Annotated in this window: 95 protein-coding genes (1 of these 95 cut by a window edge); 64 read left to right on the top strand and 31 right to left on the bottom strand. The window is 70.3% G+C overall.

The genetic code is table 11. The features are described 5' to 3' along the window. Positions 1–98 precede the first annotated feature (98 nt). Entirely contained in the window at positions 99–833 is a 735-nt protein-coding gene (locus tag IO33_RS0112550) for a DUF1707 SHOCT-like domain-containing protein (protein WP_031163785.1), read from the top strand. Positions 834–1,007: 174 nt separating this feature from the next. Further along, entirely contained in the window at positions 1,008–1,385 is a 378-nt protein-coding gene (locus IO33_RS0112545) for a WhiB family transcriptional regulator (protein WP_031163782.1), read from the top strand. 66 nt (positions 1,386–1,451) lie between these two features. On the opposite strand, the gene glpX is transcribed toward IO33_RS0112545, so the two are convergent. Next, positions 1,452–2,486, bottom strand: coding sequence for a class II fructose-bisphosphatase (gene glpX, locus IO33_RS0112540; RefSeq protein ID WP_031163780.1), 1,035 nt, complete (start codon positions 2,484–2,486; stop codon positions 1,452–1,454). A 128-nt stretch (positions 2,487–2,614) separates the two neighbouring features. Here glpX and IO33_RS0112535 point away from each other — a divergent pair, with 128 nt between their 5' ends. After that, positions 2,615–3,142 (top strand): DUF4245 domain-containing protein, encoded by a 528-nt coding sequence (locus tag IO33_RS0112535; protein ID WP_031163777.1) that lies wholly within the window; start codon positions 2,615–2,617, stop codon positions 3,140–3,142. A gap of 63 nt (positions 3,143–3,205) precedes the next feature. Here the strand turns inward: IO33_RS0112535 and IO33_RS0112530 are convergent, their stop codons facing one another. From IO33_RS0112530 to xseA, 3 genes are all read right to left on the bottom strand, one after another. Beyond that, the gene (locus tag IO33_RS0112530) at positions 3,206–3,796 is read right to left on the bottom strand and encodes a malonic semialdehyde reductase (RefSeq protein ID WP_031163774.1); all 591 of its coding nucleotides are present in this window, start codon (positions 3,794–3,796) and stop codon (positions 3,206–3,208) included. A gap of 169 nt (positions 3,797–3,965) precedes the next feature. Continuing rightward, a complete protein-coding gene (locus tag IO33_RS0112525; RefSeq protein ID WP_031163772.1) occupies positions 3,966–4,196 on the bottom strand; it encodes an exodeoxyribonuclease VII small subunit in 231 nt (76 codons plus the stop codon). Further along, entirely contained in the window at positions 4,193–5,401 is a 1,209-nt protein-coding gene (gene xseA / locus IO33_RS0112520; RefSeq protein ID WP_031163769.1) for an exodeoxyribonuclease VII large subunit, read from the bottom strand. Before xseA ends, IO33_RS0112525 begins: the two co-directional genes overlap by 4 nt. Positions 5,402–5,484: 83 nt before the next feature. Here xseA and IO33_RS0112515 point away from each other — a divergent pair, with 83 nt between their 5' ends. Together IO33_RS0112515 and ppgK are read left to right on the top strand one after the other, a co-directional pair. Then, complete coding sequence (locus tag IO33_RS0112515; RefSeq protein ID WP_107069292.1) at positions 5,485–6,501, top strand: 4-hydroxy-3-methylbut-2-enyl diphosphate reductase; 1,017 nt, start codon at positions 5,485–5,487, stop codon at positions 6,499–6,501. A gap of 29 nt (positions 6,502–6,530) precedes the next feature. After that, entirely contained in the window at positions 6,531–7,277 is a 747-nt protein-coding gene (gene ppgK, locus IO33_RS0112510; RefSeq protein ID WP_031163764.1) for a polyphosphate--glucose phosphotransferase, read from the top strand. Positions 7,278–7,316: 39 nt separating this feature from the next. On the opposite strand, the gene IO33_RS44110 is transcribed toward ppgK, so the two are convergent. Continuing rightward, on the bottom strand, positions 7,317–7,874 hold the full coding sequence (locus IO33_RS44110) for a DUF6542 domain-containing protein (protein WP_031163761.1): 558 nt from the start codon (positions 7,872–7,874) through the stop codon (positions 7,317–7,319). 185 nt (positions 7,875–8,059) lie between these two features. Here IO33_RS44110 and ychF point away from each other — a divergent pair, with 185 nt between their 5' ends. Continuing rightward, positions 8,060–9,148 (top strand): redox-regulated ATPase YchF, encoded by a 1,089-nt coding sequence (gene ychF / locus IO33_RS0112500; protein ID WP_031163758.1) that lies wholly within the window; start codon positions 8,060–8,062, stop codon positions 9,146–9,148. Here ychF and IO33_RS47205 read toward each other — a convergent pair. From IO33_RS47205 to IO33_RS0112470, 6 genes are all read right to left on the bottom strand, one after another. Beyond that, the gene (locus tag IO33_RS47205; RefSeq protein WP_245235768.1) at positions 9,138–9,578 is read right to left on the bottom strand and encodes a tyrosine-type recombinase/integrase; all 441 of its coding nucleotides are present in this window, start codon (positions 9,576–9,578) and stop codon (positions 9,138–9,140) included. The two genes, ychF and IO33_RS47205, sit on opposite strands and share 11 nt — an antisense overlap. Continuing rightward, positions 9,479–10,573: a HEAT repeat domain-containing protein gene (locus IO33_RS52365; RefSeq protein WP_245235767.1), complete on the bottom strand. Its 1,095-nt coding sequence runs from the start codon at positions 10,571–10,573 to the stop codon at positions 9,479–9,481. The genes IO33_RS47205 and IO33_RS52365 overlap by 100 nt, the downstream gene beginning before the upstream one ends. A gap of 272 nt (positions 10,574–10,845) precedes the next feature. Then, the gene (locus IO33_RS0112485; RefSeq protein ID WP_031163752.1) at positions 10,846–11,391 is read right to left on the bottom strand and encodes an HAD domain-containing protein; all 546 of its coding nucleotides are present in this window, start codon (positions 11,389–11,391) and stop codon (positions 10,846–10,848) included. Positions 11,392–11,425: 34 nt separating this feature from the next. Then, positions 11,426–12,118, bottom strand: a complete 693-nt coding sequence (locus tag IO33_RS0112480) for a class I SAM-dependent methyltransferase (protein WP_031163751.1) — start codon at positions 12,116–12,118, stop codon at positions 11,426–11,428. A 1-nt stretch (position 12,119) separates the two neighbouring features. After that, positions 12,120–13,031: a phosphotransferase family protein gene (locus IO33_RS0112475; RefSeq protein WP_031163748.1), complete on the bottom strand. Its 912-nt coding sequence runs from the start codon at positions 13,029–13,031 to the stop codon at positions 12,120–12,122. Between the two features lie 78 nt (positions 13,032–13,109). Next, a complete protein-coding gene (locus IO33_RS0112470) occupies positions 13,110–13,859 on the bottom strand; it encodes a hypothetical protein (protein WP_031163745.1) in 750 nt (249 codons plus the stop codon). Positions 13,860–14,082: 223 nt separating this feature from the next. Here IO33_RS0112470 and IO33_RS0112465 point away from each other — a divergent pair, with 223 nt between their 5' ends. From IO33_RS0112465 to IO33_RS0112395, 15 genes are all read left to right on the top strand, one after another. Then, complete coding sequence (locus IO33_RS0112465) at positions 14,083–15,438, top strand: NsdA family TPR-like regulatory protein (protein WP_031163743.1); 1,356 nt, start codon at positions 14,083–14,085, stop codon at positions 15,436–15,438. 1 nt (position 15,439) lies between these two features. Further along, positions 15,440–15,970, top strand: a complete 531-nt coding sequence (locus IO33_RS0112460; RefSeq protein WP_031163741.1) for an NUDIX domain-containing protein — start codon at positions 15,440–15,442, stop codon at positions 15,968–15,970. A gap of 80 nt (positions 15,971–16,050) precedes the next feature. Then, on the top strand, positions 16,051–18,114 hold the full coding sequence (locus IO33_RS0112455) for a hypothetical protein (RefSeq protein WP_157857846.1): 2,064 nt from the start codon (positions 16,051–16,053) through the stop codon (positions 18,112–18,114). Positions 18,115–18,566: 452 nt separating this feature from the next. Further along, entirely contained in the window at positions 18,567–18,770 is a 204-nt protein-coding gene (locus tag IO33_RS50380) for a hypothetical protein (RefSeq protein ID WP_157857845.1), read from the top strand. A 350-nt stretch (positions 18,771–19,120) separates the two neighbouring features. Beyond that, on the top strand, positions 19,121–22,423 hold the full coding sequence (locus tag IO33_RS0112445; protein ID WP_031163735.1) for an NACHT domain-containing protein: 3,303 nt from the start codon (positions 19,121–19,123) through the stop codon (positions 22,421–22,423). A 301-nt stretch (positions 22,424–22,724) separates the two neighbouring features. Then, positions 22,725–25,784: a glycine--tRNA ligase gene (locus tag IO33_RS0112440; protein ID WP_245235766.1), complete on the top strand. Its 3,060-nt coding sequence runs from the start codon at positions 22,725–22,727 to the stop codon at positions 25,782–25,784. 325 nt (positions 25,785–26,109) lie between these two features. After that, positions 26,110–26,460, top strand: a complete 351-nt coding sequence (locus IO33_RS0112435) for a hypothetical protein (protein WP_031163730.1) — start codon at positions 26,110–26,112, stop codon at positions 26,458–26,460. A gap of 229 nt (positions 26,461–26,689) precedes the next feature. After that, on the top strand, positions 26,690–27,871 hold the full coding sequence (locus IO33_RS0112430; protein WP_051926631.1) for a radical SAM protein: 1,182 nt from the start codon (positions 26,690–26,692) through the stop codon (positions 27,869–27,871). 26 nt (positions 27,872–27,897) lie between these two features. Next, positions 27,898–28,728, top strand: a complete 831-nt coding sequence (locus tag IO33_RS0112425) for a radical SAM protein (RefSeq protein ID WP_051926628.1) — start codon at positions 27,898–27,900, stop codon at positions 28,726–28,728. A gap of 13 nt (positions 28,729–28,741) precedes the next feature. Then, the gene (locus IO33_RS0112420; RefSeq protein ID WP_157857844.1) at positions 28,742–29,545 is read left to right on the top strand and encodes an aldo/keto reductase; all 804 of its coding nucleotides are present in this window, start codon (positions 28,742–28,744) and stop codon (positions 29,543–29,545) included. Between the two features lie 7 nt (positions 29,546–29,552). Further along, positions 29,553–30,215: a phytanoyl-CoA dioxygenase family protein gene (locus tag IO33_RS45900; protein WP_157857843.1), complete on the top strand. Its 663-nt coding sequence runs from the start codon at positions 29,553–29,555 to the stop codon at positions 30,213–30,215. Positions 30,216–30,232: 17 nt separating this feature from the next. Continuing rightward, positions 30,233–30,898 carry a phytanoyl-CoA dioxygenase family protein gene (locus IO33_RS45895; RefSeq protein WP_051926626.1) on the top strand — a complete coding sequence of 222 codons (666 nt, stop codon included), beginning with the start codon at positions 30,233–30,235 and terminating at the stop codon, positions 30,896–30,898. A gap of 56 nt (positions 30,899–30,954) precedes the next feature. Continuing rightward, entirely contained in the window at positions 30,955–32,091 is a 1,137-nt protein-coding gene (locus IO33_RS0112405) for an amino acid--tRNA ligase-related protein (RefSeq protein ID WP_031163718.1), read from the top strand. After that, positions 32,088–33,254: a cytochrome P450 gene (locus IO33_RS0112400; RefSeq protein WP_051926625.1), complete on the top strand. Its 1,167-nt coding sequence runs from the start codon at positions 32,088–32,090 to the stop codon at positions 33,252–33,254. The genes IO33_RS0112405 and IO33_RS0112400 overlap by 4 nt, the downstream gene beginning before the upstream one ends. Then, positions 33,247–35,223 (top strand): S9 family peptidase, encoded by a 1,977-nt coding sequence (locus IO33_RS0112395; RefSeq protein ID WP_157857841.1) that lies wholly within the window; start codon positions 33,247–33,249, stop codon positions 35,221–35,223. The genes IO33_RS0112400 and IO33_RS0112395 overlap by 8 nt, the downstream gene beginning before the upstream one ends. A gap of 27 nt (positions 35,224–35,250) precedes the next feature. Here the strand turns inward: IO33_RS0112395 and IO33_RS0112390 are convergent, their stop codons facing one another. Together IO33_RS0112390 and IO33_RS0112385 are read right to left on the bottom strand one after the other, a co-directional pair. Continuing rightward, on the bottom strand, positions 35,251–36,015 hold the full coding sequence (locus IO33_RS0112390; protein ID WP_031163711.1) for an AfsR/SARP family transcriptional regulator: 765 nt from the start codon (positions 36,013–36,015) through the stop codon (positions 35,251–35,253). Positions 36,016–36,645: 630 nt separating this feature from the next. Further along, entirely contained in the window at positions 36,646–38,973 is a 2,328-nt protein-coding gene (locus tag IO33_RS0112385) for a lantibiotic dehydratase (protein WP_031163709.1), read from the bottom strand. Between IO33_RS0112385 and IO33_RS0112375 the strand changes: the two genes are divergently transcribed. Continuing rightward, the gene (locus IO33_RS0112375) at positions 38,972–40,162 is read left to right on the top strand and encodes a serine hydrolase (protein WP_078963536.1); all 1,191 of its coding nucleotides are present in this window, start codon (positions 38,972–38,974) and stop codon (positions 40,160–40,162) included. The genes IO33_RS0112385 and IO33_RS0112375 overlap by 2 nt on opposite strands. A 50-nt stretch (positions 40,163–40,212) precedes the next feature. Here the strand turns inward: IO33_RS0112375 and IO33_RS50375 are convergent, their stop codons facing one another. Further along, complete coding sequence (locus IO33_RS50375) at positions 40,213–40,548, bottom strand: hypothetical protein (RefSeq protein WP_157857839.1); 336 nt, start codon at positions 40,546–40,548, stop codon at positions 40,213–40,215. 146 nt (positions 40,549–40,694) lie between these two features. Between IO33_RS50375 and IO33_RS0112365 the strand changes: the two genes are divergently transcribed. The 15 genes from IO33_RS0112365 (at position 40,695) to IO33_RS0112295 (ending at position 63,131) form a co-directional block, all read left to right on the top strand. Beyond that, positions 40,695–41,684 (top strand): helix-turn-helix domain-containing protein, encoded by a 990-nt coding sequence (locus IO33_RS0112365; protein WP_031163702.1) that lies wholly within the window; start codon positions 40,695–40,697, stop codon positions 41,682–41,684. Between the two features lie 169 nt (positions 41,685–41,853). Beyond that, a complete protein-coding gene (locus IO33_RS0112360; protein WP_051926624.1) occupies positions 41,854–42,660 on the top strand; it encodes an SDR family NAD(P)-dependent oxidoreductase in 807 nt (268 codons plus the stop codon). A gap of 2 nt (positions 42,661–42,662) precedes the next feature. Beyond that, the gene (locus IO33_RS0112355; protein WP_209438847.1) at positions 42,663–43,622 is read left to right on the top strand and encodes an ABC transporter ATP-binding protein; all 960 of its coding nucleotides are present in this window, start codon (positions 42,663–42,665) and stop codon (positions 43,620–43,622) included. Beyond that, positions 43,619–44,443, top strand: coding sequence for an ABC transporter permease (locus tag IO33_RS0112350; RefSeq protein WP_031163696.1), 825 nt, complete (start codon positions 43,619–43,621; stop codon positions 44,441–44,443). Before IO33_RS0112355 ends, IO33_RS0112350 begins: the two co-directional genes overlap by 4 nt. Then, positions 44,440–45,285, top strand: a complete 846-nt coding sequence (locus tag IO33_RS44095; RefSeq protein WP_078963534.1) for a thioesterase II family protein — start codon at positions 44,440–44,442, stop codon at positions 45,283–45,285. Before IO33_RS0112350 ends, IO33_RS44095 begins: the two co-directional genes overlap by 4 nt. After that, complete coding sequence (locus IO33_RS0112340) at positions 45,285–50,657, top strand: SDR family NAD(P)-dependent oxidoreductase (RefSeq protein ID WP_078963532.1); 5,373 nt, start codon at positions 45,285–45,287, stop codon at positions 50,655–50,657. The genes IO33_RS44095 and IO33_RS0112340 overlap by 1 nt, the downstream gene beginning before the upstream one ends. A 5-nt stretch (positions 50,658–50,662) precedes the next feature. Next, a complete protein-coding gene (locus IO33_RS53515) occupies positions 50,663–53,530 on the top strand; it encodes a non-ribosomal peptide synthetase (RefSeq protein WP_157857838.1) in 2,868 nt (955 codons plus the stop codon). Continuing rightward, positions 53,434–56,556 (top strand): condensation domain-containing protein, encoded by a 3,123-nt coding sequence (locus IO33_RS52355; protein ID WP_280921793.1) that lies wholly within the window; start codon positions 53,434–53,436, stop codon positions 56,554–56,556. Before IO33_RS53515 ends, IO33_RS52355 begins: the two co-directional genes overlap by 97 nt. 54 nt (positions 56,557–56,610) lie before the next feature. Next, positions 56,611–56,880 carry an acyl carrier protein gene (locus IO33_RS0112325; RefSeq protein WP_031163686.1) on the top strand — a complete coding sequence of 90 codons (270 nt, stop codon included), beginning with the start codon at positions 56,611–56,613 and terminating at the stop codon, positions 56,878–56,880. Next, positions 56,880–57,701: a thioesterase II family protein gene (locus tag IO33_RS0112320; RefSeq protein WP_051926621.1), complete on the top strand. Its 822-nt coding sequence runs from the start codon at positions 56,880–56,882 to the stop codon at positions 57,699–57,701. Before IO33_RS0112325 ends, IO33_RS0112320 begins: the two co-directional genes overlap by 1 nt. A 17-nt stretch (positions 57,702–57,718) precedes the next feature. Then, positions 57,719–58,555, top strand: coding sequence for an ABC transporter permease (locus IO33_RS0112315; RefSeq protein ID WP_051926620.1), 837 nt, complete (start codon positions 57,719–57,721; stop codon positions 58,553–58,555). A gap of 35 nt (positions 58,556–58,590) precedes the next feature. Further along, positions 58,591–59,154, top strand: coding sequence for a serine O-acetyltransferase EpsC (gene epsC / locus IO33_RS0112310; protein WP_245235765.1), 564 nt, complete (start codon positions 58,591–58,593; stop codon positions 59,152–59,154). A 50-nt stretch (positions 59,155–59,204) separates the two neighbouring features. Next, positions 59,205–60,416: an ATP-grasp domain-containing protein gene (locus IO33_RS0112305; protein ID WP_157857837.1), complete on the top strand. Its 1,212-nt coding sequence runs from the start codon at positions 59,205–59,207 to the stop codon at positions 60,414–60,416. 29 nt (positions 60,417–60,445) lie between these two features. Then, positions 60,446–61,690, top strand: a complete 1,245-nt coding sequence (locus IO33_RS0112300) for an ATP-grasp domain-containing protein (protein WP_031163673.1) — start codon at positions 60,446–60,448, stop codon at positions 61,688–61,690. A gap of 25 nt (positions 61,691–61,715) precedes the next feature. Further along, positions 61,716–63,131: a DUF1266 domain-containing protein gene (locus tag IO33_RS0112295; RefSeq protein ID WP_078963581.1), complete on the top strand. Its 1,416-nt coding sequence runs from the start codon at positions 61,716–61,718 to the stop codon at positions 63,129–63,131. A 29-nt stretch (positions 63,132–63,160) separates the two neighbouring features. Here the strand turns inward: IO33_RS0112295 and IO33_RS0112290 are convergent, their stop codons facing one another. Together IO33_RS0112290 and IO33_RS0112285 are read right to left on the bottom strand one after the other, a co-directional pair. Continuing rightward, positions 63,161–63,742, bottom strand: coding sequence for a Uma2 family endonuclease (locus IO33_RS0112290; RefSeq protein ID WP_031163667.1), 582 nt, complete (start codon positions 63,740–63,742; stop codon positions 63,161–63,163). 40 nt (positions 63,743–63,782) lie between these two features. After that, a complete protein-coding gene (locus tag IO33_RS0112285; RefSeq protein ID WP_031163665.1) occupies positions 63,783–64,766 on the bottom strand; it encodes an SMP-30/gluconolactonase/LRE family protein in 984 nt (327 codons plus the stop codon). A gap of 117 nt (positions 64,767–64,883) precedes the next feature. On the opposite strand from IO33_RS0112285, the gene IO33_RS0112280 reads away from it, so the two are divergent. Then, on the top strand, positions 64,884–65,324 hold the full coding sequence (locus IO33_RS0112280; RefSeq protein WP_031163662.1) for a MarR family winged helix-turn-helix transcriptional regulator: 441 nt from the start codon (positions 64,884–64,886) through the stop codon (positions 65,322–65,324). Here the strand turns inward: IO33_RS0112280 and IO33_RS0112275 are convergent. Then, a complete protein-coding gene (locus IO33_RS0112275; RefSeq protein ID WP_031163660.1) occupies positions 65,287–66,507 on the bottom strand; it encodes a serpin family protein in 1,221 nt (406 codons plus the stop codon). The two genes, IO33_RS0112280 and IO33_RS0112275, sit on opposite strands and share 38 nt — an antisense overlap. A 456-nt stretch (positions 66,508–66,963) precedes the next feature. On the opposite strand from IO33_RS0112275, the gene IO33_RS0112270 reads away from it, so the two are divergent. The 5 genes from IO33_RS0112270 (at position 66,964) to IO33_RS0112250 (ending at position 72,263) form a co-directional block, all read left to right on the top strand. Then, positions 66,964–67,716: a GntR family transcriptional regulator gene (locus tag IO33_RS0112270; protein ID WP_031163657.1), complete on the top strand. Its 753-nt coding sequence runs from the start codon at positions 66,964–66,966 to the stop codon at positions 67,714–67,716. 378 nt (positions 67,717–68,094) lie between these two features. Beyond that, positions 68,095–68,286: an SPOR domain-containing protein gene (locus IO33_RS0112265; protein WP_031163655.1), complete on the top strand. Its 192-nt coding sequence runs from the start codon at positions 68,095–68,097 to the stop codon at positions 68,284–68,286. A 30-nt stretch (positions 68,287–68,316) separates the two neighbouring features. Then, positions 68,317–68,751 (top strand): (deoxy)nucleoside triphosphate pyrophosphohydrolase, encoded by a 435-nt coding sequence (locus IO33_RS0112260; RefSeq protein WP_037685268.1) that lies wholly within the window; start codon positions 68,317–68,319, stop codon positions 68,749–68,751. Positions 68,752–68,974: 223 nt separating this feature from the next. Then, complete coding sequence (locus IO33_RS0112255; RefSeq protein ID WP_031163650.1) at positions 68,975–69,403, top strand: ATP-binding protein; 429 nt, start codon at positions 68,975–68,977, stop codon at positions 69,401–69,403. Positions 69,404–69,674: 271 nt separating this feature from the next. After that, on the top strand, positions 69,675–72,263 hold the full coding sequence (locus IO33_RS0112250; RefSeq protein WP_031163648.1) for a SpoIIE family protein phosphatase: 2,589 nt from the start codon (positions 69,675–69,677) through the stop codon (positions 72,261–72,263). Between the two features lie 180 nt (positions 72,264–72,443). On the opposite strand, the gene IO33_RS0112245 is transcribed toward IO33_RS0112250, so the two are convergent. Beyond that, positions 72,444–74,018: a coiled-coil domain-containing protein gene (locus IO33_RS0112245; protein WP_031163646.1), complete on the bottom strand. Its 1,575-nt coding sequence runs from the start codon at positions 74,016–74,018 to the stop codon at positions 72,444–72,446. Positions 74,019–74,113: 95 nt separating this feature from the next. On the opposite strand from IO33_RS0112245, the gene IO33_RS0112240 reads away from it, so the two are divergent. Next, positions 74,114–75,283, top strand: coding sequence for a glycoside hydrolase family 18 protein (locus IO33_RS0112240; protein WP_051926670.1), 1,170 nt, complete (start codon positions 74,114–74,116; stop codon positions 75,281–75,283). A gap of 55 nt (positions 75,284–75,338) precedes the next feature. Here the strand turns inward: IO33_RS0112240 and IO33_RS0112235 are convergent, their stop codons facing one another. The 4 genes from IO33_RS0112235 to IO33_RS0112220 are packed head-to-tail and all read right to left on the bottom strand — an operon-like array spanning position 75,339 to position 79,222. Continuing rightward, positions 75,339–76,109, bottom strand: coding sequence for a succinate dehydrogenase/fumarate reductase iron-sulfur subunit (locus tag IO33_RS0112235; RefSeq protein WP_031163642.1), 771 nt, complete (start codon positions 76,107–76,109; stop codon positions 75,339–75,341). Next, entirely contained in the window at positions 76,106–78,067 is a 1,962-nt protein-coding gene (locus tag IO33_RS0112230; protein WP_031163640.1) for a fumarate reductase/succinate dehydrogenase flavoprotein subunit, read from the bottom strand. Before IO33_RS0112230 ends, IO33_RS0112235 begins: the two co-directional genes overlap by 4 nt. An 18-nt stretch (positions 78,068–78,085) precedes the next feature. Continuing rightward, positions 78,086–78,907: a hypothetical protein gene (locus IO33_RS0112225; protein ID WP_031163638.1), complete on the bottom strand. Its 822-nt coding sequence runs from the start codon at positions 78,905–78,907 to the stop codon at positions 78,086–78,088. 24 nt (positions 78,908–78,931) lie between these two features. Then, complete coding sequence (locus IO33_RS0112220; RefSeq protein WP_031163635.1) at positions 78,932–79,222, bottom strand: hypothetical protein; 291 nt, start codon at positions 79,220–79,222, stop codon at positions 78,932–78,934. A gap of 315 nt (positions 79,223–79,537) precedes the next feature. On the opposite strand from IO33_RS0112220, the gene IO33_RS0112215 reads away from it, so the two are divergent. The 7 genes from IO33_RS0112215 to IO33_RS0112185 all read left to right on the top strand — a co-directional run bounded on the left by IO33_RS0112215 (position 79,538) and on the right by IO33_RS0112185 (position 90,171). Further along, positions 79,538–81,736 carry an ABC transporter family substrate-binding protein gene (locus tag IO33_RS0112215; RefSeq protein WP_031163633.1) on the top strand — a complete coding sequence of 733 codons (2,199 nt, stop codon included), beginning with the start codon at positions 79,538–79,540 and terminating at the stop codon, positions 81,734–81,736. A gap of 154 nt (positions 81,737–81,890) precedes the next feature. Then, positions 81,891–83,798, top strand: a complete 1,908-nt coding sequence (gene typA, locus IO33_RS0112210) for a translational GTPase TypA (protein ID WP_031163631.1) — start codon at positions 81,891–81,893, stop codon at positions 83,796–83,798. 404 nt (positions 83,799–84,202) lie between these two features. After that, the gene (locus tag IO33_RS0112205; protein WP_031163629.1) at positions 84,203–85,237 is read left to right on the top strand and encodes an ABC transporter permease; all 1,035 of its coding nucleotides are present in this window, start codon (positions 84,203–84,205) and stop codon (positions 85,235–85,237) included. A gap of 59 nt (positions 85,238–85,296) precedes the next feature. Beyond that, positions 85,297–87,105: an ABC transporter substrate-binding protein gene (locus IO33_RS0112200; protein WP_031163627.1), complete on the top strand. Its 1,809-nt coding sequence runs from the start codon at positions 85,297–85,299 to the stop codon at positions 87,103–87,105. 87 nt (positions 87,106–87,192) lie between these two features. Next, positions 87,193–88,173: an ABC transporter permease gene (locus IO33_RS0112195; RefSeq protein WP_031163624.1), complete on the top strand. Its 981-nt coding sequence runs from the start codon at positions 87,193–87,195 to the stop codon at positions 88,171–88,173. A gap of 10 nt (positions 88,174–88,183) precedes the next feature. Beyond that, positions 88,184–89,248: an ABC transporter ATP-binding protein gene (locus tag IO33_RS0112190; RefSeq protein ID WP_031163622.1), complete on the top strand. Its 1,065-nt coding sequence runs from the start codon at positions 88,184–88,186 to the stop codon at positions 89,246–89,248. Between the two features lie 29 nt (positions 89,249–89,277). Then, positions 89,278–90,171 (top strand): oligopeptide/dipeptide ABC transporter ATP-binding protein, encoded by an 894-nt coding sequence (locus IO33_RS0112185; protein WP_031163619.1) that lies wholly within the window; start codon positions 89,278–89,280, stop codon positions 90,169–90,171. A 100-nt stretch (positions 90,172–90,271) separates the two neighbouring features. Here the strand turns inward: IO33_RS0112185 and IO33_RS0112180 are convergent, their stop codons facing one another. The 7 genes from IO33_RS0112180 to IO33_RS0112150 form a co-directional block, all read right to left on the bottom strand. Then, positions 90,272–91,717 (bottom strand): glycosyltransferase family 39 protein, encoded by a 1,446-nt coding sequence (locus tag IO33_RS0112180; RefSeq protein WP_031163616.1) that lies wholly within the window; start codon positions 91,715–91,717, stop codon positions 90,272–90,274. A 458-nt stretch (positions 91,718–92,175) separates the two neighbouring features. After that, complete coding sequence (locus IO33_RS0112175) at positions 92,176–92,913, bottom strand: class I SAM-dependent methyltransferase (protein WP_031163614.1); 738 nt, start codon at positions 92,911–92,913, stop codon at positions 92,176–92,178. A 216-nt stretch (positions 92,914–93,129) separates the two neighbouring features. After that, positions 93,130–93,933: an oligopeptide/dipeptide ABC transporter ATP-binding protein gene (locus IO33_RS0112170; protein WP_031163611.1), complete on the bottom strand. Its 804-nt coding sequence runs from the start codon at positions 93,931–93,933 to the stop codon at positions 93,130–93,132. Positions 93,934–93,959: 26 nt separating this feature from the next. Then, positions 93,960–94,985, bottom strand: a complete 1,026-nt coding sequence (locus IO33_RS0112165) for an ABC transporter ATP-binding protein (RefSeq protein WP_031163609.1) — start codon at positions 94,983–94,985, stop codon at positions 93,960–93,962. A 12-nt stretch (positions 94,986–94,997) separates the two neighbouring features. Further along, the gene (locus tag IO33_RS0112160) at positions 94,998–95,978 is read right to left on the bottom strand and encodes an ABC transporter permease (protein WP_031163606.1); all 981 of its coding nucleotides are present in this window, start codon (positions 95,976–95,978) and stop codon (positions 94,998–95,000) included. An 82-nt stretch (positions 95,979–96,060) separates the two neighbouring features. Then, positions 96,061–97,842, bottom strand: coding sequence for an ABC transporter substrate-binding protein (locus IO33_RS45890; protein ID WP_031163604.1), 1,782 nt, complete (start codon positions 97,840–97,842; stop codon positions 96,061–96,063). A 74-nt stretch (positions 97,843–97,916) separates the two neighbouring features. Next, on the bottom strand, positions 97,917–98,945 hold the full coding sequence (locus IO33_RS0112150; protein WP_031163602.1) for an ABC transporter permease: 1,029 nt from the start codon (positions 98,943–98,945) through the stop codon (positions 97,917–97,919). Between the two features lie 467 nt (positions 98,946–99,412). On the opposite strand from IO33_RS0112150, the gene IO33_RS0112145 reads away from it, so the two are divergent. Genes IO33_RS0112145 through IO33_RS0112125 form a run of 5 tightly spaced genes read left to right on the top strand, consistent with a single transcriptional unit; the run spans position 99,413 to position 104,967 of the window. Next, the gene (locus IO33_RS0112145; RefSeq protein WP_031163600.1) at positions 99,413–101,032 is read left to right on the top strand and encodes a peptide ABC transporter substrate-binding protein; all 1,620 of its coding nucleotides are present in this window, start codon (positions 99,413–99,415) and stop codon (positions 101,030–101,032) included. 5 nt (positions 101,033–101,037) lie between these two features. Continuing rightward, complete coding sequence (locus tag IO33_RS0112140; RefSeq protein WP_031163598.1) at positions 101,038–101,958, top strand: ABC transporter permease; 921 nt, start codon at positions 101,038–101,040, stop codon at positions 101,956–101,958. Beyond that, on the top strand, positions 101,951–102,931 hold the full coding sequence (locus IO33_RS0112135; RefSeq protein WP_031163596.1) for an ABC transporter permease: 981 nt from the start codon (positions 101,951–101,953) through the stop codon (positions 102,929–102,931). The genes IO33_RS0112140 and IO33_RS0112135 overlap by 8 nt, the downstream gene beginning before the upstream one ends. 7 nt (positions 102,932–102,938) lie before the next feature. Next, positions 102,939–103,922 carry an ABC transporter ATP-binding protein gene (locus IO33_RS0112130; protein ID WP_031163593.1) on the top strand — a complete coding sequence of 328 codons (984 nt, stop codon included), beginning with the start codon at positions 102,939–102,941 and terminating at the stop codon, positions 103,920–103,922. Continuing rightward, positions 103,906–104,967, top strand: a complete 1,062-nt coding sequence (locus IO33_RS0112125; RefSeq protein WP_031163591.1) for an ABC transporter ATP-binding protein — start codon at positions 103,906–103,908, stop codon at positions 104,965–104,967. Before IO33_RS0112130 ends, IO33_RS0112125 begins: the two co-directional genes overlap by 17 nt. Before the next feature lie 117 nt (positions 104,968–105,084). Here the strand turns inward: IO33_RS0112125 and IO33_RS0112120 are convergent, their stop codons facing one another. Then, positions 105,085–107,223 carry a S9 family peptidase gene (locus IO33_RS0112120; protein WP_031163589.1) on the bottom strand — a complete coding sequence of 713 codons (2,139 nt, stop codon included), beginning with the start codon at positions 107,221–107,223 and terminating at the stop codon, positions 105,085–105,087. A gap of 201 nt (positions 107,224–107,424) precedes the next feature. On the opposite strand from IO33_RS0112120, the gene IO33_RS0112115 reads away from it, so the two are divergent. The 8 genes from IO33_RS0112115 (at position 107,425) to IO33_RS0112080 (ending at position 115,131) form a co-directional block, all read left to right on the top strand. Continuing rightward, positions 107,425–107,619 carry a hypothetical protein gene (locus IO33_RS0112115; RefSeq protein WP_031163587.1) on the top strand — a complete coding sequence of 65 codons (195 nt, stop codon included), beginning with the start codon at positions 107,425–107,427 and terminating at the stop codon, positions 107,617–107,619. A gap of 49 nt (positions 107,620–107,668) precedes the next feature. Beyond that, a complete protein-coding gene (gene mshB / locus IO33_RS0112110) occupies positions 107,669–108,526 on the top strand; it encodes an N-acetyl-1-D-myo-inositol-2-amino-2-deoxy-alpha-D-glucopyranoside deacetylase (protein WP_031163585.1) in 858 nt (285 codons plus the stop codon). Then, positions 108,523–108,939 (top strand): DUF6113 family protein, encoded by a 417-nt coding sequence (locus IO33_RS0112105; RefSeq protein ID WP_031163584.1) that lies wholly within the window; start codon positions 108,523–108,525, stop codon positions 108,937–108,939. Before mshB ends, IO33_RS0112105 begins: the two co-directional genes overlap by 4 nt. Positions 108,940–109,130: 191 nt before the next feature. Continuing rightward, positions 109,131–111,524: a membrane protein gene (locus IO33_RS0112100; protein WP_031163583.1), complete on the top strand. Its 2,394-nt coding sequence runs from the start codon at positions 109,131–109,133 to the stop codon at positions 111,522–111,524. Positions 111,525–111,660: 136 nt separating this feature from the next. Next, positions 111,661–112,587 (top strand): ABC transporter ATP-binding protein, encoded by a 927-nt coding sequence (locus IO33_RS0112095; RefSeq protein WP_031163581.1) that lies wholly within the window; start codon positions 111,661–111,663, stop codon positions 112,585–112,587. Next, positions 112,584–113,324, top strand: coding sequence for an ABC transporter permease (locus IO33_RS0112090; protein ID WP_031163579.1), 741 nt, complete (start codon positions 112,584–112,586; stop codon positions 113,322–113,324). Before IO33_RS0112095 ends, IO33_RS0112090 begins: the two co-directional genes overlap by 4 nt. Before the next feature lie 5 nt (positions 113,325–113,329). Further along, positions 113,330–114,520 (top strand): sensor histidine kinase, encoded by a 1,191-nt coding sequence (locus tag IO33_RS0112085; RefSeq protein ID WP_037685328.1) that lies wholly within the window; start codon positions 113,330–113,332, stop codon positions 114,518–114,520. Next, a complete protein-coding gene (locus tag IO33_RS0112080) occupies positions 114,517–115,131 on the top strand; it encodes a response regulator transcription factor (protein ID WP_031163574.1) in 615 nt (204 codons plus the stop codon). Before IO33_RS0112085 ends, IO33_RS0112080 begins: the two co-directional genes overlap by 4 nt. 4 nt (positions 115,132–115,135) lie before the next feature. Here IO33_RS0112080 and IO33_RS0112075 read toward each other — a convergent pair whose 3' ends face one another. Further along, positions 115,136–115,343: the end of a transglutaminase family protein gene (locus tag IO33_RS0112075; protein ID WP_245235764.1), read on the bottom strand. It continues 680 nt past the right edge of the window; 208 of the gene's 888 nt are visible here — the last part of the coding sequence; the start codon falls outside the window, past its right edge — the gene reads right to left on this strand; it ends in the stop codon at positions 115,136–115,138.

Raw genomic sequence — 115,343 nt, 5'->3', positions numbered from 1 at the left:
GTGTTTGTGACGTAGGGCTCAGTGGGGCCCGGTGGCGACACGCCCGAGGTTCTCCACACCCCTAGTCGCGATCTATCGCGTTTCGGTACGCTGCTGTCGTGGACCTTCAGAAGCCCGCCCGTGCCCAGGACGCCGCACCGGGCGTCACCGAACTGCGCGCCTCGGACGCCGACCGCGACCGGGTCGCCGACATCCTCCGCGAGGCCCTCGCCGAGGGCCGGCTGACCGCCGACGAGCACGCCGAGCGCGTGGACGGCGTGCTGAACGCCAAGACCGTGGGCGAGCTGGACGCCTTCATCCGGGACCTGCCCGCCGCCCACCAGCAGCCGTCCGCCCCCGCCTACATACCGGTGCCGCCCCGCCCCGCGCCCGGCGCGATCCCGCCGGAGGCCGACGCCAACGTGGTCGCCGTCTTCAGCAGCGCGGTGCGCCGGGGCCGCTGGCGTGCCGGGCGCCGGCTGCACGCGTACTCGGTCTTCGGCAGTGTCGAGATCGACCTCAGCGAGGCGATCTTCGAGTACCAGCAGGTCGTGATCAAGGCCGTCTCGGTCTTCGGCGACGTCCAGATCCGCGTCCCGGAGAACGTGTCGCTGCGCGGCACCGGAGGTGGCGTCCTCGGCAACTTCGAGGTGGACACGCTGGACTCGGTCGAGTCCGACGCCCCGGTCGTCTATGTCGAGGGCTTGTCCGTCCTCGGCAACATCGAGGCGCGCGCCAAGCGCGGCAAGCGGGTGGCGGACATCCTGGACCGTGTGCAGAGCAAGGTCGACCGCAAGCTGGATCGTGTCCAGGACAAGGTCGACCGGAAGCTGCGCAAACACCTGGGGCGTTGACGGTCGCGAATCCGCCGGTGACCGGAAGGGCCCCGTCCTCCCGTGCTCCCGCGGTGGGGGCGTGAACGAGCCGACGCGAGCCTACCGTTGGGAACGCTGTGCATAGGCGCGCGCACAGCGGGTAGGCCTTGCTGCATCGTCTCTCGCTCGCGAAGCCGTCGTCAGGAGTAGACCGTGCTGCAACCGCCGCATTCGTCCCTGCAGGTCGCTGCCGTTCCGGCCCAGCGGATGCCAGCGCGCGACAGGGACCAAGACGCTCCCTGGCACACCGAGGCGGTCTGCCAACGCGACGAGGCTGGTCTCTTCTTCGCCCCGTCGAAGGAGCCGACCGCCGCCCGGCTCTCCCGCGAGGAGGCCGCAAAGCGTGTCTGCGCGCGTTGCCCCGTGATGGTCGAGTGCCGCGAACACGCCCTCCTCCAGCCGGAGCCGTACGGCGTCTGGGGCGGCCTCACGGCAGCCGAACGCCGCGTGGTCCTGGCGAGGCGCCGCAGGCGGGAGATGGAACTGAAGAAGGCCGCGAGGGCGACGACGGCCAACCGCATAGCGGGTTAGGACCACGGAGGTGGGGCGCCCTCTCCGCACAGAGGGCGCCCGCCTGCCTCGAAGGGCGCGGGGCCGCTACTTGGCCCGGTCGAAGTCGATCGCGCTGTAGGCCCGCAGCTTCCTCAGCCGGTGCTCGGAGTCGATCCTGCGCACCGTCCCGGACTTCGACCGCATCACGATGGACTCGGTCAGCGCGGTCTCCGAGCGGTAGCGCACGCCCCGCAGCAGCTCACCGTCGGTGATACCGGTCGCGACGAAGAACACGTTCTCCCCGGACACCAGGTCGTCGGTCGTCAGCACCCGGTCCAGGTCGTGGCCGGCGTCGATGGCGCGCTGCCGCTCCTCGTCGTCCTTGGGCCACAGCTTGCCCTGGATGGTGCCGCCCAGGCACTTCACCGCGCAGGCCGAGATGATGCCCTCGGGCGTACCGCCGATGCCGAGCAGCAGGTCGACGCCCGTGCCCTCGCGCAGCGCGTACACCGAGCCGGCGACATCGCCGTCGGAGATCAGCTTGATGCGTGCGCCGGCCTCCCGGACCTCCCTGATCAGGCCTTCGTGCCGCGGCCGGTCGAGGATGACGACGGTGACGTCCTCGGGCGAGGACTTCTTGGCCTTGGCGATGCGCCGGATGTTGACCGCCACGGGCGCGTCGATGTCGACGAAGTCGGCGGCCTCCGGGCCGGTGACCAGCTTGTCCATGTAGAACACGGCGGACGGGTCGAACATGGCGCCCCGCTCGGCGGCGGCCAGGACGGCGATCGCGTTGGGCATGCCCTTGGCGGTCAGCGTGGTGCCGTCGATCGGGTCGACCGCGATGTCGACCTCGGGGCCGGTGCCGTCGCCCACGTGCTCCCCGTTGAAGAGCATCGGGGCCTCGTCCTTCTCGCCCTCGCCGATGACGACGACGCCGTTCATCGACACGGTGGAGACGAGGGTCCGCATGGCGCGCACCGCGGCACCGTCGGCGCCGTTCTTGTCACCGCGCCCCACCCAGCGGCCCGCGGCCATCGCGGCGGCTTCGGTCACCCGGACGAGTTCCAGGGCGAGGTTACGGTCGGGAGCCTCGGAGGGAACATCGAGCTCGGACGGAAGGTGATGATTTTCGGTCATCGGAGCGCACCTTTCTGATACGACGACGGCCGGATGAGGGTATTGGACCCTGACTCTATCGCCGGACAGACAAAATGAGCAGGGGACCCCACGGATGAGCGGATGGGGCACCTGCGACGATAGAGGGCGTGGCAGGTTCGAACGGCAAGCAGAAGACGGCCCGGGACATGATCCTCTCCCTGGCCCTGATCGGTATCGCGGCGGCGGTCGTCTACCTCCTCGCCATCCCGCACGACGATCACACTCCCGACCTCAAGCGGGTCGACTACCGGGTCGAGCTGAGCACGGCCCGTCGGGCGGCGAGCTACCCGGTGGCCGCGCCCGAGGGCCTGCCGAGCGCGTGGAAGGCGACCTCCGTCCGCTACCAGGGCGAGAACTCCGACCGCTGGCACCTGGGCCTCCAGACGCCGGACAGCCAGTACGTGCAGGTCGAGCAGTCCACGCAGAAGCCCGCCGACTTCATCGACGAGGCCAGCCAGGGCGCGTCGGCCACGAAGCAGACCGAGACCATCGGCGGCCGCACCTGGACCCGCTACACCGGCGGCCGCTACGACGCCCTCGTCCTGAACGGCACCCACGGCTCCACGACGGTGGTGGCCGGCACGGCGTCCTTCACGGAGCTGACGAAGGTGGCGGCGGCGCTGAGGACGCGGTGAGCCACGGGCGCCATGCGCGAAGGCCCCCGGCGGTGCCGGGGGCCTTCGTCGTGTTCCGGTGGCTCAGACGGTCGTGACCACGTCGTCGTACGCCAGGCGCGGCGAGCGCGGGAACCAGGCGTCCGGGCCCGGCCTGCCGATGTTGACCACCATCAGCGGGGTGTGGTCGTCGTCGAGGAACTCCTTGCGGACACCCTCGAAGTCGAGGCCGGTCATCGGGCCGGCGGCGAGGCCCGCGGCGCGGACGCCGATGATGAAGTAGGCGGCCTGCAGGGCGGCGTTCAGCGCGGCGGCGCCCTCACGGGCCGGACGCTCGCTGAAGAACAGGTCCTTGGCCTGCGGGAAGTGCGGGAAGAGGGTCGGCAGCTCCTCGTGGAACTCGTTGTCCGCGGAGAGGATCGCGACCAGCGGGGCGGCGGCCGTCTTCGGCTGGTTGCCCTCGGCCATGTGCCGCACCAGGCGCTCGCGGGCCTCGGGGGAGCGGACCAGGGTGATGCGCAGCGGGCTCTGGTTGAAGGCGGTGGGGCCGTACTTGACCAGGTCGTAGATCGCCTGGACCTGCTCGTCGGTCACCGGCTCGTCGGTGAAGGCGTTCGCGGTGCGGGCCTCGCGGAACAGCAGGTCCTGGGCGGCGGGGTCAAGAACGAGAGACATGCGTGGACTTCCTAGGGGGCGTCGTGCTCCGGCGTACCGGACCACGGTCCGGTTCTGCTGACGACACCGACCCTACGACAGTGAAGTTCAACCTTCAACAAAAGGCGGGGTGGGGTGACCCGCTTCACAGCCCGCCCGCGCCTCCCCGACGCCCCCGCCCCCTCCGCGCCTACCCGACGCCCTCTCCCGCTCCCTCTTCCTCCTCGGCGAGGGCCGCGTCCAGCCGGGCCCGCGCCCCCTCCAGCCAGCGCCTGCACACCTTGGCCAGCTCCTCCCCGCGCTCCCACAGCGCCAGGGACTCCTCCAGCGTCGTACCGCCCGCCTCCAGACGCCGTACGACCTCGATCAACTCGTCCCGCGCCTGCTCGTACGAGAGCGCCTCGTCCACCTTGCTGGTCATTCGCTCACCTTCACCGTGAATTCACCGTCGGCGACGCGCGCACGCAGCGCCTCGCCCTCCGTCACCTCGTCAGGGCCCCGCACCACATGCCCGTCGGGCTTCTGCAGGACCGCGTAACCGCGCTTGAGCGTGGCGGCGGGGGAGAGGGCCACCACGCGCGCGTGCGTATGGGTCAGCTCCGAGTCCGCGCGGTCCAGGAGATGGCCCAGGGTGCGGCGGCTCCGCCCGACCAGGGAGGCCACGTGGTCGGCCCGCTCGTCGAGCATCCGGTGCGGATCCTCTATCGAAGGGCGGGCCAGCGCGTGCGCGAGGCCCCGCTCCTCCCGCTCCAGATACGCGTTCACACAGCGCCGGGCCCGGTCCCGCAGCATCCGCACCCGCTCGAACTCCTCGCCCACGTCCGGGACGACCTTCTTGGCCGCGTCGGTCGGGGTGGAGGCACGCAGGTCGGCGACATGGTCCAGCAGCGGATTGTCCGGCTCGTGCCCGATGGCGGAGACGACCGGCGTACGGCACTCGGCCACGGCCCGCACGAGCTGCTCGTCGGAGAAGGGCAGCAGGTCCTCGACGCTGCCACCGCCCCGCGCGACGACGATGACGTCCACGTCCTCGATCGCGTCCAGCTCCTTCACCGCCTGCACGACCTGCGGAACGGCGTGCACGCCCTGCACGGGGACGTTGCGCACCTCGAAGCGGACGGCGGGCCAGCGGTGCCGGGCGTTCTCCAGCACGTCCCGCTCCGCGGCCGAGGCACGCCCGCAGACCAGCCCGATCAGCTGCGGCAGGAAGGGCAGCGGCTTCTTCCGCTCCGGCGCGAACAGCCCTTCCGCCGCGAGCGTCTTCTTCAGCCGCTCCAGCCGGGCCAGCAGCTCGCCGACGCCGACGGGCCGGATCTCGGCGGCGCGCAGCGACAGCTGGCCCCTGGGCGCGTACCACTCCGGCTTCGCCAGGACGACGACGCGGGCGCCCTCGCCGACGACGTCCGCGACGGCGTCGAACACCTGCCGGTAGCAGGTCACGCTCACGGAGATGTCGTGCGACGGGTCGCGCAGCGTCAGGAACACGACGCCGGCGCCGGGCCGCCGCGACAACTGCGTGATCTGCCCCTCGACCCACACCGCGCCGAGCCGCTCGATCCAGCCCCCGATCAGCCGGGAGACCTCGCCGACGGGGAGGGGGGCTTCGGGAGTGGTTTTCGCAGCCATGCGCTTGAGGGTAACGGGGGGTACCGACAGGAGGAGCTGCGCCGGACGCGGCCGTGGGAAACGCCGCCGGACGCACCCTTACGATGGGACGTATGACCGCTTCGCCTGGCCGCCGTGTCCTGCTCGCCGCCCCCCGGGGCTACTGCGCCGGTGTGGACCGCGCCGTGATCGCCGTCGAGAAGGCCCTCGAACAGTACGGGGCCCCGATCTACGTCCGGCACGAGATCGTCCACAACAAGTACGTCGTGCAGACCCTGGAGAAGAAGGGCGCCGTCTTCGTCGAGCGGACGGAGGAGGTGCCACCGGGCAACATCGTCATGTTCTCCGCGCACGGCGTCGCCCCGGTCGTCCACGAGGAGGCCAGGCAGGGCCGCCTCGCCAGCATCGACGCCACCTGCCCGCTGGTCACCAAGGTCCACAAGGAAGCCGTCCGCTACGCGGGCGAGGACTACGACATCCTCCTGATCGGCCACGAGGGCCACGAGGAGGTCATCGGCACCTCCGGCGAGGCCCCCGACCACATCCAGCTGGTCGACGGCCCCGCAGACGTCGCCAAGGTCGAGGTCCGTGACGAGTCGAAGGTCGTCTGGCTGTCCCAGACCACCCTCTCCGTCGACGAGACCATGGAGACCGTCGACGCCCTGAAGGCCAAGTTCCCGGGCCTCGTCTCGCCGCCCAGCGACGACATCTGCTACGCCACGCAGAACCGCCAGCTGGCCGTGAAGCAGATGGGCGCCGAGGCCGAGCTGGTCATCGTCGTCGGCTCGCGCAACTCCTCCAACTCCAAGCGGCTGGTCGAGGTCGCCAAGCTCGCCGGCGCCCGCGAGGCCTACCTCGTGGACTTCGCCAGCGAGATCGAGGAGGCCTGGCTGGAGGGCGTGACGACGGTCGGCGTCACCTCCGGCGCCTCCGTCCCCGAAGTCCTGGTCGAGCAGGTCCTCCAGTGGCTCGCCGAGCGCGGCTACGCCGACGTGGAGATCGTCAAGGCCGCCGAGGAGTCCATCACCTTCTCGCTGCCCAAGGAACTCCGCCGTGACCTGCGCGAGGAGGCGGCCGCCCTGGTCGCCGAGCGCGGCGGGTCCGGCACCGCCGAGGCGTGACTGTCAGTCGCCCGTCGTAACGTGGTGCCATGCAGATCTTCGGTGTGGACATCGGTGGATCCGGGATCAAAGGCGCCCCTGTGGACCTGGACAGGGGTGCCCTGGCCCAGGAACGCCGCAAGGTGCTCACCCCGCATCCGGCGACACCCGACGGCGTGGCCGAGGGGGTCAAGCAGGTCGTCGACCACTTCGGCTGGACCGGCCCGGTCGGCCTGACCTTCCCCGGAGTGGTCACCGGCGGTGCCACGGTCCGTACGGCCGCGAACGTCGACAGAAGCTGGATCGACACCGACGCGCGCGCCCTGTTCAGCGGCAAGCTGGGCGGCCTCCCGGTGACCGTGGTGAATGACGCGGACGCGGCGGGAGTCGCGGAGATGCAGTTCGGCGCCGGCCGAGGCCGCAGGGGCACGGTCATCCTGCTCACCTTCGGCACCGGCATCGGCAGCGCCGTCTTCACCGACGGCGTCCTCGTCCCGAACACGGAGCTGGGCCACCTGGAACTGGGCGGCCACGACGCGGAGAGGCGCGCCTCCAGCAAGGCCAAGGACGACCACGACCTGAGCTGGCAGCAGTGGGCGCGCCGTGTCCAGAAGTACCTGGCGCACGTGGAGATGCTGTTCTCGCCGGAGCTGTTCGTCATCGGCGGCGGCGTCAGCCGCAAGTCCGACAAGTTCCTGCACTTCATCGAGGGCGTCGAGGCCGAGATCGTCCCCGCCCAGCTGCAGAACGACGCGGGGATCGTGGGGGCGGCGATGAGAGCGGCCCAGCAGGCTTAGGGCTCCCCTTCCGGATCCTGCCGGGCCGCGTGCGCGGGGTCAGGCGCGGCGCCGGCGCCCCCGTACCCAGCACACCCGGCGCACGAGCACGATCAGCCCGGTGGCGAGCGTCCCGCCGTACAGCCAGCCGGCCTGGGTGGCGAGCCCGGTGAACAGCCCCATCAGCCGGCCGAGCAGCCCCTCACTGCCGTCGGCGACGGGCAGCAGCCCCACCGCGAACGCGATCGGCATGACCACCGGAGCGGTCAGCACGTCCCCGGCCCGCACCCACAGCGCGGTCAGGACGCACACCGGCAGGAACAGCACGCCGTACACCGTGAGGGACGCGCCGAACAGCAGCGAGTCCAGGCAGCCCAGCAGGAACATCACCACGGCACAGAACAGACCACTGCCGAGCCCGGTGAGCCGGGCACCGGCAGGCGGCGGACCGGGCGGCACCGGCCGTGCGGCGCGCTCCCGGCGCCCCGGCCGCCGCGCCCCCGGGCCGGGCCTGCGCTCGCCGCCGGGCCTGCGCCGCGCCTGCGGAGGCAGGTGCGAGGGCTTCGGCGAGCCGCGTCGCGCTCCGTCGTTCGGGGGTCGCGTTCTGCGTTGCTCCACTGGACCAACTTAGGTCTGTTTATGTGCCGAATAGGCCATCAGACACGCCGAGGGAAAGAGCTCGGTCATGTGTTCGACGCCTTCGGGAGCCCCCTGGCGCGGACGCCGTAGACTGGTGGATCGGCCAGTGTCGGTCTCTGGCCCCTGGCAGCCTTCTGGCCCACTCATCTACGGGAAGTCGCAACGTGTCGCTCACGATCGGAATCGTCGGCCTGCCCAACGTCGGCAAGTCGACCCTGTTCAACGCCCTGACCAAGAACGACGTGCTGGCGGCCAACTACCCGTTCGCCACGATCGAGCCGAACGTCGGCGTCGTCGGCGTGCCCGACGGCCGCCTCGCGAAGCTGGCGTCGATCTTCTCGTCCGAGCGCATCCTTCCGGCCACGGTCGACTTCGTCGACATCGCCGGTATCGTCCGCGGCGCCTCCGAGGGCGAGGGCCTCGGCAACAAGTTCCTCGCGAACATCCGTGAGTCCGACGCGATCTGCCAGGTCATCCGCGCCTTCAAGGACGAGAACGTCGTCCACGTCGACGGCAAGGTCTCGCCGAAGGACGACATCGAGACGATCAACACCGAGCTGATCCTCGCCGACCTCCAGACGATCGAGAGGGTCCTCCCGCGCCTGCAGAAGGAGTCGCGGATCAAGAAGGACGTGGCCCCCAAGGTCAAGGCCGTCGAGGAGGCCAAGGAGATCCTGGAGAAGGGCGACACGCTCTTCGCGCACGGCATCGTCCAGGGCACCGAGCGCAACGAGCTCCTGCACGACCTGCACCTGCTGACCACCAAGCCGTTCCTCTACGTCTTCAACGTCGACGAGGACGAACTGGTCGACGAGGAGTTCAAGAACGAGCAGCGTGCCCTGGTCGCCCCCGCCGAGGCGATCTTCCTCAACGCCAAGCTGGAGGCGGACCTCGCCGAGCTGGACGAGGAAGAGGCCCTGGAGCTGCTGGAGTCCGTCGGCCAGCACGAGCCGGGCCTCGCCACCCTGGCCCGCGTCGGCTTCGACACCCTCGGCCTGCAGACCTACCTCACGGCCGGCCCCAAGGAGTCCCGCGCCTGGACGATCAAGAAGGGCGCCACGGCCCCCGAGGCGGCCGGCGTGATCCACACCGACTTCCAGAAGGGCTTCATCAAGGCCGAGGTGATCTCCTTCGCCGACCTGGTCGAGACCGGCTCGGTCGCCGAGGCCCGCGCCAAGGGCAAGGCCCGCATGGAGGGCAAGGAGTACGTCATGCAGGACGGGGATGTGGTGGAGTTCCGCTTCAACGTCTAATACGTTCGGCAAAAGGCCGTCTGACCTGCGACGGAGTGGGTTGGGGCGGCCTTTGTGGTCCGCACAGAGTCCGCAACGTGCTGGCTTCGGTCAGCGCGCGGGGGAGCGGCAACGCCGCTTTGTCGACCTGTAGCTGGGCATCGGCGGACTGGTCCGCGTACGCCTGGTCGACCGCGGCCCGGGTCCGCTCCTCGGAGTCGGGCCACAGGTGGGTGTAGATGGTCAGCTCCTCGGAGTCGGGCCACAGGTGGGTGTAGATGTTCAGCGTCATGGCCGCGTTGGTGTGGCCGAGGCGCTCTGAGACCGTCTTCACGGACTCGCCGTGCTTGATCAGCAGGCTGGCGTAGTGATGCCGGAGGGCGTGGGGTCCGGTGCCCTTCGGTATGCCGGCCTTCGAGCAGGCGGGCCGCCAGGACCCGTCCAGGACCACGGGTCGTCGCAGTCTTCGACATCAGCCATGCCGGGGTGCAGCATGGTGCGCAGGCAACGGTGAAGGCCGCTGACCCTGGCGGTCTCGACCGCGCGCATCCACGGCAACGGTGCCATCAACCGAGCTGTCTCGTCGGTAGCAAGGGTGTCCAGCATGGCGCGCAGTTCGTCCGGGACCGGCAGGTCGGTGAGGCACATCCACCCCAGCGCGGCGCTCACGCGTACCTCGGGCGGTCGCGCCGGGTCGGACCAGCGGGCCCGCATCCACACCACCGTCCCCTGGTCCTGGTGCGCCCGGGCCAGCTGCGTGATCGCCAGGACCAAGCCCGCGCGTGCGGCCGGATTGTGCTCGGTGAGCAGGCGGGAGTGGAAAGCGGTGAGGATGTCCTGCGCGCGGTCGGAGGCGGCCGCCAACGCGTAAGCGGTGGCGATGCGCACTGCGGGGTCGGGGTCTTCGAGCAGGGGCAGGAGAAGATCGGTGTCCGCAGCGATCGCTTCGCGGGCGGCCTGCACCGACCAATTCTGCAGGTAGCCGGTGACCTCGAAGAACCATTCGTCATCGCCGCGGAACCGCAGCATGTCGGCACGCGTGCACACGCCCTGGTGCTGCATGCGCGCCGCCTCGCCCACCACGGTCAGGGCCTCGGTATGGTGGCGGTCCTCCGGATCGGTGCCGATTCGAATCAGGAAAGGCACCGTCGGCGCGGCCGCGGCCCTCATATCGTTGGCGCACAGGCCGATCAGCGTGCCGAGCGCACTAACAACGGCGGCGGCGTCGCCCGAGCGCAACCGCTCCATGGCCTCGCGGACCCTGGCCCCCTCTGGGAAGCGGTCCCATGGCACCTCCTCGAGCAGAAACCCGTCCTTGGCGCCCGGACGGATACCCGCCACCACCGCGCGAACGTCGAGGGGCCCACCCACTTGGTCGAGCGGATCCCTGTCCACGAACGCCCGCACCACCGCCCGGTACGCCGGGTCGCTTTCCCACGAATTCACCCAGCAACCTTTGCGACGGCTCCTACGGCCCGACGGAACGATGCTGGAGGAAGGAGTCGAATCACGCAGCTGATCATGCCAGTCGCCACAGACAGCACGCCGCGGCCGGCCAGCCTGGATGTCCCATTGATGACGCTTCCGCGGGGTACGCTCGGAGTGGGAAACGATCACGCGCAACGTAGGAACAGACCTCGCTCAGCGCTTAGATGAGCGTTGATCCCCACAGCGGATCCTGATGCCCCCGCTGCTCCTGGCAGCGGGGGCATCAGGCGTCAGGCGGCGCGGGCTCTGGGTAGCTGCGAGGCCCACGTCGCGACCTCGGTCAGGTGCTTGGGCTGCAGCCCGAGGTGTGGGTCGGGCTGAACGAGGAGGGTCGGCGTTCCCTTGGCGGTGCGCTCCGTGGCCCAGGCGTGGTCGAGGCTGATGAAGTCGTCGTCGATCCAGACGGCGGGAGCGTCTGCCAGCCAGGCGTCGACGTGGTCGCGCTTCCAGAGGTAGCCGTTGGGGTGGCTGGTGGTGATCTGCGGGCGCGGCAGGTCGACGTGCGGCAGGTCCGGGAGGCCGAGGAGCGGTCCGATGAGGGTGGTGGCGTCCTGCCGCCAGCTGGTGCACCAGACGGGGGTGACCAGGTCGGTACGGATCACGTCCATGAGCAGACGGCCGTGGTCGGGGTGGAGCCAGACGGTGACCGGGTTGTCGGCGCTCCGGCCGGTGGGGACGACGTTGTGGCAGGCGTGGGTGGCCGGGGTCGAGCCGTCCGCGTTGGGGAAGGGTATGAAGACGCCGTCGATGTCGAGGAGCAGGTAGGGCGGGCGCATCAGTTCCTCCGGGGAAGCCGGGGCGAATGGCTGGTCAGAGCTTGCGAGCGCGGATCAGCAAGGTGGTGGGCCAGAGGCCCATGCGGGGATCGTGGAACTCCTGGGCCGAGGTGAGCCAGAAGCCGGCCTGGCTGAGACGCCTCTCCCAGCGGTCGGGGTCGAGCTCCCAGCGGGCAATGGGTAGCCGGGTACGGTCGGGGAGGGTGACGAAGTCGCGGCGGGGTCGGTCGTCGCCCGAGGGGCTTCGGCCGACACGCTGCGGGTGGGGGGCGGAGAAGGCGAGCACTCGTCCGGGCATGAGGCGTTGGGCGATGGCCGGCAGCAGGAGCTCAGGGGCGACGAGCCCTACTGCGCCGAAGACGGAGTAGATCGCGTCGAACTGCTCGTCGGAGGTGTGCAGGTAGTGCAGGGCGTGGCCTGCGACGAAGGTGAGGTTGTTCAGCCGTCCGTAGTGGGAGCGGGCGCGGCGGACCTGGAGGCCGACCAGGTCGACGCCGGTGACGTGGGAGCCGTGGCGGGTTGCGAGGTGGGCGGCGTTATGGCCGGGGCCGCAGCCGAGTTCAAGCAGTCGCTTGCCGCGCAGGTCGGGGCCGAGGATCTCGGCGCTGGGACCTTGGCCGGGTCTCGTGGTCCATTCCATCCGGGCCGGTACGGAGAGAGGTTCGGCGAGTCCGGCGGCGGTGCGTTGGCGGGCGTGGGCGTGCCATGGGGATGCCTGAGCGAGCACGTCAGATCTCCAGGAGGTGGAGGACGTCGGTGAGGTGGCGGCGGACGGCCTTGATGTAGGCGGGGTCGGTGGCCGGGTCGTTGATCCACCGGATGGACTGCTCCATGAACCACTCGACGGCCCACATGCGGTGCCAGCCCAGGGCCCAGTTCTCGGCGGTGAGCCCGCCGCGCGGGGCGAGGGCGTCGGGGGTGCCGCCGGCGGTGACGTACTGCTCCAGGAAGACGCGCAGGCGTACGGGGTGCGGGGGTTCGGTGGTGCCGTGCCAGCTGGCGAGGTCGAGCAGGCCGGGACCGGTGAAGGCGCGGGCGAAGTCGAGCAGCCGCCAGCCGCGCTCCCCGATGTGGAGGCTGGTGGGGTGGAACTCGGAGTGCACCCAGCCGAAGGGCGCCAGCGTCGCTCTGGCCGAACGGGCCTCGGCGGCCTGGGCGATCCGGTCGAGCGCGTCCTCGACGTCGTCGGCGTCCTGCCACCGGTCGGCCTTGCGCAGCCGTTCGAGATGTTCCAGCGCCCGGGCCGGCAGCGTACGCAAGCGCTCCTGGTCGAGGACGGGCAAGGGAGGAGCCGTACGGGCGCCGTGCAGGACCACAGCCGCGGCGACGCCGTCCAGGTCATCGGCCTCGCGGACTGACGGCCCGAGGTCGTCCATGAGCATGCCGAGCCAGCCGTCCAGAACGGCGGAAGCGTGGACCCGGGGGACGGGAACGCCGAGGGTGTCGGCCAGGCGGAGGGCCTGGTCCTCGCTGGCGAACGGCTTCTTGGCGTACTTGAAGATGGCCGTGGTGCCGTCGGCGAAGGTCACACGTTCGACTCCGGACATGGACCACACGCGCACCTCCTCCTGTACGGCGGTGGTCTGACCAGCCACGGTGAGCAGGTTGTCGAGGAGTTCAGCGCTGGGGTTCATGGTCACGGGAGTGCTCCGGGGGGGATGGTGGCGTCCGGGGTGGGTGAGAGATGCCGGCCCGCCCCGGAGCCTGATCGGTTGGGGTTACGCGGCGTGGTTCACGCGGTGGGCGTAGACCTGCTCGATCCAGCCCGCCTTGAAGGCCGCGAGGTCGTCGCGGAAGTTGGTCATCGAGGCACCGTAGGGCGCGACGACGCCGCCGGTCTGGTCCGGCACGGACTGGCAGCCGTGCACGAGCCGACCGCCGAGCGCGGCGTGTGCCTTGATGGACTCGATCCGGCGGTGCTCGTTGAACCAGCCGCCGTGGTAGACCTCGTCGAGCATCCCGCCCATCTCGTCGTCCAGGTCGAAGACGACGGAGGTGGCGGCGGGGAAGAACCAGCACGGGCCGACGTTGGAGATGTGCCCGTCCAGTTCGACCTTGTTGAGCGCCATGAGCGTGGCCGCCTCGCGGAGCATCCGCAGGTGGTCGGCGGTGATCTGCGGCAGGCCGAGGCTTGCGAGGTGCTCGCCGCGGAACAGGTACGCGTACACCTCGTACGCGGTGGCCAGGACGCGCGCCGCGTCGGAGGTGGACTCGCCGTGGTTCTTGACGAAGTCGAGCGCGAGTTGCTCGACCGTGCTCTCGGTCGTCTCGTCCACACCGAGGAGCTGGGACTTGACGAGCTCCCAGTCGGCGACGAGCCACGTGTTCGACTCGAAGCGGAAGAAGTACTTGGCCGGGTCGATCGTGATGCGCCGGCCGTCGACCTGGATGCCGGGCAGGCGGCTCCATCGCGGGTCGAACGCCTCGGGCAGCTCGACCGTGATGGCCGTGGTGTCGATGGTGGTCACCGTGTCTCCGTCTCTGATCGGCCAGATTCGGGCACAGGAATGCCCGAGCCTGGTGTGGGCGTACGGAATTTCGGGGTGCCGCCCGGACCAAGGGGGAGCCTGGATCACGGTCGTGCCGTTCCGGGCGGCTGCTGATAAGTGAACCGGTGGTCACGCTCAGTGGGTACGGTGGAGGGCAGTTGAAGCGGTATACGCGGTTTACAGCTCCGGAGTGGAGGCGATCGTGGCGGCGCAGAGAGACCCCAACTCCCGTCTGCGCGACGTCATCGATGCGGTCGGCTGCACATACGAGGCCCTCGCCAGAGACGTACGGCGCATTGCCGCCGAGAACGGCGAGATCCTCCAGACCAACAAGTCGGCAATTTCGCACTGGGTGAACGGCACCCGTGCCCCGTCGGGCCGGGTAGGTCAGTACCTGGCCGAGGCGCTGTCCCGCCGAGCGGGACGCACGATCACCCAGACCGAGATTGGCCTGCAGGCCGGTGATGACGAAGAGCCGGCGGAATCCGACCCCGTCCTCGCTGTCACCGACCTGGGCCGCGCCGACGTCGAGCGCCGCCGCTTCCTCGCCATCGCGGCCTTCACCACCGCCGGCGTCGCCATGCCGCTCGGATACGACCACGAGGCCACCGCCCGCATGCTCCGCGCCCGCACCGGCATGTCCCTGGTCGGCGCGGAGGACGTGGACGTCGTACGGCAGATCACCGCGGCCTTCAGCGCCGCCGACGAGCGCCTCGGCGGCGGGCACGGACTGACCACCGTCACCGCGTACCTCGCCGACACCGCCGCCCCCATGCTGCGCGGGCGCTTCCCCAGCGAAGCCTTACGCCGGGCCGCCTTCGGTGCCGTTGCCGAACTGGCCTACCTCGCAGGGTGGAAGCACCACGACCTCGGCCAGGAAGGCGCCGCCCAGCGCTACTACCAGGTCGGCTACAGGCTCGCCTGCGAAGCCGACCCTCACGGCCACGCCGCCTGGATGATGCGTGCGCTCGCCCACCAAGCCCTCAGCCTCAAGCAACCCCACCACTGCGTCGACCTCGTCGAAGGCGCCCTCCGCACAGGTCTCGGCCACGTCGACGGCCAGACCGAGGCCCTCCTTCACATCACCCACGCCCGCGCCTACGCAGCCACCGATGAGCACCTCTTGGCCGCGCGCGCCCTGCTCGCTGCCGAAGACGCCCTCCTCCGCGACGACGGCCCCCAGCCCACCTACTCCCGCGTCAGCGGCCCGGCCGCCGGCACCGTGGCCAGCCACACCGCCCGCACCCTGACCGACCTCGCCGACCACAGCGGCACCGAACAGCAGCACCGAGACGCCCTCACCCGCTGGGACCCGGAGAAGTACAAGCGCGTCCACGCCCTCACCCACGCCGACCTCGGCGACAGCCTCGCCGTCCAGGCCCGCGCCGACGAGGCCGTCGCCGCCTGGACCCAGGCCCTGGTCCTCATGGAGGGCATGACCTCCGACCGCACCCGCAAGGCGATCACCTCGATCCGCTCCACCCTCGCGGTCTACCAGCGCCGCCGCGTTCCCGGTGCCGCCGATCTCGCCCGCCGCGCCCGTGAGGCGCTCGCCTAACATGCCCAACAACCCGCCCGACGAAGGGAACACCGTGGCCCAGCAGACCGACGATCAGCCGAAGGCCCTCAAGCCGGCGCTCGAATCCATGACCCTGCTGGTCGCCGCCGTCATCGTCCACGACAAGGCCACCAACCGCGTCGTCCTCCTCCAGCGCAGCGAGAACGCCAAGTTCGCCCAGGGTATGTGGGACCTCCCCGTCGGCAAGAGCGAGCCGGGCGAACCCATCACCGAAACCGCGGTCCGCGAGCTGTGCGAGGAGACCGGTCTCACGGTGAAGCCCGAGTCCCTCAAGGTCGCCCACATCATCCACGGCGCCTGGGGCGTGGAGGCCCCCAACGGCTTCCTCACGGTCGTCTTCGCCGCCCACGAATGGACCGGCGAACCCGAGAACCGCGAGCCTCGCAAGCACTCCCAGGTCCGCTGGGTCGACGCCAACGCCATCCCCGAGAACTTCGTGGACACCACCGCCAGCGCCCTTCACCGGTACCTCGACGGCGGAGCGCACGTCTCTCTCGACGGATGGTGTTGAGGCGCGCCGATTACCCGCCTAGTCGAGGCTTCTCGGACTAGACTGACGTTCTCTCAAATGGCTTTAGGGCAGGGGTACGAATGACCGACTCGATTTCGTTCGACCAGTTGCTTGACCGGCTACCGCGAGGGCAGTTCATCGGGCGTAATAGCGAAGCGTTCGGTGTTGCGACTCCGCCTAACATTTTTATCCCTCCGACGCTCACGATCGTGGAGCGCGAGGAAAACCCCGCAGTCACTCTTATCTCGGCACGCGGTGCGACCGGTAAGTCCATTCTGGCCGAAACAATCTCGGCAAGGAAGGAGGCGCCGCTGTGGAAGCTGAATCAGGATCTCAGTGTTAGCGGTCACGCCCTTCGCGCGAAATTGAATGACTACCTGAATAGTGCGGATGGGTTGGGTGAACTGAGTCGAAAGGAAGGCGCGTTTGTAGTCGTTGACGCCCTGGACGAGGCAAGGATGCGGGTTTCTGGAGTCTCGTGGAACGAGTACGTGGAGTCACTCGTCTCGGTTGCTGAAGCAGGTCATTCACTTGTGCTTCTTGGCAGGGAGAGAGTCCTTGAAGATATGTGGGTCAGCCTGGCAGGTGATGGTATCGCGCTTAACTGGTTTGAGATTTCCCATTTTGACGCGAAACAGCGCATCAGCTACGTAGACCTGCACATTAATCAGGACCGCGATGTTCAGAACGAAGCCTACGTATCGGCTCGATCGACGGTCCTCGAGGCGCTGGCGGGTACGGTCGATGGCGAGCAGGCTGAATCCTTTGTTGGATACGCTCCGGTTCTAGATGCCGTGGCCGAGCTTCTCCGGAAGGGCAACCTGCTCGAAACACGGAATGCGTTCGCCTCCTCTGTGCAAGATGGGCGACGTATTGGCGTATTGGCGGATGTCTTGGACAGGCTGCTGGAGCGCGAGCGGTCCAAGACCGAACAGCTTGCAGACCAGTTCGGATTGGACCGAGCCAAGGTCTACTCGCCCGATGAGCAGATGGAGTGGCTTGCTTCGGAGTTGATGAGCGGTAATCAGCCCGCACTCAAATGGTGTCCTGATGTGCACAAGGCGGATTACGTCAGGCAGGTTCAGGAATTTCTCCGGGATCACCCCTTCCGATCGGAGATGCGTTGGGCGAGTCCCGTATTCTCTGCGTATGTTACGGCGAAGCGGTTCGGTGACACGAGGCTGCGGCCGGCACTGCGGCCCATCGGCGAGGAGACGGGGCTTCTTTTCGAGTTCGTCTCGGCTGGTGAAGAGGAGCTGCAGATCGATGAATGGCAGTTTGCGGCCCTGCATGCATCACTGCTGGCCGCTGAATGGCGAGCTGTCGAGGCGAGCGCGTCGATCGCGGAGTCGGATCCGTACGATCGGGCTGATGCATTGTCCGTCGAGGAAGCTTCTGGTGAATTGATTCTATTCGAAGGAGAATCGGTCCATCGTAGAACTAGCTTCCGGCTCACACTCGACCTGCCCGATACCGTTGCGTTGAAGGGCCCGCTGGCCTCGCTGTCGGTGCTGTTCCCCGCAACAGTATCCGTCGCTTCGGGAAGTTCTGTCAGCCTCGGTCCGGATTGTTTTATCAGGTGTGCGAATCTGCGTGTAGAGGGTGACACCGTGCAGATCTCTCGACGCTTGCGATCCGAAAATGTGTTGGATGGCGAGGCGGATGAGTCCAACGTGGTTCTCGAGATCACTGACCAATTTTCGTGCAATGCTACGCTGACGGGATCACCCTCTGTCGGCAGTTTCGAGTTGCATCTGCCCGATAAATACAAGCTTATGTACCCGTGGGTCTCCTATCAGAGGGTTCTCGAACCTCCGCTGCCGAAGCCTGATGACCGAGCGGTCCGCTTCGTGAACATGATGATGAATCTCCTCCGGAACCACGGCCACAGGGGATCAGCTGCGGTCTTTGACAAGAAGCTCGAAGGGCGACAGTCGATTAAGGGGGATGAATTCCGCAGGGTTCTTTCGGTGTTGCAGTCGCATGGCGTCATCGTGATGGATGGTCCGATGATCCACCTGTCCCCGGACTGGGACGCACAGCGCTACAGCGGTAAAGCGCGAGAAGGTGTGACGACCCTAGACGAGAAGCGGGATGCTTGGGCGCCCGTGCTAGAGGCGATTACAGAGGTGATCAAGTCCTAGCAAGCCTGCCCGCAGCAAGGATAGGGGGTAGCGCCCTCTCGCTTGCGAGGTTGGCGGATGCGGCTCAGATCCTCATGAGACCTGGGTGGCTGTCGGCGGAGTGTGGCGGTGTCCGCAGCGGGGTCATGGGGCGGTGGCTCACTTGTGCAGTCTCGTTCACCGTGACCGACGAGCTATGGATTTCTGTTTCCCGGCGGACACGGCCAGTCCGCAGCCAGTCCGCAGGACACCCGTAAACGGCCGTCGGGAGCCAACGCATGCCAACCGGAAAATCGCAGGTCAAGCCCTGGAAGGGGCTCCGCCGCAGGTCAGGGTCGAGCCGCAGACATTCCGTCTGAGCGGATGAAATAACACCGCGTCTGCACCTGGTAAACATGCAGGTCAGGTGGGGTCGGCTCCTCCAGAAGGCGACCCCTTGCCGTACCTGGTCACGGACAAGGAGTCCGTCATCCTTGCCGCTCGCTACCACTACTGATCTGACGCGTCAGGCGGACACAGGCGGCCACGACCTCGGCACGGTGACGGGACTCCGTACCGGCCACGGCTGCCTCGACCCGCCGGGTGTACTCGCGCTCGCGCTCCCGTTCCCGGCGCTCTTCCGTCCGGTGGCGCACCCACCGCCGCACCACCCCGGCGAGCACCACGAGGGCCACTAGTGGCCACGCGTACTCGCCTGTCGAGCCCGTAGCCGCATTTACCGCACCGACCATCGCGACCGTTCTCCCTGTGTCGTCGAGCCATCGAGTCCTTCCCGGCAGGTGAGCCGGTGCCGCCAACTCTTCGCGTCGGCCAGGGTTTCCCTCTAGCGTGGGGAAACTCAGGGGAAACCGATCACCGCACGGGGGGGGACATGGGGGGTGGACGGCCCGCCACGAACGGTGTCGGGGCGCGACCCGAACTCCGGGAACTGGCAGAGTGGTTCCGTGCGGCCTTGCGTGCGGCCGGGTACGAGACCGCCAATGCCTTTCTCTCCGCCCGCCGGGTTCCGTCGCCTCACAAGAACGCGGTGTACGACATCATCGGTGCCCGCCGCCTTCACAAGCTGTCGACCACCGAGCAGTTCGCCGAGTCTCTGGGGTTGCCCCGGCAGGCGGTCGCTGACGTATGGGGACGGGCGCGGTTCGAGATGGAGCGGCGGGAGCTGGCCGCGAGGCGGGCCGAGTCTGGCCGCGCTTCCGCGGCCTGGCCCGAGATCCCGCTGCCGGATGACTGGCTCGAGGACCTGTTGGCCAGCCAGGAGGAGGCCGCCGAGCAGTTCCCGTACGACCTTCTGGGCGTGCGTAAACCCCCGTTGTCCCATATCCACGTCGAGCAGGACCTCCAGCCGCTTTCCAAGGACGCGGCGCGCCACGCGCCGCGTACCAAGGGCCCGGTACCGAACCTGGCCGTCGCCCTGTCCTCCCATGACCATCTGTTCGTCACCGGAGGCCCCGGCGCGGGCAAGACGACCCTCGGCCGCCATCTGGTCCGGCAGATCGCCCGGTACTGGCTGCGCGTCGAGGGGGCGGAGGACCCCTGGTGCCGCGAGGCGGTTGTCCCGCTGCGGGTCACGGCGACCGACCTGCAGACCCGCCGCCCCTTCCACCAGCAGCTCAGCGACGCCGCCGGCCGCACCGGGACCCTGCGCAGCGCTGTGCCCGCCGACCGGTTCGCCGTGCGGCCGCACGGGGTGCGATGGTTGGTGATCGTCGACGGTCTTGACGAGGTCGCTTCCCCGGACGACCGGAAGCTGATCCTGAACAACCTGGCCCGGGAGATCCGGCCGCACGGTGCCTTCCGGCTCCTGATCACCTCGCGGCCGCTTCCCCAGGACGAGCTGGCACCCTTGCGTGACCAGCCGTCCATGGGTTTCTACACACTCGCCGGTTTCGACTCCGTGCAGCAACTGGCCTTCGCCGAACGCTGGTTCTCCGCTCAGGGAGTCGATGACCCCGCCTTCGAAGCCCGCGCATTCCTGGAGGAGGTCGGGCACGCCGGCCTGGGCGAGGTGCTCCAGGTGCCGCTGCTGACGACCATCGCCGCCGCCCATCGCAGCCGGAACCCCGGCGCACCGCTGCCCCGAGGGCGCGTCGCGTTGTACGAGCAGTTCCTCGCCGACGTCGCCACCGCCCGGGAGAGCGCGGACGAGGTGGACAAGGGGTTCCGATCCCGCTGGGAGCGGCGTGGGCAGGGGCGGCTCGCCCAGTGGCTGCTCGACCACCGGGATCGCCTGGTCACCCATCTGGCACGCATCCGCACCACGAGTGCCTCTGCCCCTTTGCTGGACGCCGCCGTGCGATGGCTGGCCGCGACTCTGCCCGCGGACCTCGCCTGGCCGGACGGGGCCGGCGAAGAACTGGGCCAGTTCCTCATGCAGAGCGGCGCTCTCGTCCACGACCACGGTGAGCTGTTCTTCCTGCATCTTTCGTTCGCGGAGTTCCTGGCCGCGAGAGACGAGGCGGCCCGCATCCCGGCGGACTTCCCGGGCCTCGATGACTGGGCGGTCGAGATCCGCAGCCCGTCCTCCCGGAACCGGGTGCTGTTCACCTTCGCCCTGTGGGCCCGGCGTCCGGGTCACGATGTGACTCTCGTCGTACGACATCTTTTGGCCGGTGACCTCGATCACCGGATCATGGCGCTGCGGCTGATCACCTCCGGAGTGCGGCTGGGGGAGGCGCTGGAGGAGGCGGTGATCGAGCGGGTTGTGGACCTCGGCCACGACTCGGACCACCTCGACCGCAATCACGGCCGTGGCCGCCAGGTGCTGCGGGAGCTGTCTCAGCTTCGGGGAAACCGTCGCCTTGCGGCCACACTGCGGAGGATCGCGGAGACCGACGGACTCGACGCCTCGTTGCGGATCGGTGCGGCCGCGGCCTACGCGGAGGTCGCCTCTCTTTCTGAGGGGGTTGCCCTGCTCCAGGACTTCGGACGGCGACTTCCGGTGGAAGGCGCCCTGGAGTGCTGCCGGGAACTGGCCGCGCTCGCCCCGGCGGAAACAGATTTCCGGGCGTGGCTCCTGTCCGACGTACTCGCCGCTCCGACGGCTTCCTCATGGAGCCGTCTGACGGCCGCGGAGGAACTCGCCGCGCTGGGGCGTACTGACGGATTGGCCGAGTTCGCGTGCTCTGTCCTGGCAGGCAGCGAGGAGAACGGCGGGACCCTGAAGAGGGCCGGCCAGTTCTGGTTCGAGCTGGAGGGGCCGTCGGCCGCACCACGCGTCAGGGCGGCGGTGGCAGGGCGCGCCTGTACCAGGGACTGGGCCAAGGCCGCGCTGGCGCACGTGTTGTTCCTCTTCGGGCTGGTCGAGGAGGCACTCCCTCTCCTGGCACACACCATCCAGAACAGCACGGACGACGAGTCGATCGACGACGTGGTGCACGGCTGGCTCGACCAGGAGGGGGAGAAGGCCGCCGACGGCTTGGTCGAGCTGTTGCGTGGATACGAGGTGTGGAACTCGGACGACCGTCCGAGTATCGCCATGGACCTCGCGGGTGCCGGGTACAGCCGACAGGCGGCGGAAGTGGTTCGGCTCAGCCTCCACGATCCTGCCCCCGACACTCGGCACAACCTCGCGCTGGAGGTCATGGCGCTCATCCGGGCCCTCGGCCCGGACAGTGCGGACGAGGTTCTCGGCTGGCTGGACCGGAACCGCGCGACGACGGACTCCTACGCCATCGCCCTGCGGGACCTGACGGAGGCCGGCGCCGACGCGGCGAGTCTGCTGCCGCTGGTACGGCGCCTGCTCCGTCATCCCGGCAGCAGACACAGCGAGTTCACCTCGGCCGCCCGAGTGCTGTTGAGGTCCGTGCCCGAGAGCGCCTGCGCCGAGGTGCTCGCGGCCCTGCGTGACCGCCCGTACGGCGGCCCCGCCCTGCGCTCGGCGCTGCTGCCACTGCTTGCCGAGTACGGTGAGGCGGCAGCCGTACGCACGCTGGGCCAGGAGCTTCTGGCGGACCCCGGTCTGGTCGACCGCGAACTGCAGGCCGTGGTCACAGCGTGGCTGACCGTGGAAGGCCGGGAGGCGGCGGCCGAGGTCGTGAACCGGGTCCGTGCTGCCGTGCACCTGACAGTCGGCCAGGCCGTATCCCTGGCCGTGCTGCTGACCGCCGAGGGACAGCCGGACGCGGCGGCCCCCCTCTGGTGCCAGGTGACCACGGCTCCCGAGGCCGGTCTCGAGACCCGCTGGCGGGCTGTTCAGGAGCTGCTCGCCTCCGGCAACGCCGCCCAGGTCGAACAAGCTCTACGCACAGCTCTGGCGGCCCCGCGGGAGGCAGACGAGGTCCTGTTGCTGCGTCGCCTGCTGGCCTGGGTGTGCCCGCCTGCCGGTTAGCCCCCACGAGTCATGGGGCCCGCTTCTTCGGAAGCGGGCCCCTCCTGTTCTCGCAGGCACCCGGTGCCGGTGATCACGGTCGGGGGACGGGTCAGGCGCCGGGCCTGAAGCCGTCCGTGGGGTGCCGCTCGGGCGACGGTGACGAGCCCGGGAACACCCACCGTCGCGGGCGCCGCGCAGCACCGGGACGGTCCGCCGCTGATGCCGGTCGCAGACCCCCCGATCGGTAGACTCTGGCGGGCCAAGGTCTCCTGTGCTTCGGCTGGGAGGTTCTCTGAGTACGTGCCGCGTCCGTGGAGGAATGATCTCAGTGTTGACTATGCAGGAAGCCCTACTGGTGCTGAACAAGTACTGGACCGAGCACGGGTGTCTGGTCGTTCAGCCCATGAACACTGAGGTAGGCGCGGGAACGCTCAACCCCGCCACGTTCCTGCGGGTTCAGGGACCGGAGCCGTGGCGTGTCGCCTACGTGGAACCGAGCGTCCGGCCCGACGACTCCCGCTACGGCGAGAACCCCAACCGCTTGCAGACGCACACGCAGTACCAGGTGATCCTGAAGCCGGAGCCCGGAAACGCCCAGGAACTGTTCCTCGGCAGCCTGCGCGCCATCGGCATCGACACGGCGGCACACGACATCCGCTTCGTCGAGGACAACTGGGCCTCTCCCGCGCTCGGGGCCTGGGGGCTCGGCTGGGAGGTGTGGCTCGACGGCCTGGAGATCACCCAGTTCACCTACTTCCAGCAGGCCGGCGGCATCGCCCTGGACCCGGTGTCCGTCGAGATCACCTACGGCATGGAACGGATCCTGATGGCGCTCCAGGGCGTCAACCACTTCAAGGACCTCCAGTACGCGCCCGGTGTCACGTACGGCGAGGCCTTCGGTCAGGCCGAGTACGAGATGAGCCGCTACTACCTCGACGAGGCCGACCTGGACACCCAGCGGACCCTGTTCGAGGCCTATGCGAGCGAGGCGCGGCGCATGCTCGACGCGAACCTGCCCGTGCCCGCGTACTCGTACGTGCTCAAGTGCTCGCACACCTTCAACGTGCTCGACGCGCGGGGTGCCATCTCCACCACCGAGAGGGCGAGCTCCTTCGCCCGGATGCGCGGGCTGGCCCACGAGGTCGCCGAGCTGTGGGTCGCCCGCCGTGAAGAGCTCGGCTTCCCCCTGGGCACGAGCTCCGGCACCAGCCCCGCCACCTCCGGCGTGCAGGCGGCCGAGACCCGGAGCCATGCCGACGCCGGGGAGTCCGCCGGGGCGGAGGCGGGGGCGGCTTCGGAGCCCGTCCTACCGGCCGGGCCGGCGCCGGCCACGCTGGTGCTGGAGATCGGCGTGGAGGAGATGCCGCCGGCCGAGGTCACGCGGACCTCGCAGGCGGTACGGGCGGCGCTGACGGAGAAGCTGGCCACCACCCGGCTCGGGCACGGTGAGATCAGCGTCTCCGCGAGCCCCCGGCGTGTCGTCGCCGTCGTCTCCGAGGTGCAGCCCCGCGAGGCGGACTACGAGCAGACGGTGCGCGGGCCGCGGGTCTCGGCGGCCTACGACGCGGAGGGAAACCCGACGAAGGCGGCCGTCGGCTTCGCCAGGAGCCAGGGTGCTGATCCGGCGGACCTCGGTCGCGTCACCGTCGGGGCCAACGAACACGTCGCCCTCACGCGGCAGGTCGTCGGGCGTTCGGCCGAGGAGGTCCTGTCGTCCCTCCTCCCCGAGGTCGTGGCGGGCCTGCGGGGTGAGAAGAACATGCGGTGGAACGCCCCCCGGCTCTCCTTCACCCGCCCGATCCGCTGGATCATGGCCCTGCTGGGAGACCAGGTCATCCCTTTCACGGTGTCCAGCCTGACGTCGGGACGGACGACGCAGGTCCACCGTGACGCGGTGGCTCCCGCGGTGGAGGTGCCGACGGCGGACGCGTGCCTCTCCTTTCTGAAGGAGCACGGAATCCTCGCGGACGCCGCGGAGCGCCGGCGGCTGGTCGTGGACGGCGCGACCCGGCTCGCCGCCGAGGTGGGCGGACGTATCGACGTGGACCGGCACGGGGCACTGATCGACGAGATCACGAACCTGGTCGAGTTCCCGACCCCGATCCTCGGGGGCTTCGACGCGAAGTACCTCGGGCTGCCCGCGGACATCCTCGTCACCGTGATGCGAAAGCACCAGCGGTACCTTCCCGTCGTGGACGCGGAGGGCCGGATGCTGCCGTACTTCGTGGCGGTGGCCAACGGACACTGCGACCACGATGTCGTCCGTCGCGGTAACGAGGCCGTCCTGCGCGCCCGCTACGAGGACGCCGCGTTCTTCTGGAAGGCGGATCTCGAAACGCCGCTGACCGAGATGAGGGAGAAGATCCGCCTCCTCACCTTCGAGGAGCGGCTCGGCTCCATGGCGGACCGCGCGGATCGCATCTCGGCCGTGGCCCGCCGGCTCGCGGACGTCCTCGGCGTCTTCGGTGCGGACCGCGAGGTGCTGGAGCGGGCCGCGCAGCTGACCAAGTTCGACCTCGGCTCCCAGATGGTCACGGAGCTGTCGAGCCTCGCGGGCGTCATGGCCCGGGAGTACGCCGCCCGTGCCGGGGAGAGCGAGGCGGTGGCGCAGGCCCTCTTCGAGAACGAACTGCCGCGCTCCGCCGGCGACAACCTGCCCGCCACCCTGCCGGGCGCCCTGCTGGCCCTGGCGGACCGGCTCGACCTGCTGGCCGGTCTTTTCGCGATCGGAGCGGAACCCACGGGCAGCTCCGACCCGTTCGGCCTGCGCCGTTCCGCACTCGGTGTGGTCAACATCCTGCTCCGCAGGAGCGACCTGGCCGGGCTCACGCTCAGCGAGGGACTGGCGATCGCGGCGCGCGAGCAGGCCGTCCCGGTCGAAGCGAAGACCCTTGACGACACCGCACAGTTCGTACTGCGGCGCTTCGAGCAGCAGCTCATCGAGATGGGGCACTCCACCACCGATGTGCGGGCGGTGCTGGTGCGGGCCGACTCGCCGCTGCTGGCCGCGCGCACGCTGGAGGAACTGGAGAGCCTGCAGGGCGACGAGCGGTTCGCCACGGTTCTGGCCGCGTTCCAGCGTGCGCGGCGCATCGTGCCCGCCGGAGTGGCCGCGGACTACGACCCGGACCGGCTCGCGGAACCGGCCGAACAGGCTCTGCACGCCGCGCTGACCAAGTGCCGGCAGGTTCTCGACGGAGAGACCTCACTCGTCCGCTTCAGCACGGAGACGGGTGACCTCGTCGACGCGGTGAACACCTTCTTCGACGACGTCCTGGTGATGGCCGAGGACCCCGGCGTCCGGGCGAACAGGCTGGGCCTGCTCGCCGCCGTGCGCGACCTCGCGGAAGGCATCATCGACTGGGAGGCGCTCGTCTGACGACGGACGCCCGGCCCCTGAAGAGGGGCCGCCCTTGAAGAGGGCCCGCCCTTGAAGAGGGCAGGAGAGCGGCCTGCGACCGAATCCTCACGCTTTTGCGTGGGAAGCGGTTGCAGGCCCTTTTTTATGAGGAAAGGCGCTGGTCACGACGCCGGTCACCGGCGCACATATTCGAAATATACCGGCCATAGACCGTGATTGTGGCTCGACGTGTGAGGCTGGCCTTCAGTGGTCACAACGTGCACGCAACAACACCGCGCAGCGATCGTAAAACCGCTCCGAGGTAGCACGGACCAAATCCTGCCCTTTCTTAGGAGGCGTTTGGATGCCCAAGCCGCGCGAAAAGAAGGACAACCACCTGCTCTACGCTGATGCGGTCGCGTCACGTGGTAAGTCGGGCGTTTGGTTCGGCGAGCGTGAAGACTTCAAGACCAAGCAGACCAGCGTGATGGACGCCGTCAAGGAACGCGTCGAGTGGGTCCCGGTCGAGAACGCCGTCATGGCGATCAGCCTTGACCCGCCCGGCATCGTGCTGATGGCGCCCAACCCGTCGCTGCCCGGCATCATCGTCCTGGCCGACGGTGCCACGTCCGAGAACACCGAGCATCTCAAGAAGCACTACACCGAGATCGTTCAGGACGTCCTGAAGGCCGCGGACATCGCGGAAGAAGAGTAGTTCCACCCCTCCTGTTGCGGTGTCCTTGGCAATTCGCGATGACACCGCAACAGGCTCCTCTGCTATGCGGTTCGTTCTGGCGCATGGCTGGTTCCGCGTGTTTTAGGAGGTCGCCATGAAGAGCGATGCCGATCGACTCTGGAACAAATATCTGCTTCTTGGGCAGGGGGCTGAGGGTATCGTTTTCGACCCTGTCTCCCTGGAGAGTGCCAGTCTCACGGCCGATGAAATGAAGCGGCTCAACGGCAACGAGCCCGAGATTCTGGCCGAGATGAAGAAGCTCGGTTTCTCTCCGGATCCCCCCTCGGCACCTCAGCGCGATCGCGTCCTCGACCGGGTCCGCGGACTGGGCATGACGGGTACGCCGGAGCGCATCAGTGGCTACCGCATCGTGGTGACCGATCGCTGCAACATGACCTGCACGTACTGCTTCGTCGACACCAACACGGGTGCCGATGACATCACCATCCCTGACCTGCGCGAAGGGCTCGAGTACCTCTTCGAGCAGAACGCCGGCCAGGACGAAGTCACCATCCAGTGGTTCGGCGGAGAGCCGACCACCCGGTTCGATCTGATGAAGTACGGCGACGAGTACAGCCTCGAACTCGCCGAGAAGCACGGTGTCGGGCGTGTGCAGTTCACCGTGGTCACCAACGGGGTCCTGGTCAAGGACCACATGATCGAGCACTTCAAGGAGTTCAAGTACGGAGTCGGCGTCTCCTTCGACGGCCGGCCGGACGACAACAAGATCGAGCGCTTCCTGCTCTCGGGGAAGCCGGCCGACGAACGGATCCACCGGAACATCCAGCGGCTGCGCGACGCGGGCGTGCACGTGGGCTGCAACCTCACCCCCACGCCGGCCAACGTGAGCGATCTGCCGAACACGGTCGAGTACGTGCTCTCGCTCGGTATCAACTTCATCTACGTGAACACGCCGATACCGATCTCCGGCCGCTGGCACGTCGACGGCGAGGCGCTGTGCCGCGCGGTCTTCCGTTCGCGCCTGCTCGCGCTGTCCCACGGCGCCATGCTGTTCTCCTCGCTCGACCGCATCTACCAGGCATTGGACACGCGCCTGCCGAAGATGTACGAGCACATCCAGCAGGACGGCGGCCTCAACGCCGCGCTGCTGTCCCGAGGGCGGATCTCGATCCTCGACCTCAACTGGCGTGACGACTCGTTCGTCTTCCCGATCAGTCAACTCCGCGAGAACCCGCAGCTGTTGGGGCAGGCGGCCAAGAACCTGCTGCCGGCACCGCAGTGCGGCGACTGCCCCGCCGCCGCCGTCTGCGGCGGCCCGTCCCGCAACGATGTCTCGCTGCGCAACAACCCCGAGCCGGACCCCCAGATGTGCGACTTCTTCCAGGTGGGCCTGGAGCTCGCCCTCACCGACCACACGGGGTTGCAGTGAGCGACGGGTTGGGTGCACTCAGCGGAGTGCTGGTCTCGACAGCCGACAACTGCGCGGTGAACTGCCGGTTCTGCTTCCGGGCCGACGTCGGACGCGATGTCCTGAGCCTCGACACCTACTCCCGGGCTCTGTCGCGTCTGCGTGAAATCGGCATCGACGAGCTGTGCCTCTCGGGCGGTGAGCCGACCGATCACCCCGACTTCGGCCGACTCGTCCGGGTGGCGCTGCAGTTCGGCTTCCGCGCCTCGGTGGTGACGGCCGCCAGGACCGGGCCGCGGCTCGACGCGCTGGCCGAGGTCGCCGGCATGCTGAGCCATGTCACCGTGTCCGCCGACAGCCAGAAGGCGGAGGAGATGGGCCGTACGGGCCGGACCATCGCCTCGACGCCTCCGGTCTTCGAGGCGTTGGGGCACCACCGGGCCAGCCTGCACGTCACCGCCTACGCCCTGGACGGCGACGACCTCGACGTGATCTCCGCCGTGGTCAAGACGGCCGAGGTCCCGGTCGAGGTCAGCCCCCTCCTGCCGTCGCCGACGTTCCGGTTCGAGAACCCGGACCTCGCGCGCGACCTGGAGCTGATATCCACGTCCTTCGGCATGTCGGACCAGCTGCGCACGGTGGTGGCGGACTACCACGCATGGCTGCACGGCAGCGTCGTGCGGTCCTGTGAGTCCGAGCGGCTGTATCTGTCCGCCGACGGGTTCCTGCGCCGCTGCCCGTACGACAGTTCCCGGCAGGTGTCGGTCTTCGCGGGGCGGCAGGAGATCCGCGACGCGCTTGAGCAATCGTTCTGTGAACCGCCGACCACAGGCCTCGCCTGTATGGCGATCTGCCGTTCGGACACGCACGAGGGGTGAGGCGCACATGGGTATGACGGAGGATCAGCCGGCGATTGTGGTGGGCACGATGCGCTGCTCGGGATCGTTCAACGGCCTGATGGTTCTGGGCCGCGACCCGGACGACGCACGGGCGTTCATCGAGCGAGCGCTCGCGCAGGGCTTCGCCACCTTCGACACGTCTCCCATCTATGCGCGCGGCGGGTCGGAGGAGGACCTCGGCGCCCACCTTCCCCGCGAGGCGGCCGTGTGGACCAAGGTCGGTGTCGACATCACCACCCCGCTCCCCACGCTCGACTACAGCCTGGACGGGCTGGCCAAGTCCTTGCAGGGCAGCCTCGGGCGGTTGAGGCGCGATCGTGTCGATGTCGCCTTCGTGCACAATCCGGAGCCGACGAGAGTCTCGGACATCGACTTCGCCGGGTTCGCCAGGCACTGTTCGCAGACGGGCCAGGCGGATCTCATCGGCGTCAGTGTGCTGCTGCCGGAGGTGAGCCTGCCTCAGATCGCCGGCAAGCTGCCGGCCGGCAGTCTGGTCATGTGCGAGGCGGACCAGCTGGATCCCGGGGACACGCGCACGCTGAAGCTGCTCGCGGACTACCGCCTCGTCGTGCGCAGCCTCTTCTCGGGCGGCTCCCGGCTGCACGACGTGTCGCCGGACCGGCGAGAGGAGTCGATCGCCGCCAGGATCGCCGAGATACGTGAGACCTACGCCCCCGAGGCCGTGGTCATCGGGCCCCGGACCGGTGAGCAGCTGGACGACTATCGGGCGGGGCCCGCCTGGACGGCGGTCGCCGGGAAGCGGGCTTCGGCCGAGGAGACCCATGTCGGCGCGTGAGGACGAGGTGGCCCAGCAGCTCAGGGTGTTCGGCTTCGCGCGTGTCCCGCAGGCGGCTTCCGCCGTGATCGACGACCTGGGGCGCGCGTTCGACCGGGTGATGGACCTGCCGGCCGGGGACGCCCCGGCCGAGCGGGTGACCAAGTTCGATGCTCTCACCGAGATGCCCGAACTGGGGCTCGTCGCCGAATCGGAGTGGGTGGGCGCCGTCTGCGGGGCGCTCTTCGAGCGCAAGTTCCAGGTCATAGCCAGCGATGCCAATCTGCTGGTCGGCGATTCGTACTGGCACTCCGACGGGTTCTACGACACGCCGTTCCTGCGCTTCGTTCTGTACCTCGAAGCCACCACGCACGACACCGGAGCACTGCGCTTCCTACCGGGATCACACCGCACCGACAACGGCTGGCTGGGAGATCCGACCCGGCACGTCATCAGGCACAGGGAGGACCTCGGTCTGGAGGGCGGTGGCGTGCCGGGCGTGGTGGTCGAGTCCCGTCCCGGTGACGTCATCGTCTTCGACACGAACGTCCTGCACTCGGCATGGCACGGAAGCATGCGACGGCAGTTGGCGTTCAACTGCGTCGGTGAACCGGTGACCGAGACCGAGCAACGCGACACGAGTCGCTATTTCCTCAACCGCTACGTTTCCGGGTCGGTGCCAATCGGATGAAACTTGCTCCCTTGTCGGTGACCGAAGCCGATGTCACCCACTTCAGGACGTTCGGGTTCCTGCACCTGCGTGGGGTGCAGAAGGATATGGCGCCGGCGATCGCCGATGCCTTCGAAGGCGTCTTCGAGAGATTTCCCTTGGTCGGCCGACAGGGGCGCGCAGGGGTGGCCCGTATCGCCGAGCGCCACGAAGTGCTGCAGGAGGCACTGCTGGCCGACGGCCGATGCCCGCAGGTCGCCCGTCAGCTGCTGGGTACGAACGTGGCCTACGTCGGCGGTGACGGGGTGCGCTACGACGGCGCCACCTACTGGCACCGCGACGGCAACCACCGCAACCTCCGGCTGCTCAAGATCGTGCAGTACCTGGAACCGCTCGGTCCCGACAGCGGGGCCCTCCGGATCATCCCGGGCACGCATCGTCGTGGCGGGAGCTGGGACACCTTTGCCGAGGAGATGGCGAATCCGGACCAGCACTTCGGTATGAAGCCGACCGAGGTGCCGGCCTTCGTCATCGAATCCTCGCCGGGCGATCTCATCGCGTTCGATCCGCATTCCTATCACGCGTCGTTCGGGGGTGCCGACAACCGGCGGCAGATCACCACCACATACGCCGCTGTCCCGGAGTCGACGGCAGCCCGGCAGGAACTGAGTGACTACCTCCTTGCCGACCGGTCCGTGCTGTAGCAGGCCGACGCCTGGGCCACCGCTTTCTCGAACGAATGGATGGAAAGGGACGGTTTGTGACAAAGGACGTACCGGCGGAGACCGGAATACTGGCACCCCACCGACAGCTGATCAGCGAGTTGCGGTGGGAGGCGCACAAGTGGCTGCGTGAGCAGAACTTCGCGGAGATCGTGCTGCCGTCCGTCTGGACCCGGTCCGAAGAATACGGTGTCGAAGAGTTCACCCTCGCCCACAGCAGGAAAGGCCCTGAGCTCGACCTCAGGCTCCTCCAGTCCCCCGAGTTCCCGTTGTTCAACGCGATGGCCAGGGGGCTGGGGCCGAGCTACACGTTCGGCCGCTGTTACCGCTACGAACAGGATGCTTCGTTCTCCGACGGAAACTACCTGATGGAGTTCGAGCAGCTGGTCTTCGCGCAGAGCGGCACGACGGTCGAAGAGATGGCGGCTCTGACGGACCAGTTGGTGATCCGTCTGGCGAAGGTCGCCGGAATCCGGGTTGACCCACGGGAGTTCTTCCACCTCGGCCCCGCAGGGCTGGTGCCCGAGCACAGCACCAACGGCCTGGCCGTCGAGTCCCTCGTGTTCCTCACCTTCTCCGAGGAGAGCACGCCCTCGGGCCGCGAGCAGCTGCTCAAGAGGCTCGGCGAGGCCGGCGCCCGCGTCTACGCGCTGGACGGATCCGCGGACATGTCCGGCACCGGCTCACCCGCTGCCCGGGAACGGTTCCTGATCGAGACGGACGCCGACCACCGCGCCGCGATCGAGGAGATCGCCGGGGAAGCCGCCGGTCCGGGTCTCAACGCGACGTGGAACATCTATCCGCCGTTCCGCTGGCGGCCCGGCGAGGTCACCGATTCGACCTACGACGTGCGGTCCATCACCTCACGCCGGGAGAAGGCCGCCGACGGCGGCGAGTGCATCGCGGACGCGGAGCTGTACCTGGGCGGCCTGGAGGTCATCCACATCCGCGGGTACGCGGACCACGCTCAGTTCCTGGAGAACCTCCAGCACGCGGGCCTGCCGAACCTGCGCGAGCGCTACGACTACCTCCTGCCCGCGTTGGAGGCGGCGCCGTCGGGGATGGTGGCCAGCTTCCTCGGATGGGAGCGGCTCGTCGCCGTGCTCCTCGGCCTGCCGTCCGCGTCCGGCGTGCCGTACTTCCCGCGTGCGGGGAACGGAGCTCCGCGCTGGTGACACAGGTTCAACCGTCCCGGCAGACCGCGCCGCTGGAGTGGTTCGACGAACTGCGGGAGTCCCGTGGCGTGGTCTGGGACGAGAGTACGAGCACGTGGTACGTGACGCGCTATGACGACGTGTACGAGCTGCTCCGGGACCCACGGCTCGGGGCGCAGGTCGAGACCTACTGCCCGCCCGGTCTGACGGAGGCGCAGCGCAGGACGTACTGGCGGGTGACGGAGTTCGTGGACCTCTGGCCGGTGTTCTCCGACCCGCCGCGGCACACCGGTATGCGGCGCCTGCTCCTTCCGCTGTTCACCCCCGCCGTCGTACAGCAGGTGGTCACCGCGATGGCCGAGTCGATCGCGGCGACGAGCCCCGGCGTGCCGGCCGGCCGCCTGTTCGGCGCGGTGGTCAGGCCGGCCCTGGCCGCCGGTCTGTGCCGCCTGCTCGACGAGCCCGCCGACGCCCTGGCGGAGCTCGCCGACTGCGCCACCCGGATCCTCGCCCTCGGCCCGATCGAGTCGTACGACCCTCAGGTCGGGCTCCGTGCGGAGAAGGCCCTGGACGAGCTGACCGCCCTCGTCGCGCGACGCTGTGAGGCGCCGCGCGGAACTCTCGCCACGGCGTTGAGCCGCGCGCTGTCCGAGGGCACCTTGAACCTCCTGGACGCCACCGCGGTGTACGCCCAGCTCGTGAGCGGCGCGCTGGAGCCGGCCGCCGCGGCCGTCGCGCGCCTGCTGGAGGCGGTGACGGGGTCGGAGTGGGCCACGGCCGACCTCAAGGCGGAGGTCGACGAAGCAGCCGACGAGGCGCTGAGACTGGCCACCCCCTTCCATCTGGCCACGCGGCGCGCACTGACCGATGTGCCCCTCCACGGGCACACCGTGGCGGCCGGATCGCGTGTCGTTCTCGTCCTGGCGGCCGCCAACCGCGACCCGCGAAGGTTCGCGGACCCGCTGACGTTCCGCACCGACAGGATCGGGGCCCGGCACGTCGCGTTCGGCCGCGGACGGCATGCCTGTCTGGGGGCCGCGCTCACGCGGAACGTCATGCGGGAGATGGCTCTCGAACTCGCCGCGAGAGGAGTGCTGGAGGGCCTGCCGCCTCTCAGCGCTGTGTGGAACGTGGACTTCGGCGGGCGCTTCGTCCACGACATGGTGGTCGAGCAGAGTGCGTGAAGCCGCGGAGAAGGCGCAGGAGCTCGGGATGCAGGTGCGGGAAGCGACGTACGGGACATGGTCTTCGCCGGTCTCCGAAGAGCATGCGGCGCACAGCGTCTTCCGGCTGGGCGACATCCAGGTCGACGGAGAAGACGTCTGGTGGACGGAGGCGCGGCCGGAGGAGGGCGGACGGACCGCGCTGGTACGGCGCCGTCCGGACGGCACCGTCGGCGACGTCGGCCCCACGACGCTGAGCGTGCGCAGCAGCGTGTACGAGTACGGTGGCGGCGGCTTCCTCGTGGAGGACGGCACCGCCTATGTCGTCAGCGCCGGCGACCATCGGCTGTGGCGCCTCGAACGGGACGGCGGGAGGACTCCGCTCACGCCCGGGGACCCCGGCGTGCGGTACGCCGACTTCTCTCTCGACCGCGCGCGCGATCGCCTGGTGTGTCTGGCCGAGGTGCACGGTGACGGCGGGGAACACCCCGACCACCGCCTGGTGGCCGTGTCCCTGGAAGCGACGGCGGACCCGGAAGTCCTGGTCGGCGACCGGGAGTTCCTCTGCTCGCCGCGGGTCAGCCCGGACGGGGGACAACTCTGCTGGATCCAGTGGTCGGCGCCGAGGATGCCGTGGGACGGCACGGAACTGTGGCTCGCCGAGCTGGACGAGGGCGGACGGCCCGTGGGCGCGCGGAAGGTGGCCGGCGGTCCGGCCGAGTCGGTCATCCAGCCGCAATGGGGGCCGGACGGACTGCTGTACTTCGTCTCCGACCGGTCCGGCTTCTGGAACATCCATCGGCTCCGGTCCGGATCGGTCGAGCCCGTCACCTCGCTGGAGGTGGACTTCGGCCGGCCGCAGTGGGTCCTGCATCTGGTCAACTACGCGTTTCTGGACGCGACCACCATCGCCGCGGCCGGGTCCGACCAAGGGCGTTGGCGTGTCTACGTGGTGGACACACCGACGGCGACGGCGCGGGAACTGCCTCTCCCCTACACCGAGGCGGGCTTTGTGGTGCGGTCCCGGAGTGGCCGGATCGTGCTCGACGCCGCCTCGCCGTTCGCGTCACGGTCCGTGGTGGAGGTCGACCCGGCGACCGGTGCGTTCCAGGTGCTCGGCCGGGCGCAGGCGGCGGCGTCCGTCCCGCGGGAGTTCCTCTCGGAGCCCGAGCAGGTCGCCTTCGAGGGCAGTGAGGGAAGAACTACGTTCGGGTTCTTCTACCGGCCGCGAAACCCCGGATTCCGCGCGCCCGACGGAACCCTGCCCCCGTTGCTGGTCCGTGTGCACGGCGGCCCCACGGCGGCATCGAGCCCCATGCTCGACTACGCCGTCCAGTACTGGACGACGCGGGGCATAGCCGTCCTCGACGTCAACTACGGCGGCAGCTCCGGGTACGGCCGCGCGTACCGCGAGCGGCTGGCCGGGCGGTGGGGGGAGACGGACGCGCTGGACTGCATCGCGGGCGCCGAGCACCTCGTGGCGCGTGGCGAGGTGGACGCGAACAGCCTGATCATCCAGGGCGAGAGCGCCGGCGGCTTCACCGTGCTCAACGCCCTGGCCTTCCACGACACGTTCCACGTCGGTATCTGCCACTACGGCATCGCCGACCTCGTCGCTTTCGACCAGGGGACGCACAAGTTCGAGTCGCACTACTGCGAGCGCCTGGTGGGCCCCTATCCGCAGGCCAAGGAGGTCTACCGAGAGCGATCGCCGCTGTACTCGGCGAACCTGCTCAGGAGCCCCCTGATCATGTTCCAGGGACTGAACGACCCCGTGGTGCCCGCCGGCCAGTCCCGTGCCATGTACGAGGCGGTGCGTGAGAACGGTGTGCCGTGCGCCTTCCTTGCCTTCGAGGGAGAGGAGCACGGATTCCGGGTGGCCGAGAACATCCATCGGTGCATACGTGCCGAGCTGTATTTCGTGGGCCGTGTTCTCGGGTTCACCGATGCCGTGCCGGATGCCGCGGTCGAGATCGAGAACATGGCCTGAGGCGGGCCGGAGCGGTTCCGGGTTCCCTCAACCGTGCAGTACGCGGGCCCTTTCCGGGGAGGAGAGCCGCCACACGCTGTGCTCCACCGAGACCTCTCTGGCTTCGTCGGCCAGAATCGCCTGGTAGAGCAGTTGCAGGTGCCGGCCCGGCTGGATACCGAGATCCTCGACCATCAGGTGGTAGGCGTTGAGATAGGTGGCCAGGGCCTCGTCCCGCTGACCAGAGCGCCACAGGGCCGTCATGAGGTACCCGCGGAGTCTCTCCTGGTGGGGATACAAGGCCACCAGGCGGACCAGATCAGGGATCACCTCGGCGTTGCGGCCGAGGTGGAGCTGCGACGCGAAGAGGTCCGACAGCAGGGAGATCCTCAGATGTTCCAGCCGGGCCGTCTCGGCCTGCATCGCCACGGTGGTGGCCAGGCCGCTCAACGCCTCTCCGCGCCACAGCTGCCCGGCCTCGTGGAACAGCACACTGGCCTGCTGGACGGCGCCTGTTCTCAGGTACTCCTGACCTCGGTCCCACAGACGCCTGCAGCAGTCCAGATCCAGCTGACCCGGGGTGACGGACAGGACGTACCCGTCACCCACGGTCATCAGGGTGATGCCGTCACCCCCCTCCACCAGCTTGCGAATGCGGCTGACGTAGAGCTGCACGTTCTTCCGGGCGCTGGCCGGAGGCGCGTCGCCCCACATGGCATCGATCAGCCTGCGCACGGGCACATGCCGGTTCGCATGGAGGCAGAGGTAGGCGAGGAGTGCCTGCTGCTTCGTTCCGCCCAGCGGCACGCTCACGCCACGTCTCACAATTTCGAACGGTCCGAGAATTCGCAATTCCGTGCCTGCTGACATACTTCAGCGCTCCTTCCTGGCCCCGCACACGAGATACGGAAACACAGTGGCGAAGTCATCAGATGGAAAGCGTCGGCCAGTCATGGTGGCCTCGCCGGACCGAAGTCAGGGACCCCAGGTCACATCGCCCGGAAGTGCAGCGGCGGAAAAGCCTGTAGCGGAATCAGCGCGGTGCTCGTCCGTCTGCCCCGGCCCGACGATGAACAGGCCGCTGAGTATGAGGGCGGGAAGAAAGATATGGGTAAGGCGAGTCAATGCATCCCCCTGTGCTTGAGCAGAGGCCGGGGCGACCGTCGGGTCATCTGGTCAACCGCCCGCCGTTACTGATCATGGCTACTATGTCCTCACTGACCTCCAGGGGGAAAGGTCGACGCGGTGGACGTTTTCGCTCCTGGCCTGATCCGTCCAGAGCGGCGGGCCGGCATCGCCGGGGCATCTCCACATGCTGCTGACACCGATCGAGCACGTCAAAGTACCATTCCGGCCATATGCCACTGGCCTTGACCGGCCGTCGGCGGACCGGTGCAGGAGGCCGCCCCGGCAGGCGAACCGCCGTCCCGGGCAGTGGAGTTGCTACACGGCATCCCGTGCCGCACGGGACGAGGTGACGGCCGCGGAACCCTGCTCGTGCGCAGGCTCCGTCAGCGGACGGACGGAAGGATCCACGGCCAGAAAGCGGAGTTCCGACGTATAGCCGACTCCGGATCGATCGTGCAGCCATGTGTCGTGCATCTCGGGAAGCATCTCCGTCACCCTGACCGTCCCATCAGGACCATCGGCCGCCTTCCGTACGGCTTTCGCGAAGAGATTCACCAGGGAAATACTGCTGAAATCCAGGAAGAGCGGCTTGTCTTCGTGGGCGGTGCGATAGAAAACGCGCTCCGGGACCCCCGCACCGTCCCGCCACGCACGTGCCGCGAGGAACCGGTCCGCTTCTCGCTCTTCGGTCACCCAGATGAGTTGTGCGGCGGAGTACGACCAGGACTCGCGTGCGACGACCAGATGGTCGATGGTGATGCGGGGGCGATGCGTGCCGGCGGGGAACGGGCTGAAGCTGTTCACCGTCACACCGGAAAGGAGTTCACCGAAGACCTCGATGAGCGGAGCCTCGAAATCGCCCGACCGGCAGCGCACGACAAGCCGGCCCTGCTCCCGGTGCACGTCGAGATCCGCCAGCGTCAGCAGGCGCCCCGGCGCGTCGGTACTCGGCGATCGCAGCGTCCAGTAGGTGTAGTCGGGGGCGAGCAACGCCGACGGGGGCGCCAGCCGTGAGGTGACGGTCGCCCAGTCCTTCGGCGGCACGAGGTAGATCCGCCGGGCGCCGTGGTCTCGGCTGTCGGCTTCCCGCAGCCGGTCCGGGAAGGGGTGCTGCTCGACGCAGACGCGGCTTTCCAGGGTGTTGCACGCGGTGTGCAGCTCTCCCAGGACCGCGAGGTAGTCGCCGGCGCGTATCGCCTCGGGGCCGGGGGCGGCGAGCATGACATCGGGGGAGTGATGGATCGCGGCGGCCCAGGCCGGAGCCGCTGCCGGGAACTCCGCGGAGCAGCGGTCGCGGAGCTCATCGCTGGTGAACGCCCGGGGAGCGGAGGGTTCCGGGTCTCCGAGCACGCGCTGCCACCGGGACTGGAACTCCGCCACCGCCGTCCTGACGGGAGAGGGCAGCCGCTGCGCCGAGTAGAACAGGTGGGGGGTGGCCGCGGCGAGCAGCCGCGCCAGCGGCATGGGACGACCCTCGTTGCGGGAGGTCCATCGATCGTGGAGCCCCGTGAAGAGCTCGGTGTACTCGTCGGCGATCCGGTTCGCCAGCCACCGAGCGCTGTCGAGCACGAGAGCCAGAGGCGCCGCGAGCGCGTCGAGCACGGGCCTGCCGAGCTCGACCTGTACCGCCCGGACGGTGTCCTCGTACACGAGGGTGCGTCCGGCGTAGTTCTGGCCGTGCCGGCGGACGGCGGCTTCCCCGGTCGCGGCCACGAACACGTCGTCGAGGTGGGCCAGGGCCTTGGACAGCCGCGCCGCGTCACCGGCGGCCGCCGCGACCTCGTCCCGTGCGTCGCACAGGTCGTCGAGGACGCTCAGCGCGTCCTCCCGATGCGCGCGATCGCCGATGCGCTCCAGCTTGGCGCGGAGTGTCCTTTCCGGCCGTGCCTCGACCCCGCCTTCCCAGCCGAGGGAAAGGACCCCCTTCGCCTCCAGGGCCGCCAGGGCGTCGAGGACCTCCGCCTCGGTCCCGAGGTGGGGACACCCCGCCACCTGGGGGAGACGAGCCAGCTCCCGCACCGGACGACAGCCGTCGCAGAGCCCCAGCAACAGGGCCTCGGAGTCGGTGAGACGCAAGGGGTCCTTGCCGGGGCGGAGCACGACGGAGCCGGTCAGCCGGTGCGCGGTGTCGATGCGGGGGATGAGCCACGGCCGGAGCTCCTCGCGCCGGCTCAGAGACAGCGCGACGGCGTCCACGGCCCAGGATTCGAAGTAGACCGTCCTGCGCGCCAGTCGATCCGGCCCGTGCGTCACGGTCACGGCCTGGGCGTCGGCGGTGCAGGCGGCCCAGCCCACCGGTCCGAAGAAGCCGATGGTGTCGTTCTTCATCGTGTATCGCTGAAGATAACTGGCGATGGTGCGCTCGTGGTTGCGTCCGCGGGCGTTTCTGGGTTCCCCGGCGGCGGCCTTGTCCAGGCATTCGGCGAGGAGCCTCCGGTTCTGCCAGGCCACCGCTTCGCGGAAAAGCGGTTCGCCGGCAATGGCCCGGATGTTCGCGGAGAGACGTCCGGTCGCTTCGAGAAACACCTGATCGTACGCGTGCCTGCTCGCCGTGCCCGCGAGGAGTTCATCCGCCGTCGCGGCCAATTCCGGGTCGCTCAGCCGCAGTACCTGCGGAACCGGAAACCCCGCGCTGCGCAGCATGACGTCTCGCCACAGAGACCATCCGGACTTTCCCAGCGGGACAATGTGTTGCATTGACGAACCCCTCTGCGGTTGGCACTATCGTTTCCCATCACGAGCCGGCGAAGGGCGAGGTGCCAAGTTGCGTGCCGTCGAAGGAAGTTTGAAAAGAGTTGCGGATGTTATATCGAAAGACGCACAGCTCGGCATCCAGTTGTATGTCTCCCTGGACGGCGAGGTGCTTGCCGACGAGGCGTTCGGGCATGTCCGGCCGGGTATTCCTCTGCATCAGCGAGATGCTCTGCCATGGATTTGCTGCACAAAAATGATGGGCTCCCTCGCGATGGCGCAGCAGCTCCAGGAGCACGGACTGACGCCGCATCATCCGGTGGCCGACATCGTTCCCGAGTACGCGGTGGGCGGAAAGCGGGAGGCGACACTGGCCCAGTTGATGTCCCATGCGCTTCCCTTCGAGCCCGAGAGTGCGAATCGGCCGTACTCCGGACTGGACGACGAGGAGGCGCTGGCGCAGTCCTGTGCGGTCGAGATGGCGGCGCCGCCGGGAACGGGCGGCTGGTACAGCGCGATGGGGTCCTGGGTCGTCGTGGCCGAGGTGGTCCGCCGGCTGTCCGGCCGCACGTACGCGGAATACGTAGCCGACCATGTCCTCAAGCCGCTCGGCATGAGGCACACCGTGTTCGGTCCGGCCCCCGTTCCCCGTTCACCCGCTCTCTTCGAACGGGTCGAAGAAGGCCACGTACCGAGCGAGAACGTCTTCCCGGGGGTGCTGACGCCCCGCCTGCCGGGGACCGGCGCCTGGGGGCCGGCGTCCGACCTGGCACGGCTGGTCGAGTGGCTGACCGCGCCACAGGCCGGTGAGGCCCTCGGACTGTCGCCCGGGACGGTCCGGGCTCTGACGGACACCTACCGGACCGGCCTGCCCGACCGGAACTTCGGAGACATCGACCTCGACTGGGGATTCGGTGTGTGCACCGACCCTGCCTGGTTCGGTGTGCCGAGGGGGAGCAAGGTGGTGGGGCACACCGCCTACGGCTGCGGAATGGTCGTGGCCGACCTGGAGGAACGCCTGGTCGTGTCCTTCCTGTCCAGCAGCGTGGTCCCACCCGACAGCGGGGAGAGCCGTCTGGAGAACCGGATCGTGCGGGAACTCTGCCGAGAGGTTCGTGGCCGGGTGGCCGCCGGCCGGTAGACAGCGGCGCGGCTTCCACCGGCAGAGTGGGGGCCGTCCGCGGGTGCCTGTCATTCATCCGGCCGACGCCTTGGGCTCGGCATTCGAAGAATGCGCTCGTAGTAGCTCCACGGTGCGGTCGCGTTGCATGACGCGATGCGAAACCTGTGAAGTTCGGCGTTTTCATCCAGAACACGTTGACACAGGGATGCCGCCACACCCTCCGCTTCTTCGAGGGACTGAGCCAGGATAAAGAAGCCGAGAACCGTCCCCGGATCACCGCCCGTATGCATGACCACATGTTCAAGTTGATCATCAGGCGTCGCGCTTCGGGTCAGGAGGTCGACGGTGCCTGCGGGGATTTCGGTGTGCTCGTCCGATTCCAGCCGGGCATGGACAAGGTACATGCTGCAATCGTCTTACTTGGCAAACGCGTTGCCTAGAGTAGCCTCGTGGACGGAATCGGTCATGACACAAACCGTCCAACGGGGGTGGCTTCGTGCCGCAGTACTATCAGGCAATCCGTGGTCCAGTCCGGCGGCGAAGGGTTGCGATGCTGAACATCCTTGGTCTGGATGCGCTGAGTGAAGAGATATACCGGACGATGCTGGCGCACCCCGACAGAGGAATCGACGGGCTCACCGAACTCGTGGGCGTCAGTGAGGTGCGTGTACGCCAGGCCCTTGAGCGCCTCAGTGAGTTGTCCCTTATTTCTACTTCGGCGGGTGTGGAGGGCTTCCGTGTCCTGAACCCGGAGACGGCGGTGGACCGTCTCCTGGCCCGGCAGGAGTCCGAACTCGCCACGGCCCGCATGAGGCTGGAGGCGACGAAGGCCGCGGCCACCGAGCTCCTGGCCGCGTACTCGACTCTCCGCCCGCCCCTCGACGACCGGGACTTCGAGCGGTTGGTCGGCCCCGAGGAGATACGGCACCGCCTCGCGGCCTTCGGCACCTCCGCGGAGGAGGAGGTCATGACCTTCGCGCCGGGTGGGGGACACCCGGAAGAGGATCTCGCGGCCAGCCGCCGGCCCAACACGACCCTGCTGGAGCGCGGCATCCGCATGCGCACCGTCTACCTGAACAGCCTGCGCAACCATCAGCCGACCCTGCACCACGTGCGGTGGCTCAGCGAACGGGGGGCGGAGGTGCGGACGGCGGCCAGCCTGCCCGTCCGCATGGTCGTCGTCGACCAGCGCCAGGCCGTGCTCCCGTTGCAGCGGGACGACGCGAGGGCCGGTGCGGTGCTGATCCGCAGCGAGGCGACGGTGGCGGCGCTCTGCGCGCTCTTCGAGTCCATCTGGGACGAGGCGCGGCCGTTCGGCAGTGAGCCCGTCCTCGACGACCACGGACTGTCCGGACAAGAGGCCGAAGTGATAAGGCTGTTGGCCGAGGGGCTCACGGACCAGGCCATCGCGACGCGGCTGGGAGTGTCCCACCGCACGGCCCGCCGGATCGCGGCGGACCTCATGGAGCGACTCAATGCGCGTAGCCGCTTCGAGGCGGGAGTACGCGCGGTCCAGCAGGGCTGGATCGCCGCCCAGTAGGCAGCCGCTGAACCCGCCACGGCCGGCTGCCGCGAGCAGGCGTAGCGGTCGTGTCCGTTGACCGTGTCCGGAGCCCCATCCCTTCCGGGCTCGTACTTTTTTCGCACTGGAGAGGCTGGTTGGTGGAGTGCACTGCTTCGCGGAGGGGTTGTACAACTCACGCACAGTGATGATCACCGGAGGAGCGACCGGCATCGGGTTCGCCATGGCCCGCGCCTTCGGGTTGTACGGCGCCCAGGTCGTCATCGTGTCGCGGAAGGAAGAGCGGCTCGCCGCCGCGGAGAGGCGGCTGCTGGGGCTCGGCGTCGAAGCGGAGACGATGGTCTGCGACGTGCGCGACGAAGCACAGGTGAAGCGGGCGGTCGAGCAGGTGGTCGACCGCTTTGCCGCGGTGGACGTGCTGGTGAACAACGCGGCGGCGAACTTCTGGTCCCCGGCGGAGAGCATGTCGGCGCGCTCCTTCAGGACCGTGGTGGAAGTCGATCTGTACGGGACGTTCCACTGTGCTCGTGCCGTGGTGCCCCATATGATCGACCAGGGCGGCGGGTGCATCCTGAACGTCACGACGACGGAACCGCACCGGGGATTTCCGGGTTTCGCGCACGCGGCAGCGGCCAAGTCGGGCGTCCTGGGGCTGACCACCACGTGGGCTCGTGAATGGGGCCACTACGGGATCAGGGTGAACTCCCTCGGTCCCGGGCCGACTCCCACCGAGGCCGGACTGAACGGAATGACAGTCGGGCGCCCCGACCATCCGCCGTCCTTCGAGATCCAGATGCGCCGCACCCCGTTGGGGCGGCTGGCCACACCGGACGACACCGCCTCCGCGGCGCTGTTCCTGTGCTCGGAAGCGGCCTCCTTCATCACGGGCGTGAATCTCTCCGTGGACGGCGGGATCTCCCTTCCCGTGCCCAGCGGGGACCTGCAGTCGGACCCCTTCATCGCCTCTCCCCGGACTCCCCAAGGAGATGACTGACCGTGGCCGCAGCGATCGAGACCTTCGATCTCGCCAGGTCCTACACCCGCAAGCGAGGCTGGCGGCGGTCCTCCGGCGAGCAGACGGTGGCCCTGCGCGGCGTCGACCTGGAGGTGCGGCAGGGAGAGGTGCGGGGCCTGCTCGGTCCCAACGGTGCCGGCAAGACGACCCTGGTCAAGATTCTCTCCACGGTCCTGCTGCCGACGAGCGGCCGAGCCCTGGTACTGGGGCGCGACGTCGTCGCCCAGCCGGATCGGCTCCGGCCGCACATAGGGATCGTCTTCGGCGGTGAGCGGGGTCTCTACGGGCGCCTGACCGCACGTGAGAACCTCGACTACTGGGCTTCTCTGTACGGGGCCGCGAGCCGGCGGGTGCTCGTCGACCAGTTGCTGGCACGGGTGGGGTTGAGCGACCGGGGCGACATGCAGGTCGATGAGCTGTCGCGCGGCATGAAACAGCGTCTCCATCTCGCCCGGGGGCTCGTGGGCGGCCCGAGCGTGCTCTTTCTCGACGAGCCGACTGTGGGCATGGACCCCGTCTCGGCGCGGGAGTTCCGCAATCTGGTGGGGGAGCTGCAAGCCGACGGGATCACGATCCTCATGACCACCCACGACATGCGGGAGGCGGAGGCGGTCTGCGACCGCGTGACCCTCATCGACCGAGGCCAGGTGGTGGGGACCGAGGCGCCTTCCGAGGTCGGCCGCTGGGTCAGCGCGTACGAGCGCGTCGACGCCCGGGACGTTCCGGCCTCCGTGAAGGAACGGCTGCTGGGGATCAAGGGCGTGATCCGGGTGGACGAACTCCCGGAAGGATGGACGCGGATCGCCACGAACCAGCCCCATGCCGCCGGGGATGTGCTGAGGGCTCTGGTGGACGCCGACGTCACGACGGTGCACACCTCGCTGCCCAGTCTGGAGGACGTGTACCTGGAGCTCGTCGGGAATCGGGGTCTGAGTGTATGAGCGGGATCTCGGTGCGCGAAGGCGTCCTGGCGAGGTGGCTGGGTGTCGGCGTCACGGCGTCACGGATCGGGTTCCGTGAATTCGCCTCGTTCTACACCTGGCGGACCTGGGTCTTCGGCTGGTTCCTCCGTCTGGTCACACAGGTCGTGTTCTTCTCCGCCGTCGGCTCCCTGTCGGGTTCGGGGGAGAGAGTCCGCTACCTGGCCGTGGGGAACGCCTCGGTCATCGTGTGTGTCGAGGCACTCGTCGTGATCACCACCACGGTCCGCGAGCGGGACCAGGGGACGCTGGCTCTGCAGGTGGCGGCGCCGGCCGACTTCGCGCTGACCTACCTCTTCCGCGGTGCGTACTGCCTGCTCATCGGGATCGTCAGCGGCACGCTCGTGTTCGCGCTGGCCACCGTGTTCTTCTCCCTGCCCGCACCGGTCCCGCGGGTGCTGTGCGTCCCCTTCTTCCTCGGCGTGATCGGCGCGTCCGCGTACGGCTGGGGAACGTTCATCGGCGCATGGGTGCTGCGCCGTCCCGGGATGCAGTGGCTGGTGCTCAATCTGTCCTATCTGTCCATGATGGCGTTCTGCGGCGTCAACGTCCCGACCGGTTACTGGCCCAGCGGCATCACCTTCGCGGCCGAACTCCTCCCGCTCACCCACGGGTTGAGGGCCCTGCGCGCGTTGCTGGCGGGGTCCCCGGCATCGGCTGTGCTCCCCGAACTCGGCACCGAAGTGCTGATCGGGGCGTTGTGGCTGGTGGCCGGGGTGGCGGCGCTCAGGTGGGCGATAGCCGGCGAACGCCGTCGCGGGACGATCGAACTCTCGGCATGAAACGGGAACAGACGATGCACGGTGTCACCAAGAAGAGGCCTCTGCTCGTCCGGTTCCCCGGAGCCGGCCCTGCCCGCGTCCACCTGGTGTGCGTGGCCCACGCCGGTGCGGGCGTCGCCCCGTTCAACCGCTGGGCCGATCACCTGCCCTCCTGGGTGTCCCTGATCGCGGTACGGCTGCCCGGCCGGGAGAGCCGGCTGCGGGAGAGCCCCCTCACGTCGCTGGACGCCGCGGCCGGCGAAGTCGCCGGGGAACTCGCCGCCCAGGAAGGCCCGTTGGCTTTCTTCGGGCACTGCTTCGGAGCGGTCCTGGCGTATCGGGCCGCCCGGCTGATGGAACGGACGGGACGCGACGACATCCTGCGTCTGGTCGTCGCGGCGGCACCCGCCCCGGACAGGACGGTCGGCCAGGACACCCACCGGCTCAGCGGTGACGCGCTCTTCCAGCAGCTCGCCCGCTACGGCGCGGTGCAGAACACCGACAGGGGCCGGACCCTGTTCGAGCTCTCGGAACCGGCGATCCGCGCGGACTTCCAGGCCCTGGAGACCTGGCAGCCGGGCGACGAGGCGACCCGGCCGCTGGCCGCCCCGGTCCTCGAAGTGCGCGGCGACAGCGACGAGGTGCTGGAACCCGGCACCGCCGGCTGGTCCCCCTGGACCACCTCGGAGCACCGGCGCCTGACCGTCCCAGGCCCTCATTTCCTCCTCGGCGACGCGGTCGGCGGCCTGCTGGCGGTGATCGCCCGGCAACTGGAGGAGGACCTTTCCCGTGAGCAACCCCGCCCGGCGACCGGGCCGCACCCGGTGCCGTCGAACACGGCGCCCCGTTCCGGAGGTATCTGATGAGTCGCGCGGCAGAGGATGACCGCATAGCAGTGATCGGGCTGGCCGGTCGTTTCCCCGGGGCCCCCGACGCCGAGACGTACTGGGCCAATCTCCTCGACAGCGCCGTCAGTGTCACGGAACTGTCCGACGACATGCTCCGGGCCGCGGGACTGTCCGAGTCGGAGATCGCCGACCCTCATCGCGTCCGGCGGGCACCCCTCCTGGACGACGTCGCCGGCTTCGACGCCGGTCTGTTCGGATTCGGCTCCCGGGAGGCCGAACTGAGAGACCCGCAGCAGCGCGTGTTCCTGGAGGTGGTGTACGGCGCCCTGGAGGACGCGGCGGTCGATCCGGCATGCGCGGGCTCCGTCGGAGTCTTCGCCGGCGGCGCGACCAACCGCTACGCCGAGCTGAACGTGCGCAGGAACGCCACCGCGGTCAGAAGTTACGGCGAAGTGGGCATCCAGGCGGGAAACCACAACGACTACATCGCCACCATCGCCTCCTACAAACTCGACCTGCGCGGACCCGCGCTCACCGTCGCCACCGCGTGCTCCACCTCGCTCCTCGCCGTACACCTCGCCTGCCAGGCGCTGCGCAACGGGGAGTGCGACGTGGCCGTGGCGGGCGGCGTCCAGCTGGAACTCCCGCACGGCGGCGGTCACCGGTGGGTACAGGGCGGGATCTTCTCCCGGGACGGTCTGTGCCGCCCCTTCGACGCGGCGGCCGACGGGACGATCTTCGGTGACGGGGCCGGCGCGGTGGTGCTCAAACCGCTGCAGGACGCGCTGCGCGACGACGACCGGGTCATGGCGGTGATCCGGGGTTCCGCCGTGAACAACGACGGCAACCGCAAGGCGGGCTTCGCGGCTCCGAGCGCCGAAGGACAGTTCGCCGCGGTGTACGAGGCCCTCGCCGTGTCCGGCGTGGACGCGTCGGAGGTGGGATACGTCGAGGCGCACGGCACCGGGACCGCGTTGGGCGATCCCATCGAGACGCAGGCACTGACCCGCGCCTTCCGTGCCTTCACCGACCGGTCCGGCTACTGCCTGCTCTCCTCGGTCAAGGGCAACATCGGGCACCTCGGACCGGCCTCCGGCATCGCGGGCCTCATCAAGGCCGTGCTGGCCGTCCAGCGCGGCATCGTTCCCGGCACCGCGAACTTCACCTCCCCGAACCCGCTGATGGAGTTGGAGTCGACCCCCTTCCACGTCCGCGCCGAGGCCGCTCCGTGGCACACTCCCGGCTCCCGCATCGCGGGCGTCAGCTCGTTCGGCATCGGTGGTACGAACGTCCACGTCCTGGTGGAACAGCCGCCGGACCGTCCGGCCCCCCGGCCGGCGTCGTACCGGCCCGCGGTGGTGCTGCCGCTCGCGGCGGCCTCGTCCGACTCGCTGGAGGCGATGGCCCGGCAGCTGTCGGAGCACCTGTCGCAGGAGCGGCCCGCCCCGGCAGCCGTGGCCCGTACCCTGCAGCGCCGGCCGCTGCGCCACCGGCATCGCCTCGCCGTGGTGGGAGGGGACACCGACGCGCTGGCCGAGGCACTGGCCGACGCCCCCGTGAGCGGCGCCGCGCAGACGGCCGGCGGGGCGGTGTTCATGTTCCCCGGACAGGGGGCGCAGCACCCGGAGATGGCCCGCGAACTCCACGCCCGGGAACGGGTGTTCCGGGACGCGTTCGACCAGTGCCTGGACCTGTTCGGGACACCGACGGCGACCGCGCTGCGCGAGGTGCTCCTGGGCGGCGCGCCGGACGCGGCGGAACGACTGCGCGACACCTCCGTGACGCAGCCCGCCCTCTTCGCCGTCGAATGGGCGCTGTCCCGGCTGCTGGACTCCTGGGAGATCCGGCCGGTGGCCATGGTCGGGCACAGCGTGGGCGAGATCACCGCCGCCGCGCTCTCCGGGGTGTTCAGCCTGCGGGACGCGGCCCGCCTGGTGGTCAGGCGGGGTGAGCTGCTCGCCGCCACACCGGCCGGTGCCCTGGTCGGGCTTCCGGTCTCCGCCGACGAGGCGGCCCGCCTCACGGAGGGCTACGACGTGTGGGTGAGCGCCGACAACGGGGTGCGCTCCTGCACGGTGGGCGGCTCCACGGAGGCCGTCGCGGAGCTCACCGCCAGGCTGGCCCGGTCCGGGCGGCGCTGGATCGGGCTGGACGTGGACCGGGCCTTCCACACCCCGCTGACCGAGCACGCCGCGGCGGAACTGGAGCGGTTCGTGGCGGGGATGAGCCTGAACCGGCCGCGGATTCCCTGGGTTTCGGATGTCACCGGCCGGTGGATCACCGACGAGGAGGCACAGGACCCCGCCTACTGGGGCCGGCACCTGCGCTGTCCCGTCCGGTTCCGCGAGGCCCTGGAGCACGCGGCCGGGGTGGAGGACGGCGTACTGGTCGAAGTGGGTCCCGGGCAGACGCTCACGCAGCTGGCCCGCCGCGCCCCGCAGGTCGTGGCCCGCCGTCGGCGCCCGGTGGCCTGTCTGCCGCCGGCGGGCGGGAGGCCGGCACCGCTGGAGACGCTGTACCGGGCGGTCGCGGCACTGTGGCAGTCGGGTGTCGACGTCGCCTGGCGGGCGCTCACCGAGGACGAGCGACACGAGCCGATCCCCCTGCCCGGTTACGTCTTCGACCGCACGCCCTTCTGGATCTCCCCCGACCCGGTGGAGGACCGCCGCCCGGACGACGCGGCCCCCGCGCGGCAGGCCGCCGGCCCGACCCGGGGCCGCATCACCGTGCCCGTGTGGCAGGAGGCGCCCCGCGTACCGCAGGAACCCGTCCGGGGCCGGCGCTGGCTGGTGGTCACCGACGACGCCGGGGCGGCGGCCCCGCTCCTCGACCAGCTGTCCGACGCGGGTGTCCACGCGATGCTGGTGAAGGCGGACGAGCAGGCACCGCACCGGGTGAGTGAGGACCTCGTCGCCGAGCTCGGCGCCGCCACCGAGCCCCTGGAGATCGTGCACCTCCTGCTGCAGGGGGCCCCGCCCGCGAAGCCGGGGTCCGAGGCCTGGTGCGAGCACTGGCTGGACCGCGGCTACCGCTCCGTCCAGGCGGTCGTCCAGGACCTGGCGCGTCACTGCCCGGCCGAGCGGCCGGTCCGCCTCACCGTGCTGGCCGACCGGCTGTGGGACGTGTCGGGCACCGAACCGCTCGACGCCGCCAAGGCGCCGGTGGTCTCCCTGCTGCACACGGCGACCAGGGAGATCAGCGGGCTGCGCGCCCGCGTGATCGACGTACCGGGAGCGCCGGGACGGCACGATCGCGCCACCAGCCGGTCGCTGGCCCTGCTGCTGTGCGGGGACGACGGCGCCGTGATGGACCGGACCGCGCTGCGCGGCACGCGCCGCTGGACCCCGTCCTACGCCGACATCGACGAGGACGACCTGCTGGCGGCGGCACACGAGGCCACCGCCGACGGGGTCTGGCTCATCACCGGTGGCCTCGGCGCCCTCGGACTGGTGGCCGCCGAACGGCTCGGTGCCCTGGGGCAGGTCAAGCTGGCTCTCCTCGGCCGGAGCGGACTTCCCGATCGGCGGCGGTGGACGGACCCGGCCGGCCTGACCGAGGACCAGCGCTCGGCGGTCGCCGCCGTCTCCCGGCTGGAGCGGGCCGGCTGCACCGTGCTGCCCCTGGCGGCGGACGTCTGCGACCGTCCCTCACTCGGCGCCGCCGTGGACCGGATCCGAGCCGAACTGGGCCCGGTCAAGGGCGTGGTGCACGCCGCCGGAGTCGCCGGTGGCGGCATGCTCGCCGTCAAGGATCCCGGCTCCGCCGAGCGGGTGCTGCGCCCCAAGACCATCGGCACCGTACTGCTGGACGAACTCCTCGGTGACGAGCCGGAGACGTTCATCCTGTTCTCCTCGGTCGCCGCGATCACCGGCCAGCTGGGCCTGGGGGACTACGCGGCCGCCAACGCCTTCCTGGACGCCTTCGCCCACGAGCGCGCCCGCCGCCGTCCGGGGCGCACGGTCTCGGTGAACTGGCCCTCCTGGGACGGCGCGGGCATGGCCGTACGGGCCGAGTCAGAGCGCTCCGGACCGCGCCCGCAGGAGCAGGGCGCCGCACGTGTCGTGGTCGAGCCCGTCGCCGCGGAGTCCGACGAGAGCCACGCCTTCCTGGCGCGGGTCACGCCGGACGCCTGGCTGGTCGACGAACACAGGATGGGCGACACGCCCGTGCTCCCCGGTACGGGGTTCCTCGAACTCCTGCTGCGCGCCGTCGGCCTGGTCCGGCCGGGGCCCGTCCGCTGCACGGACGTGACCTTCACGGCGCCGCTCGCGGTGGTGCGTCCGACGGCGCTGACCGTGCGTTTCACTCCCGCGGCCGACGGCTGGCGGTTCCGCATGACGACGCTCACCGCGTCGGGCGAGACCGTCGTACACGCGACGGGCGGGGTGAGCGCGGAGGACGGCGACGTGCCACGGCACGACCTGTCCGCACTGCGGGCAGCCCACCCGGCGCACGCCGAAGGGCCCCGCTTCAACGACGGCTCCGGGCTGATGACCGTGGGGGAGAGGTGGTTCAACGTCACCAGCGTCAGGACCGGTGCCGCCGGCACGCTGGCCGAGCTGGCCCTGTCCGGCCCCTTCCGCCGGGACACCGAGGACCACCTGCTGCATCCGGCGCTGCTGGACTGCGCGACCTCCTTCGTGGTGCCGCTGCCCGAGGGGACCAACGCCCTTCCGTTCGCCTACCAGAGCCTGGTGGTGCGGGACCGGCTGCCCGCCTCGGTGACCGCCCTGGTGCGCGAGCGTCGGCAGGAGGGCCGGGGCACGTTGCTGCGGGACGTGTCCCTGATCGATGCCTCGGGACGTGAGATCGTCACCGTCTCCGGGTTCACGCTGCGCCGCGTCGAGCGCGCGGCGGCCACGGACGCGGTGCGGGGCGCCCTGGACAGCGGGGGAGCACGCGCCCAGGAGCCGGCCCCGCTGCGTTCGTCGGGCGTCGCCCGGGACTCGTTCCTGGACGTGGAGACCGGCGGCCGGCTGTTCGACGCCTTCCTGGCCGTGGACCGCGGCCCGCAGGTGATCATCGCGCCGGAGGGGCTGACGGAGAAGCTGCGCAGGGCCGACGACTACACGGCCGCGTCGATGACGTCCGCGGCACGGCCGGGCGGGCCGGGTGCGGCACCCGCCGCCCTCCCGGCGACGGACGCGGCACCGGCCGCAGCGGGCGGCAGCGAGTTCGCCGACCGGCTCACCGCGTTGTGGTCGGAGGTGGTCGGTGCCCCCAGCGGACCGGACGACGACTTCTTCGAAGCGGGCGGTGACAGCCTCGCCGCGGTCCAGTTGGTGGAGCGCATCAGGGTGGAGCTCGACGTGGAACTGCCGATGGCTGTGCTCTTCGACCACCCCACGCTGGCCGAACTGCTCACCGAGGCGGAGCGCAGGAGGTGACCGGCATGGAATCCGCGACGCCGGGGGCCGCCGGGGTGCCGACGCCGGGTGCCGACGGGATGACGCGGGGCGGTCCGAGCCACCGGGCCCAAACGCTCCACGGCCTGGTCGCCGAGCAGGTGGCGCGCACCCCGGACGCCGTCGCCGTCGAGGACGGGACCGGGAGCCTGACCTACCGCCGGCTGTGGGCGGACAGCGAGCGGCTCGCCGCCGGCCTGCTGGACCTGGGCACCGAGCCCGGTGATGTCGTCGCCGTGGTGATGCCGCGCGGTACCCGGGTGGTCACCGCTCTGCTGGCCGTCCTGCGGGCCGGCGCGGCGTATCTCGCGCTCGACCGGGACCAGCCGGCCGCCCGCACCCGGGGCATGCTGGAGGACGCCCGGGCGAAGCTCGTCGTGGTGGAGGACGGCGACGATCTGGCCGCCGTTCCGGTGGGCAGCCGGGTCGTGCCGTTCACCGCACTGCACCGCGCCGCGCCCGGCCCCCGCACCCTTCCCGACGTACCGGAACAGGCGGCCGCCTACGCCGTCTTCACCTCCGGCTCGACCGGGCGCCCCAAGGGGGTGCTCAACGAGCACGGGGCCATCGTCGACAAGATCAGGTGGCTGGCGGACCGGCTGCCCCTGGACACCGGCGATGTCGCCCTGCACAAGACCGCCTACACGTTCGACTACTCGGTGTGCGAGGTCTTCTGGACCCTGGCGTGCGGTGCGCGGCTGCGTGTCGCGCCGCCGGGAGCGCAGGCGGACCCTGTGAGGCTCGTACAGGAGATGCGCCGTTCCGGGGTGACGGTGGCCCAGTTCGTGCCCTCCATGCTGTCGGTTCTCATGGAGGAACCGGACTTCCGCGCGCTGGACCGGCTGCGCGTCCTCGTCGTCGGCGGCGAGGCGCTCCCCGAGGAACTCCTCGCCGGCCTGCGCACGTGGTCGGCGGCGCGGGTGGTCAACCTCTACGGGCCGGCGGAGTGCTCGGTCTTCGCCACCTGCTGGATCCACGAGCCCGGTGACGAAGCCGGCGCCGTCAGCATCGGCACGCCCGTCGCCGGCACCCGGATCGACATCCGGGACGAGGCGGGACGCCCGGTCGGGGCCGGGCAGAGCGGCGAACTGTGGATCGGCGGCCCCGGCGTCGGCCGTGGCTACCTGGGCCGGCCCGAACTGACCCGGCAGGCCTTCCTCCCCGACCCCGCGCGGCCGGGCGCCCGCTGGTACCGGACGGGTGATCTGGTGCGGCGCGGCCCCGACGGCGCACTGGAGTACATCGGGCGCCTCGACGACCAGGTCAAGGTGCGCGGCCAGCGGATCGAACCGGCGGAGGTACGGCAGCAACTGCTGGAGGCGCTGGACGTGCAGCAGGCCGCCGTGCTGCCGGTGCGGGACGCGGTGGGCGGGGTGCGGCTGGCCGCCTTCCTCGTCGACCCCGCCGGCGAACTGCCCGGCGTACGGGAGATCCGCGCGCGGCTCGACGAGCGGCTGACCCCCGGCATGATGCCGTCATGGATCAAGGTGGTCGGACAGCTTCCGATCGCGTCCTCGGGCAAGCTCGACCGGTCGGCCCTGCTGGCGCTCCTGGAGACGCGTGAGCCGCCCGCCCCGCACCCGCCGGCCGGTGACCGTGTCGAGGAGTTCGTGCTGCGGCTGTGGCGGGAGCTGCTGGCGGACGGCGCAGCCGGGCCCGACGACGACTTCTTCGCCGGCGGCGGTGACTCCCTGATCGCGGCGCGGATGCTGGTGCGGATCAGGGACGAGCTGGGGGTGGAGGTCCGGATCGGCGATCTGCTGTCCGAGCCCACGGTCCACGGCATGAGCGAACGCATCCGAACAGCGGCCGGCCCTCGGCACCCGGCGGGTGGTCCAGGGCGTCCGGTGGACGAACCAGGGCACTTGGCGGGCGAGCCAGGGCACCTGGCGGACGGACCGGGGCTCCCGGCGGACGGTCCAGGGCACTTGGCGGACGGACCTCGGCACCTGGCGGGCGGTCCGGGGCTCCCGGTGGACGAGCCGGGGCATTCGGCGGATGGTCCGGGGCACTTGGCGGGCGGGTGTCGCCGCCCGGCGGGCGGTCCAGGGCATTCGGCGGATGGTCCCCGGCGCCCGGCGGACGGCCCGGGGCACTTGGCGGACGGCCCGGGGCACCGCGGAGGGGTCTCGGCGCCCGGCGGGCGGTCCAGGGCATTCGGCGGATGGCCCGGGACACTTGGCGGACGGGCCGGGGCACTTGGCGGACAAGCCGGCGCACCCGGCGGATGGGCCTCGGCACTTGGCGGACGTGGTTCGACACCCGGCGGACGGTGGAGGGTGTTCGGCGGAGGGGTCTCGGCGCCCGGCGGGCGGTCCAGGGCATTCGGCGGATGGCCCGGGACACTTGGCGGACGGGCCGGGGCACCCGGCGGACGGGCCCCGGGGCACCCGGCGGACGGGCCAGGGCATCTGGCGGACGGGCCTCGGCACTTGGCGGACGTGGTTCGGCACCCGGCGGACGGTGGAGGGCGTTCGGCGGAGGGGTCTCGGCGCCCGGCGGGCGGTCCAGGGCATTCGGCGGATGGTCCACGGTTCCCGGCGGACGGGCCTCGGCGGACGGGCCTCGGCACCTGGCGGACGGTCCACGGCTCCCGGCGGACGGGCCTCGGCACCTGGCGGACGGTCCACGGCTCCCGGCGGACGGGTCTCGACCCCCGGCGGAGGGCCCACGCCTCCCGGCGGAGGGCCCACGGCTCCCGGTGGGCGAGGCGGCTCCGTTGTCGGTGGCCCAGCGGCGGCTGTGGCTGTCCGAACAGGTGGCACCGGGGCAGGTCGACTACAACGTCGTCGACGTGTGGACCCTGTCGGGCCCGCTCGACACCCCCGCCCTCGAAGCCGCCGTACGCGATGTGATGGCCCGGCACGACGCCCTGCGCATCACCGTCCACGACACGGACAGCGGCCCCGTCCAGCGGGTGCACCCGCTGCCCCTGTCCCAGCTTGAGGTCCTGCCGGGCCCCTTGGGCGCCGACGCCGCCCGGGAAGCGGTGCGGCGGGTGGCATGCACCGCCTTCCGTACCGGCTCCGGACCGCTCGTGCGCTGTGTCCTGGTGCCGCGGGGTGCGGAGCGCCACCAACTGGTGGTGGCGGCCCACCACTTGGTCATGGACGGCTGGTCGGCGGAGATCTTCTGGGCGGACCTGTCGCGCTGCTACGCGGCCCGCAGGAACGGTGACGGTCCCGGTCCGAGCCCCGCCGCCCTGTCCTTCGCCGAGCACAGCAGACGCTCCGCCACCCGGCCGGTGCCACCGGAGCAGCGCGCCTACTGGAAGCGCACGCTGGAGGACCTCCCCGCACCGTTGCGCCTGCCCATGGGGCCGCCGTCCGCGGCGCCCAGGATCGAACGGAGCACGCGCACCATCGAAGCGGACACGGCGGCACGGATCGACTGGCTGGCCAGGCGCGTCCGCGCGACCCCCGTCGCGGTGCTGCTCGGCTGCTTCGCCACCCTGCTCGGCAGATGGTCGGGTACGACCGACCTGGTGCTCGGCGCGCCGCTCAGCGGCCGCACGGAGGCCGACGTGCACGACACCGTGGGCTTCTTCAACGCCACCGTCCCGCTGCGGCTGGCCGTCCCGGACGGCGCCTCACCGGACGAGCGGGTGCGGCGCGCCCACCGGACGCTCGTGGACGCCCAGCTGAACCAGGACGTGGCGTTCGACGACATCGTCGCGCTGAGCAGCGCATCCGGACACGGGCGGGGACCGCTGTTCTCCGTCTGGTTCAACGCACTGAGCTACCCGCGGCGCGGGCTTCGCCTGGACGGCGTGCACACCGCACGCGAGGTGGCGCCGCTGCCCGGCCTGCCGTTCGACCTGTCGCTGTACCTCGCTCCCCGGGACGGGGAGATCGACCTGGACCTGGCGTTCGACGCCACGCGTCTCGCGCCGCCGTGGGCCGGGGAACTGCTGGACCAGCTGGTGGAGACCGTGACGGACTGGGTGCGCCGGCCTCAGCCCGGTCCGTCCCGCCCGGCGCCCCGGGTGATACCGGGGCCCGCCGAACCGCCGCCGGTGCGGGCCCATGGCTCCCAGCTGCTGGAGCGGGTCTTCGGCCACCGGCGGGGGTCGGTCGCGGTCGTCGACGAGCAGGGAACGTGCACGTACGGAGAGCTCACCGAACGCGTCGAGGCGCTGGCCGGGAAGCTCACCCGGGAAGGGCTGACCCCGGGGCAGCTGGTGGAGATCCGGGAGGCCCACGGCCGGGACCTGCCGGCCGCGATCCTGGCGGTGTGGCGGGCGGGCGGCATCTGTATGCCGACCGACCCGCAGGCACCGGCGGCCTGGCAGGACGGCCTCAGCGCCGCGGCCCGGCCCCACTGGCTCGTACGGTGCGGGGCGCGGGGGCCGAGCGTACGGGCCGTCGACCCGGGCGCCCCGTTGCCGCAGCAGCGCGTCGGCGCACCGGCACCCACCCGTGGCGCTCCCTGGTACGTGCTGCCGACCTCCGGATCCACCGGCCGGCCCCGCCTGGTCCTCGGCACCGACACCCCCCTGGTCGCCTTCCTCGACTGGTGGTCGGCACGGTTCGGCATCACCGCGCAGGACCGGTTCTCCGTCCTGTCGGGACGGTCGCACGACCCTCTGCTGCGGGATCTCCTCCTCCCGCTGTGGAACGGAGGCACCGCCGTCGTCCCGGGGCCGCGGACTCGGCTCGACGGGACGCGGCTGGTGCACTGGTTGGCCCGCCACGAGATCACGGTCGTGCACCTGACTCCGCCGGTCGGTGCGCTGATCGCGGGTGCGGCCGGGACCGCGAGGACACCCCTGACATCCGTACGCCTGGCCTGCTTCGGCGGTGACGTGCTGACGCCGGCCATCGCCGGCGCCTGGCACCGTGCCGCTCCCCGCTCCAGGACGGTGGTCGTGTACGGCACGACCGAGACCCCCCAGGCGGCGAGCCTGCACGAGCACGGCCCGGTCGACGGTGGCGAGGGCTGCCTGGGGGCAGGGGCGGTCGAGGCGCAGCTGCTCGTGGTCGACCCGGACGGCAGTCCTGTGCCGGTCGGCCACCTGGGGGAGATCGCCGTTCGCAGCCCCCTGCTCACCCTCGGGTACCTGGACGAGCCGGAGGCCACGATGCGGTCGTACCGGCCCGACCCGGAGGGCGACCCCGCACGCGCACTGTTCAGAACGGGGGACCTCGGCCGGCTTCGCTGGGACGGGACCGTGTCGTTCGTGGCGCGCAGCGAATCCCTCGTGAAGGTACGCGGAAACCGGGTGTCGCCGACGCAACTGGCCGGCGAGGTGCGCGCTCTGCCGGGTGTCGCCCAGGCCGTCGTCGGGCCCGACGACTCCTCCGGTACGACTCGACTGGTCGCCCATGTGATGCCGGAGCCGGGTGCCTCGCTCTCGGGCGACGACGTCATGGCGGCCCTGGCGCGGCGACTCCCGGCCGGTCACCTGCCGGAGGACGTACGCATCGTCGGGGAGTTCCGCCTCACCCACCACGGCAAGCTCGACCCGAGCGGGTTCGACCTTCCCGGCGCGCAGTCTTCCCCCGCGCCACCCGCGCCACCCGCGCCACCCCCGGGCCACGGCCGCGGCCGGAGCGAGCTGGAACACGACCTGCGCCGGTTGTGGGGCCGGGCGCTCGACAGACCCGTGCGGGACCTCGACGACAACTTCTTCGACCTGGGCGGGAGTTCACTGAGCGCGGTGCGCCTGCAGGCACTCATCCGCACGGAACTGGGCATCGAGGTCTCTCCGCTTCTCGTCTTCGAGCATTCGACCGTGCGGCGGCAGGCCGAGGCACTGGAGCGGCAGGGCGACCGGTCCGACGCGGGCGCGGCCACATCCCCCGCCGGGGCCGGCGGTGACGCCCGATCCCGGCGCAAGGCCGCACGGGCCGGGATCGACGCCCTGTCCCCACGCTCCTGACCGGTCTTCCGAGTCCTTCGAGCCCTTCGAGTCCTTCGAGAGGAATCCCACCCCATGGACACTCCGCAGGCAGCCCACGACCGTGACATCGCGTGGCGCATCGGACGGCAGGTCCGGTCGCTCCTGGCGGTGCCGGACGCACTGACGGACGACGAACTGGCCTGGGCCGACCTCTTCGACCACGGCCTGACGTCGAAGGAGGCCCTCGTCCTCGTCGCGTGGCTCAAGGACGAGTTCGGGGTGGACGTCCAGCCCCGGGTGGTGTGGGGCGATCCCTATGTGGCGGCCCTGACCGAGTTGGTCGCCTCAGGAGGCAACGGCTGATGAGCGGTCCGGCCGGCAGCGGCGGGACAGGTGTGCCCGGCACGCCCTGGCTGCGCGTCCCCGATCACGCGGAAGGCCGTATCCGCCTCTTCTGCTTCCCGTTCGCCGGAGGGGGCGCGGCGGCGTACCGGCCCTGGGTCCCCCTGCTGGCGGACGTGGCGCAGGTGCTGCCGCTGCACCTGCCCGGCCGGGAGGCGCGACGGCGGGAGGCGCTGGTCCGCGACATCGACGTGATGGCCCGTGCGGTGGCCGACGCCCTGGCACCGTGGTGCCGGGAGCCGTACGCCTTCTACGGGCACAGCATGGGCGCGCTTCTGGCCCACCGCACGGTCGCCGTGCTGCAACGGCGAGGGCTGCCGTTGCCGGCGCTCCTGTTCGCGGCCGCCCGCCGGCCGCCGCACATGCCGCCCGACCTTCCGCTGGTGCATCCGCTGAACAGGCGGGAACTGGCGGCGAAAATGCGGAACCTGGGCGCCACCCCGGAACGGATCCTGGAAGACGAAGCCCTGCTCGACATCTTCCTGCCCGTCCTGCGGGCGGACTTCGAGATGGGGGAGACGGCTTCGCCGTGGAGGACCGACGCTCCGCTCGCCGTGCCGATCGTCGCGATGGGAGGGCAGTGCGACGGCGTCCGGCGCGCGGAGCTGTCGGACTGGCGGCTTCACACGTCGAAGTCCTTCGCCTGCCGCATGTTCGCCGGGGGCCACTTCTTCCACCTGGAACACCCGGAGGCCGTCACGGCGGGTGTGCGGCAGTTCCTGGCACCTGACCCGAGGACTCTTTCGGCCTTGGCACAATCCGGCCATTCCATCAAGGAATAGCGCTCCCGTATCGTGGAATGGGCCTGCGGAACATCACTGACGTCCGGACGATGGCGATTACAGGCAAGGAATCGGAGCTGCGCGGCATGAACGAGGTCATCGCAGGGGGGCGGTTGCAGTTCCGGCTCTTTCGGCGCAGTGCCGGTCAGCTGCAGATTTTCGCCACCATACCGCTCTTCACCGCCATCCTTCTGTCGACGGTCAGATGGGCGGGGAATCCCGACATGGAATCCTATGCCGCCATAGCACCGGCGCTCATGGGGGTATGGCTGGTTTCACTGGACCTGGCAGGATCGGCTATCGACGCGGAGCGCACCAACGGGACTCTCGAACTTTTCCTGTCCGCCCCCGCACGGTTCACCTTCATGATAGGCGGCCGCGTGGCCGTCATATCGTCGCTGTTCTTCCTGATGTTCGCCGAGTCCTGGACGACCGCCCGAGTGGTCTTCGATGCCGACATCTCGGTCTACCATTTCTGGCCGCTCGTCATGACCTTGGCCGCCACCGCACTGGCCACGTTCGGAGTCGCCACCTCGCTGTCGGCGATGTTCGTGGTGGCGAGGTCGGCGCGTGTCTACGCCAATGCTCTCGGGTACCCCTTCTATCTGCTCTCCGGGGTGATGGTGCCCGTTTCCTCGCTCCCGTCCTGGCTGCATCCGGTGAGCAAGGTGATCTACCTGACCTGGGCGGCCGATCTGCTCAGGTCCACCGTGCGCCCGGACCCCGTGGCCGACCTCGGCGGCAGGCTGACCGCACTGCTTCTGCTGGGGGTGTGCGCCTACGCGGTCGGCCTCCTCGTGGTGGAGAGGCTGCTCCGCCGTCTCAAGCAGGAAGGGACCGTGACCCTCTCCTGAACGAAGCTGGCGTACCCGGCGAAGGGACCGTTGTGGTGAAGGCATGGAGCGCTCGCCTCTCCGAGGACATCGACACGGTGCGAGCCAAGGATCCGTCCGTTGCGTCCGCTGCCGAGGCGCTGCTGCACCCCAGCATGCTCGCCCAGTGGCTGTACCGGCCGGCCCATGCCCTCTATCTGTCGAATCACCGGATCGTGGCGCGCTTGATCAGCCTGGTCGGACGCTGGCTCACCGGGATCGAGATCCACCCGGGAGCCAGCATCGGCCGCCGGTTCTTCGTGGATCACGGCAGCGGTGTGGTGATCGGGGAGACCGCACGGATCGGTGACGACGTGATGGTCTACCACCAGGTCACGCTGGGCTCGGTGGGCTGGTGGCGGGACACGGCGCGGGGGAGGTCGGCGCTCAGGCATCCCGTGGTCGGAAACCATGTGGTGATCGGGGTGGGTGCCAGCATTCTGGGGCCGGTGCATATCGGCGCGCACACGTTCGTGGGCGCTCACTCGGTGGTGACCGTGTCGGTCCCCGACGGATCCCGGATACCGGCGTTGTCGCATGTGACGGCGCGCAGCAGGGACACGTCCCTGGCACAGAACTGACGGAGCGCGGCCCCTTCGGACGGGGCGGTGCGTGGGGAGGGCTGGCTCCAGTGAACGACTTCGAGGGCGTACTCGTCTTTTCCAGGAGGGGCGCGGGTGCGGTACGGGCGGTTGTCGAGGTGCTCCGGGAAAAGGGGCGGCGGCCCGTTCTGGTTTCCGAGCGTCCGGACGACCCGAACCGCGATCTGTGCGACGCGCATCTGGTGATCGACTGGGACGAGCAGGACCTGAAGCACCTCGTCGCCGGCGTGGAAGCGGCCGGTGTGGTGCCGGTCGGAATCGTCAACGTCGTGGAGTCGCTCATGGCGTGGCAGATCGCCGTGGCGCGCCTGTACGGGCTGCCCGGGGGCGAGAAGGCCAGGGAGACGTTTCTGAGCAAGGCCCGGGTCCGCACGGTGATGCGCGACAACGGATACTCCAGCCTCTGGTTCGCCGGCGGATTCGCCGGTTCCTTCCAGGTGGGTTCGGTACCCCGCTACCCGGTCATCGTCAAGCCGGCCAGGGACACCGGGGCGTCCAGGCTGGTGCGAAAGGCGGACACACCCGAGGAGTTGTCCGCAGCCCTGGACACCATCGCCGACGCCGCGGGCGACGAGATGGAGCTGGTCGTCGAGGAGTACATCGAGGGCGTCGAGTTCTCGGTCGACGGACCGGTCGTCGACGGGGTGTTCCACGGGATCTTCGTCGTCGAGAAGACGCAGCACAACGAGCAGCGCCACCACGACGCGGGACTCCGGCTGCATCCGCCGGTGTCGGCGGATGTGACGACCGCCGCCCGTGAACTGACGGGCAAGGTCGGGGCGCTCTGCCGGGATCTGGAGTTCGGCCAGGGCTGGCTGCATGTGGAAGGGCGGGCCGCCGCCGGCGGCGCGGTGGAGCTGGTGGAGATCAACGTCCGCTCCGGAGGCGGCCTCTACCGGGTGGCGACCCGGCACGCATGTCATATCGATCCCGTCGACGTCGTCGTCTCCGTGGCGCTGGGACAGCCGTCCCGCACGCCGCGCGACACACCGCGGGACTGCCGGCTCGCGCTGATTCCGTTCGACGCCGACCGGGTCGGAGACGTGGCGGACATCACTCCGCTGGAAGAAATGAAAGCACTCCCGGGCGTCCTGGACGGCTATGTTCTCGATTCCTATCGGGTGTACTCCCTGGATTACGAGAACTTCGTCGCCGAGTTCCTTGTGCACGGCGATGACGCCGCCCACCTCCTGGACGCCTGTCGGCGAGTGACGAGTGCTTTCTCGTATCGCATCGCCTGAGTAACCCGATCGAAGCCGCGAAGGAAATCATGACTGCACGCACGGTAGTGATCGTCGATCCCTATTCATCCGGGACGCTTCTCGCGTCGGCGCTGCGGGAGGAAGGGTATTCGGTGGTCGCCGTCACGTCGGGTTCATCCATACCCGACCTCTATGTGGACTCGTTCGAGAGTTCCGACTTCGATTCCTGGTTCACGGAAGTCACTCCGGAGCTGGTGAAGGAACTGCGCTCCCTCAACCCCGTCGCCGTGCTGCCGGGTGCGGAGATAGGCGTCGAACTGGCTGATCGCCTGGCGGAACAGCTCACCCCGGACCTTGCCAACGTCCCCTCGCTGTCCTCCGCGCGGCGGCACAAGGGCGCCATGGTCGAGGCGGTCGCGGCAAGCGGTCTGGCGACGATCAGAACGCTGTGCACCGCGACTCCCGAATCGGTGCCGGAATGGATCGCCAGGTCGGGTCTGGAAGGCGCCGACCTCATCCTCAAGCCTGCCAAGTCCGCCGGTACCGACGGCGTCACCATGGCTCCCGGAGGCGCGGGCTGGCGCGAGGCGTTTCACGGCATCATCGGGGCGACGAACTGCCTCGGACTGCGCAACGACGAGGTGGTCGTCCAGGAGTGTGTGACGGGCACGGAGTACGTCATCGACACCTTCTCCGTCGACGGCCGCCATGACATTCTCGATGTGGCCCGCTACGGAAAGGTGAAGAACGCGGGCAACATAGCGGTGTACGAGAGCCTGGAATACGTGTCACCCGAGGTTCCCGAACATGCCGCACTCGCGCGGTACACGCGTGATGTCCTGGACGCCCTGGGGATTCGGTTCGGTCCGGCGCACACGGAGGTGATGCTCACCCCGGCAGGCCCGGTACTCATCGAGACGGGTGCCCGGCTCGGTGGTGGCGGAATGCCGATCAGTGCCGAAGCCGCCACCGGGGACAACGGAATCAGGAGGTTGGTCGAATACCTCGGCGATACTCCCTATGTGCACCGCGACTACGCCCTGCGGCGCGCGGTCATGATTGTCTTCCTGCTCATCCGCGCGGCAGGGCGCATCAAAGGCGCTCACCTCTACGAGGAGATCGAGAAGTTGGTGAGCTGCGGCGGCCTTCATGTGGACGTGCGTGACGGAGACGAGGTGCAGCCGAGCTCCGATCTCGTCCGTTCGCTGAATTACGGCTTCGTGTTCCTCTCCCACGAGGACGCGAAGCAGGTGCATGCCGACTACGCGGCGATTCGGGAGATCGAGGACCGTATTACCATCGAACCCCTGTAGCGGCTGTGTGGCCGCAGTCGTGGTCATGGATACGGGGGACCTGGTGTTCGGCGGACGGAAGCGGGCGGATCGGCGCGAACAGGGCGGAGGAGAAGGGCAGTCGGCCGAACGGTACGTCGTCGGGGAACTCGACGATCACGACGAGGCGCTGCCCGACGTCCCCACGCCCGCCGAGCCCGGCACCTGGCAGGCGCCCGCCGCACTCGAACAGCACCTGTACGAACTGCTGACCCGCCATGCGGCGGTCGACTGGCAGGACGCGGAAGCCGAGGAAGAGGCCCGGGGCGACCTGCAGCTCGCCTACCTGGAGGCACTCGCCGGTGACCTCGTGTACGTGCCGTTCCGGCGCGAGGAGACCTCCCCCGATCCCGGCAAGCGCACCTTCCACGTCTACGACACCCGCGTCGGACGGATCGTCGCCGTCTACACCCGGGGCCTGCTGCCCCGCCCCCACCCGCACCTGGTCTTCGAGGCGTACACCCTGCGCGACCTGGCCGACGACCTGCCCGACGACGTCGCCGGCATCGCCGTCAACAACCAGACGCCCTGCCCCATGCTCATGTCGGCCGACGCGGAGGAGCGCCAGGTATGGCGCGCGCTCCACAACGAGCACTGGGACGAGGACGGCCGCGCCGAGCGGCTCGTCACCCTGCGCACCGGCGCACCGCCCCGCGGCCCGCTCCTGCACGGTCTGGCCCTCGGCGCCCACATGTGCTTCGTCAACGGCGAGGCCTGGAACAACCCGCACTACCACGGTCTGGGTCTGTCCATGGAGCACGAACGGCTCGCCAAGTGGTGGGACGTCACCGACCGGGCCGCATGGCAGGAGATCCAGCGCCGGCTCCTGGAGCGTGATGTCACCCCCTGGTACTGGGAGTTCGTCCTCGACGCGCGCAAGGCCCTCGCTCACCGGCAGCCGGACGGACGGCTGCAGGCGGTCGACCCCACCGCATGGCGCGAGTGCGTCGAGCTGACACTGCGCGAGCGCGCCGCGCACGCCCCGCAGGGGGAGATCGGCCCGGACTGGGAGGAGTTCGTCGCGCACGTGGTGGGCCTGGTCGGCAAGGTGCTGCGCTACGAGGCCAGGTTCCGCGCCGACGGCCTGCTTCCGGCGGACGCCGCGGTGCGTTCGGTCGCTGCCTGGGACATCGGCCGCGCCTCGATGATGGCCCGCTGGGGCTACGGCGCCCGCTTCGCCACCCGCGCCGAGATGCGGGAGGCCGTCGTCGAGGCGAGCGAGGCCGCCCGGTCCGCCCACACCTCGTGGCACGACTTCTCCGCCGGCTACGCCCTGGGCCGCTGCCTGCACTTCGACGACGAGGAGTTCGGCGGCTGGTACCAGGAGATGCTCGCCGCCCACCGGGCCCTGGCCGGCCACCCGGACAGCCCCTGGAACACCGTCCCCTTCCATGTGTCCCGGGGTACGGGGCTCGGCGGCTGACGGCACCCGGCCGGGCCCGGCCCCTTCGGTCATGCGCCGCGCGGCGGGACGAGCTTGTCGAGGTCCAGGCTGATCTCGAACGGCACCGGGCGCGTCAGGGCGCCCCGGAAGATACCGGCGGGCGCATAGGCCCCCGTCGGCTCGTCCAGCTCGTAGACGTGGACGACCGGGGCACCGTGCTCGTCCTCGACACACCAGTAGTGCGGGATGCCGGCCTGGGCGTACTTGCGCAGCTTGACCGTGCGGTCGCGGTGCGCGGACTCGGGGGAGACGACCTCGATGACGAGCTGTACCTCCTCCGGGGCGAACCAGGTGCGATCGCCGTCGAAGTCCGCCTTCGCCAGGAGCAGGTCCGGCTCCGGGCGATTGCGTTCGTCGAGCCTTATGGTCATCTCGCGGCCGACCCGCACATCGGCGGGCGCCTGCTCCATGAGCGCGACGGTGAGCATCGTGATGAGGTGGCCGTGCCACCACCTCTGCGGCGACATCATGAAGACGAGGGCTCCGTCGATCAGCTCGGTGTGGCGGGGCGCCTCGGGGAGGCGGTCCAGGTCCTCCGCGAACCAGCCTTCGTCGCGCGGTGGGCGCATCCAGTCGGGCAGTGCGGTCATGGTTCAACCGTAGCGACTCGGCAGGGCCCCGGCCACGAGATCACATCCCCGTCACCCGGGCCACCGTGAACGGCGTCTCGGGCACCCCCTGTCCCATCGGGCCGCCCTTGTCGAACTGGGAGCGGACGACGAGGAGGCCGTGGCGGTCGCGGGCCAGGGTGGTGGGGACCTGCAGGGCGGGGTCGGTCAGGGTGCGGGTCAGGCGGGCCCTGGTGCCGTCGGGGGAGAGACGCCAGCGGGTGAGGGTGTTGGTCGCGTTGTGCGCCGCCCACAGGGTGCCGTGGGCCAGTTCCAGGCCGTCGCCGTGTTTCAGGTCGCCGCCGTGCAGGGCGACTCGGCGTACGGAGCCGTCGGTCACGCCGACCCGGTACAGGCCGCCGCCCGTCATGTCGACGGCGAACAGCAGGCGCCCGGCGGGGCCGGCGGCGATGCCGTTGAGGGTGTAGGCGTCCGGCGAGTGTGCGGGCACGGCCCCGCTCAGGTCGTAGTGCGCGGTCAGCGGCGCGCGGCCGCCGCGGGCGCGGGCCAGGTCGCCCGGGGTGACGCGGTAGATCAGCGGGCGCGCGCTGTCGGTGGCGTAGGCCGTGCCGTCCGCGGTGATCACGAGGTCGTTCAGGAAGTGCGGGTCGTCCTGCGGTGCCGCGAAGCGGGCCAGCAGGGAGCGGTCGCGCAGATCGTAGACGTCGATCCCGGTGGTGTGGTCGATGACCCACAGCCGGCCTTCCCGGTCGGCCTTCAGGCCGTTGGCGGTGGTCCGGCCGTCGGTGCCGGCCGGCAGGAAGACCTCGGCCGCGCGGCTGCCGGCGGCGGCGCGGTAGATCGCGCCGTCCGTGAAGGAGCCGACGTACGCGTCGCCCGTGCGGGGGTCGAGGGCGATGCCCTCGGGGTAGGCGCGCTCGTCGGGGAGGGTGAAAGCGGTGGAGATGCGCGGGCCGGGGGCCGCGCTCGCCGTGGGCGCGGCGACGGCCACGGCCGCCGCGGCGGCGCCGGTCAGGAAGGTACGGCGGTGGATCGAACGGGACACGGCGGTGCCTCTCGGTTCGGCTACTCACTCTATGACGACCACGAATCTAGATTAGAACCCTAATCTTCGCGAGCGTATTAATCCTCACCCAGGCATTAATGTGGCCCGGTGACCTCCATGCCCGCGTCCGAGCGCCTCGGTTCCCACCTCAAGCGGGCCGAGCAGGCCCTCAACGCGACCAAGGCGGCGGTCCTGAAGCCGGCGGGCCTGACCGTCGCCCAGTACGCCGCGCTGCTGAACCTCTCCGGCAACCCGGGCATCTCCGCGGCCGCCCTGGCCCGGCTGTGCGGGGTCACCCCGCCGACCATGAACACGGTCCTGAAGAACCTCCAGGACCGCGAGCTGATCGTCCGCAGCCCGCACGAGTGGCACAGGAACGTCCTGGAGACCCGCCTCACGGACGAGGGCCGTGCCGTCCTGGCCGCCGCCGACACGTCGGCCGTGCGCGTCGAGCGGGCCCTGGCCGCGGAGTTCACCGACGCGGAGCGGGACGCCCTGACCGGGCTGCTCGCCCGCTGCGTCAGAGTGCTGGAGGAACAGCGCCCGGGAAGCTCATGACGGGCTCCGGCGCCGGATCGGTCACCCAGCCGGCCGCCAGCACCAGCCGTGACTCGCGGTCGACGGCGAGGAAGCCGAAGGGGCGGTCGTAGACGGCCCGGACGACCGTGGACTCGTAGCGGTACTGCGGCGGCGCGCTGCCGTACACCTCCGCGGCCGCCGTCGCGGCCGCCGCCCGGAAGCCGAGGGCGCCGAACTGGGCGACGGCCGACTGGCGTGCCTGGCCCACCGCGAGCGGGAAGTCGCTGACGCCGGGGAAGTGGGCGTGCCGAGGGTCGGTCGCCGCCGTGAGCCCGAACAGGCCCGCCAGGCCCAGCAGATCGTGGTCGGCGCGCACCTCGTACACCACCGTCCGCACGTCCAGCGTCAGCGGCGTCGGCTCGACGGCCGGCTGCCGCTCCACGTACAGGCCCGGCCCCACATGTCCGAGCGGCAGCGACCCGCCCGCGGTGAGCGGCAGCGTCCGCTCCACGACACCCACGCCGGCCGCGAGCACCTGACCCGGCGCCATGCGCTCCTCGCCGAGCACCAGATGGACGTCGATGCCGTTGTCGCCGGGCACCGTGAGCGCGGTGACGAAGCCGTCCGGCGTGCCCGTCACGCCCACCCGGTCCGGACGCACGCTCCGCCGGTGCAGCCCGCGCAGCGTACGACCCTGCCAGGGGCCGGAGCCGGGCCGCAGCGGCAGCTCGGCGAACGGCTGCCGCCAGGTCGTGCGCAGCGCGAGGGCGCCGGCCAGCACCATCCGCGCGTCCCGGGTCAACGTCACCGGCATGCGCTCGACCAGCCCGCCGGTCCGCTCGGCCGCCCAGGCGTCCAGTCGCTCCTGCGCGGTCACCAGGTCGTCCCCGAACACCCCGTACGTCCCGGCGGGCAGCCCCGCCCGCCACTCCTCGCGCAGGGCGAGCGCGTGGTGCGCCCACAGGCCGAGCGCCGCGTCCAGGCCGGACACCTCCGCCAGCGCGCCCAGCAACTCCCGTGCGGCGGCGGCCGCCTGGTCCGCCGGCAGGCCGAGGGCCCCGCTCAGCTCCGCCCGCGCCGGGCCCGTGGCGCCGTCGGCCAGGAAGGCCAGCAGGGGCCAGACTCCGGGCGCGGAGAAGACCGTGCCTTCCGGCAGGGCCTGCGCCCAGCGGGCCGACAGCCCGTTCACCCGACGGACCGTCTCGGCGGTCACCTTGCTCACTGGTCGTCCTTCCACGAGGCCTTGCCCACTCCTCGTCCGGTCATCGCGTACGTGTCCTCGGGCAGCGGCAGCGGATGCGTCCCGCACCCCGCCGCCGGCCTGCGGCTCGCGCCCGTCCCGCACAAGAGGCGCCCCCGTTCGTCCCCCGCTCCCCTGCGCCGGTCCCGCGCCGCGCGCCGCCCGCCCCAGGAGCACGGTACCGGTGTCCACCCCCGACTCCCGGCCCCCACCAGCCAGAAGGGCCGGATCGGCAGCGGGTCCGGCGTGCTGTGCCGCCTGCCGGGCGATCCAGGTGTGAGCCCGGTCGGCCGAGCGCATCTATAGGGAGAAAGTGCCTGCGTAAAGCCCTCCCACCCGCCATGTCATCACATCGAGTGATTCTCTGGCCTTTGCTTGCACGGCACAACCCAGGGTTGCCACGCTGTTGCTGTCTGTACAATCTGATGGGAGCGGCCAGTGACTTTCGGTGAGCAGCCGGCGTACCTGCGTGTCGCGGGTGATCTCCGCAAGAAGATCGTCGAGGGTTCGCTGCCGCCCCACACCCGCCTGCCCTCGCAGGCCCGCATCCGCCAGGAGTACGGCGTCTCGGACACGGTCGCGCTGGAGGCCCGCAAGGTGCTGATGGCCGAGGGGCTGGTCGAGGGCCGCTCCGGCTCCGGGACGTATGTGCGCGAGCGGCCCGTGCCCCGCCGGCTGGCCCGCTCCGGATACCGGCCGGCCGGCGGCGCCACACCCTTCCGGCAGGAGCAGGCCGACGCCTCGGTGCGCGGCACCTGGGAGTCCAGCAGCGAGCAGGCCGAGGCCGGGGCCGCCCTCGCCGAGCGGCTCGCGATCCAGGCCGGCGACCGGGTCATGCGCACCAAGTACCTGTTCCGCGAGGCCGGCGAGCCGATGATGCTCTCCACCTCCTGGGAGCCCCTCGCCGTCACCGGCCGCACCCCGGTGATGCTGCCCGAGGAGGGCCCGCTCGGCGGCATGGGCGTCGTCGAGCGCATGCGCGCCATCGACGTCATCGTGGACAACGTCACCGAGGAGGTCGGCGCCCGCCCCGGCCTCGCCGAGGAACTGCACGTCCTCGGCGGTGTCCCCGGCCATGTGGTCGTGGTCGTCCAGCGCACGTACTACGCCTCGGGCCGCCCGGTGGAGACCGCCGACGTGGTGATCCCGGCCGACCGGTACCGGGTGGCGTACCACCTGCCCGTGAAGTGAGGCAGGGGTGCGCGCCCCGTCGAGTGAGGTAGCGCACACCCTCGGCGCCCCCTGCCGCGGATGTCCGGCCGAGCACGGCCGCGACCGGGGCCGGCCGCCGCTGCAATCCGGCCGTTTTCCCAGGTGACCAGGGGTCACTCGGGTATGCCCGCGACGCACGACGGAGGCGTTCACGACGGCGCGTTCGCTTCCGTGCGCCCCCGGTGTTCTGGCTGGTTGCGTACCTCTTTGTGAAAAGGCGTATTCGCTGCGTGAAGGTTGGGCGTACGCTCGGGCATATGCGGATTGCGGTTTCCTTAGGCGGGGCTCGGCGGGGGCCCGGGACGGGAAGCGGGTGGTGGGCCGGTGCGAGAAGGAACGGCGCGGGCGGTGGGGGCCATGAGTGAGGGGACGGTCTCGCTGCCCTGGATCGTGATACGGCAGGACGACAACGGCAATCGCTACCGCGTGGGCCGGTACGCGACCCGCGCCGAGGCCCAGAAGATCGCCGACAGTTTCGACGACCGGGGCCACAAGCAGCTCTACTGGGTCGAGCGCATAGGGCAGAACGGGGACAGCGTCCGTAACTGACCACGCGGCGCCTCCCGTAGGCTCCGCTCCATGACGTCTGCGACGCCCAGGACCCCCGTGCCGGACCGGATCGTGGTGGTCGGAGCCGCCCTGTTCGACGGTGGCCGGCTGCTCGCCGCGCGCCGCAGCGCCCCCGCCGACCTGGCGGGCCGCTGGGAGCTGCCCGGCGGCAAGGTCGAGACGGGCGAGCGGCCCGAGGACGCCCTGGTGCGCGAACTGCGCGAGGAGCTGGGCGTCGACGCCGAACCGGTCGAGCGCGTGCCGGGGGAGTGGCCCCTGAGGTCCCCGTACGTCCTGCGGGTGTGGACCGCCCGTCTGTGCCCCGGCTCCCCCGCGCCCCGGCCCCTCCAGGACCACGACGAGCTGCGCTGGCTCACCCCGGACCGGATCTGGGAGGTCGACTGGCTCGACCAGGACGTCCCGGCGGTCCGGGAGGTGGCGGCCGCGACCGGATCCGGGATGTAGCCCCGCAAGGGGTGCGGGGCCGTGCGCAACTGAGGCGCCGCCGAGGGCGCGAGCGGACACCGCGGACCCGCGGTCGCATGAAGCGCGCCCTCGGAGTTGTCGGGTGCGCGGCTCCCCGTATGGAGCGCCCTCTACGCCGTTCGTGCCACAGTGCGCCCTCTCGCGCGGTACTGCCTACTGGATATCGGGTATGTGCCCATTAACCCCATGAAACCGGACATGGGTGGGCTCGCTGGGCTGGGAAGTGATCGGCGTGATCGACACCGATGGTGACTGCGCCGAGTGGACCTTCCCCGCGGAACCGGGCGCCGTGCGCACCGCACGCTCCGCGGTCCGCGGCCAGTTGCACGGCTGGGGCCTCGACTGCCTCGCCGACCTCACCGCCTTGCTGGTGAGCGAGCTGGTCACCAACTCGCTGCGGCATGCCACCGGCCCGATCGGCGTACGGCTCGTACGCCCCGCCGGGCTGGCCGGCACCCTGCGGGTGGAGGTCTCCGACCCGCTGCCCGACCCGCCGCGCGAGCGTGTCGCCCGCGACGAGGACGAGAGCGGGCGCGGTCTGCAACTGGTCGCGGGCTCCTCGCGCCGCTGGGGCACCCGGCCCGGCGTGAGCGGAAAGACCGTCTGGTTCGAACTGGCGGTGCCGGGGTGAGCCGGAAGCATTGAGGGGGCAGGGGGGAGTACGGCCGGCGGCGGTCCGCCCACCGTGCGCTCCGGGCGCGCGGCCGGTCCCGAACTGTGTGATTCGAGGGCGTGTTCCCTGGTTAGAAGACTGGGAGTGTTGTCACGGACCGGTCCGAAAAACATCTGGACCGAGCTGTGATCGTGAACACCGTGTCGTGCGGCGCCGTAGTGCTGGATACTGCGGGCAGCCGTACCCGGTGACCGGTGCCGGACGCGGTGAGCTGGAGGGGACGGTTCGCGTGAGCGAGATACCAGCGAAGGCCACGGAGTCCGAGGACCCGTCGGACGGCGCGAGGCACCAGGCCGCGGAGACTGCCGCGGCACCCGGCGACGCCATGTGGCAGAGCAGCCCGCCCGGTTCGATCTACGACTACATCAAGGTCGCGTCCTTCTCCATCGGCCCCGGCGGGCTGGTCGACCAGTGGAGCCTGCGCGCCGAGCAACTCTTCGGCATCCCCGCCGCGCACGCCGTCGGCATGGACCCCATAGAGGCCTTCATCGACCCCGATCTGCGTGAGCGCGGCCAGCGCAAGATGGCCGAAATCCTCGACGGGCGGGAGTGGACCGGGGTCGTGCCCTTCCGCATGCCGGACAAGGCGGACGGGACCCGCGGCGAGGACGGCCTCGCCGAGGTCTACGTCATGCCCACCCGGACCGGCGAGGGCGACAGGGCCGCCGTCTGCATCGTCGTGGACGTACGCACCCTGCGCAGCATCGAGACCGATCTCGCCGCCTCGCAGGCGATATTCGGCCAGTCTCCGTTCGGATTCCTGCTGATCGACGCCGATCTGAGGGTGCGTCGGGCCAACGAGCGGTTCGCCTCCGTCTTCGGCGGGACCCCGGACGACCACCGGGGCAAGGGCGTGCACGACTATCTGCCGCGCGGTGAGGCCGAGCGGGTCTCGGCCACGCTGCGCCGGGTGCTGCAGTCCGGCGAGTCCATCACCGACATGCATGTCACCGGGTACGTCCCCGGCTCCGAGGAACGCCGGCACTGGTCCGTCAACCTCTACCGCGTGCACAGCGGCAGCGGCCGGCCCATCGGCATCGCCTGGCTCGGCACCGACATCACCGCCCGCCGGGCCGCCGCCCGCGAGGCCGCCGCCGCCCGCCGCAACCTCGCCCTGCTCAACGAGGCCGGCGCCCGCATAGGAAACTCCCTCGACCTGGAGACCACCGCCCGGGAGCTCCTCGACGTCGTCGTCCCCGGCTTCTGCGACCTCGCCACCGTCGACCTCTACCAGGGCCTGCTCACCGGCGACGAGACCCCGCCCGGCCTCGCCGACGGCAGCGCCGAACTGCGCCGCGTCGCCTTCGCCAGCGCCGTGTCGGACGTGCCGCTCAGCGGCACCGCCGATCCCGTCGCGGTCGGCGCGGTGCACCACTTCCCCTTCAACTCGCCCTGCGCGGACGCCCTGCGCACCGCCCGGCCCCAGCGCGTGCCCGCCGAGGAGGGCGCACTCGTCCAGTCCACGCTGGCCGTGCCGATGGTCGCCCACGACACGGTCGTCGGGCTCGCCCGGTTCGCCCGCACCAAGGGCAGCGAGCCGTTCGGCGACCGGGACCGTGACCTGGCGGTGGAGCTGGCCGCGCGCGCCGCCGTGTGCATCGACAACGCGCGCCTGTACCGCCGGGAACACGAGCGGGCGCTGATACTGCAGCGCTCGCTCCTGCCGCCGGGGGACCCGGAGGCCTCCGGGCTCGACATCGCCTGCCGCTATCTGCCCGGCAACGCGGCCACCGAGGTGGGCGGCGACTGGTTCGACGTGATCGAACTGCCGGGTCACCGTACGGCGCTGGTCGTGGGCGATGTGATGGGGCGGGGGCTGCGGGCCGCCGTCGCCATGGGTGAACTCCGCACGGCCGTGCGGACCTTGGCCCTGCTGGACCTCGAACCCGCCGAGGTCCTCTCGGCGCTGGACGAGATCGCGCGAGGGCTGGGCACCCCGGGCGGCGTCCAGCAGGCCACGCGTACGGCACGCCAGCCGCGGGACGCCGACCTGTCCGAGGTGTACCTCGCGACCTGCGTCTACGCGGTGTACGACTCCGTCACCAGACGCTGTACGTTCGCCAACGCCGGCCATCTGCCGCCGGTCCTGGTCGAGCCCGGTGAGGCCGCCCTGATGCTGGACGTGCCGCCCGGCATGCCGCTCGGTGTGGGAGGCGAGCCCTTCGAGGAGGTCGAGGTCGAGTTGCCGGAGGGCGCGCTGCTGGCCCTCTACACGGACGGTCTGGTCGAGTCCCGCCACCACCCCCTGGAGGAGGGCCTCCAGGCCTTCGTCGGCGCGCTCACCGACCCGTCCCGCCCGCTGGAGGACGTCTGCGACCACGTCCTGAGCACCCTCGACACCCACCACGGCGAGGACGACATCGCGCTGCTGATGGCGAGGGTGCAGGGGCTGCCGTCCGATTCCGTCGGCGACTGGACGCTGCCGCGCGAGCCGCGGAGCGTGGGGCGGGCGCGCGAGTACGCCCGGGCGCGGCTGCAGAGCTGGGGTCTGGAGCCACTGGTCGACACGGCGGAGCTGCTCGTCAGCGAGCTGGTCACCAACGCGCTGCGGTACGGCGAGGGGGAGATCCGGCTCCGGCTGCTGCTGGACCGCACGCTGGTCTGCGAGGTCTGGGACTCCGGCCTGGTCCAGCCCCGGCGCCGCCGCGCCCGGGACACGGACGAGGGGGGCCGGGGACTGCAGCTGGTCGGGTTGCTGAGCGCGGCGTGGGGCTCGCGCCGGACGCCGCGCGGCAAGACGGTGTGGTTCGAGTTGCCGTTGCCCGGGGGCGAGACAGGACTGACCGACCCGGCGGAGGCACTGCTGAGCCTCTTCTGACAAGCCCCTCGACGGGCAGGGCCCGGCGGCCCGGCTCGCCCAGCGCCGGCCCCGACCGCCGGGGCCGGCTCGGCTGGTGGGCCCGGGGCCGTGACCGTCGGGGGTGGGCTTCGTCGTGGTGACGTGCGCGGCGCGTCCTGACGGAAGCGGTCGCAGGCGCGGTCGGCCGGTGCTGCGGCACTAGGCGCGCGGTGCGAAGCGGTGGCGGCCCCGTGTCCGAGGGCCGCCGTAGCTCGCCGGCGGGCCCGCGTCCGGGTCCTCGGCCAGCAGCACACCGCCCAGGACCGCACCGGCCAGGCCCGGCGCGTCCCCGTCGGCGCCCGGGTACGGGCTGCCGTGGGCCCGCACGTTCCGTTCGGCCAGGTCCCGGGCCGCGCGGGCGAGGGAGTCGGCCTCGTCGGCGTGGTCCGTGCCCAGCTCCCGTGCCGCCTGCGCCAGGAGAACCCGCGCCTCCGGGCCCACCGCGCCCCGGTGCACCGCGACGAACTCCTCCGCCCCGGCGAGGGAACCCCTCGCCACGAGCAGCGCAGCCGCGGCCGGTGCGCCCGAGTGGCCCGTCTCCAGCCGCTCCACGGCCCGCGCGATCCGGCGCAGGGCGTCCAGCGGGTCGTACGGTCCCCCCGTCCGCTCCTCCCGCACGGCGGCCAGCACGCCGTCGGCGTGGGCCAGCCGCGCATGCAGCTCACCGCTCGTCAGCGGCTTGCGCCCACCTCCCTGCCGGGCCGCCGCGATCTCCGCCTCCGCGCCGGTCAGTGCGGCCGGCACCAGCTCCGCCGCCTCCCGCAGCCGCGCCGCGAGCCCTTCCACCCCGGTCACCAGCACCTCGGCCTGGACCACCGCGCCCTCGGCGGCGCGCAGCTGCCCGGCGGCCCGCCCGCCGTCGCCCGCGTCGGCCGCCTGGCGGGCCTCGTTGAGCCGGACGGTGGCGAACACCAGCCGGTCCTTGGCCTGCTCGACGTAGCCGATGACCGGTCCGATCGCCGAGGCGGTGTACCGCTCGTGCAGTTCCCCCAGGGTGTCCTGCGCGGTCACCGTGCGCCCCGTCAGCTCCCGGAACCAGGTCTCGGCCGACTCCAGGGCCCCGGCCAGCCCAGGACCGTCCAGCTCCCGCAGCCGGTCCAGCTCGGGAGCCTCCGCGTCCAGCCGGCGGCCCGCCTCCGCGCACCGGCCGACCACACCGACCAGCGCCTGCCGCCGCGCCGCCGGGTCCTGAGGCACCCCCTGCTCGTACCGCTGCCAGATGGCGCACGCGGCGGCCAGCTCGGTCTCGGCGGCCCGCAGCGCGTGGACGAGGGGTTCGGTCTCGGCCTGCCCGAACCGCCGCCGGACGAAGGAGAGTTCCTCACGGCTGGTCCGTACGCAGTCGTCGGCGAGGACCAGTGCCGCGCGGGCCTGGCGCTCGGTGTCGGCCGGGGAGGGGACGGGCGGGGCGACGGAGACGGTCCCGGGGGTCGTACGGCTGCGGGCGCGGCGGGTGCGGCGCAGATAGCCGTATCCGGCCAGCCCCACGGCCGCGACGCCCGCGGCGAGGGGCAGGACGAGATCCGCGGTGGACGTCTCGTCCTGCCGCGGCGCGTCGGCGCTGGCGACCGTCGCGGCGGCCGCCACCGGAACCGGATCTTGCGCGCCGGTCGTCATCAGGGGCAACACCAGCCACCCGGCCCCGGCCCAGGCACCCAGCACGGCATGCGCCACCCGCGCGGATATGTGCGCGGTGGCGCGCCGGGGCCGGCACCGGGTCGGGAAGGACGTCACATTTTGGAGCGTATGGGCAGGTAGGCGCCTTCGCGAGCGGGGCGGACACGGGTGGGGGAAGAGAAGGGCAGGAGGCGGAAATGGACGGGCGGGGTATGCACGAAGGAGGAAGGGACGAGGAAGCGCCGGGCGGGGAAGCGCCGGGCGGGGTAGGAACGGGCGAGACGGGAACGGGCGGGGAGGAGACCGGCGGCGCGTGGGCGGGACCGCGCGCCGGCGCGGAAACCCCCGGCGAAGGCGCCGCCGAGGCGCGCCGTCCGAGACGGCGCCGCCGTGTCCTGCGCTCCACCCTGGCCGCCCTCACCCTCCTGTTCCTCCCCCTCCTCACCGCCGAAACGGCCCTCCGCGTCAACGACACCGGCACCCCGAAACCCGGCACCACCACCCGCCACCAGGACGCCCTGTGGCTGGGCCACGCCTGGGTGGACGGCCGTAAGACCGACCGCGACGTCCAGGCCCTCGCCCGCCGCCTGAAGACCAGCGGCATCCGGGACCTGTACGTCCACGCGGGCCCCCTGGAACACGACGGCACCCTGCCCAAGACGGCCTACCGCAGGTCCCGTTGGCTGACCACGGCCCTGCACCGCGCGGCGCCCGGCGTCCGTGTCCAGGCCTGGCTCGGCGACAAGCTGGCCAGCGAGAGCCCCGACGGGCTGCGGCTGGACCGCGCGGCCACCCGCACCGCGATCCTCGCCTCCACCCGCCGGATCCTCGCCGCCGGCTTCGAGGGCGCCCACTTCGACCTGGAGCCCCTCCACTCCGGCGACCAGAACTACCTCGCCCTCCTCGACGACCTCCGCGCCCTCACCCACGCCCGTCACGCGCTGCTCTCCGTCGCGGCCCACCAGATCGACCCGCTCCCGGCCTTCCACTCCTTCTGGGGCACGACCACCGGGCACCCCAAATGGTGGTCGCAGGCCTACTTCGGGCAGGTCGCCCGCCGCGTGGACCAGATCGCCGTCATGTCGTACGACACCATGCAGCCCCTGCAGAGCCTGTACGGCGGCTACGTGGCCCAGCAGACCAGCCTCGCCCTGGAAGTCACTCCCAGGACCACCGACCTCCTCATGGGCCTGCCCTTCTACCACGAGAACAACTTCGGCCACTGGGCCCACGCGGAGACCGTCCCCGCCGGCGTACGCGGGGTCCGCCTGGGCCTGTCCCGCACCGACGCCGGCCGCGTCCGGTTCGGCGTCGCCCTGTACGTCGACTTCGCGGCCACGGAGGCGGACTGGCGGGCGTACCAGGAAGACTGGGTCCGCTGACCGGACGTACAGGGGGTGGCCCTCATCCCGCCGGCCCAGCGCCCCGGACGCCCCGTCAGGAAGTCCGCCGCCTGATCTTCGAGCCGAGCCACACCAGCGGGTCGTACTTGCGGTCCACCGCGCGCTCCTTCAGCGGGATCAGGGCGTTGTCGGTGATCTTGATGCCCTCGGGGCAGACCTCCGTGCAGCACTTGGTGATGTTGCAGTAGCCGAGGCCGTGTTCGTCCTGGGCCGTGCGCTTGCGGTCCAGGCCGGTCTCGGCGGCCGCGTCCAGCGGGTGCATGTCGAGTTCGGCGATCCGCATCAGGAAGCGGGGGCCCGCGAACGCCGCCTTGTTCTCCTCGTGGTCGCGGACGACGTGACAGGTGTCCTGGCACAGGAAGCACTCGATGCACTTGCGGAACTCCTGCGAGCGGTCCACGTCCTCCTGCATCATCCGGTACTCGCCGGGGCCCACACCGGCCGGCGGCACGAAGGACGGGACCTCCCTGGCCTTCCGGTAGTTGAAGCCGACGTTCGTCACCAGATCGCGGATCACCGGGAAGGCGCGCAGCGGGGTGACGGTGATCGTCTCCGCGCGGTCGAACACCGACATCCGGGTCATGCACATCAGGCGCGGGCGGCCGTTGATCTCCGCCGAGCACGAACCGCACTTGCCCGCCTTGCAGTTCCAGCGGACGGCGAGGTCGGGTGTCTGGGTGGCCTGGAGCCGGTGGATGATGTCCAGCACCACCTCGCCGTCGTTGACCTCGACGGAGAAGTCCTCCAGGCCGCCGCCCTGCTCGTCGCCCCGCCACACCTTGAAGCGGGCCTCATAGCTGCTCACTCGTACAGCTCCTCTTCGGCGAGGTACTTGACCAGCTCCTCCTTCTCGAAGAGGGCGAGCAGGTCCGGGCGGATGGGGTCGGTGCTCTCGCGGGTGAGGCGGATCTGGCCGCGTCCGGGGTCGGTCGCCGCGAGGCCGCCGGTGGGGTCGGCGAGGGCGCACAGCAGGTTCACGTTGCGCCAGGCGCGGTCCATCGTGGGGTGGTCCTCGCGGGTGTGCCCGCCGCGCGACTCGGTGCGCTCCAGCGCGGCCCGGGCCACGCACTCGCTGACCAGCAGCATGTTCCTGAGGTCGAGGGCCAGGTGCCAGCCCGGGTTGAACTGGCGGTGGCCCTCCACACCGGCCCGGCGGGCCCGCACCCGCAGCTCGGCCAGCTTGTGCAGGGCCTGCTCCATCTCGCCCTCCCGGCGGATGATGCCGACCAGGTCGTTCATGGTCTGCTGGAGTTCCTGGTGCAGGGTGTACGGGTTCTCCGGCGGGCCCGCCTCGCCCTCCCGCCCGGCCTCCGCCGAGAAGGGCCGCAGGGCCTCCGCCGCCGCCGTGTCGACCTGGGCGTCGTCCACCGGCGGGCGCTGGTGCGCCAGCCCCTGCGCGTACTCCGCCGCGTGCCAGCCCGCCCGGCGCCCGAACACCAGCAGATCGGACAGGGAGTTGCCGCCGAGCCGGTTGGAGCCGTGCATACCGCCGGCCACCTCACCGGCCGCGTACAGGCCCGGCACGCCGCGCGCCGCCGCCGTGTCGGAGTCGACGGCGACCCCGCCCATCACGTAGTGACAGGTCGGCCCGACCTCCATCGCCTCGGCCGTGATGTCGACGTCCGCCAGCTCCTTGAACTGGTGGTACATCGACGGCAGCCGGCGCCGGATCACCTCGGCGGGCATCCGCGTGGACACGTCCAGGAAGACCCCGCCGTGCGGCGAACCCCGGCCCGCCTTCACCTCGGAGTTGATCGCGCGGGCCACCTCGTCGCGGGGGAGCAGCTCCGGCGGGCGCCGGTTGGTGTCCGGGTCGTCGTACCACCGGTCGGCCTCCTCCTCCGACTCGGCGTACTTCTCCTTGAACACGTCCGGGACGTAGTCGAACATGAACCGCTCGCCCTCGGAGTTCCTGAGCACCCCGCCGTCGCCGCGCACCGACTCGGTGACGAGGATGCCCTTCACCGACGGCGGCCAGACCATGCCCGTCGGGTGGAACTGCACGAACTCCATGTTCACCAGCCGCGCCCCGGCCAGCAGCGCCAGCGCGTGGCCGTCGCCGGTGTACTCCCACGAGTTCGACGTGACCTTGAACGACTTGCCGATCCCGCCGGTCGCGACGACGACCGCGGGCGCTTCGAGGACGAGGAAGCGGCCGGATTCACGCTCGTACGCGAAGACGCCGCAGACCCGGCCCGCGGTGGAGCCGCTGCCGGACGCCGTGTCCTTGAGGACCCGGGTGACCGTGCACTCCTGGAAGACCTTCAGCCGGGACTCGTAGTCCCCGGTCTCCCTGAAGTCCTCCTGCTGGAGCGCGACCATCCGCTGCTGGAGGGTGCGGATCAGCTCCAGGCCCGTACGGTCCCCGACGTGGGCGAGGCGCGGGTACTCGTGGCCGCCGAAGTTGCGCTGCGAGATGCGGCCGTCCTTCGTACGGTCGAACAGCGCGCCCCAGGTCTCCAGCTCCCACACCCGGTCCGGGGCCTCCTGCGCGTGCAGCTCGGCCATCCGCCACTGGTTGAGGAACTTGCCGCCGCGCAGGGTGTCGCGGAAGTGGACCTGCCAGTTGTCGTGCTCGTTGGCGTTGGCCATGGCCGCCGCGATGCCGCCCTCGGCCATGACCGTGTGCGCCTTGCCGAACAGCGACTTGCAGATCACCGCCGTACGGGCGCCCCGCTCACGCGCCTCGATGGCGGCCCGCAGTCCGGCGCCGCCGGCACCGACCACGACGACGTCCCACTCCTGGCGGTCGACCACGGTCATCAGACGGCTCCACCTGTTCTAGAAGAAACGCGGGTCGGCGAAGACCCCGGACGCGACGAGATAGACGTAGAAGTCGGCGAGCGCCACGCTCAGCAGCGACGCCCACGCCAGCTGCATGTGGCGGGCGTTGAGCCGGCCGACGAACTGCCACGCCTTGTAGCGCACGGGGTGCTTGGAGAAGTGTTTGAGCTTGCCGCCGACGATGTGCCGACAGGAGTGGCAGGAGATGGTGTAGGCCCAGATCAGGGTGATGTTGACGAGGAACACGAGGGTGCCGAGGCCCATGTGGCCCCAGTTCTCGTGCGGGTCGCGGAAGGACAGCACGGTGTCGTACGTCAGCACGCCCGCGACCAGGATCGCCGCGTAGAAGAAGTACCGGTGGACGTTCTGCAGGATCAGCGGGAAACGGGTCTCGCCGGTGTACGTCCGGTGCGGCTCGGCCACCGCGCAGGCGGGCGGGGACGCCCAGAAGCTGCGGTAGTAGGCCTTGCGGTAGTAGTAGCAGGTCAGCCGGAAGCCCAGCGGGAAGACCAGGATGATGATCGCCGGGGAGATCGTCCACCAGCTGCCGAAGAGGTCGGCGTTCGGGCCCGACGGCATGTTCTTGCAGTTCTGCGCCAGGCAGGGCGAGTAGAACGGCGAGACGTACGGCGCCGCGTAGTAGTGCGCGCCCGCGAAGGCCCGCCAGGTCGAGTAGACGACGAAGGCCAGCAGACCGGCCGCGGTGACGGCGGGCGCCAGCCACCAGCGGTCGGTCCGCAGATGCGGGGCGGTGATCGCGGCGCGCGCGGGGGTCCGTACGCCGCCGCTGTTCTGTTGGGGTTCCGTACCAGTGGCCAAGGCAGGGCTCCGGTCGGTCGGGGGTCAGGGGGCGCGGCGGTCGCGGGCGCCCAGGCCCTCGTCGTCCGAGTCCGTCCACAGGCTGATGTCGTAGGGCGTGTCGGAGATGGTGACGAGGTCGGGCCGGCGCGGGGCGTCCGGCGCGGCGCTCGCCTCGCGCAGCAGCGCCACGCTCTCGCGCAGATGGTCGGCGTCCAGTCGGACCCGGCGCATCTCGATGCCGCCGCTGCCGAGCTGGTGCTCCAGACGTCCCAGCGACCGGTACAGATCGTCGAGAGAACGCTGGACCGAGGTGATGTCGTCGTGCACGGACATGACTTGCCCTCACTTCCGCGGGTCCGGCAGGCCCTGGGCGGCAACGTTCATGCGCCTTGGAGTGTTGCGCGCCGCACCTGCCGCTGTGAAGGCATGTGCAGCGATTGGCGGAGGCGCACCGATGCATCTCGGGTGGTGTTGCGCCGCACGGGTGGGGTTACCGCCCGTCGTCGCCGTGTCGCCCGTGGTTGCCGGATCCTTTCCTCTTCAGTGGGCCGCATAGATCTGATCAGCTCCATATACCGCCAAAGGTGATCAGCTCCATATACCGACAAATGTGAGCATAAAGCCAGCGGCTCCCCGGAGGTAGCAGTGATGTCCCACGACGGCGTCGTCGCCCGCTCGCGGCACACCCAGCGGAGCGTCATGCGTTCGGTCGCCTTTCTGACCGCCGGTGTGCTCGCCGTGCCCCTCCTCGCCGGCTGCGACTCCGAGGACAAGGCCGGCAAACCGCTCGCCGGGCAGGACATCGCCCCGGTCGCGCGTGGTCTGGTCGCCGACGGGGGCACCCTGAAGTGGGCCGTGGACGCCGTCCCCGCGACGCTGAACACCTTCCAGGCCGACGCCGACGCCGGAACCACCCGGGTGGCCCAGGCCGTGCTGCCGTCGATGTTCCGGCTGGACGCCACCGGCCGGCCGGTGGCCAATCCCGCCTACCTGGAGTCGGCCAAGGTCATCGAGACCGAGCCCCGCCAGGTCGTGCTGTACAAGCTGAACCAGCAGGCCGTCTGGAGCGACGGCCGGGAGATCGGCGCCGCCGACTTCGCCGCCCAGTGGCGCGCCCTGTCCGGCCGGAACAGCGCGTACTGGACCGCCCGCAACGCCGGTTACGACCGCATCGAGAAGATCGAGCGCGGCGCCAACGACCTGCAGGTGCGGGTGACCTTCTCGCGGCCCTACGCCGACTGGAGGTCGCTGTTCTCGCCGCTGTACCCGAAGGACGTCATGGGCACCCCGGACGCCTTCAACGACGGCGCCCGCCGCAAGCTGACGGTCACCGCCGGCCCCTTCAAGGTGGACAAGGTCGACACCGCGGCCAAGGACGTGGTCCTCACCCGCAACCCGCGCTGGTGGGGCAGGCCCGCCAAGCTCAACGAGATCGTGCTGCACGCCGTCCCCCACGACCAGCGGGCCGTCGCGCTCGCCGACGGCAGCGTGGACCTCGCCGACGTCGACCCCGCCGATGCCGAGCGGATCGGGCTCGCCGCCCGCGGCACCGCGAACCCGCTGCAGGGCTCCGGCAGGACCTCCGTGACCAAGCTGCGCTCCTGGGCGCTGGCGCACGGCGTCGGCTCCGACCAGGCCCAGGCCGGGCAGACGACACTGCGCCGGGCCATCACCCGGTACCTGGACGAGCAGCAGCAGCTGCGGGGCGTCGAGGTCCGCAAGTCGCTGGAGCCCGCCTACACCCAGCTCGCCCTCAACGGCTCCGAGGGCCCCCTCGCCGACGAGCGCGTCCGCCGGGCCGTCGCCCGCGCCCTGGACCGCAAGGAACTGGCCAGGCTGGTGCTCACCCCGCTGGGCCTGCCCGCCGTCCCGGTGGGCAGCCACCTCGCCCTGTCCGGGCAGGCCGCCTACGCGGACAGCAGCGACGCGGTCGGCGACCAGGACCCCAAGGGGGCGCAGGCGCTGCTCGCCGAGGCCGGCTGGGTGCCGGGCGGCCCGGTCAAGGAGGAGAAGAAGGGCGAGAAGGCGGCCGGCCCCGAGGGCGATCACGCCGGCAAGAAGGGCCAGGAGGAGAAGGAGGACAAGTCCGACGGCGGCGACGACGGCGCGTACATCGTCGGCGAGGACGACAAGAGCGGGGACGGTACGAGCGGCGACGACAAGTCGGGGGGCCGCGACGACGGCGGGGACCGGCACATCGCGCAGGAGGGCAAGCACGGAGGCGTGCCCGGAGCGTACGCGCCCAAGGGCACGGCCGCGCCGGCCGCCGCGCCGGCGGGCCTGCTCGCCAAGGACGGCAAGGCGCTCGCGCTGCGCTTCGTGCTGCCGTCCGGCGCGGGCTCCGAGACGCTGAACGCGGTCGCCGAGCGGATCTCGGCCATGCTGGAGCGGCTCGGGATCCGGACGACGATCACCAAGGTCTCCGACGAGAGCTACTTCAAGGACCACATCGCCTCCGGCGACTACGACCTCGCGCTGTACTCGTGGCCGTCCTCCGCGTTCCCGGCGACGGACGACCGGCCGGTCTACGCGAAGCCGGTACCGGCCGCGGACGGCTCGGTGAACGTCGAGCAGAACTACACGCGGGTGGGGACCGACCAGGTCGACCAGCTCTTCGACCAGGCCATGGCGACGCTGGACGAGGACGAGGAGGTCTCCCTGATCCGCAAGGCGGACGCCAGGATCTGGGCCGCGGGGGGCTCGATTCCCCTCTACCAGCGGCCCCAGCTGGTGGGGGTCCGCAAGAATCTGGTCAACGCCGGGGCGTTCGGTTTCCAGACGCCGGTCTACGAGGACATGGGCTTCTTGAAGAAGGGGGCGAGGATCTCCCCCAGCCCCACGAAGTGACCTGCACAAAGATCGCGGCTCGGCCCTGAGAGGGCCGACTCACTCGGGGCCACGTACCATGGGGTGAGGCCGTGGCGTGTCAAGCCCGGCAGGGCCCGTGCGACACAGACATACGCGCAGGGCGATCCTCACCACTCCGGGAGTACGGCAGCTTATGGCCACGCGCCACGACATCCGCAACGTCGCCATCGTCGCCCACGTCGACCACGGCAAGACCACCATCGTCGACGGCATGCTGAAGCAGGCCGGCGCGTTCGCCGCCCACCAGCTCGAAGGCGTCGACGACCGCATGATGGACTCGAACGACCTGGAGCGTGAGAAGGGCATCACGATCCTCGCCAAGAACACGGCGGTCAAGTACCACCCGAAGGACGGCGGGGAACCGATCACCATCAACATCATCGACACCCCCGGCCACGCCGACTTCGGCGGCGAGGTCGAGCGCGGTCTGTCGATGGTGGACGGCGTCGTGCTGCTGGTGGACGCGTCCGAGGGCCCGCTCCCGCAGACCCGCTTCGTGCTGCGCAAGGCCCTCCAGCAGCGGCTGCCCGTCATCCTGTGCATCAACAAGACGGACCGCCCGGACTCCCGCATCGACGAGGTCGTCAACGAGACCTACGACCTCTTCCTGGACCTGGACGCGGACGAGGACCAGATCGAGTTCCCGATCGTCTACGCCTGCGGCCGTGACGGCGTCGCGTCGCTGACCAAGCCGGAGGACGGGACCGTCCCGGCCGACTCCACCAACCTGGAGCCGTTCTTCTCCACGATCCTGGAGCACATCCCGGCCCCGACGTACGACGAGGCCGCGCCGCTCCAGGCCCACGTCACCAACCTCGACGCCGACAACTTCCTCGGCCGTATCGCGCTGCTCCGCGTCGAGCAGGGCGAGCTGCGCAAGGGCCAGACGGTGGCCTGGATCAAGCGCGACGGAACCATCAGCAACGTGCGCATCTCCGAGCTGATGATGACCGAGGCGCTCACCCGCAAGCCGGCCGAGAAGGCGGGCCCCGGTGACATCTGCGCGGTCGCCGGTATCCCGGACATCATGATCGGCGAGACCCTGGCCGACACCGAGAACCCGATCCCGCTGCCGCTGATCACGGTCGACGAGCCGGCGATCTCCATGGTCATCGGTACGAACACCTCGCCGCTGGTCGGCCGGGGCGGCACCGGCAAGGGCGCCGACGCGAAGTCGGCCGTGAAGGACCGCAAGGTCACCGCCCGCCAGGTGAAGGACCGCCTGGACCGCGAGCTGATCGGTAACGTCTCGCTGCGCGTGCTCGACACCGAGCGTCCGGACGCCTGGGAGGTGCAGGGCCGTGGTGAGCTGGCGCTCGCCATCCTGGTCGAGCAGATGCGCCGCGAGGGCTTCGAGCTGACCATCGGCAAGCCCCAGGTCGTCACCAAGCAGATCGACGGCAAGACCTACGAGCCCGTCGAGCGCATGACGATCGACGTGCCCGAGGAGCACATGGGTGCCGTCACCCAGCTGATGGGTGTGCGCAAGGGCCGCATGGACAACATGTCCAACCACGGCTCCGGATGGGTGCGCATGGAGTTCGTCGTGCCGTCCCGTGGTCTCATCGGGTTCCGGACCGAGTTCCTGACGCAGACCCGTGGCACCGGTATCGGCCACTCCATCCACGAGGGCTTCGAGCCCTGGTTCGGCACGCTCCAGACCCGTAACAACGGCTCCCTGGTCGCCGACCGCGCCGGTGCGGTCACCGCGTTCGCGATGACGAACCTCCAGGAGCGCGGCGTGCTGTTCACGGAGCCGGGCACCGAGGTGTACGAGGGCATGATCGTCGGTGAGAACTCGCGCTCCGACGACATGGACGTGAACATCACCAAGGAGAAGAAGCTCACGAACATGCGGTCCTCGTCGGCCGACTCGTTCGAGGCCATCGTTCCGCCGCGCAAGCTCTCCCTGGAGCAGTCCCTGGAGTTCTGCCGTGACGACGAGTGCGTCGAGGTGACCCCGGAGGCCGTTCGCATCCGCAAGGTCAACCTCGACCAGCGTGAGCGGGCCCGCGCCGCGAGCCGCGCCAAGCACGGCTGATTCCAAGCCGGTTGAGCCCGGGTGTCCCCAGCATGGGGGCACCCGGGCTTTTTGCAACCCGTTTTCGGGGGCCCTATGTCCGACATGCGGAGATCGTTGCCCGATAGCCATGTAACAAGTCCGTTTCGTGCCTTCTTCCGTCGAACAGTTTGTCCAGATTTTGGAAGATGCGGCGACGATCCGTGACTGAATTGAGATCTACGGGCAGTGGTCGGTGGTCGACCCATGGCAGATAGTTAGCCGCGAAGCGCTCGGGTCAATGGGTCGCGGACTGTGGGGACAGTGCGCCGACTCACGAGCACCAGGGGGTGTCTGCCTCCCCGTCAGGGGTGTCGGGGGGACGACGTGAACCCTCTCCTGTTGGTGAACGTGTGGAGTCACCCATACCTTGAAACGGACGAACCGTGACAAGTCCTATCGACATTGAGGGCGGCGGGACTTCGGTCGTCGTCGACGGCGAACCAGGGCCGGAGACGAAGGGCGAAGCCGTCAAGCTCGCGGGCCGGTCTCCCGGCCAGCTGATGTGGCTGCGCTTCAGGCGCGACCGCACGGGCGTGATCTCGGCCTACGTCGTGGGCTTCTTCTTCCTGGTCGGGCTGCTCGCCCCGCTGATCGCCAAGCTGTACGGCAAGAACCCGTACACGGTGTACGCGGACGAGCGCCCGGACCTCTTCGACAGTGCCGGCGTGCCGGTGCAGCCCAACGGCGGTATCAGCGGCGACTTCTGGTTCGGCCTCGAACCCGGCAACGGCTACGACGTCTTCACCAAGCTGATCTACGGCATCCGCACCTCGCTGATGATCTCGGTCGCCGTCACCGTCGCGGTGGTCGTGACCGGCATCCTGCTCGGTGTCGCGGCCGGCTATCTCGGCGGCAGGACCGACTACTACATCGGCCGGGTCATCGACTTCCTGCTCGCCTTCCCGGCACAGCTGTTCTTCATCGCGAGCATGCCCGTCGTGGTCTCCCTGTTCGTCAGCCCGCGCGACGAGACACCGACCTACGTCCGAGTGGTGGCCCTGATCCTCGTCCAGTGGTTCCTGGGCTGGATGGGTCTCGGCCGCATCCTGCGCGGCACCGCACTCGCCCTGCGGGAGCGGGAGTTCATCGAGGCGGCCAAGGTCAGCGGCGCCTCGCCGTGGCGGATCATCCGCAAGGAGATCCTGCCGAACATCGTCACCCCGCTGCTGGTGCAGGCGACGTATCTGCTGCCCAACTTCGTGACGGCCGAGGCCGGTCTGTCGTTCCTGGGCGTCGGCATCGTCGAACCGACGCCGGACTGGGGGCAGATGTTCTCCAAGGCGTCCACCCAGCTGGTGATGCAGAACGACATCACCTACATGTTCTTCCCCGGCGTTTCGATGATCATCTTCGTCGTCGCGTTCAACCTGCTCGGGGACTCGGTCAGAGACGCCTTCGATCCCAAGACCGCGCGCTGACCTGGCACCACGTCAACCACACGGAACGTCACTTTCACAGATAGGTGGGAACCTTCGTGATGAGTAGGGGCGGACGCCACGCATACGGCGCACTCTCCGTGCTCGCGGCCGGAGCTCTCGTGCTCACCGGTTGCAGCAAGGGCGGCAGCGACTCCGGTACCGACGGCAAGAAGGACCAGGAGAACGCGAAACGGCAGCAGGCGTCCATCAAGTTCGGTGGCGCGGCGGACTCCACCGGTCCGGCGGCTCCCGTGCCCGGCGCCAAGACGGGCGGCACCATGGAGGTGCTGCAGCGGGACTCGTACGCGCACCTCGACCCGGGCCAGATCTACGTCTCGGACCAGATGTCCGTCGCGCAGCTGCTGCACAGAGGCCTGACCGGTTACAAGGCCACCACCGACGACGGCAGCGGGCACGAGGTGGTCGGCGACCTCGCCACCGACTCGGGGACCACCACCGACGGCGGCAAGACCTGGAAGTACACGCTCAAGGACGGCATCAAGTTCCAGGACGGCACGCCGATCACGTCCAAGGACATCCGGCACAGCGTCGAGCGGCTCTTCGCGCCGTTCATCAACCAGGGCCCCACCTACCTCCAGCAGTGGCTCGCCAACGCCTCCGGCGCCGCCTACCGCAAGCTGCTGCCGGACGGGCCGTACAAGGGCAAGCACCTGCCCGGCTCCGTGCTGGAGACCCCGGACGACAAGACCATCGTCTTCCACTTCAAGTCCCCGCACCCCGACCTGCCCTACGCGCTGGCGATGTCCGGCTACGCGGTGGTCTCGGAGAAGGGCGACACCAAGCAGCGGTACGACAAGGCCCCGGTGGTGTCCGGCCCGTACAAGATCCAGTCCTTCAAGTCCGGCAAGTCGATGGTGCTGGTCAAGAACCCCAGCTGGGACGCGAAGACGGACCCGATCCGGCACCAGTACGTGGACCAGTTCAACATCACGTTCAACCAGCAGTACGAGACCTCCACCAAGGCCCTGCTGGCCGACAGCGGTGCCGACCAGACCGGCCTCAGCTTCAACAACCAGGTCGACGCGGGCAACCTGTCCCAGGTGCTCAAGGACCCGAAGATGAAGTCCCGCACGGTCTCCGGCTACCAGCCCTACGTCGGCCAGATGAACATCAACATGAGCCACCCGGCCCTGAAGGACAAGACGGTCCGCGAGGCCATCGCCTACGCGCTGCCGGTCACCCCGTTCGTGCGCGCCTACGGCGGCACCGACGCCATGGAGGTCGCGGGCGGCCTGATCTCCCCGACCGTCTCCGGCTACGACCCCTCCTTCGACCCGTGGGGCAAGAAGAAGAAGCCCGCCGGTGACCCGGACAAGGCCCGTGAGCTGCTGAAGAAGGCCGGCAAGCTCAACATGAAGCTGACCTTCGGCTACATCAACACCCCGGAGGGCCAGCAGTACTCCACCGCCATGGCGGCGGGCCTGAAGAAGGCCGGCTTCGACGTCCAGCGCCAGGAGATCCCGTCCGAGACCTACTACGACCAGGTCTCCAAGCTGAACAACAACTACGACATCTTCCACACCGCGTGGGGTGCCGACTGGCCGTCCGCCTCGACCGTGCTCCCGCCGCTGTACGACGGCCGGGTGATCGCCGACGGCGCGCAGAACTACTCGCAGGTCAACGACCCGAAGATCAACAGCGAGATCGACCGGATCAACAAGATCACCGACCCGGTCAAGTCGGCGGCCGAGTGGGAGAAGCTCGACCAGTACATCGTCAAGGACGTCGTCAACGTCGTCCCGACCGGGTACTACAAGCAGACCCAGATCGCCGGCTCCAAGGTCGGCGGCCTCGTCTACGACGACGTGATCGGCGGCGTCGACCCGCGTCGCCTCTTCATCAAGTAACCGTCCCCGCCCGGTACCCGGCGCGCTCCCGCCAGCGGGACGTGCCGGGTGCCGCCGAGGCCGCCGACGTCTGAGAGCTGCCCTGCCATGCTGCGCTTCCTCGTGCGCCGGTTCATCGGTGCCGTCGTCATCCTGTTCCTGTTGAGCATTGTCACGTTCCTGCTGTTCTTCGGGGTGCCCCGGGACCCGGCGCTGCTGATGTGCGGCAAGACGTGCAACCCGGACAGCATCGCGAACATCCACCATGTGCTCGGCCTCGACAAGCCCATCACCGAGCAGTACTGGATCTTCCTGCACAACCTCGTCCTGGGCAGCAACCAGTTCGCCCAGGGGCCCTGCCCCGCCCCCTGCTTCGGCTACTCGTACCACACCAACGAGCAGGTCTGGGGCACCCTGATGGACCGCCTGCCCACCACCGTCTCGCTCACCCTCGGCGCGGCCGTGTGCTTCCTGATCGTCGGCCTCGGCACCGGGCTGCTCGCCGCCTGGCGGCGCGGCACCCTGATCGACAAGACGGCCACCGCGGGCGCCATGGTCATCAGTTCGCTGCAGATCTACTTCCTCGGCCCGCTGGCCCTGGCGATCCTCGTCTACCAGACCCACTGGTTCGACAAGCCCGCCTACAACGAGTTCACCCAGGACCCCGCGTCCTGGTTCACGGGACTCATCATCCCGTGGGTGATCCTCTCCACGATCTTCGCCGCGCAGTACACCCGTATGGCGCGCTCCTCGATGATCGAACAGCTCCAGGAGGAACACGTCCGCACCGCGCGCGCCAAGGGCATGTCCCGCGGATACGTCTTCTTCCGCTACGCCTGGCGCGGTTCGCTGATCCCGATCGTCACCATCTTCGGCATCGACCTCGGCTCGCTGTTCGGCGGCGCCATCATCACCGAGTACACCTTCGGCCTCCCTGGCCTCGGCAACCTCGCCGTCCAGTCCGTCTTCTTCAGCGACCTGCCGCTGCTGCTCGGCGTGATGCTCTTCTCCGCCAGCATGATCCTGCTGTTCAACATCATCGTCGACGCCGCCTACGCCTTCATCGACCCGCGCGTGCGGCTGTCCTAGGAGCACTGTCGTGACCACTCTGACCAAGGAAGCCGGTGCTCCGAACCCGGCCGGTACCGGTCCCCTGCTCTCGGTGCGGGACCTGCACGTCAGCTTCAAGACCGAGGACGGCGTCGTACGGGCCGTGGACGGGCTGTCCTTCGACGTGGAGCGCGGCAGGACGCTCGGCATCGTGGGCGAGTCCGGCTCGGGCAAGTCGGTGACCAACCTGACCATCCTCGGCCTGCACAACCCCATGTTCACCACGGTAGAGGGTGAAATCCTGCTGGACGGGCGGGAGTTGACCACCGCCCGCGAGTCCGAGCTGGAGAAGCTGCGCGGCAACAAGGTCGCCATGATCTTCCAGGACCCGCTCACCGCGCTCTCCCCTTACTACACGGTCGGCCGGCAGATCGCCGAGCCGTACATGAAGCACATCGGCGCCTCCAAGAAGGAGGCCTGGGCACGTGCCGTGGAGATGCTCGGCAAGGTCGGCATCCCGAACCCCAGGGAGCGGGCGAAGGAGTACCCGCACCAGTTCTCCGGCGGTATGCGCCAGCGCGCGATGATCGCCATGGCGCTGGTCTGCGACCCCGACCTGCTCATCGCCGACGAGCCGACGACCGCCCTGGACGTGACGGTGCAGGCGCAGATCCTGGATCTGCTGAAGGACCTGCAGCAGGAGTTCGGCACCGGCATCGTCTTCATCACCCACGACCTGGGGGTGATCGCCGACATGGCCGACGACATCATGGTGATGTACGCGGGCGGCGCGGTGGAGCGGGGCACCACCGACGAGGTGCTGCGCGCGCCCCGGCACCCGTACACCTGGGGCCTGCTGAACTCGATGCCGCGGCTGGACTCCGACCTCGCTGCCCAGCTGTCCCCGATCCCCGGGTCGCCGCCCTCGCTGCTCACCCCCCCGTCCGGCTGCCGCTTCCATCCCCGCTGCACCTTCCAGGAGCGGGTGGAGGGCACGGGCCGCTGTGTGCGGGAGCGCCCGCTGCTGGCACCGGACCGGGCCTCCGCGTGCCATCTCACGGAGGAACAGAAGCGGACCATCTTCATCGAGGAGATCAAGCCCCGTCTGGGCTAGGTCGTCGTACGTCCTAGGAGGACACCGTCATGAAAGAGGACCTGGTCCTCCCGGCCCCGCGCGAGAAGAGCGCCGGCGCGGACGGGGAGCCGTTGCTGGAGGTCTCCGGACTGGTCAAGCACTTCCCCGTCAAGGGCGGCTTCCCGATCCGCCGGACGGTCGGCGCGGTGCAGGCCGTGGACGGGGTCGACATCACCGTGCACGCCGGGGAGAGCTTCGGTCTGGTCGGCGAGTCCGGCTGCGGCAAGTCGACCACGGGCCGGCTGATCACGCGGCTGCTGGAGCCGACCGGCGGCAAGATCACCTACCGCGGCCAGGACATCAGCCACGCGAACCGCAAGCAGTTGGCGCCGATCCGCTCCGAGATCCAGATGATCTTCCAGGACCCGTACTCGTCGCTGAACCCGCGGCAGACGGTCGGGAAGATCATCTCCGGTCAGAAGGAACTGGGCATCGCCTTCGTCTTCATCGCCCACGACCTCGCCATCGTGCGGCACTTCTCGCAGCGCGTCGCGGTCATGTACCTCGGCAAGATCATCGAGGTGGGCGACCGCGAATCCATCTACACCCGGCCGCGCCACCCGTACACCCACGCCCTGCTGTCCGCCGTCCCCGAGGTGAACCTCGCGACGGACGACGCCACCGCGCGCGAGCGCATCCGCCTGGCCGGCGACGTGCCCTCGCCGATCTCCCCGCCCTCCGGCTGCCGCTTCCGCACCCGCTGCTGGAAGGCACAGGACAAGTGCGCGACCGAGGAGCCGCCGCTGGTCCGGATCTCCGGCAACCACGACGGCCATCTGACGGCCTGCCACTTCCCGGAGGAGCCGACGATCGAGGCACGGGACGAGGACATCGTCCTGGACCCGGCGCTGGCGGCACTGGAGGAGGGCACGCCGGGGCCGGAGCCCGCGCAGGAGGCGTAGCCGCGCGTCACCCGGGTCCGTGGCCGCGGGGGTGCCGCCCGCATCGGGGGCTACGGGTGACGCCCGCATCAGGGACCACGGGTGACATGCGTGTCGGGTGCTACGGGTGACGCTCGTACACGGTGACCCGCCGGCCGCGGACCCGTTCGTCCGCCACCGCGGTGAAGTGCCGCTTCAGTACGTCGGCCTTCGCCCTGTCCCGCTCGGCCGAGACCGGCGGGGCCACCTCCGGCGCGTCGGTGACCAGCAGGATGCGGTGCTGCGCCAGCATCGCGGACCGTATCCGCTGCGCCGGGGCCTCCTCGCCCTTCAGGTTCCCGGCCGCCACGGGGTCCCTCACCAGTGCGATGTCCCGCAGGCCGGCGAAGTCACCGGGGGAGACCTGGGCGGTGTCGCGCCGGTCCGCCGGCAGGAAGAGGACGGCGTCCCCGGTCCTCCCCAGCCGGTGGACCTCCCCGGCCACCGCCAGGACGTCGTCCACACGGCTGGCCGGGGACCGCTGGGCCAGCGACTGGGGCAACAGCGCCGCCATGGCCACCGCGAGCGCCACCGGGACGAGCCCTCGTGAGGCACGCGGGTACCGGTGGCCCGTCGACCGGACCGCCGCAGCGAGGGCCGCCCCGATCAGCAGGGCCAGGCCCAGCATGCTGAACAGGACATAGCGGTCCAGGTACAGCGGACGGACCAGGGAGACGGCGAGCAGGCCGAGTTGCGGCACCGCCAGCAGGGGAAGTCCCACGGCCGCCGCCGAAAGCCGGCCCCCGCGCGGCCGGTCCGCCAGGGCCGCGAGCGCGCCGAGCGTCAGCAGGACGGCAGGGCCGATCATCTTCTGCCAGGTCAGCGGCGGTATCCAGGCCACCTGATGGGCCTGGGTCCGGCTGAACAGGATCAACGGCAGCGTGCCGGCGACCGCGGCCGACGCGGCGACCGCCCAGCGCACCCGCACCCCGCGCCGGGCTCTGGTCCACCGGAGCGTCGCCAGATGCGCGGGCAGGATCAGCAGCGACAGCCAGTTCAGCAGCGCGCACAGCAGGACCGCGCCGCCGTACGCCACCCAGTGCCGGGCACGGCCGCGCTCCTGGAGCACGCCGACGAGCAGCAGCGTCGAGAGCGCGGCCCCCGCGGACACGAGCGCGTACGGACGGCCGTCCTGAAGGGAGAACTGCACGGCGGGAAGGAGCCCGAACGCCAGCCCTGCGCCCACGCCGGCCCAGACCCCGGCCAGCCGATGGCCGACGGCCGTGACACAGGCCGCGGCCACCGCCATGGCCAGCACGGAGGGCAGCCGCAGGGTCGTCGTGCTCGCCCCGAAGCAGTGGAACAGCCCGTGCATCAGCAGGTAGTACAGCCCGTGCACGGCGTCGACGTGCCGCAGCAGATGCCAGATCTCGGGGACGGACCGCTGGGCCGCCATCCAGGTCGCGGCCTCGTCCCGCCACACACTGTGCTGCCGGGACAGCCCCCACAGACCGAGGGCGAGGGTCCACGGCACCGGGACCAGCCATACGGGCAGGCGCGACCGGAGCGAGGTCGGGGAGGAGTTCATGAAGAGGTCCGGTCCTCGGGATCGACGGTCCACGCCGCAAAGGGCGGGCCTGTCGAACGCCCGGTGCACACCACACACCGGCTCGGCCGCATGTGTGGGTCACCCACCCCCTGGGCGCCACCCGCGCTGTCGGTGGTCGGCCGACCGGGTGGGCATGACGGGAATCTACCCGCTGGAAACGATCAACGACCAGTGATCACACGGTGATCACTGTCATAGCCGACGCGAGCAACCTCCAGGCAGCGACAGCCAGTCCAGCAGCGCGGACAACAGGACCGTGCCGCCGTACGCCACCCGGTGCCCGGCACGGCCGCGCTCCTGGAGCACGCCGACGAGCAGCAGCGACAGGGACCACCGGCACCAGGCTCTCCCTCACCGCGAGTGAACTCACCGCCCCCACGGTCGTGCACGACCGGCGCGCATTCCCCAGCCGCGAGCGGCGGTCCCTCGGGCAGTGCCTAGGCCCGCCGGGCCATGGTGATGATCTCGGGGCTGGTGGGGGTGAGCGGTCCCCGCTCCCAGTCCCCGTACTGCTCGGTGACCACCAGGCCGGCCTCCGCGAGGAAACCCTCCAGTGTCCCGGCGTCCAGGAAGCGCAGGACGCTGTGGCACACCTGTGGGGCCGGCCAGCCGTCGCCGTCGTAGGTCTCCGTGAACCGCACCCGGCCCCCGCGGAGCGGCTCCAGGACCTCGTGCCACACCCGCACCGGCGTGCCGTCGGCGGCGGTGATCTCGTGCACCCGCTCCGGGACCCACCGTTCCCAGGCGCGGGCGGCCGGGTTCCGGGTCTCGAACGCGAACCGTCCGCCGTCGCCGAGGGCCGCCCGGACCGACCGCAGACAGTGCCGGATCTCCTCGTCCCCGACCAGCTCCTGAAACGCGTGCCCGGTCATGACGACGAGGTCGAACTCCGCCTCCCACCGCCGTACCCGCGTGTCCCCGAGCACCCACTCGACGTCCGGCCGGGCCCGCCGCGCCTGGACGAGCATGGCGGGGGCCGGGTCGAGCCCCATCAGCCGTCCCTGGTGCCCCTCGGCGCGGGCCCGCCGCAGCAGCTGTCCGGTGCCGCACCCGATGTCCAGAACCGCGTGCGCGTCCCGCAGCAGACCGAGGTAGAAGTCGTCAGCCGGACCCCAGGGGTTGAGGCTGTCGTAGAGCGCGGCGAGCGTGAGATCGGTGAACGCATGATCTACCACCGCGGCAGTCTGACACACCTTGTTGAACGGCGCGTCAGTTTCCGGTGCACTTCTTGAACATCTCTCAACTCCCGTGCGTGACATGGCCGTTCCACGCCGAAGGCCCGCACCTGGGGAGGTGCGGGCCTTCGTTCCCTGGAAGCGGACGTTCATGGGCTCGGGTCAATGGGCCGGTGAAGTCCGTTCCGCAAGGCGGGGCTGACGGAAAGGGGTGTGTCAGGCCGCCGCCTCGGGGTCCTTGGAGAGGCGGGGGGCCGGGATGGTGTCCGCCGTCTCCGGGTAGTGGCAGGCCGTCAGATGACCGGGCTTGTTGCCCTCGGCCTGGACCAGCGGCGGGGCCTCCGTCGCGCACTTCTCCGTCGCCTTCCAGCAGCGGGTGCGGAAGCGGCAGCCGGAGGGCGGGTTGATCGGCGAGGGCACGTCGCCGGCCAGGCGGATGCGCTCGCGCGGCTCCGCGTCCACCGTCGCCTCGGGCACGGCGGACAGCAGGGCCCGGGTGTAGGGGTGGCGGGGATTGTCGTACAGGTCGTCGCGGTCGGCGATCTCCACGATCTTGCCGAGGTACATGACCGCGACGCGCTGCGAGAAGTGCCGCACGATCTCACGGACCCGCTTCTCGCGCCCGCCCTCGGGGTTGATCCCGTTGATCTCCATCGGACCGGAGATGATCTTCCCGACCGTCTGCCGCGGGTTCAGCGAGGCGTACGGGTCCTGGAAGATCATCTGGATCTCGGACCGGATCGGCGCCAGGCCCTTGCGGTCCGCGTGCGTGATGTCCTGGCCGCGGTAGGTGATCTTGCCGCCGGTCGGCTCCAGCAGCCGCGTGATCAGCCGGCCCGTGGTCGACTTGCCGCAGCCCGACTCGCCGACGAGGCCCAGGCTCTCACCCTCGGCGACCTGGAAGTCCAGCCCGTCCACGGCCTGCACCGCGCCGACCGTCCGGCGGATCGGGAAGCCGCCCTTGATCGGGAAGTGCTTGGTGAGCCCGGAGACGTCCAGGAGGGGGTTCGTGTTGCTCATGGTCGTGAAGTCCCGTCTGGTGTCCGTCAGTTGTGCCGGGTTCCGGCGTAGTCGGAGAAGAGTTCCCGCTTCTGCTCCACGGTGAGGTGGCAGGCGGAGCCGCGGCCCTCGGCCACCTCCAGCTCCGGCCGCTCGGACGAGCACCGGCCGTCGCTGACCTTCGCGGCGAACGTGCAGCGCGGGTGGAAGCGGCAGCCGGACGGCGGGTTGAGCAGCGAGGGCGGGGAACCGGGGATGGGGGAGAGCGGCACGTCGACCGGGCCGTCCAGGCTCGGCATCGAGCTCAGCAGGCCCAGGGTGTAGGGGTGGTCCGGGGAGCTCAGCACCTGCTTCTTGGTGCCGCGCTCCACGCACCGGCCGCCGTACATCACCAGCACGTCGTCCGCGATGTCGGCGATGACACCGAGGTCGTGGGTGATGAAGATGATCGCGGTGCCGAACTCCTGCTGGAGGTCCTTCAGGAGGTCCATGATCTGGGCCTGGACCGTCACGTCGAGGGCCGTCGTCGGCTCGTCGGCGATCAGCAGCTCGGGGTCGCAGACCAGGGCCATGGCGATCATCGCGCGCTGGCGCATACCGCCGGAGAACTGGTGCGGGTAGTCGTCCACACGCACGTCCGGCTGGGGGATGCCGACCCGGCGCAGCATCTCGATCGCGCGCGCCCGGGCCTCCTTCTTGGAGGCGCCGGTGTGCTTGCGGTACGTCTCGGCGATCTGCGCGCCGATGGTGTGGTACGGCGAGAGCGAGGCCAGCGCGTCCTGGAAGATCATGGACATCTTGTTGCCGCGCAGGCGCTCCAGCTCGGACTCGGTGGCGCTGATCAGCTCCTTGCCCTCAAGCAGGATCTCGCCGTCCATCGTGGTGTTCCGCGGGTCGTGCAGGCCCAGGATCGCCATGTTGGTGACCGACTTGCCGGAGCCGGACTCACCGACGATGCCGAGGGTCTTGCCCTTCTCCAGGTCGAACGACAGCCCGTCGACGGCCTTGACGATGCCGTCCTCGGTGGAGAAGTGGACCTTCAGGTCGCGCAGGGAGAGGAAGGGGGTGCTCATGGTTCGCTCTCCTTACGCGAGGCGCACGCGCGGGTCGATGAGGGCGTACACGGCATCGACGATGATGTTGAAGACGACGATCGCGGCCGCGGCGACCAGGATGACGCCCAGCAGCATCGGCAGGTCGCTGGTCTGGACCGCCTTCACCGAGAGTTTGCCGATGCCCTGCAGGCTGAAGGTCGACTCGGTGATGATCGCGCCGCCGAGCAGCGTGCCGAGGTCGAGTCCGAAGATGGTGATGATCGGGCCCATCGCGCCGCGCCAGGCGAAGCGGAAGAACACCGTTCGGCGGGAGAGTCCCTTGGCGCGGGCCGTGCGGACGAAGTCCTCGCTGAGGGACTCGACCATCTGGGACCGCGTCATACGGGTGTAGTTGGCCGTGAAGATCAGCGACAGCACCAGCCACGGCACCAGCAGGCCCGTGAACCACTTGCCCGGGTCGTCGGTGAACGGCGTGTAGTTGGCCCGGTCCATCAGGTGCCACTGGTCCACGAGGAAGTACGTGGCCAGGACGCCGATGACGTAGATCTGCATCGACGACGCGATCAGCGAGGCGGAGCTGGCGATCTTGTCGAGGGCCTTGCCCTGCTTCACCGCGGCGAGCATGCCGGTGCCCACGCCGAAGAACAGGAAGACCACGGCGCTGCCCAGGGCCAGGGAGATCGTCGTCGGGAAGCGGTCCTCGATGGTGCCCAGGACCGGCTCGCGGTTCTGGAACGAGTAACCCAGGCACGGCGCGTCGCAGTGCCCGAACGAGGCGTAGTCACGCCCCACGAAGAGGCCCTTGAGCCAGTCCCAGTACTGCACGGGGAGCGAGTGGTCGATCCCCAGGTTCTTCTTCACCAGAGCCAGGGTCTCGGGGGTGCAGACCTTGCCGCACGCGAGGCGGGCGGGGTCGCGCGGAGCGGCGTAGAACAGGACGAACACCAGGGCGCTGATGATCAGCAGGATCACAGCGGCGCCGAGGGTCCGGCGGATGAGGAAGCGGAGCATGGCAGTTGGGTTTTCCTGACGGGATGCCGTAGGGGGTGAGACGGCGGGGCGGCACCGGGGCCGCCCCGCCGGGGTTCGTACGTCAGGCCTTCACGAAGGTCTTGTACAGCAGGGTCGCGGAGAAGTTCGGGTCGAACTGGGCACCGCCCACCTTCGAGCCGTACACGTAGAAGCGGCGGGTGAACGTCTCGGGGATGATCGGCGCCACCTCCGTCATGATCTTCTTGTCCAGCGCGGCCCAGGCCTTGCCGGCCGCGGTCTGGTCGGCGATCACCGCGGTCTTCTTGATCGCGTCGTTGATCCAGCTGATGTCCGTCTGGGAGACGTTGTTCTGCCCGTTGCCGATGGCGGCGCCGTCGAAGAGCGGCTCGATCATCGTGTAGGCGGTCGGCCAGTCCGGGGACCAGCCGCCCCACATGACGTCGTAGCTGTTGTTGATCTGCTGGATCTGGTCGTAGTACGACGTGGAGTCGACCGGCTTCATGACCGGCGTGAAGCCGGCCGCCTTCAGCGCGTTCTCGATGACGACCTTGGTCTTGAGGTAGGTCGGGTCCTGCGGGAAGGCGTAGACGACCTTCACGCCCTCCTTGCCGGCCTCCTTCAGCAGCGCCTTGGCCTTCTCCGGGTCGCCCGCCGGCTTCGTCAGCTTGCCGTAGACGTCGCTCTTCTCGTAGCCGATGATGTCGGGGCTGAGGATCGAGCTCGCGAGGTCACCGGCGGACGGGCCGCCGTAGATCTGCCGGATCTGCTGCAGCGGCCAGGCGTGGATGAGGGCCTGACGGACCTTCAGGTCGGTGATGCGCTTGGTGTTGATCCAGTAGAAGTAGGTGCCGGTGAGCAGACCGTTGAAGGTGCGCTTCTTCAGCTGCGGGTCGGTGAGCACCTTCTGGATGCGCTCGGCCGGGACGCCCTTGTAGATCGACACCGCGTACTGGTCGTTGCCCTGGTCGGCGATCAGGCGGTCGGTGCTGTCGAGGGTCTCGACACCGAAGAGGAACTCGAAGCCGTCCGGGTAGGCGTTGCGGATCGAGTCGGTGGCCGGGTCCCAGTTCTTGTTGCGGGTCAGCACCATCGACTTGTCGATGGAGTGCGCCTTGATCTTGTAAGGACCGGCGGAAACCGGGGCCTTGTCGTACTTCTCCTTGGTGTCCAGCTTCACGGGCGTGGCGGCGTAGGAGTGCATCGCCAGCGTGAAGTTGAAGTCCGGCTTCGGCTCGGCCAGGTGGAAGGTGATGGTCCGCTTGGCCTTGTCGGTGACGATCGCGTCCAGGTGCTTGCCCTTGTACGGACCCTCGTAGGCGTCACGCCACTTGGCGCCCTTGCCGGTCAGCGCCAGCTGGGCGTAGGTGGCGGACTCGGTGACGAACGGGGCCCACAGGCGCTCGATGCCGTGGCGCACGTCCTCGACGGTCAGCTCGCTGCCGTCCTCCCACTTCAGACCCTCCTTCAGCGTGAAGGTCCAGGTCTTGTTGTCCTTGGAGGCGGTGCCGGTGTCGGTGGCGAGGTCGCCGACGAGCTTCTGGTGACCGGAGGAGTCGATCTTGTAACCGGTCAGGCAGCGGTGCAGCAGCAGCGCGATCGTGGAGTTGTACGCGTAGTAGATGCGCTGCGGGTCGAGGTGCGAGAAGTCGTCCGGCGCGAGGCCGTAGATCGTGCCGCCCTTCTTGGCGCCGGGGATCTCCGGGGCGGGACCGGTGGAGTCGGCCTTCGTGCCGATGGTGACCTTGGCGCCCGTGTAGCTGGTGGCGCCGGCGCTCGGGGTGCCGTTGCCGCCCCCGCCGCCGCTGCTGCACGCGGACAGCAGCGTCGAGCCCGCGGCCGCGACAGAGGTGGCGATGACGAAGTTTCTGCGGGAGAGAGACATGGCTGACCCGTTCGTAGTGGATGACAGGAGGTGCTTGTTCCCGGCCGGGCCCCGTCGCCCGGGCCGGGAGGAACTCAGCGCTTGGTCTTCGGGTCCAGTGCGTCGCGGACCGAGTCGCCGAGCAGGTTGAAGGCCACGACGAATATCACCATGGCCACGCCCGGGAAGAGCATGAAGGTGATGTCGTCCTGGTAGACCTTGGCGCCGTTCTGGATCATCACGCCCCAGTCGGGGGTCGGGTCCGTAAGGCCGACACCGAGGAATGCGAGACCCGCTTCAGCGGTGACATAGGCCGGGAGGAGGAGCGTCGCCTGGATGAGGATCGGCGTCCACAGGTTGGGCAGCAGTTCCTTGAAGATGATCCGGGCCGGGGAGGCGCCGGTGACCTTGGCCGCCTCCACGAACTCGCGCTCGCGCAGGGCGAGCACCTCACCGCGCAGCAGACGTGCGATCGAGGCCCAGCCGAAGGCCGTCATCACGAGGATCAGGCTGGTCACGGTCAGCCAGACCGGGGTGCCGTCGGTCGGCTTGACGAAGATCGCCATGACCACGGGCCAGAAGGCGATGAAGAACAGCGTCTGCGGGAACGCCAGCAGGATGTCGATGACCCGGCCGACGAAGTAGTCCGTCTTGCCGCCGAGGTAGCCGGCCGTGATGCCGATGACGACGCCGAGCAGGGTCGTCAGCAGGGCGGCGGCCGTGGCGATCAGCAGGGAGTTGCGGATGCCGTAGAGCAGGAAGGTGAAGACGTCCCGCCCGAGCTGTGGCTCGATGCCGAACCAGAAGTCGGAGCTGATGCCGCCGTTCGGCTTCAACGGGTAGTTGAACTCGTTGAACAGGCCCGGGATGTTCATGCCGTAGGTGGTGTACGGGTCCTTGCCGTACACCTTGGCGATCAGCGGCGCGGCGATGCCCACGACGAAGAACAAGATCACCGTGATGGCCGATATGACACCCGTGCGGTCCCGCTTGAAGCGGATCCAGGCCAGCCGTCCCGGGGAGCGGCTCTCGGTGCCCTTCGGGTTGCCGGGCTTCGCCGATGTGGCGCTGTCTTCTTTGGTCACCTCGAGTGGGGCGGCCGAGGAAGGGGTTGCGGGGGTCATGATGCTCCGTGCCTTGTGGGTCAAGGCTCCGCAGGGCGCTCCCCTACGGGCTACGCCGGACTTTTTCAACGCAATTCATTCAAGGTCAATAAATTCTCGGTCGCCTTGGTTGCGTCTTTACGTTCTTTACTCGTAGTTGACTATTCCGTAGCTACGCGGGTAGCGCGCTGTAATCAATCCGTGCTTCACATCGGACCAACTGGGTGAATCGGGCAATGAGTTCGATATGCGGACGGTGGTGTGTCGACATGCGTACATCGGCACGTCGCAATCCAACGTTTCGACAACGTTGCACAGAGATCTGTTGCGTGGTCGGCGCAAGATCGCCCGGGCTCCTCCAGGTGGCTGTCTGCATTCGGATGACGTGTCCCCCTAAAGGCCCCTCAATCCGGCCACGGGCATGCGGTATGGGCTGTGTATGTCGATATTGACCGGTATCGGGTCGGCGAGCGCGGAGGAGGCACCGCATGCGGGGAGGCACGCGCGTCAGATGGGCCGGCTGCGCGGTCGCCGCGGGGCTGATGGCCACCGCCTGCGGGGGCGGTGCCGGATTCGGCGGGCCCGGGGTGATGACCTCCTCCTGGAGCGACCCGCAGAACCCGCTGGAGCCCTCCAACACCAACGAGGTACAGGGCGGCAAGGTCCTCGACATGGTCTTCCGGGGCCTGAAGAAGTACGACCCGAGGACCGGCAAGGCCCAGAACATGCTCGCCGAGCGCATCGACACCACGGACTCGCGGCACTTCACCGTCACCGTCAGGAGCGGCTGGCGGTTCAGCAACGGCGAACCCGTCACCGCCAGGTCGTTCGTGGACGCCTGGAACTACGGGGCGAGCCTGCGCAACAACCAGAAGAACGCGTACTTCTTCGGCTACATCGAGGGCTACGGCCAGGTCCACCCCGACAGCGGAGCACAGACCGCCGACACCCTGTCCGGGCTCAGGGTCACCGGCCCCAGGACCTTCACCGTCACCCTCAGCCAGAAGTTCTCCAGCTTTCCCGACACCCTCGGGTACGCGGCCTACGTCCCGCTCCCGCGCACCTTCTTCACCGACCACGCGGCCTGGCTGAGCAGACCGGTCGGCAACGGGCCCTACCAGATCGAGTCCTACACCAAGGGCTCGGCGATGAACCTGAAGAAGTGGGACGCCTACCCCGGCCCCGACCCGGCCCGGAACGTCGGCGTGACCCTCCTGGTGTACACCGACAGCAACACCGCGTACACCGACGTGCTGGCCGGCAACCTCGACCTGGTCGACGATGTGCCGGCCAGCCAGCTCAAGAACGTCGAGACCGACCTGAACGGCCGCTACATCAACACCCCGGCCGGCATCCTGCAGACCCTGGCCTTCCCCTACTACGACCCGAAGTGGAACACCGGCGGCGCGCGGAAGGTCCGCACGGGCCTGTCCATGGCGATCAACCGCAGGCAGATCACCGAGACCATCTTCCGGGGCACCCGCACCCCCGCCACCGACTGGACCTCCCCGGTCCTCGGCACGGCCGGCGGCTACAAGCCCGGACTGTGCGGCCACGCCTGCGACTACGACCCCGTACAGGCCCGGAGGCTCATCGAGGAGGGCGGCGGGATCCCCGGCGGCCGGCTGACGATCACCTACAACGCGGACACCGGCTCGCACCGGCAGTGGGTGGACGCCGTGTGCAACTCCATCAACAACGCCCTCGGCAACGACAGGGCCTGCGTCGGCAACCCGGTCGGCACCTTCGCCGACTTCCGCAACCAGATCACCCAGCACAAGATGACCGGCCCCTTCCGGGCCGGCTGGCAGATGGACTACCCGTTGATCCAGAACTTCCTGCAGCCGCTGTACTACACGGGCGCCTCCTCCAACGACGGCAAGTGGTCCGACAAGCGGTTCGACCGGCTCGTCGACCGGGCCAACGCCGAGACCGCGCAGCCCACCGCCGTCCGGCTCTTCCAGCAGGCCGAGAAGGTCGTCCGCGACAACATGGCGGCCATCCCGCTCTGGTACCAGAACGGCAGCGCCGGCTACACCGCCCGGCTCTCCCACGTGGCGCTCAACCCGTTCAGCGTGCCGGTCTACAACGAGATCAAGGTCGGCTGACCCCCGTGGGGCGCTATGTCGCGCGGCGGCTGCTCCAGATGGTCCCGGTGTTCATCGGGTCGACGCTGCTGATCTTCCTGATGGTGAACGTGATGGGCGACCCCATCGCGGGCCTGTGCGGGGAGCGGGCGTGCGACCCGGCGACGGCCGCCCAGCTGAAGCGGGAGTTCGGCTTGGACAAGCCGCTCTGGCAGCAGTACGCGACCTACATGGGCAACATCTTCACCGGAGACTTCGGCACCGCCTTCAACGGCCAGAAGGTCACCGAGCTGATGGGAGCGGCGTTCCCCGTCACCATCCGGCTCACGATCGTCGCGATCCTCTTCGAGATCGTCGTCGGCGTGACGCTGGGCGTGCTGACGGGCATGCGGCGCGGCCGGCCGGTCGACACCGGGGTGCTGCTGGCCACCCTGGTGGTGATCTCCGTCCCCACCTTCGTCACCGGTCTGCTGCTGCAACTGCTGCTCGGCATCAAATGGCAGTGGATCAGCCCGTCCGTGCGCTACGGGAGCTTCGGCGAGCTGATCGTGCCCGGCCTGGTCCTCGCCTCCGTCTCGCTCGCCTACGTCACCCGGCTCACCCGCACCGCCATCGCCGAGAACAAGCGGTCCGACTACGTCCGTACGGCGATCGCCAAGGGCCTGCCCCGGCGCCGGGTGGTCGTCCGGCACCTGCTGCGCAACTCCCTGATCCCCGTGGTCACCTTCATCGGTGCCGACATCGGCGCGCTGATGGGCGGGGCGATCGCCACCGAGCGGATCTTCAACATCCATGGCGTCGGCTTCCAGCTCTACCAGGGCATCCTGCGCCAGAACACCCAGACGGTCGTCGGTTTCGTGACGGTCCTCGTCCTCGTCTTCCTGGTCGCCAACCTCCTCGTCGACCTCCTGTACGCCGTACTCGACCCGAGGATCCGCTATGCCTGAGCAGCCGTACGAACCCGAGGGCGCCATCGCCGGGACCGGCATGGGAGGGGCGATGGACCTCGGTGTGAGCGAGGCGGCCACGCTGGAGCGGACGCCGGGCGGCCCGGGGGGCACCGGACCGGCCGGCAGGCCCCGTTCGCTGTGGTCCGACGCCTGGAGTGACCTGCGCCGCAACCCGGTGTTCCTGATCTCCGGCCTGGTGATCGCCTTCCTGGTCCTCATCTCCCTGTGGCCCTCGGCGATCGCCTCCGGCAGCCCCCTGAAGTGCGACCTCGCCAAGGCGCAGGACGGCGCGGGACCGGGCGCGCCCTTCGGGTACGACGGCCAGGGCTGCAACGTCTACACGCGCACGGTGTACGGCGCCCGTACGTCCGTCACGGTGGGCGTGCTGGCGACGCTGGGGGTGGCCGTGGCCGGGTCGGTCCTGGGCGCCCTCGCCGGGTACTTCGGCGGTGTCTGGGACTCGGTCCTGTCCCGGGTCACCGACATCTTCTTCGCGATCCCGGTGGTCCTCGGCGGCCTCGTCCTGCTGTCGGTGGTCACCAGCAACACGGTCTGGCCGGTCATCGGGTTCATGGTGCTGCTCGGCTGGCCGCAGATCTCCCGGATCGCGCGCGGCTCGGTCATCACCGCCAAGCAGAACGACTACGTCCAGGCCGCCCGCGCCCTCGGGGCCTCCGACTCCCGCATCCTGCTGCGGCACATCGCCCCCAACGCCGTGGCGCCGGTGATCGTGGTGGCGACCATCGCGCTGGGCACGTACATCGCGCTGGAGGCGACCCTGTCGTACCTCGGTGTGGGGCTGAAACCGCCCAGTGTGTCCTGGGGCATCGACATCTCCAGCGCCTCCCCGTACATCCGCAACGCCCCGCACGCCCTGCTGTGGCCCTCGGGCGCCCTGGCCGTCACGGTCCTGGCCTTCATCATGCTCGGCGACGCGGTCCGCGACGCCCTCGACCCGAAGCTGAGGTGATGCGGGCGTGCTGCTCGAAGTGCGGGACCTGCACGTGGAGTTCCGGACAAGGGACGGGGTGGCGCATGCCGTCAACGGGGTGAGCTACGAGGTCGACGCGGGAGAGACCCTCGCCGTGCTCGGGGAGTCGGGGTCGGGCAAGTCCGTCACCGCGCAGGCCGTCATGGGCATCCTCGACATGCCGCCGGGGCGGATCACCGGCGGCCGGATCCTCTTCCAGGGGCGGGACCTGCTGAAGCTGAGGGAAGAGGAGCGGCGGAAGGTCCGCGGCGCCGGCATGGCGATGATCTTCCAGGACGCCCTGTCGGCCCTCAACCCCGTCATCTCCGTCGGGGACCAGCTGGGCGAGATGTTCGTCGTGCACCGCGGGATGTCGAAGAAGGACGCGCGCGCCAGGGCCGTCGAGCTGATGGAGCGGGTGCGCATCCCGGGCGCCGCCCAGCGGGTGCGGGACTATCCCCACCAGTTCTCCGGCGGTATGCGCCAGCGCATCATGATCGCCATGGCGCTGGCCCTGGAGCCGGCGCTCGTCATCGCCGACGAGCCCACCACCGCCCTCGACGTCACCGTGCAGGCCCAGGTCATGGACCTGCTGGCGGAACTGCAGCGCGAGTACCGCATGGGGCTCATCCTCATCACCCACGACCTGGGCGTCGTGGCCGACGTGGCCGACCGGATCGCCGTGATGTACGCCGGGAAGATCGTCGAGTCGGCGCCCGTGCACGACCTCTACAAGGCACCCGCCCACCCCTACACCCGCGGCCTGCTGGACTCCATCCCGCGCCTGGACCAGAAGGGGCAGGAGCTGTACGCCATCAAGGGCCTCCCGCCGAACCTGACGGACATCCCGCCCGGCTGCTCCTTCCACCCGCGCTGCCCGATGGCCAGGGACGTCTGCCGCACCGACGAACCCCCGCTGTACGAGGTCTCCGGCGCACGCGGCAGCGCCTGCCACTTCTGGAGGGAGTGCCTGGATGACCGTGACCACTGAGCCGATCCTCGAAGTGACCGGGCTGGTCAAGCACTACCCCCTCACCCAGGGCGTCCTGTTCAGGAAGCAGGTCGGCGCGGTGAAGGCCGTCGACGGCGTCGACTTCACCCTCGGCAGGGGCGAGACCCTCGGCATCGTCGGGGAGTCGGGCTGCGGCAAGTCGACGGTCGCGAAGCTGCTCTGCAGCCTGGAGCGCCCGACGGCCGGCTCCATCCTGTTCAAGGGCGAGGACATCACCCGGCTGTCCGGCAGGGCCCTCAAGGCGGTCCGCCGCAACATCCAGATGGTCTTCCAAGACCCGTACACGTCCCTCAACCCCCGTATGACGGTCGGGGACATCGTCGGGGAGCCGTACGACATCCACCCCGAAGTGGCACCGAAGGGCGACCGCCGCCGCCGGGTCCAGGAGCTGCTGGACGTGGTCGGCCTCAACCCGGAGTACGTCAACCGCTATCCGCACCAGTTCTCCGGCGGCCAGCGCCAGCGCATCGGCATCGCACGGGGGCTTGCGCTGCGCCCGGAGGTGATCGTCGCCGACGAGCCGGTGTCCGCGCTGGACGTCTCGGTGCAGGCCCAGGTGGTCAACCTGCTGGACCGCCTCCAGGCGGAGTTCGACCTCTCCTACGTCTTCATCGCCCACGACCTGTCCGTGGTCCGGCACATCTCCGACCGGGTCGGCGTCATGTACCTGGGCCGGATCGTGGAGATCGGACGGGACGCCGAGATCTACGAGCACCCCACCCACCCCTACACCCAGGCACTGCTCTCGGCGGTGCCGGTCCCCGACCCGGAGGCCCGCGAACACCGCGAGCGGATCATCCTCACCGGAGACGTGCCGTCCCCGACGAACATCCCCTCCGGCTGCCGCTTCCGCACCCGCTGCTGGAAGGCCCGGGAGCGCTGTGCCCGCGAGGTGCCGGCCCTCGCGGTACCGGCCGCCTTCCGTGACACGGCCGGCCCGGCGGCCCACGACTCGGCCTGCCACTTCGCGGCGGAACGGCAGGTGGTCCCGGCGGAGGGCGAGCACGGCAACGGGCCGGGGTGAATCTGGCGCACCCCGGCCCGTTCACGGCACCCGCACGGCCGTACGCTGATCAGTCTTCCGCGTCCGTATATCGGTACCGCTTCCGCGAAGTTGCCTGCGTGTTAACGCGGTTGATGCTCATTTGTCCTGGTGGGGCAGCGCCCGCCGGAGGAAGTCCAGCTGCAGCCGCAGCAGGTTCTCCGCCACGGTCTCCTGCGGGGTCATGTGCGTCACCCCGGACAGCGGCAGGACCTCGTGCGGGCGGCCCGCGGCGAGCAGCGCGGAGGTCAGCCGCAGGGAGTGGGCCACGACGACGTTGTCGTCCGCCAGCCCGTGGATGATCATCATCGGGCGGTGCGGGCCGGCCGGGTCGACCAGGCCGGCGTCGTCGATCACGGAGTTGCGGCGGTAGACCTCCGGCCGCTCGTCCGGGTGGCCGAGGTAGCGCTCCTGGTAGTGGGTGTCGTACAGGCGCAGATCGGTGACCGGGGCGCCGACGACGGCCGCGTGGAAGACGTCCGGGCGGCGCAGCACCGCCAGTGCCGCCAGATAGCCGCCGAAGGACCAGCCGCGGATCGCCACCCGGCCGAGGTCCAGCGGGAACTCCCCGGCGAGCGCCTGCAGCGCGTCCACCTGGTCCTGGAGCACGACGTCCGCCAGGTCGTCCCGGACCGCCTTCTCCCAGGCCGGCGAGCGTCCCGGGGTGCCGCGTCCGTCGGCCACGACCACCGCGAAACCCTGGTCGGCGAACCACTGCGAGGTGAGGTGCGCGTTGTGCGCGGCGAGCACCCGCTGGCCGTGCGGACCGCCGTAGGGGTCCATCAGGACCGGCAGGGGAGTGTCGCCGTGGTAGTCCCGTGGCATAAGCACGGCGCACGGAATCCGGCGTGCGCCCCCCTGGGTGAGAGTGACTCGCGGGGACAAACCGGGGTCTTCGGCGTAAGACCGGACAGTCGCCGCCGATTTTCCGTCACGCAGTACCTGGACACGGGTGCCCGGCCTGCCCGGTGTCGCCGACACGAGCACCGTCACGCCCCCGGCGCGCACCGCCGAGTGCACGCCGGGCTCCTGCGACACGCGCTCCAGGCCCAGCTCGTTCACCCGGTACACATGGACCTCGCCGGTCTCCGGCTCCGGAGCCTCCGCGCCCGCCGAGGCGGAAACCAGCACGTCGTCCGGGCCCACGTCCAGCACCGCGCGGAGCTGCAACTGGCCACTGGTCAAGGGCCGTTCGCCGACCGCCAGCACCCGTGCGCCACCCTCGTCCGCGATCCGGACAAGCTGCCCGGAGGGGCTCCAGCAGGGCACTCCGGCGAACAGTTCAAGCCAACTTGGATCTTCGTCCGCGTGCACCATGCGCGTCGCCCCGGTGTCCGGGTCCACCGCCAGGAACAGCTGGCTGCGCTGGTCCCGCGCCTGCACGAGCAACAGCGGCGCACCCGCCGCTGACCAGTGCACTCGGGCCAGATACGGGTAGCGAGCCCGGTCCCACGCCACCTCCGTGCGCTCCCCTTCGAGCCCGACCACGAACAGCCGTACGTCCGCGTTCGGCGTGCCCGCCGCCGGGTACGCGATGTTGAGTGGCTCACGCTCCGGGCGGGCGGGATCCGCGATCCACCACCGCTGTACCGGCGTGTCGTCCACGCGCGCCACGAGCAGCCGGCGGCCGTCCGGCGCCCACCAGAAGCCCCGGGAACGCCCCATCTCCTCGGCCGCGATGAACTCCGCGAGCCCGTAGGTGACACGGGCCGGCCCCGCCGCCGGCTCCGGTTCGGCGAGCGCCCGGTCGTTTCCGCCCTCGGTGTCCACCACCCGCAGCGCGCCCTGGGCGACATACGCGACGTGCCGGCCGTCGGGGGCGGGACGCGGGTCGATCACCGGCCCGGGGACCCGCAGTTCACGCGTCGTGCCCGCTCGCAACTCGGCTGTGAAAAGCCGCCCCGACAAGGCGAAAGCCGCCAACTCCACTGCCGCGTCGGTGGCGTAGCCGACGATGCCGGCACCCCCCTCCCGGCTGCGCTCCCGGCGCGCCCGCTCCTCGGTCGAGAGCTCTTCCGAGGCGCCGCCGAGGAGGGTGCCCGGATCGGCCGCGAGGCGCTCCGCGCCCTCCGGAAGATCCATGACCCACAGGGAGTTGGCCCGGTCGGTGCCGGAGCCGGAGCGCAGGAACGCGACACGCGAACCGTCGGGCGCCACGGTGAACGCACGCGGCGCGCCGAGGGTGAACCGCTGGGTCCGGGCGTGCCGACGGGGGAAGGAGTCAGGCTCGGTCGTCATACCCCGACCATATTGGCCATGCGCCCCCTTGTGCGGCCGTGCGCCGAGCGATGCGCGAGCACGGATAGTTATGATCACTACCGCTGTGTGGGTATGAACCTGCTGGCGCCTGCATGGATTTGCTCTACCGATCTACGACCGAGTCACAACCCCCATAGTCCGAACCCCCCGCGTCCTTGGGATCTTTGGAGGTGAGCCGCCGTGGCACTCTCGATTTCGGCGGTGGTGCTGCTGGCGATCATCGTCTTCCTGTTGATCAAGAAGTCAGGGCTGAAAGGCGGGCACGCGGTCATCTGCGTCCTGCTCGGCTTCTATCTCGCCTCCTCCACCGTCGCTCCCACGATCAGCGAGCTGACGACGAACGTCGCCAGCATGATCGGCAGCATCAAGTTCTGACGGCCGCAGCCACCGGGAACCCCGGGCGGCGACCTCGTAGGGTGGTCCCATGACGGAACTGCCAGCCCGGCGTCTGCTGCTGGTGCACGCGCACCCGGACGACGAGTCGATCAACAACGGCGCGACCATGGCCCGGTACGCGGCCGAGGGCGTGCATGTGACCCTGGTCACCTGCACGCTCGGGGAGCGGGGCGAGGTCATCCCGCCGGAGCTGCGCCATCTGGCGGGCCCGGCGCTGGGTGCGCACCGGCGCGGGGAGCTCGCCGCCGCCGTGCGCGAGCTGGGCGTGACGGACGCCAGGCTGCTCGGCGGGGCCGGACGGTACGGGGACTCCGGAATGATGGGCCTCGCGGACAACGAGGACCCCGGCTGCTTCTGGCAGGCCGACGTGGACGCCGCCGCCGGACATCTCGCCGAGGTGATCCTGGAGGTCCGCCCCCAGGTGCTCGTCACCTACGACGACCGCGGCGGCTACGGCCACCCGGACCACATCCAGGCCCACCGCGTCGCCATGCGCGCCGTCGAGCTGGCGGACGAGCGCGGGCACCGGATCGCCAAGGTGTACTGGAACCGGATGCCGCGCTCCGTCGCCGAGGCCGCCTTCGCCCGCCTCCAGGACGAGCTGCCCGTACTGCCGTTCGACAAGGGTGCGACCCTGGACGACGTACCCGGCGTGGTCGACGACGAGCGGGTCACCACCAGCGTCGACGGGACCGCCTTCGCCTCCGCCAAGGCCGCCGCCATGCGCGCCCACGCCACCCAGATCGACGTGGCCGAGCCCTACTTCGCGCTCTCCAACGCCCTGGCCCAGCCGCTGTTCACGACCGAGTACTACGAGGCGGTGCGCGGCGCGGCACAGCCCGGCGAGACGGATCTGTTCGCGGGCGTCGAGGAGGCCGTGGCGTGAGCGACAACGGACCGGGCTCGCTGCTCGCCCAGCCGCTGCGGCCGCCCTCCGCCGGCCGGGCCGCCGCCCATGTCGGTCTCTTCGTGCTGGGTGCCGTCACCGGCCTCGCCGGGACCCTCGTCCAGGCCGCCTGGTTCCCCGGCGGGCTGCTCCTCGCCCTCGCGGGCGCGGCCGGGCTGTTCCTCGGCGGGGCGTACGCCACCGGGGGCCGGGGTGGCGCGGTCGCACCGGTGGCGGGCTGGATCGTCACCGTCGTCCTGCTCACGACCTCGCGCCCCGAAGGGGACTTCCTGTTCGGCGCGGGTGGTGGCTCCTACCTCTTCCTGCTCGGCGGCATGGCCCTCGCTGTGATCTGCGCCACCGTCGGCGCCGGGCGGCAACCCCGCGGCGGTCCCGCCCGACTTGGCAAGTGACGTACCACTTCGCCGCGCGACGCACATGCGAGTCCGGTGTGGGTTTCCTCAGTGGTCATGGGATACGCGCCAGAGGTGGCCAGTATGGTGGTGCGCGCCGCCGAGCCTCCCCCGCTTCCGGCTTCGCCGCAGCGGGGGGACCCCCACCGTGAGGTCATAACGGGCGGTGGAGCCAACTGGGAGAACCTGCCTTGAGTCGTGAAACTGACACTCCGTCCTCCGGGCCCAACGGGCGCGGCGGAGCCGCATACCCCTCCGGCACGCCGCCGTACGGGACCCCCATGGCTTCCGGTGACGGTGCGGACGCGGGCCGTTCGGCCACGCGACCGGAGGAGAAGAAGACAGAGACCACGCTGACGACGCGGATCCGCATCAACATCCCCGGATCCCGGCCCATCCCGCCGGTCGTCGTGCGCACGCCCGTCGGGGACACCGGCGGCGCGGGGGACGAGACGCCCGCCGACCCGCGGCCCGCTGCCGAGCCGGCCGCCACGGCCGCCGGCACCGGTGCAGCCGCCGCCGAGGCCGCCGCCGAGCCCGCGGCCCAGGCCGAGGAGAAGACCAGCGACTGGTTCGCGCCCCGCAAGTCCACCGCCGGCAAGGGCGGTCCGGGCGGCGCCGGCACGAACGGGGCAGGGACCTCCGGCGGTTCCACCCCCGCCGCCGGCGCGTCGGGTACCCGTACGGGTGGTCCGGGAGCATCCGGCACGGCCGGTAACACCGGCGCACGACCCGGCGGTGGCCGTCCCGGCGGTGTGGTCGGCTCCATGAGCGTCCCCGGCGCCTCCCGCTCCGGCGGCACCAACGGCAAGGGCCTGCCCGGCGCCACCGGCGGCCCCGTCGCCCCCGGGCACGGCGGCGGCACCGGCTCCTTCGACGTGACCGAGGCACTGGCCGCGGGCACGCTGGGCGGCGGCTCCCGCCCCGGCGCGTCCGGCGGCGATGCCCGACGCGACGACCTGCCGTACTTCTCGGAGAACGGCGGCCGGGACGGCTTCGGCGGCACGGGCGACCCTGACGCCCCCGGCACCCCGGGTCCGAACGGCCAGGACGGCTTCGGCGGCACGGCGGGCGCGACCGGATCCGACGGACCGGGCGGCCTCGGCGGTCCCGGGGGCCCCAGCGGCTTCAACGGCCCGCGCGGCCAGGGCGGCCCCGGCGGTCCGCAGGGCCCGGCCGGCCCCACCAGCGGCCCGGTCACCGGCGACGGCCCCCTCGTCCCGGCGCCCGGCGGCCCCGGCCCGGACGGCGGCGAACCCTTCGACGGCGGTCCCCTCTCCGGCGGTTCGCTCGGTACGGGCGGCTACGGCGGCCCGGGCACCCAGGCCCCCCGCAGCGCCCTCGCCGACCTCGAAGGCCCCGCCATCCCCGGTGCCGGCCCCGCCGGCGCCCCCACCGGGCTCGGCGCGGGCGGCAGGATCAGCGACGACACCGCGATCCTCACCCCCCAGAAGCCGGCCCCCGGACCGGGCACGCCCGGCTACCGCCCGGCCGACAACGTCTCCGGGCACACGGTCACCAGCGGCATCCCCGTCGTCCCCGGCGCCGGCACCTCCCCGTTCGGCGGCACCCGGTCCGACGGCCCGGGCACGCAGACCGCGTCCGCCCCCGCGCCCAAGGCGCAGGCCAAGCCGAAGAAGAAGGGGCGCAGCAAGCTGGTGCTGCTGGGTGCCGGCGTGGTCGTCGTCGCGGGCGGTGCCTACGGCGCCGGACTGCTGATGAACCACACCGACGTCCCCAAGGGCACCACCGTCCTCGGCGTGGACATCGGCGGCGGCACCCGGGACGACGCCGTCAAGAAGCTCGACGACGCCTTCGGCAGCCGCGTGAACAAGCCGCTGAAGCTCTCCGTCGGCGGCCGGACGGTCACCCTGACCCCGGAGAACGCCGGTCTCCAGTTCGACTTCCAGGCCACCGTGAGCAAGGCCGCGACCAGCGACTACAACCCGGTCCACGTCATCGGCTCGCTCTTCGGGCAGAAGCGGGTGATCGACCCGGAGATGCCGGTGGACGAGGAGAAGCTGCAGGCCGCCCTTCAGCAGGCCGGCGGCGGCTCCGGTTCGGTCACCGAGGGCGGCATCGACTTCAAGCCCGGTGCGGCCGTCGCCGTCTACGGCAAGGCGGGCAAGGCCATCGACGCGGCCCAGGCGACCCAGGCGGTCGAACAGGCCTACCGCACCATGGTCGAGACGGACACGGCGACCGCGGTCACCGTCCCGTCGGCCACGAAGCAGCCGACCGTGTCCAAGGCCGAGGTCGACCGCGAGCTGAAGGAGTTCGCACAGCCGGCGATGTCGGCCAAGGTGACCGTGTCGGCCGGCGCCGGACACGTGGTGCTGATGAGCCCGGAGAAGTCGCTCTGGAAGTTCCTCAAGGTGGTGCCCACGTCGGACGGCAAACTGGTCGACAAGCCCGACCTGGCCGCCCTGAAGCAGCTCTACGGCAAGACCTTCGACGGCGTGCTCATCACCCGCGGCAACAACAAGAAGACCCCCGTCACCCCGCAGGACGTCTACGTCGCCCTGCGCCAGGCCCTGATCAGCAGGACCAACCGGGTCGCGGTCATCGACACCAACCCCAGCTAGCCCGGCCGTACCTGGGGGCGCCCAGCGGGCGCCCCCTTCGCCGTGCCCGTCACCCGATCCGCATGACATCTGTCATCCGGCACTCGGGACCCCCGGCACTGCCCGGCACCCGGCCCTCGCCGCGAGCATGGACGGCATGACGACAACTGCGGCACCGGCCACCACCCCGGTGGTCGGCTTCGACCAGGTGAGCAAGACGTACGGGAGCGTGCGGGCCGTCGACGGGCTCTCGCTCAGGCTGTACCCGGGCGAGACCGTCGCCCTCCTCGGCCCGAACGGGGCCGGCAAGTCCACCACGCTCGACCTGCTCCTCGGCCTCAAGCACCCCGACACCGGCACGGTCAGCCTGTTCGGCGGCAGCCCGCGCGAGGCGATCGTCGCCGGGCGGGTCGGGGCGATGCTGCAGAGCGGCGGTCTGATGGACGAGGTCACCGTCGAGGAACTGGTGAAGCTGTTCTGCTCGCTGCACCCGAAGCCGTACAAGGCCGCCGACGTGATGGCCCGCGCGGGCATCGCGCAGATCGCCGACCGCAAGGTCAACAAGCTCTCCGGCGGCCAGGCCCAGCGCGTGCGCTTCGCCCTCGCCACCGCCGGCGACAGCGACCTGATCATCCTGGACGAGCCGACCACCGGCATGGACGTCTCCGCCCGCCAGGCCTTCTGGGCCACCATGCGCGAGCAGGCCGACCAGGGCCGTACCGTCCTCTTCGCGACCCACTACCTCGAAGAGGCCGACGCCATCGCCGACCGTGTCCTGGTGCTGCACCGCGGCCGGCTCCTCGCCGACGGCACCGCCGCCGAGATCAAGGCCAAGGCCGGCGCCCGCCGCGTCTCCTTCGACCTGACGGGCGAGATCGACGAGGCCGCCCTGCGCGCCCTGCCGTTCCTGACGTCCCTCGACGTCTCGGGCCAGACCGTCCGCATCCAGTCGTCCGACGCCGACGCCACCGTCCACGCCCTGTACGGCCTCGGTGTCTACCCCCGCAATCTCGAAGTCGCCGGTCTCGGTCTGGAGCAGGCCTTCGTCGCCATCACGGAGGCCGAGGAGGCCAAGCAGTCATGAACGCCCTGATCAAGCTGGAACTGGCCCGCGCCTTCCGCAACAAGAAGTTCCTGTTCTTCTCGGTGCTCTACCCCGCGATCCTGTTCCTGATCTTCTCCAGCAGCTCCGGCTCGAACCAGAAGGTCGACGACACCGGCCTGACCGTCGCCACCTACCTGATGGTCTCCATGGCCTCCTTCGGCGCCCTGACCGCCGTCCTGATGGGCAACAGCGAGCGCATCGCCAAGGAGCGCGAGAGCGGCTGGGTACGGCAGCTGCGGCTGACCACGCTGCCCGGGCGCGGCTACGTCCTCGCCAAGACCGCCGGCGCCGCCGTGGTGAGCCTGCCCTCCATCGTCGTGGTGTTCGCCGCCGCCGCCCTGATCAAGCAGGTCCGCCTGGACGCCTGGCAGTGGCTCGCCCTCACCGGGGTCATCTGGGCCGGCAGCCTCGTCTTCGCCGCGCTCGGCGTCGCCCTCGGCTACCTCGCCTCCGGTGACGCGGTCCGCCCGATCACGATGATCGTCTACTTCGGTCTGTCGATCCTCGGCGGCCTGTGGATGCCGTCCACCACCTTCCCGAAGATCCTGCAGGACATCGCGAAGTGGCTGCCCACGCACGCGTACGCTGCTCTGGGACGGGCGATCGAGCAGAGCCAGGCCCCCAGCACGACGGACATCGCGATCCTCGCCGGCTACTTCGTCCTGTTCGCGGGCGGCGCGGCCTGGCTGTACCGGAAGGACACGCTGAAGGCGTGAGCACGATGACGGAAGACCGGCAGGCCGGCGAGCAGTGGCCGGAGCAGCAGGTGCGCATCGGCCAGGGCCCCCGCAACCGGCGCGAGCTGATGGCCAAGGTGCTGTGGATCGGCGTCTGGCTGATCTTCCTCAGCTCGCCGGTCAAGGACCTGACCTCGGGCCACCACACCGCGGGCGCCTCGGCCGCCGGGGCGCTCGGCCTCACGGCCTTCGTCACCGCCTATCTGATGCTGGTCTTCCGGCACATCGGCCGGCCCTTCGCGCCGCGGGTCGTGCTCTCGCTGCTCTCGGTGCTCGCCGTCCTCGCCCCGCTGCTGGCGTACACCCTCGGCGGCGCGTGGCTCGGCCTGTTCGTCTACCTGTCGGTCGCCTGCGGCGCGACCCTGCCGATCCGGGCCGCGTTCTGGGCGATCCCCGCGCTGACCGTGGTCATGTGCCTCGTCGGACTGCACTGGGGCGAGAGGCCGGACGACAGCCTGCTCCTCGTCCCGCTGATCGGGTTCGCGATGGTCGGTGTCGGCCAACTCATCCGTACGACGGTCGAGTTGCGCAAGGCGAGGGCCACCGTCGCCCATCTCGCCGCCAACGAGGAGCGGCTGCGGCTCGCCCGCGACCTGCACGACCTGCTCGGCCACTCGCTCTCCCTGATCACGCTGAAGAGCGAGCTGGCCGGCCGGATGCTGCCCGACCATCCCGACAGGGCCGCCCAGCAGGTCGCGGACATCGAACAGGTCAGCCGGCAGGCCCTGGTCGACGTCCGCGAGGCCGTCACCGGCTACCGGCGCCCCCGGCTGGCCGCCGAACTCGCCGGAACCCACGTCGCGCTGACCGCCGCCGGTGTCACCGCCGAGGTGCCCGCCGAGCCCGACCTCACCGACGTCCCCGAGGAGGCCGCGTCCGCGCTCGCCTGGGCGCTGCGCGAGGCGGTCACCAACGTCGTCCGGCACAGCGGCGCCGACAAGTGCCTCGTCCAGCTCACGCACCGCCAGACCCTGGACGGCCCGGTGCTCGAACTCTGCGTCGAGGACAACGGATCCGGGGGCACGAACAACGGCCCCGGCAACGGCCTGACCGGTCTGTCCGAGCGGCTGGAAAAGGTCGGCGGCACCCTGGAGGCGGGCCGCATCAGGCACGGGTTCCGGCTGGTCGCCCGCGTCCCAGCGGCCCCTGCGGGGGACGTAGGATCCGGGGCATGACGAGCACGATCAAGGTCCTCCTCGCCGAGGACCAGTCGATGGTCCGCGAGGCCCTGGCCGCGCTGCTCGGCCTGGAGGACGACATCGAGGTCGTCGCCCAGGTCGCGCGCGGGGACGAGGTGCTCGGGGCCGTCAAGGCGCACGGCGTGGACGTGGCGCTGCTCGACATCGAGATGCCCGGCTGCACCGGCATCGAGGCGGCCGCCCAGGTCCACCGGGCGTGTCCGCAGGTCAAGCTGGTCGTCCTGACGACCTTCGGGCGCCCCGGCTATCTGCGCAGCGCCATGGAGGCCGGTGCCGACGCCTTCCTCGTCAAGGACGCCCCGGCCGCCCAGCTCGCCGAGGCCGTCCGCAAGGTGCTGGCCGGCGAGCGGGTCATCGACCCCACGCTCGCCGCTGCCGCGCTCGCCGAGGGCGCGAACCCGCTGACCGAACGCGAACGCGAGGTGCTCCGCGCGGCGGCCGACGGCTCCACCAACGCCGAACTGGCCAAGGCCCTCCACCTCTCCCAGGGCACGGTCCGCAACTACCTCTCCACGGCCATCCAGAAGCTCGCGGTGCGCAACCGGGCGGAGGCGGTGCGGACAGCCCGGGAGAAGGGCTGGCTCTGACGGCTCAGTTGAGCATCGCCCGAGCCGTGTGGGCCTGCTGCCGCACCTTGTGCGCGGCCGGCTCGTCCACCACCTCGATCAGGTCGGCGTAGTGCTCCAGCTCCTGCGCACCCGACACGAACTCGCCCCGCTGCACCAGCAGTTGCCCCCGCTCGTAGCGCAGCCTGGCCGGATGCGCGGGCACGAGCAGCGCCAGCTCCACGGCCCACAGC

Origin of the sequence: Streptomyces durhamensis (genome assembly GCF_000725475.1) — a bacterium.
Lineage (GTDB): Bacteria > Actinomycetota > Actinomycetes > Streptomycetales > Streptomycetaceae > Streptomyces > Streptomyces filipinensis.
Note: the sequence above shows the minus strand (reverse complement) of the source record. Positions and strands in the feature narration are given on the sequence as shown.

Excerpts from the sequence above, each read along its gene's own strand:
- IO33_RS45890 (WP_031163604.1), bottom strand. The coding sequence starts at position 97,842 with ATGTCTCTCTCCCGCAGAAACTTCGTCATCGCCACCTCTGTCGCGGCC.
- IO33_RS0112485 (WP_031163752.1), bottom strand. The coding sequence starts at position 11,391 with ATGCGCCCGCCCTACCTGCTCCTCGACATCGACGGCGTCTTCATACCC.
- IO33_RS0112230 (WP_031163640.1), bottom strand. The coding sequence starts at position 78,067 with ATGACCGTGGTCGACCGCCAGGAGTGGGACGTCGTCGTGGTCGGTGCC.
- IO33_RS0112125 (WP_031163591.1), top strand. The coding sequence starts at position 103,906 with ATGACCGTGACCACTGAGCCGATCCTCGAAGTGACCGGGCTGGTCAAG.
- IO33_RS0112220 (WP_031163635.1), bottom strand. The coding sequence starts at position 79,222 with ATGTCCGTGCACGACGACATCACCTCGGTCCAGCGTTCTCTCGACGAT.
- glpX (WP_031163780.1), bottom strand. The coding sequence starts at position 2,486 with ATGACCGAAAATCATCACCTTCCGTCCGAGCTCGATGTTCCCTCCGAG.
- IO33_RS0112150 (WP_031163602.1), bottom strand. The coding sequence starts at position 98,945 with ATGACCCCCGCAACCCCTTCCTCGGCCGCCCCACTCGAGGTGACCAAA.
- IO33_RS0112365 (WP_031163702.1), top strand. The coding sequence starts at position 40,695 with ATGCTGAACATCCTTGGTCTGGATGCGCTGAGTGAAGAGATATACCGG.
- IO33_RS0112385 (WP_031163709.1), bottom strand. The coding sequence starts at position 38,973 with ATGCTGCGCAGCGCGGGGTTTCCGGTTCCGCAGGTACTGCGGCTGAGC.
- IO33_RS0112145 (WP_031163600.1), top strand. The coding sequence starts at position 99,413 with ATGCGGGGAGGCACGCGCGTCAGATGGGCCGGCTGCGCGGTCGCCGCG.
- IO33_RS0112135 (WP_031163596.1), top strand. The coding sequence starts at position 101,951 with ATGCCTGAGCAGCCGTACGAACCCGAGGGCGCCATCGCCGGGACCGGC.
- IO33_RS0112090 (WP_031163579.1), top strand. The coding sequence starts at position 112,584 with ATGAACGCCCTGATCAAGCTGGAACTGGCCCGCGCCTTCCGCAACAAG.
- IO33_RS0112095 (WP_031163581.1), top strand. The coding sequence starts at position 111,661 with ATGACGACAACTGCGGCACCGGCCACCACCCCGGTGGTCGGCTTCGAC.
- IO33_RS0112265 (WP_031163655.1), top strand. The coding sequence starts at position 68,095 with ATGAGTGAGGGGACGGTCTCGCTGCCCTGGATCGTGATACGGCAGGAC.
- IO33_RS53515 (WP_157857838.1), top strand. The coding sequence starts at position 50,663 with ATGGAATCCGCGACGCCGGGGGCCGCCGGGGTGCCGACGCCGGGTGCC.
- IO33_RS0112430 (WP_051926631.1), top strand. The coding sequence starts at position 26,690 with ATGAAGCGGCTCAACGGCAACGAGCCCGAGATTCTGGCCGAGATGAAG.
- IO33_RS0112325 (WP_031163686.1), top strand. The coding sequence starts at position 56,611 with ATGGACACTCCGCAGGCAGCCCACGACCGTGACATCGCGTGGCGCATC.
- IO33_RS0112185 (WP_031163619.1), top strand. The coding sequence starts at position 89,278 with ATGAAAGAGGACCTGGTCCTCCCGGCCCCGCGCGAGAAGAGCGCCGGC.
- IO33_RS0112460 (WP_031163741.1), top strand. The coding sequence starts at position 15,440 with ATGCCCAACAACCCGCCCGACGAAGGGAACACCGTGGCCCAGCAGACC.
- mshB (WP_031163585.1), top strand. The coding sequence starts at position 107,669 with ATGACGGAACTGCCAGCCCGGCGTCTGCTGCTGGTGCACGCGCACCCG.
- IO33_RS0112315 (WP_051926620.1), top strand. The coding sequence starts at position 57,719 with ATGGGCCTGCGGAACATCACTGACGTCCGGACGATGGCGATTACAGGC.
- IO33_RS0112085 (WP_037685328.1), top strand. The coding sequence starts at position 113,330 with ATGACGGAAGACCGGCAGGCCGGCGAGCAGTGGCCGGAGCAGCAGGTG.
- IO33_RS0112180 (WP_031163616.1), bottom strand. The coding sequence starts at position 91,717 with ATGAACTCCTCCCCGACCTCGCTCCGGTCGCGCCTGCCCGTATGGCTG.
- IO33_RS0112260 (WP_037685268.1), top strand. The coding sequence starts at position 68,317 with ATGACGTCTGCGACGCCCAGGACCCCCGTGCCGGACCGGATCGTGGTG.
- IO33_RS0112280 (WP_031163662.1), top strand. The coding sequence starts at position 64,884 with ATGCCCGCGTCCGAGCGCCTCGGTTCCCACCTCAAGCGGGCCGAGCAG.
- IO33_RS44095 (WP_078963534.1), top strand. The coding sequence starts at position 44,440 with ATGAAACGGGAACAGACGATGCACGGTGTCACCAAGAAGAGGCCTCTG.
- IO33_RS0112435 (WP_031163730.1), top strand. The coding sequence starts at position 26,110 with ATGCCCAAGCCGCGCGAAAAGAAGGACAACCACCTGCTCTACGCTGAT.
- IO33_RS0112120 (WP_031163589.1), bottom strand. The coding sequence starts at position 107,223 with ATGACGACCGAGCCTGACTCCTTCCCCCGTCGGCACGCCCGGACCCAG.
- IO33_RS0112215 (WP_031163633.1), top strand. The coding sequence starts at position 79,538 with ATGTCCCACGACGGCGTCGTCGCCCGCTCGCGGCACACCCAGCGGAGC.
- IO33_RS0112350 (WP_031163696.1), top strand. The coding sequence starts at position 43,619 with ATGAGCGGGATCTCGGTGCGCGAAGGCGTCCTGGCGAGGTGGCTGGGT.
- IO33_RS0112320 (WP_051926621.1), top strand. The coding sequence starts at position 56,880 with ATGAGCGGTCCGGCCGGCAGCGGCGGGACAGGTGTGCCCGGCACGCCC.
- IO33_RS0112290 (WP_031163667.1), bottom strand. The coding sequence starts at position 63,742 with ATGACCGCACTGCCCGACTGGATGCGCCCACCGCGCGACGAAGGCTGG.
- IO33_RS0112440 (WP_245235766.1), top strand. The coding sequence starts at position 22,725 with ATGATCTCAGTGTTGACTATGCAGGAAGCCCTACTGGTGCTGAACAAG.
- IO33_RS50375 (WP_157857839.1), bottom strand. The coding sequence starts at position 40,548 with ATGTACCTTGTCCATGCCCGGCTGGAATCGGACGAGCACACCGAAATC.
- IO33_RS0112525 (WP_031163772.1), bottom strand. The coding sequence starts at position 4,196 with ATGACCAGCAAGGTGGACGAGGCGCTCTCGTACGAGCAGGCGCGGGAC.
- IO33_RS0112080 (WP_031163574.1), top strand. The coding sequence starts at position 114,517 with ATGACGAGCACGATCAAGGTCCTCCTCGCCGAGGACCAGTCGATGGTC.
- IO33_RS0112515 (WP_107069292.1), top strand. The coding sequence starts at position 5,485 with ATGGGACGTATGACCGCTTCGCCTGGCCGCCGTGTCCTGCTCGCCGCC.
- IO33_RS0112240 (WP_051926670.1), top strand. The coding sequence starts at position 74,114 with ATGCACGAAGGAGGAAGGGACGAGGAAGCGCCGGGCGGGGAAGCGCCG.
- IO33_RS0112360 (WP_051926624.1), top strand. The coding sequence starts at position 41,854 with ATGATCACCGGAGGAGCGACCGGCATCGGGTTCGCCATGGCCCGCGCC.
- IO33_RS0112340 (WP_078963532.1), top strand. The coding sequence starts at position 45,285 with ATGAGTCGCGCGGCAGAGGATGACCGCATAGCAGTGATCGGGCTGGCC.
- IO33_RS0112530 (WP_031163774.1), bottom strand. The coding sequence starts at position 3,796 with ATGTCTCTCGTTCTTGACCCCGCCGCCCAGGACCTGCTGTTCCGCGAG.
- typA (WP_031163631.1), top strand. The coding sequence starts at position 81,891 with ATGGCCACGCGCCACGACATCCGCAACGTCGCCATCGTCGCCCACGTC.
- IO33_RS0112295 (WP_078963581.1), top strand. The coding sequence starts at position 61,716 with ATGGATACGGGGGACCTGGTGTTCGGCGGACGGAAGCGGGCGGATCGG.
- IO33_RS0112300 (WP_031163673.1), top strand. The coding sequence starts at position 60,446 with ATGACTGCACGCACGGTAGTGATCGTCGATCCCTATTCATCCGGGACG.
- xseA (WP_031163769.1), bottom strand. The coding sequence starts at position 5,401 with ATGGCTGCGAAAACCACTCCCGAAGCCCCCCTCCCCGTCGGCGAGGTC.
- IO33_RS0112455 (WP_157857846.1), top strand. The coding sequence starts at position 16,051 with ATGACCGACTCGATTTCGTTCGACCAGTTGCTTGACCGGCTACCGCGA.
- IO33_RS0112375 (WP_078963536.1), top strand. The coding sequence starts at position 38,972 with ATGACGTCTCGCCACAGAGACCATCCGGACTTTCCCAGCGGGACAATG.
- IO33_RS0112200 (WP_031163627.1), top strand. The coding sequence starts at position 85,297 with ATGAGTAGGGGCGGACGCCACGCATACGGCGCACTCTCCGTGCTCGCG.
- IO33_RS0112420 (WP_157857844.1), top strand. The coding sequence starts at position 28,742 with ATGACGGAGGATCAGCCGGCGATTGTGGTGGGCACGATGCGCTGCTCG.
- IO33_RS0112160 (WP_031163606.1), bottom strand. The coding sequence starts at position 95,978 with ATGCTCCGCTTCCTCATCCGCCGGACCCTCGGCGCCGCTGTGATCCTG.
- IO33_RS0112170 (WP_031163611.1), bottom strand. The coding sequence starts at position 93,933 with ATGAGCAACACGAACCCCCTCCTGGACGTCTCCGGGCTCACCAAGCAC.
- IO33_RS0112165 (WP_031163609.1), bottom strand. The coding sequence starts at position 94,985 with ATGAGCACCCCCTTCCTCTCCCTGCGCGACCTGAAGGTCCACTTCTCC.
- IO33_RS0112195 (WP_031163624.1), top strand. The coding sequence starts at position 87,193 with ATGCTGCGCTTCCTCGTGCGCCGGTTCATCGGTGCCGTCGTCATCCTG.
- ppgK (WP_031163764.1), top strand. The coding sequence starts at position 6,531 with ATGCAGATCTTCGGTGTGGACATCGGTGGATCCGGGATCAAAGGCGCC.